General features: G+C 65.6%; 108 protein-coding genes and 1 pseudogene. 67 read left to right on the top strand and 42 right to left on the bottom strand.

Features of this window, described 5'->3' with window-relative positions:
• From CBW50_RS29735 to CBW50_RS10275, 5 genes are all read right to left on the bottom strand, one after another.
• Positions 1-191 (bottom strand): hypothetical protein (locus CBW50_RS29735; RefSeq protein WP_139842461.1); only part of this gene is annotated, 191 nt, incomplete at its 3' end.
• A gap of 46 nt (positions 192-237) precedes the next feature.
• Positions 238-1,578, bottom strand: coding sequence for a diguanylate cyclase (locus CBW50_RS10290; protein WP_086145436.1), 1,341 nt, complete (start codon positions 1,576-1,578; stop codon positions 238-240).
• 194 nt (positions 1,579-1,772) lie between these two features.
• Entirely contained in the window at positions 1,773-2,891 is a 1,119-nt protein-coding gene (locus CBW50_RS10285) for a sulfotransferase (RefSeq protein ID WP_086145435.1), read from the bottom strand.
• 31 nt (positions 2,892-2,922) lie between these two features.
• Entirely contained in the window at positions 2,923-3,549 is a 627-nt protein-coding gene (gene cysC, locus CBW50_RS10280) for an adenylyl-sulfate kinase (RefSeq protein WP_086145456.1), read from the bottom strand.
• 24 nt (positions 3,550-3,573) lie between these two features.
• Positions 3,574-5,256: a methyl-accepting chemotaxis protein gene (locus tag CBW50_RS10275; protein ID WP_172404723.1), complete on the bottom strand. Its 1,683-nt coding sequence runs from the start codon at positions 5,254-5,256 to the stop codon at positions 3,574-3,576.
• A gap of 423 nt (positions 5,257-5,679) precedes the next feature.
• Between CBW50_RS10275 and CBW50_RS10265 the strand changes: the two genes are divergently transcribed.
• Positions 5,680-7,284, top strand: coding sequence for a hypothetical protein (locus CBW50_RS10265; RefSeq protein ID WP_139842460.1), 1,605 nt, complete (start codon positions 5,680-5,682; stop codon positions 7,282-7,284).
• Between the two features lie 84 nt (positions 7,285-7,368).
• Here CBW50_RS10265 and CBW50_RS10260 read toward each other — a convergent pair whose 3' ends face one another.
• Positions 7,369-8,733 carry an amino acid permease gene (locus CBW50_RS10260; protein WP_086145432.1) on the bottom strand — a complete coding sequence of 455 codons (1,365 nt, stop codon included), beginning with the start codon at positions 8,731-8,733 and terminating at the stop codon, positions 7,369-7,371.
• A 189-nt stretch (positions 8,734-8,922) separates the two neighbouring features.
• Between CBW50_RS10260 and CBW50_RS10255 the strand changes: the two genes are divergently transcribed.
• A complete protein-coding gene (locus CBW50_RS10255; protein WP_086145431.1) occupies positions 8,923-9,606 on the top strand; it encodes a YoaK family protein in 684 nt (227 codons plus the stop codon).
• Here CBW50_RS10255 and CBW50_RS10250 read toward each other — a convergent pair.
• Entirely contained in the window at positions 9,603-10,055 is a 453-nt protein-coding gene (locus tag CBW50_RS10250) for a thioesterase family protein (RefSeq protein ID WP_216356336.1), read from the bottom strand. The two genes, CBW50_RS10255 and CBW50_RS10250, sit on opposite strands and share 4 nt — an antisense overlap.
• A gap of 136 nt (positions 10,056-10,191) precedes the next feature.
• On the opposite strand from CBW50_RS10250, the gene CBW50_RS10245 reads away from it, so the two are divergent.
• Genes CBW50_RS10245 through CBW50_RS10235 form a run of 3 tightly spaced genes read left to right on the top strand, consistent with a single transcriptional unit; the run spans position 10,192 to position 12,372 of the window.
• Positions 10,192-10,920, top strand: coding sequence for a GntR family transcriptional regulator (locus CBW50_RS10245; protein WP_086145430.1), 729 nt, complete (start codon positions 10,192-10,194; stop codon positions 10,918-10,920).
• A 7-nt stretch (positions 10,921-10,927) separates the two neighbouring features.
• Entirely contained in the window at positions 10,928-11,662 is a 735-nt protein-coding gene (locus CBW50_RS10240; protein WP_086145453.1) for an SDR family NAD(P)-dependent oxidoreductase, read from the top strand.
• Positions 11,663-11,679: 17 nt separating this feature from the next.
• Positions 11,680-12,372 carry an aspartate/glutamate racemase family protein gene (locus CBW50_RS10235; protein ID WP_086145429.1) on the top strand — a complete coding sequence of 231 codons (693 nt, stop codon included), beginning with the start codon at positions 11,680-11,682 and terminating at the stop codon, positions 12,370-12,372.
• On the opposite strand, the gene CBW50_RS10230 is transcribed toward CBW50_RS10235, so the two are convergent.
• Positions 12,373-12,843 carry a heme-degrading domain-containing protein gene (locus CBW50_RS10230; RefSeq protein ID WP_086145428.1) on the bottom strand — a complete coding sequence of 157 codons (471 nt, stop codon included), beginning with the start codon at positions 12,841-12,843 and terminating at the stop codon, positions 12,373-12,375.
• An 83-nt stretch (positions 12,844-12,926) separates the two neighbouring features.
• Between CBW50_RS10230 and alkB the strand changes: the two genes are divergently transcribed.
• On the top strand, positions 12,927-13,589 hold the full coding sequence (alkB, locus tag CBW50_RS10225) for a DNA oxidative demethylase AlkB (RefSeq protein WP_086145427.1): 663 nt from the start codon (positions 12,927-12,929) through the stop codon (positions 13,587-13,589).
• Here alkB and CBW50_RS10220 read toward each other — a convergent pair.
• From CBW50_RS10220 to CBW50_RS10210, 3 genes are read right to left on the bottom strand one after another with little or no spacing between them, the layout of a single operon-like run.
• Positions 13,561-13,992, bottom strand: coding sequence for a hypothetical protein (locus tag CBW50_RS10220; protein WP_226935704.1), 432 nt, complete (start codon positions 13,990-13,992; stop codon positions 13,561-13,563). The genes alkB and CBW50_RS10220 overlap by 29 nt on opposite strands.
• 38 nt (positions 13,993-14,030) lie before the next feature.
• Complete coding sequence (locus tag CBW50_RS10215) at positions 14,031-14,288, bottom strand: hypothetical protein (RefSeq protein ID WP_086145426.1); 258 nt, start codon at positions 14,286-14,288, stop codon at positions 14,031-14,033.
• Positions 14,289-14,303: 15 nt separating this feature from the next.
• Positions 14,304-14,639, bottom strand: coding sequence for a winged helix-turn-helix domain-containing protein (locus CBW50_RS10210; RefSeq protein ID WP_086145425.1), 336 nt, complete (start codon positions 14,637-14,639; stop codon positions 14,304-14,306).
• Between the two features lie 121 nt (positions 14,640-14,760).
• On the opposite strand from CBW50_RS10210, the gene folE2 reads away from it, so the two are divergent.
• From folE2 to CBW50_RS10180, 7 genes are all read left to right on the top strand, one after another.
• The gene (gene folE2, locus CBW50_RS10205) at positions 14,761-15,678 is read left to right on the top strand and encodes a GTP cyclohydrolase FolE2 (RefSeq protein WP_086145424.1); all 918 of its coding nucleotides are present in this window, start codon (positions 14,761-14,763) and stop codon (positions 15,676-15,678) included.
• Between the two features lie 33 nt (positions 15,679-15,711).
• Positions 15,712-15,879: a hypothetical protein gene (locus tag CBW50_RS29320; RefSeq protein WP_157792302.1), complete on the top strand. Its 168-nt coding sequence runs from the start codon at positions 15,712-15,714 to the stop codon at positions 15,877-15,879.
• A gap of 86 nt (positions 15,880-15,965) precedes the next feature.
• A complete protein-coding gene (blaOXA, locus tag CBW50_RS10200) occupies positions 15,966-16,784 on the top strand; it encodes a class D beta-lactamase (protein ID WP_086145423.1) in 819 nt (272 codons plus the stop codon).
• Positions 16,781-17,176, top strand: a complete 396-nt coding sequence (locus CBW50_RS10195; protein ID WP_086145422.1) for a hypothetical protein — start codon at positions 16,781-16,783, stop codon at positions 17,174-17,176. The genes blaOXA and CBW50_RS10195 overlap by 4 nt, the downstream gene beginning before the upstream one ends.
• A gap of 74 nt (positions 17,177-17,250) precedes the next feature.
• A complete protein-coding gene (locus tag CBW50_RS10190) occupies positions 17,251-19,701 on the top strand; it encodes a transglycosylase domain-containing protein (RefSeq protein WP_086145421.1) in 2,451 nt (816 codons plus the stop codon).
• Positions 19,702-19,729: 28 nt separating this feature from the next.
• Positions 19,730-21,271, top strand: coding sequence for a cryptochrome/photolyase family protein (locus CBW50_RS10185; protein WP_086145420.1), 1,542 nt, complete (start codon positions 19,730-19,732; stop codon positions 21,269-21,271).
• Positions 21,272-21,282: 11 nt separating this feature from the next.
• Positions 21,283-22,092, top strand: coding sequence for a hypothetical protein (locus CBW50_RS10180; protein WP_086145419.1), 810 nt, complete (start codon positions 21,283-21,285; stop codon positions 22,090-22,092).
• 30 nt (positions 22,093-22,122) lie between these two features.
• Here the strand turns inward: CBW50_RS10180 and CBW50_RS10175 are convergent, their stop codons facing one another.
• The 4 genes from CBW50_RS10175 to CBW50_RS10160 all read right to left on the bottom strand — a co-directional run bounded on the left by CBW50_RS10175 (position 22,123) and on the right by CBW50_RS10160 (position 24,694).
• Positions 22,123-22,500: a hypothetical protein gene (locus CBW50_RS10175; RefSeq protein ID WP_086145418.1), complete on the bottom strand. Its 378-nt coding sequence runs from the start codon at positions 22,498-22,500 to the stop codon at positions 22,123-22,125.
• A gap of 52 nt (positions 22,501-22,552) precedes the next feature.
• Positions 22,553-23,119: a hypothetical protein gene (locus CBW50_RS10170; RefSeq protein ID WP_086145451.1), complete on the bottom strand. Its 567-nt coding sequence runs from the start codon at positions 23,117-23,119 to the stop codon at positions 22,553-22,555.
• A 79-nt stretch (positions 23,120-23,198) separates the two neighbouring features.
• A complete protein-coding gene (locus tag CBW50_RS10165) occupies positions 23,199-23,486 on the bottom strand; it encodes a putative quinol monooxygenase (RefSeq protein ID WP_086145417.1) in 288 nt (95 codons plus the stop codon).
• Positions 23,487-23,653: 167 nt separating this feature from the next.
• Positions 23,654-24,694: an AraC family transcriptional regulator gene (locus CBW50_RS10160; protein WP_139842459.1), complete on the bottom strand. Its 1,041-nt coding sequence runs from the start codon at positions 24,692-24,694 to the stop codon at positions 23,654-23,656.
• 225 nt (positions 24,695-24,919) lie between these two features.
• Between CBW50_RS10160 and CBW50_RS10155 the strand changes: the two genes are divergently transcribed.
• Positions 24,920-26,929, top strand: coding sequence for a glycoside hydrolase family 3 N-terminal domain-containing protein (locus CBW50_RS10155; protein ID WP_086145415.1), 2,010 nt, complete (start codon positions 24,920-24,922; stop codon positions 26,927-26,929).
• A gap of 10 nt (positions 26,930-26,939) precedes the next feature.
• On the opposite strand, the gene CBW50_RS10150 is transcribed toward CBW50_RS10155, so the two are convergent.
• Complete coding sequence (locus tag CBW50_RS10150) at positions 26,940-28,130, bottom strand: phytanoyl-CoA dioxygenase family protein (protein ID WP_086145414.1); 1,191 nt, start codon at positions 28,128-28,130, stop codon at positions 26,940-26,942.
• Positions 28,131-28,245: 115 nt separating this feature from the next.
• On the opposite strand from CBW50_RS10150, the gene CBW50_RS10145 reads away from it, so the two are divergent.
• From CBW50_RS10145 to CBW50_RS29900, 10 genes and pseudogenes are all read left to right on the top strand, one after another.
• Positions 28,246-29,286 (top strand): LacI family DNA-binding transcriptional regulator, encoded by a 1,041-nt coding sequence (locus CBW50_RS10145; protein WP_086145413.1) that lies wholly within the window; start codon positions 28,246-28,248, stop codon positions 29,284-29,286.
• 66 nt (positions 29,287-29,352) lie between these two features.
• Complete coding sequence (locus CBW50_RS10140) at positions 29,353-31,170, top strand: DUF885 domain-containing protein (protein ID WP_216356335.1); 1,818 nt, start codon at positions 29,353-29,355, stop codon at positions 31,168-31,170.
• Between the two features lie 65 nt (positions 31,171-31,235).
• Positions 31,236-32,213, top strand: coding sequence for a DMT family transporter (locus tag CBW50_RS10135; RefSeq protein ID WP_086145412.1), 978 nt, complete (start codon positions 31,236-31,238; stop codon positions 32,211-32,213).
• A gap of 86 nt (positions 32,214-32,299) precedes the next feature.
• Positions 32,300-32,755: a homoprotocatechuate degradation operon regulator HpaR gene (gene hpaR, locus CBW50_RS10130; protein ID WP_226935702.1), complete on the top strand. Its 456-nt coding sequence runs from the start codon at positions 32,300-32,302 to the stop codon at positions 32,753-32,755.
• 348 nt (positions 32,756-33,103) lie between these two features.
• A complete protein-coding gene (locus CBW50_RS10125; RefSeq protein ID WP_226935701.1) occupies positions 33,104-34,270 on the top strand; it encodes a porin in 1,167 nt (388 codons plus the stop codon).
• A gap of 28 nt (positions 34,271-34,298) precedes the next feature.
• Positions 34,299-34,925, top strand: a complete 627-nt coding sequence (locus CBW50_RS29920) for a hypothetical protein (protein WP_226935699.1) — start codon at positions 34,299-34,301, stop codon at positions 34,923-34,925.
• An 84-nt stretch (positions 34,926-35,009) separates the two neighbouring features.
• Entirely contained in the window at positions 35,010-35,417 is a 408-nt protein-coding gene (locus CBW50_RS29915) for a GMC family oxidoreductase N-terminal domain-containing protein (RefSeq protein ID WP_253251921.1), read from the top strand.
• A gap of 11 nt (positions 35,418-35,428) precedes the next feature.
• A complete protein-coding gene (locus CBW50_RS29910) occupies positions 35,429-35,917 on the top strand; it encodes a GMC family oxidoreductase (RefSeq protein WP_253251920.1) in 489 nt (162 codons plus the stop codon).
• A pseudogene (locus CBW50_RS30320) lies at positions 35,914-36,711 on the top strand (c-type cytochrome); the annotation flags it as partial. The gene CBW50_RS29910 and the pseudogene CBW50_RS30320, both read left to right, overlap by 4 nt.
• Positions 36,712-36,877: 166 nt before the next feature.
• Positions 36,878-37,309, top strand: a complete 432-nt coding sequence (locus CBW50_RS29900) for a cytochrome c (protein ID WP_226935697.1) — start codon at positions 36,878-36,880, stop codon at positions 37,307-37,309.
• Positions 37,310-37,362: 53 nt separating this feature from the next.
• Here CBW50_RS29900 and CBW50_RS10110 read toward each other — a convergent pair whose 3' ends face one another.
• A complete protein-coding gene (locus tag CBW50_RS10110; RefSeq protein WP_086145410.1) occupies positions 37,363-38,127 on the bottom strand; it encodes an SDR family oxidoreductase in 765 nt (254 codons plus the stop codon).
• Positions 38,128-38,251: 124 nt separating this feature from the next.
• Between CBW50_RS10110 and CBW50_RS10105 the strand changes: the two genes are divergently transcribed.
• A complete protein-coding gene (locus CBW50_RS10105) occupies positions 38,252-39,175 on the top strand; it encodes a LysR family transcriptional regulator (RefSeq protein WP_086145409.1) in 924 nt (307 codons plus the stop codon).
• Between the two features lie 16 nt (positions 39,176-39,191).
• Positions 39,192-39,944: a DUF4303 domain-containing protein gene (locus tag CBW50_RS10100; protein WP_086145408.1), complete on the top strand. Its 753-nt coding sequence runs from the start codon at positions 39,192-39,194 to the stop codon at positions 39,942-39,944.
• Between the two features lie 3 nt (positions 39,945-39,947).
• On the opposite strand, the gene CBW50_RS10095 is transcribed toward CBW50_RS10100, so the two are convergent.
• From CBW50_RS10095 to CBW50_RS10065, 7 genes are all read right to left on the bottom strand, one after another.
• The gene (locus tag CBW50_RS10095; protein ID WP_086145407.1) at positions 39,948-41,069 is read right to left on the bottom strand and encodes a metallophosphoesterase; all 1,122 of its coding nucleotides are present in this window, start codon (positions 41,067-41,069) and stop codon (positions 39,948-39,950) included.
• 118 nt (positions 41,070-41,187) lie between these two features.
• Complete coding sequence (locus tag CBW50_RS10090; protein ID WP_086145448.1) at positions 41,188-42,702, bottom strand: response regulator; 1,515 nt, start codon at positions 42,700-42,702, stop codon at positions 41,188-41,190.
• Positions 42,689-44,518: an ATP-binding protein gene (locus tag CBW50_RS10085; protein ID WP_086145406.1), complete on the bottom strand. Its 1,830-nt coding sequence runs from the start codon at positions 44,516-44,518 to the stop codon at positions 42,689-42,691. Before CBW50_RS10085 ends, CBW50_RS10090 begins: the two co-directional genes overlap by 14 nt.
• Positions 44,515-45,600, bottom strand: a complete 1,086-nt coding sequence (locus tag CBW50_RS10080; protein ID WP_226935695.1) for an ATP-binding SpoIIE family protein phosphatase — start codon at positions 45,598-45,600, stop codon at positions 44,515-44,517. The genes CBW50_RS10085 and CBW50_RS10080 overlap by 4 nt, the downstream gene beginning before the upstream one ends.
• Positions 45,597-46,043, bottom strand: coding sequence for an anti-sigma regulatory factor (locus CBW50_RS10075; RefSeq protein ID WP_253251919.1), 447 nt, complete (start codon positions 46,041-46,043; stop codon positions 45,597-45,599). The genes CBW50_RS10080 and CBW50_RS10075 overlap by 4 nt, the downstream gene beginning before the upstream one ends.
• Complete coding sequence (locus CBW50_RS10070; RefSeq protein WP_086145404.1) at positions 46,034-46,396, bottom strand: STAS domain-containing protein; 363 nt, start codon at positions 46,394-46,396, stop codon at positions 46,034-46,036. Before CBW50_RS10070 ends, CBW50_RS10075 begins: the two co-directional genes overlap by 10 nt.
• A gap of 7 nt (positions 46,397-46,403) precedes the next feature.
• Positions 46,404-47,297, bottom strand: a complete 894-nt coding sequence (locus CBW50_RS10065) for an STAS domain-containing protein (RefSeq protein WP_226935693.1) — start codon at positions 47,295-47,297, stop codon at positions 46,404-46,406.
• A 245-nt stretch (positions 47,298-47,542) separates the two neighbouring features.
• Here CBW50_RS10065 and CBW50_RS10060 point away from each other — a divergent pair, with 245 nt between their 5' ends.
• The 4 genes from CBW50_RS10060 to CBW50_RS10045 all read left to right on the top strand — a co-directional run bounded on the left by CBW50_RS10060 (position 47,543) and on the right by CBW50_RS10045 (position 51,317).
• On the top strand, positions 47,543-47,953 hold the full coding sequence (locus tag CBW50_RS10060; protein ID WP_086145403.1) for a hemerythrin domain-containing protein: 411 nt from the start codon (positions 47,543-47,545) through the stop codon (positions 47,951-47,953).
• A gap of 54 nt (positions 47,954-48,007) precedes the next feature.
• Positions 48,008-49,195 carry an NO-inducible flavohemoprotein gene (hmpA, locus tag CBW50_RS10055; RefSeq protein WP_086145402.1) on the top strand — a complete coding sequence of 396 codons (1,188 nt, stop codon included), beginning with the start codon at positions 48,008-48,010 and terminating at the stop codon, positions 49,193-49,195.
• Between the two features lie 131 nt (positions 49,196-49,326).
• The gene (locus CBW50_RS10050; RefSeq protein ID WP_086145401.1) at positions 49,327-49,635 is read left to right on the top strand and encodes a DUF485 domain-containing protein; all 309 of its coding nucleotides are present in this window, start codon (positions 49,327-49,329) and stop codon (positions 49,633-49,635) included.
• Positions 49,632-51,317: a cation acetate symporter gene (locus CBW50_RS10045; RefSeq protein ID WP_086145400.1), complete on the top strand. Its 1,686-nt coding sequence runs from the start codon at positions 49,632-49,634 to the stop codon at positions 51,315-51,317. Before CBW50_RS10050 ends, CBW50_RS10045 begins: the two co-directional genes overlap by 4 nt.
• A 77-nt stretch (positions 51,318-51,394) precedes the next feature.
• Here the strand turns inward: CBW50_RS10045 and CBW50_RS10040 are convergent, their stop codons facing one another.
• Positions 51,395-51,850, bottom strand: coding sequence for an Rrf2 family transcriptional regulator (locus tag CBW50_RS10040; protein WP_086145399.1), 456 nt, complete (start codon positions 51,848-51,850; stop codon positions 51,395-51,397).
• A 360-nt stretch (positions 51,851-52,210) separates the two neighbouring features.
• On the opposite strand from CBW50_RS10040, the gene ppc reads away from it, so the two are divergent.
• The 11 genes from ppc (at position 52,211) to CBW50_RS09985 (ending at position 68,497) form a co-directional block, all read left to right on the top strand.
• The gene (gene ppc, locus CBW50_RS10035; RefSeq protein ID WP_216356334.1) at positions 52,211-54,964 is read left to right on the top strand and encodes a phosphoenolpyruvate carboxylase; all 2,754 of its coding nucleotides are present in this window, start codon (positions 52,211-52,213) and stop codon (positions 54,962-54,964) included.
• 148 nt (positions 54,965-55,112) lie between these two features.
• The gene (gap, locus tag CBW50_RS10030) at positions 55,113-56,123 is read left to right on the top strand and encodes a type I glyceraldehyde-3-phosphate dehydrogenase (RefSeq protein ID WP_086145398.1); all 1,011 of its coding nucleotides are present in this window, start codon (positions 55,113-55,115) and stop codon (positions 56,121-56,123) included.
• Positions 56,124-56,213: 90 nt separating this feature from the next.
• The gene (pyk, locus tag CBW50_RS10025; protein ID WP_086145397.1) at positions 56,214-57,674 is read left to right on the top strand and encodes a pyruvate kinase; all 1,461 of its coding nucleotides are present in this window, start codon (positions 56,214-56,216) and stop codon (positions 57,672-57,674) included.
• 169 nt (positions 57,675-57,843) lie between these two features.
• On the top strand, positions 57,844-58,023 hold the full coding sequence (locus CBW50_RS10020; RefSeq protein WP_139842458.1) for a hypothetical protein: 180 nt from the start codon (positions 57,844-57,846) through the stop codon (positions 58,021-58,023).
• Between the two features lie 246 nt (positions 58,024-58,269).
• Entirely contained in the window at positions 58,270-58,776 is a 507-nt protein-coding gene (locus CBW50_RS10015; RefSeq protein WP_301178805.1) for a sigma-70 family RNA polymerase sigma factor, read from the top strand.
• Positions 58,773-59,741 (top strand): FecR domain-containing protein, encoded by a 969-nt coding sequence (locus CBW50_RS10010; protein WP_172404722.1) that lies wholly within the window; start codon positions 58,773-58,775, stop codon positions 59,739-59,741. The genes CBW50_RS10015 and CBW50_RS10010 overlap by 4 nt, the downstream gene beginning before the upstream one ends.
• 101 nt (positions 59,742-59,842) lie before the next feature.
• Positions 59,843-62,341 (top strand): TonB-dependent receptor, encoded by a 2,499-nt coding sequence (locus tag CBW50_RS10005; protein ID WP_086145394.1) that lies wholly within the window; start codon positions 59,843-59,845, stop codon positions 62,339-62,341.
• Positions 62,342-62,415: 74 nt separating this feature from the next.
• Complete coding sequence (locus tag CBW50_RS10000; RefSeq protein ID WP_086145393.1) at positions 62,416-62,784, top strand: hypothetical protein; 369 nt, start codon at positions 62,416-62,418, stop codon at positions 62,782-62,784.
• A complete protein-coding gene (locus tag CBW50_RS09995; protein ID WP_086145392.1) occupies positions 62,781-63,437 on the top strand; it encodes a hypothetical protein in 657 nt (218 codons plus the stop codon). Before CBW50_RS10000 ends, CBW50_RS09995 begins: the two co-directional genes overlap by 4 nt.
• 364 nt (positions 63,438-63,801) lie before the next feature.
• Positions 63,802-67,488, top strand: coding sequence for a PAS domain S-box protein (locus tag CBW50_RS09990; RefSeq protein WP_226935689.1), 3,687 nt, complete (start codon positions 63,802-63,804; stop codon positions 67,486-67,488).
• Between the two features lie 13 nt (positions 67,489-67,501).
• Positions 67,502-68,497, top strand: coding sequence for an HD domain-containing phosphohydrolase (locus CBW50_RS09985; RefSeq protein ID WP_086145390.1), 996 nt, complete (start codon positions 67,502-67,504; stop codon positions 68,495-68,497).
• An 11-nt stretch (positions 68,498-68,508) separates the two neighbouring features.
• Here the strand turns inward: CBW50_RS09985 and CBW50_RS09980 are convergent, their stop codons facing one another.
• The 4 genes from CBW50_RS09980 to CBW50_RS09965 all read right to left on the bottom strand — a co-directional run bounded on the left by CBW50_RS09980 (position 68,509) and on the right by CBW50_RS09965 (position 72,613).
• A complete protein-coding gene (locus tag CBW50_RS09980) occupies positions 68,509-69,189 on the bottom strand; it encodes a hypothetical protein (protein WP_086145389.1) in 681 nt (226 codons plus the stop codon).
• 6 nt (positions 69,190-69,195) lie between these two features.
• Entirely contained in the window at positions 69,196-69,840 is a 645-nt protein-coding gene (locus CBW50_RS29895) for a hypothetical protein (RefSeq protein WP_226935687.1), read from the bottom strand.
• Between the two features lie 117 nt (positions 69,841-69,957).
• Entirely contained in the window at positions 69,958-71,835 is a 1,878-nt protein-coding gene (locus CBW50_RS09970) for a triacylglycerol lipase (RefSeq protein WP_086145388.1), read from the bottom strand.
• A gap of 1 nt (position 71,836) precedes the next feature.
• A complete protein-coding gene (locus CBW50_RS09965; RefSeq protein WP_086145387.1) occupies positions 71,837-72,613 on the bottom strand; it encodes a YdiY family protein in 777 nt (258 codons plus the stop codon).
• 238 nt (positions 72,614-72,851) lie between these two features.
• Between CBW50_RS09965 and CBW50_RS09960 the strand changes: the two genes are divergently transcribed.
• The 13 genes from CBW50_RS09960 to hmgA all read left to right on the top strand — a co-directional run bounded on the left by CBW50_RS09960 (position 72,852) and on the right by hmgA (position 85,777).
• Positions 72,852-73,241, top strand: a complete 390-nt coding sequence (locus tag CBW50_RS09960; protein WP_139842457.1) for a hypothetical protein — start codon at positions 72,852-72,854, stop codon at positions 73,239-73,241.
• A 103-nt stretch (positions 73,242-73,344) separates the two neighbouring features.
• A complete protein-coding gene (locus tag CBW50_RS09955) occupies positions 73,345-74,031 on the top strand; it encodes a winged helix-turn-helix domain-containing protein (protein ID WP_086145385.1) in 687 nt (228 codons plus the stop codon).
• On the top strand, positions 74,024-75,376 hold the full coding sequence (locus CBW50_RS09950) for a cell wall metabolism sensor histidine kinase WalK (protein ID WP_086145384.1): 1,353 nt from the start codon (positions 74,024-74,026) through the stop codon (positions 75,374-75,376). Before CBW50_RS09955 ends, CBW50_RS09950 begins: the two co-directional genes overlap by 8 nt.
• Before the next feature lie 185 nt (positions 75,377-75,561).
• A complete protein-coding gene (locus CBW50_RS09945) occupies positions 75,562-76,461 on the top strand; it encodes a DUF535 family protein (RefSeq protein WP_086145383.1) in 900 nt (299 codons plus the stop codon).
• A gap of 112 nt (positions 76,462-76,573) precedes the next feature.
• A complete protein-coding gene (gene hemB, locus CBW50_RS09940) occupies positions 76,574-77,548 on the top strand; it encodes a porphobilinogen synthase (protein ID WP_086145382.1) in 975 nt (324 codons plus the stop codon).
• Between the two features lie 66 nt (positions 77,549-77,614).
• Entirely contained in the window at positions 77,615-78,958 is a 1,344-nt protein-coding gene (locus CBW50_RS09935) for an MBL fold metallo-hydrolase (protein WP_086145442.1), read from the top strand.
• Positions 78,959-79,024: 66 nt separating this feature from the next.
• Positions 79,025-79,534, top strand: a complete 510-nt coding sequence (gene msrA, locus CBW50_RS09930) for a peptide-methionine (S)-S-oxide reductase MsrA (protein WP_086145441.1) — start codon at positions 79,025-79,027, stop codon at positions 79,532-79,534.
• An 18-nt stretch (positions 79,535-79,552) separates the two neighbouring features.
• On the top strand, positions 79,553-80,371 hold the full coding sequence (locus CBW50_RS09925; protein WP_086145381.1) for a helix-turn-helix transcriptional regulator: 819 nt from the start codon (positions 79,553-79,555) through the stop codon (positions 80,369-80,371).
• 216 nt (positions 80,372-80,587) lie between these two features.
• Positions 80,588-80,986, top strand: a complete 399-nt coding sequence (locus tag CBW50_RS09920) for a DUF1842 domain-containing protein (RefSeq protein ID WP_086145380.1) — start codon at positions 80,588-80,590, stop codon at positions 80,984-80,986.
• Between the two features lie 154 nt (positions 80,987-81,140).
• Positions 81,141-82,493, top strand: a complete 1,353-nt coding sequence (locus CBW50_RS09915; RefSeq protein WP_216356333.1) for an MFS transporter — start codon at positions 81,141-81,143, stop codon at positions 82,491-82,493.
• Positions 82,494-82,505: 12 nt separating this feature from the next.
• On the top strand, positions 82,506-84,173 hold the full coding sequence (locus CBW50_RS09910; protein ID WP_086145379.1) for an FAD-dependent oxidoreductase: 1,668 nt from the start codon (positions 82,506-82,508) through the stop codon (positions 84,171-84,173).
• A gap of 123 nt (positions 84,174-84,296) precedes the next feature.
• Positions 84,297-84,482, top strand: a complete 186-nt coding sequence (locus CBW50_RS09905) for a hypothetical protein (RefSeq protein WP_086145378.1) — start codon at positions 84,297-84,299, stop codon at positions 84,480-84,482.
• Entirely contained in the window at positions 84,479-85,777 is a 1,299-nt protein-coding gene (gene hmgA / locus CBW50_RS09900) for a homogentisate 1,2-dioxygenase (RefSeq protein WP_086145377.1), read from the top strand. The genes CBW50_RS09905 and hmgA overlap by 4 nt, the downstream gene beginning before the upstream one ends.
• Positions 85,778-85,829: 52 nt before the next feature.
• On the opposite strand, the gene CBW50_RS30175 is transcribed toward hmgA, so the two are convergent.
• Positions 85,830-85,952, bottom strand: coding sequence for a hypothetical protein (locus CBW50_RS30175; RefSeq protein WP_264296476.1), 123 nt, complete (start codon positions 85,950-85,952; stop codon positions 85,830-85,832).
• A 232-nt stretch (positions 85,953-86,184) separates the two neighbouring features.
• Here CBW50_RS30175 and CBW50_RS09895 point away from each other — a divergent pair, with 232 nt between their 5' ends.
• Both CBW50_RS09895 and CBW50_RS09890 read left to right on the top strand, forming a co-directional pair.
• Entirely contained in the window at positions 86,185-88,878 is a 2,694-nt protein-coding gene (locus tag CBW50_RS09895) for a polysaccharide deacetylase family protein (protein WP_086145376.1), read from the top strand.
• Positions 88,879-89,262 (top strand): immunity 22 family protein, encoded by a 384-nt coding sequence (locus CBW50_RS09890; RefSeq protein ID WP_086145375.1) that lies wholly within the window; start codon positions 88,879-88,881, stop codon positions 89,260-89,262.
• Here CBW50_RS09890 and CBW50_RS09885 read toward each other — a convergent pair.
• Positions 89,244-90,467: a response regulator gene (locus tag CBW50_RS09885; protein ID WP_099374371.1), complete on the bottom strand. Its 1,224-nt coding sequence runs from the start codon at positions 90,465-90,467 to the stop codon at positions 89,244-89,246. The two genes, CBW50_RS09890 and CBW50_RS09885, sit on opposite strands and share 19 nt — an antisense overlap.
• Before the next feature lie 94 nt (positions 90,468-90,561).
• On the opposite strand from CBW50_RS09885, the gene CBW50_RS09880 reads away from it, so the two are divergent.
• Together CBW50_RS09880 and CBW50_RS09875 are read left to right on the top strand one after the other, a co-directional pair.
• Positions 90,562-92,631, top strand: coding sequence for a TonB-dependent receptor (locus CBW50_RS09880; RefSeq protein WP_086145373.1), 2,070 nt, complete (start codon positions 90,562-90,564; stop codon positions 92,629-92,631).
• 17 nt (positions 92,632-92,648) lie between these two features.
• Positions 92,649-93,194 (top strand): RNA 2'-phosphotransferase, encoded by a 546-nt coding sequence (locus CBW50_RS09875; protein ID WP_086145372.1) that lies wholly within the window; start codon positions 92,649-92,651, stop codon positions 93,192-93,194.
• On the opposite strand, the gene CBW50_RS09870 is transcribed toward CBW50_RS09875, so the two are convergent.
• The 8 genes from CBW50_RS09870 to CBW50_RS09835 form a co-directional block, all read right to left on the bottom strand.
• The gene (locus CBW50_RS09870) at positions 93,178-94,320 is read right to left on the bottom strand and encodes an aldo/keto reductase (RefSeq protein ID WP_086145371.1); all 1,143 of its coding nucleotides are present in this window, start codon (positions 94,318-94,320) and stop codon (positions 93,178-93,180) included. The genes CBW50_RS09875 and CBW50_RS09870 overlap by 17 nt on opposite strands.
• Before the next feature lie 12 nt (positions 94,321-94,332).
• Entirely contained in the window at positions 94,333-95,184 is an 852-nt protein-coding gene (locus tag CBW50_RS09865; protein WP_086145370.1) for an aldo/keto reductase, read from the bottom strand.
• A gap of 109 nt (positions 95,185-95,293) precedes the next feature.
• Positions 95,294-96,415, bottom strand: a complete 1,122-nt coding sequence (locus tag CBW50_RS09860; RefSeq protein ID WP_086145369.1) for a HupE/UreJ family protein — start codon at positions 96,413-96,415, stop codon at positions 95,294-95,296.
• A complete protein-coding gene (locus CBW50_RS09855; protein ID WP_086145368.1) occupies positions 96,412-97,623 on the bottom strand; it encodes a hypothetical protein in 1,212 nt (403 codons plus the stop codon). Before CBW50_RS09855 ends, CBW50_RS09860 begins: the two co-directional genes overlap by 4 nt.
• Before the next feature lie 70 nt (positions 97,624-97,693).
• Complete coding sequence (locus tag CBW50_RS09850; protein ID WP_086145367.1) at positions 97,694-97,942, bottom strand: hypothetical protein; 249 nt, start codon at positions 97,940-97,942, stop codon at positions 97,694-97,696.
• A gap of 18 nt (positions 97,943-97,960) precedes the next feature.
• The gene (locus tag CBW50_RS09845; RefSeq protein ID WP_172404721.1) at positions 97,961-99,469 is read right to left on the bottom strand and encodes a DUF4331 domain-containing protein; all 1,509 of its coding nucleotides are present in this window, start codon (positions 99,467-99,469) and stop codon (positions 97,961-97,963) included.
• Between the two features lie 119 nt (positions 99,470-99,588).
• Positions 99,589-100,110, bottom strand: coding sequence for a DUF1109 domain-containing protein (locus CBW50_RS09840; protein ID WP_253251922.1), 522 nt, complete (start codon positions 100,108-100,110; stop codon positions 99,589-99,591).
• Positions 100,111-100,218: 108 nt separating this feature from the next.
• Positions 100,219-100,809 (bottom strand): sigma-70 family RNA polymerase sigma factor, encoded by a 591-nt coding sequence (locus CBW50_RS09835; RefSeq protein ID WP_086145366.1) that lies wholly within the window; start codon positions 100,807-100,809, stop codon positions 100,219-100,221.
• Between the two features lie 130 nt (positions 100,810-100,939).
• On the opposite strand from CBW50_RS09835, the gene CBW50_RS09830 reads away from it, so the two are divergent.
• From CBW50_RS09830 to CBW50_RS09815, 4 genes are all read left to right on the top strand, one after another.
• Positions 100,940-101,740: a DUF1223 domain-containing protein gene (locus CBW50_RS09830; protein WP_086145365.1), complete on the top strand. Its 801-nt coding sequence runs from the start codon at positions 100,940-100,942 to the stop codon at positions 101,738-101,740.
• Positions 101,740-102,336 (top strand): cytochrome b/b6 domain-containing protein, encoded by a 597-nt coding sequence (locus tag CBW50_RS09825; protein WP_086145364.1) that lies wholly within the window; start codon positions 101,740-101,742, stop codon positions 102,334-102,336. Before CBW50_RS09830 ends, CBW50_RS09825 begins: the two co-directional genes overlap by 1 nt.
• Positions 102,337-102,340: 4 nt before the next feature.
• Positions 102,341-103,117 (top strand): molybdopterin-dependent oxidoreductase, encoded by a 777-nt coding sequence (locus CBW50_RS09820; protein ID WP_086145363.1) that lies wholly within the window; start codon positions 102,341-102,343, stop codon positions 103,115-103,117.
• 191 nt (positions 103,118-103,308) lie between these two features.
• Positions 103,309-103,605, top strand: coding sequence for a pentapeptide MXKDX repeat protein (locus tag CBW50_RS09815; protein WP_086145362.1), 297 nt, complete (start codon positions 103,309-103,311; stop codon positions 103,603-103,605).
• 34 nt (positions 103,606-103,639) lie between these two features.
• Here CBW50_RS09815 and CBW50_RS09810 read toward each other — a convergent pair whose 3' ends face one another.
• Positions 103,640-104,419 (bottom strand): EAL domain-containing protein, encoded by a 780-nt coding sequence (locus tag CBW50_RS09810; RefSeq protein WP_086145361.1) that lies wholly within the window; start codon positions 104,417-104,419, stop codon positions 103,640-103,642.
• Positions 104,420-104,608: 189 nt separating this feature from the next.
• Between CBW50_RS09810 and CBW50_RS09805 the strand changes: the two genes are divergently transcribed.
• The 4 genes from CBW50_RS09805 (at position 104,609) to CBW50_RS09790 (ending at position 107,657) form a co-directional block, all read left to right on the top strand.
• Positions 104,609-105,829 (top strand): MFS transporter, encoded by a 1,221-nt coding sequence (locus CBW50_RS09805; RefSeq protein WP_086145360.1) that lies wholly within the window; start codon positions 104,609-104,611, stop codon positions 105,827-105,829.
• Positions 105,830-105,842: 13 nt separating this feature from the next.
• The gene (locus CBW50_RS09800; RefSeq protein WP_086145359.1) at positions 105,843-106,238 is read left to right on the top strand and encodes a DUF5071 domain-containing protein; all 396 of its coding nucleotides are present in this window, start codon (positions 105,843-105,845) and stop codon (positions 106,236-106,238) included.
• 139 nt (positions 106,239-106,377) lie between these two features.
• Complete coding sequence (locus tag CBW50_RS09795) at positions 106,378-107,250, top strand: hypothetical protein (RefSeq protein WP_226935683.1); 873 nt, start codon at positions 106,378-106,380, stop codon at positions 107,248-107,250.
• Between the two features lie 80 nt (positions 107,251-107,330).
• Positions 107,331-107,657 (top strand): hypothetical protein, encoded by a 327-nt coding sequence (locus CBW50_RS09790; protein ID WP_086145358.1) that lies wholly within the window; start codon positions 107,331-107,333, stop codon positions 107,655-107,657.
• A 235-nt stretch (positions 107,658-107,892) separates the two neighbouring features.
• Here the strand turns inward: CBW50_RS09790 and CBW50_RS09785 are convergent, their stop codons facing one another.
• Entirely contained in the window at positions 107,893-108,651 is a 759-nt protein-coding gene (locus tag CBW50_RS09785) for a helix-turn-helix domain-containing protein (RefSeq protein WP_216356332.1), read from the bottom strand.
• 91 nt (positions 108,652-108,742) lie between these two features.
• On the opposite strand from CBW50_RS09785, the gene CBW50_RS09780 reads away from it, so the two are divergent.
• Entirely contained in the window at positions 108,743-109,507 is a 765-nt protein-coding gene (locus tag CBW50_RS09780; RefSeq protein ID WP_086145437.1) for an alpha/beta hydrolase, read from the top strand.
• A gap of 2 nt (positions 109,508-109,509) precedes the next feature.
• Here CBW50_RS09780 and CBW50_RS09775 read toward each other — a convergent pair whose 3' ends face one another.
• Positions 109,510-110,151, bottom strand: a complete 642-nt coding sequence (locus tag CBW50_RS09775; RefSeq protein WP_086145356.1) for a LysE family translocator — start codon at positions 110,149-110,151, stop codon at positions 109,510-109,512.
• Positions 110,152-110,311 lie beyond the last annotated feature (160 nt).

The following is a 110,311-nucleotide window of genomic DNA, read 5'->3' as shown; positions in this document are numbered from 1 at the left end:
CCGGGCGCGCTGGCGCCGTACGGCGCGGCTGACGGAGCCGCACCGTGATGCTGGCAGGCCGTTGCCGCCACGGCGGCAGGCGCGGCGTGCGCCGGCGGCGTGCATGCCCGGGCAACGCCCGCAGCGGCCGCTTGCAGCGGCACCGCCGCCATCAGCAGCAGGATCAGCCATGTTTTGAAGAGTTTCAGCATCGCTGGAAAGTATAGCATAGGGGCAATTGCCGCCAGGAGGCGGCCGCTAGCGCGCCGCCGCGGCAAGTAGCTTCGCGGCGTACATGGCGCGGTCCGCATGACGCAGCAGTTGCTGCATGGTGTCGCCGTCTTCCGGATAGTGGGCCACGCCGATGCTGACGGCGATCTGCAACTGCTGTCCGTTACCCAAGTGCAACGGCGCGGCCAGCGCCGCGTGGATCTTTTGCTCGATCAGGCTGACGTCCACCGGCGTGGCGTTGCTTTCCAGAAGCACGACGAATTCATCGCCGCCCATCCTGGCCAGGGTATCTGTTTCCCGCATGCAATCCCGCAGGCGGCCCGCCACCGTCTGCAGCAGCAGGTCGCCGCAGGCGTGGCCATGGAAGTCGTTGACCAGCTTGAAGTTGTCGAGGTCCAGGAACAGCAGCGACAGCCGGCCTTCCTGGCGGTGCGCGCGCGCGAACGCCGTGTGCAGGCGGTCGTGGAACAGGCGGCGGTTCGGCAGCCGGGTCAGCTCATCGTGCATGGCCATGAACTGCATTTGCGTCTGCAATTGCCGGCGCTCGATGGCGGTGGCCAGCTGTTTGGCGACAAATTGCAGCAGATCCTGGTCTTGCTCCGTGCCGATGACGGCGTCCGGGCTGCCTTGCAAGGCCAGCACGCCGATGCTGCCGCTGGAGGAATACAGCGGCACGGCCAGCCAGCACCCGGACAAGGTGCCGGCCGCCACTTGCAGCGCGGGCGGCAGGCCGGCCAGTTGCCCCGCCTGCAGCAGCAGGGAACGCCCGCTGCGCAGCACTTCGTCGCACAGCAGGCTGGCCAGCGGCGACGCGGGCTGCGGCGCGCCGTCGTCGGCATGACAGGTCATGAAAGGTTGCGCGCCGTGTTCGTCCTGCAGCAGCAAGGTCAGGCTGCGCGCAGGCAAGTGTTCGCCGATGATGTGCTGTATGCGGTACAGCAAGGCCGGCAAGTCCTGCGTCGCCTGCATGGCTTCGGAGATGGCGTACAGCGCAGCCTGCTTCGCCTGTGCTTGTTTCAGTAAGGTAACATCGTGCGCCACCGCCACGCGCAGCTGGTCGGCGGCGGACCAGCGGGCCGACCACATGATGTGGGCCAGGCTGCCGTCCTTGCGCAGGTAGCGGTTTTCAAAATGCGTCTGCGCATGGCCGTCCATAATGGCGCGCGCGGCCGCCAGGGTGCGCGCGCGGTCGGCGGGGGCGACCATGTCGAGCATGAGCTTGCCGATCATTTCCTGCTGCGTATAGCCGAAGATGCGCTCGCAGGCGGCGCTGACGAAGACAAAGCGGCCCTCCACATCGACCATGCACACGGCGTCGAGCAGCAAATCGGTGAAACTGGCGACCGGCGCGCTAAGCATATGTTTCATATGTTCACTATTCTAGTGGACATTGCCGATTGATATTGAAATTGTTGTTTTTAGGGATAAATGACTGGTCAGCGCGACTTGCCCGGGAGGCAATGGCGATGGCATGCCCAAGCATGTCACCTAGGAAGAGCTACCGGGCAAGCAGCTGCTTGCCAGGCGCAGGAGGGCGGCCTGGCACTGGCGATGGCCAGGCTTTAATCACTGACGACAAACGCGCCCGGGTCCAGTTGATCCAGCGTAACGATGGTGCCGCTGCCCGGCGCGCCGCTGCTCTGGCTGAGCCGTACATGCAGCTGTGCCAGATAGTCGGCGCGGCAGCGGCGCAGCAGGTAATCGCGGAAGTTATCGTGTTCCAGGGTGCGCCAGGCGCGTTCGCGTCCTTGCGCCGAGCGCAGGCCGGCCAGCTCGATCAGCGCGGGCGTGATGCTGGCGTCGCCGCGGCTCAGGCGCGCGTAGCCGTAGCGGTCCATATACGGTCCGGTGAGCGTTTCGATGATGTTGATGTCATCGTCCGACAGTTGCTGCCTGAATTTGTCGATGTTGGCCGCGATGGGCGCATAGCAGTTGGCCGACCAGAGCGACGACAACTGCGCGATTTGCCGCGCTTCCGCCGACGCGGTCACATCCAGCATTTGCGGCAGGAAGGCGATGCCGAGAAAGTCACATACCTTTTCCAGCGTCTCCCTTTGGCGCGACAGGAAATCTTCATAGCGTAGCGTCAGCACGCGTGCCCCATAGCGTTGCACGACCTGGTCGGCTGCCGCATGGGCGGCCAGCCAGGTCCTGGCATTGAGCAGCGTGTCAAAATCGTGGATGATGGCGCGGTTCATCGATGCCACCTGCGCGCGCGGATCGCGCACCACGTTCAGGAACAGCATGTCCGGGTACAGCCGCACGATGTCGTCGGCGTAGTGCACGCTGTCGAGTGACTTGTCCATCACCACCTGCGCCTGGCGGTGTTCGCCCGCGCGCAGCAGCAGTTCCCATGCCACGCGGTGGATGCTGCGCGGCTGGCTGCGCAGCGTCTCGAATACTTCCACTGGATCGAAGACGACCCCCGGCCACTTGACCATGCTGACCGCCGCCAGGCCCACCACATCGACCACCAGGCGAAAGTAGGCGCGGTCGTCGCGCAAGTCGCCGTACAGGGGCAGCAATGGCATCATGTCGACCAGGTGCAGCGGATACGGTGAATAAAACTGGGGCGACAGGTTCAGGCGCAGCCGCAGGGCATGGCTGCCGCAGCGGCGCAGGGGGATCATCATGACAGGGCGCGGGCGCCTACCGTGGCCGCAATGGTGGCTGCTGCTCATTTCATCATTCCTCTGAAAAGTGGGCGCGACATCAGATGAAGCACGGGCGCAGTTGCTGGAACAGCCGTTCGCAAGCCTGGTCCAGCGACAGCGTGCCGGTATCGAGCGTCAGCGCCGGCGCCAGCGGCACTTCGTAGGGCGCCGAGACGCCCGTAAATGCAGGGATCAGTCCGGCCCGCGCTTTCCGGTACAGTCCTTTGGGATCGCGTTCCTCGCACAGCGCGCATGGCGTGCTGATGTAGGCTTCGATAAAATTATCGCTGCCGATGATCTGGCGCGCCATTTCGCGGTCGCCGCGCAGCGGCGAGATGAAGGCACAGATGACCATCATGCCGGCATCGTTCATCAGCCTGGCCACGACGGCGCTGCGGCGGATGTTTTCCTGGCGGTCGCGGGGAGAGAAACCCAGGTCGCCATTCAGGTGGTGCCGCATATTGTCGCCGTCGAGCACGCAGCTCAGGTGGCCCTCCGCCAGCAGCCGCCTTTCCAGCGCGTAGGCCAGCGTCGATTTGCCTGCACCGCTCAGGCCGGTCAGCCACAAGGTCGCGCCTTGCTGGCCGGCCAGCACGCTGCGTTGTGCCTTGCCGATATGGCCCGCATGCGGGAAGATGTGTTGCGCTACGCCGCCCGCAGCGGCGATCTGTTCCAGTTTACCCACGTGCGTCACTCCCCCGTTGCCGGCTCAAAACTGCTCCCATTCGATTTCGCGGGGCTTGGCAGCGGCGGGGCGCGGCACTGCCAGGGGCGCTGGCGGACGGCTGACCACGCGCAGCCCCGCATCGCGGCGGCCGTCCCTGTTTTCCACGCGGAAGACGCTGACCACCTCGTTCAGGCTGTTGACCTGTTCCTGCATCGCTTGCGCGGCGGCGGCGGCTTCCTCGACCAAGGCCGCGTTTTGCTGCGTGACATTGTCCATTTGCGTCACGGCCATATTGATTTGCTCGATGCCGGCCGATTGTTCCTGGCTGGCGGACATCATTTCAGACATGATGCCGGTGACGCGCCGCACGCTGGCGACCACTTCATGCATGGTCGATCCTGCCTGTTCCACCAGCCGGTTGCCGGCCTGGACTTTGTCGACGGAGTCGCCGATCAAGTCCTTGATTTCCTTCGCCGCAGCGGCCGAGCGCTGCGCCAGGTTGCGCACCTCGGTGGCCACCACGGCAAAGCCGCGCCCCTGTTCCCCGGCGCGGGCCGCCTCGACCGCCGCGTTCAGCGCCAGGATATTGGTCTGGAAGGCGATGCCGTCGATGACGGCGATGATGTCGACGATCTTGCGCGCCGAGACATCGATGGCGGCCATGGTGTCGACCACCTGCGCCACTACGGCGCCGCCCTTGGTGGCGACATCGGAAGCCGTTTCGGCCAGCCCGTTGGCCTGGCGCGCATGGTCGGTGTTGATACGCACGGTGCTGGTCAGTTCTTCCATGGATGAAGCGGTTTGCTCCAGCGTGCTGGCCTGCTGCTCCGTGCGCGAAGACAAGTCCAGATTGCCCATGGCGATTTGTCCCGCCGCCGTGGCGATGGTCTCGGTGCTGGCGTGAACTTGCTGGACGATTTGCGCCAGGCTGTCGCGCATCGATTGCATGGCGTACAGCAGGCTGTGCGTGTCGCCGGCGCGGGTATGAATGGGGACGGCCAGGTTGCCGCCGGCGATCTGTCCGGCAATCGCCGCCGCTTCGTCGGGTTCGCAGCCGAGTTGGCGCGTCACGCTGCGGGTGATCAGCACGGCGGCCAGCAGGCTGGTGACCAGCGCCAGCGAGCCGATACTCAGCATCATCAGGCGCGCCTGGCTGTAGGCGGCCTCGGCGATGATGGAGGCTTCGCTATTCTGTTTTTCCTCGACGGCGATCAAGGTGCGCAGCAATTCCCACCAGCGCTTCTGCACGGGGCGGAATTCATAACGCAGCAGCTTGTAGGCATCGTCCTGTTTCTGGTGCAGCGCCAGGTCGGCGGCCCGCTGTATGAAGGGGGCCGCCAGCTCGCTTTGTGTGCGGATCTGTTCGAGCAGGCTTTTTTCTTCGCTCGATGTGCCCTCCAGCCTGCCGAACATCGCCCCCAGCTTTTGCTGGGCGATGGCGTATTTCTTTTCCTGCTCCCCGATGCGCGCGACCTCGATCTGGATTTCCTTGTCTTCTTTCAGCAAGATCAGATTGCGCAGGGCCAGTGCCCGCTCGGTCACCGTCAAATCCATGGTCTGGGCCAGCCTGGTTTCGACGTCGTTGACCTTGGTCGCTTCATCCATGCGATCCTGGATTTGCCGCATGCTGGTCAGTCCCAGCGCGATGACCAGCAACAGGAACAGGGCGACCAGGCCAAAGCCCATGCCGAGCCGTTTGGCGATGGTTAAGTGCATAAATTTCATATTGCCTCCTTAAGGCCGTGCTTGCGGTTCCGAGTAAGCATATGCAGCTTTATCACCAAGCACTCAGCGATCATATTGATTGCGGGCGGGCGAAAAATCACACATAGTCACTTTCAGCATTTGAGCAACAGTAGAAATTTACTTGTGGCAACTGTTCAAATTGAGTTAGATGGCGAACACCTGCGAACGCTGGCATGGCGGCGGAGCGTGATTTGTATCAAGAATGAAAAATTTTCATGCTCCTTCGCGCTCATGATTTCACATTTCACGTCGTTATAGCAGTGTCTGCTTAGCGCTTGAGATGCGACCCATCCCTTGCTCTGAGAAAACATGGCAGTACTCGACGGCTAGCAGTTATCAAAAAATGAAAGTTATGCATACTTTACCTAACCACCCATCTTCGTTTAGCAAGGCATAAGACCCATGACCTCCGTCTCCTCGATCCCGAGCTGGAATCCAAGTCCCTCACGCGCGCTCAATGCCGCTGCCACCAAGGCGGATGCCACGCCGTCTCCGGCGCCGAGCCCGTCCTCCATTGTTGACATCGGGGCGACGCAAGCCGTCGCGCAGCTGCTGCCTTCGCCGACGATATGGGAAAGCGCGACCCGCAACAAGGTGAGCGACGCGATGACAAAGAGTTTCTCTTCGCATGCGTTTGGCGGCCGCTTCAGCGGCCTGGGCGCGGCCATGCTGGGGCAGGCCAAGCTTGGAAACTACAATTTCGCGCAGGCGATGCGGCAGCCGCCGCCGAGCACCACGCCCAATGTCTACGCGGCGTCCGGCATCGCGCCGGGCAGCCTGCACGGCAATGGCGAGGACAAGGTTGCCCTCACCATCACCACCAAAAGCGGCGTGGAAGTCAAGCTGTCGCTCGACAGCCAGCAAGACGGCCTGGCCGTGAGCATGACGACGAGCGGCGAGCTCAGCGACGCTGAAGCCAGCGCCCTGGGCGACCTGGCGAAAGGTTTTCAGGACGCCATCGATGGCATGGGACGGGATACGCCGAAAATCAAGCTGGAAGGCCTGATGCAGTTCGACCAGCAGCTGCTGGCGTCGGTGAAGCTGCATGCGGAAGTCAAGGTGCGCGGCGAGCCGGAAAGTATTCAAACCCTGGATTTCCAGGCCGATGGCGCGCAGTGCAAGATCAGCTTCAGCGGCTTGGCCGGCAGCCTGGACCTGAAGGTCGACGCCAGCCAACTCAATACCTTGGGCAGCAAGGAACGGCAAGCCAAGGCGCTGGGCAGTTACATGAAGCAGTTCGACCAGGCGGCGTCGCGCGGCCATGGCGACGCGGGGCTGGTGGCCATGCTCAAGGACAGCTTTACTGCCCTGCACAGCAATACCGCCGCGCCGCAAGCGGCCACGGACACGCCCGCGACGGGCAAGTGGCGCCTGGCGGCCGAGGACAAGTCCATCCTGACGGGACTGGCCGATTTCAGCGCCTCCGTGTCGCAGACCGTGCAATTCAGCAATCCCATGCGCAGTTCGGAAAAGGATGGCTTCAATTATGAAGTGTCGCAAAAGACGGAGCAGACCGGTGCCAGCCAGGATGCACGTTCGGTCAGGCAGCAGCAGCAATCGAAGCTCAGCGCCAGCTTCCATGAGACCCTCGTCCCCGGCGTGCCGCTGCGCCTGACGACCAGCACGGAATCGCAGAACTATACCTACCACCAGATCGAGGATACGGCCAGCAGCGACGCGCAGGTGGCCTACAAGGATGGCAAGATGGTGAAGGCGAGCTTGCGGCAGGAGGCCAGCCAGTCCGAGCATGTCATGAAATATTTCCTGGGCAAGCTGGAATCGGACAAGACCACGCCGGGCAACTATTCCGTGCTGCGCGACCTGCTGCCCGTGCTGGGGCCGTACAAGACGGGTGAGCTGGGCATGACGCCCGAGAAGAAGGCGGAGCAGCGCCAGCAGGCGATGCTGACCCTGAACGACGAAGTGCTGCTGCAATCGTATCCGGGCCAGACCATCGGCCTGTGGCGCGCCGACGTGCTGCCGGAAGAGGGCGGGGCCGCCGCTTAGCAATAGACGGCGAGACTGCGTTGAATGCAAAAAGCCCGCCTTCCTGCGAAGACGGGCTTTTTGCTTGATGCGGTGTAAAACAGCCTATGCCTTGGCCTTGTTTTGCTTGATCCAGTAGCCGACGCCCAGCGCGGCCAGCCACACGGGAATCAGGTAGACGGAGATGCGCAGGCCCGGCGTCAGGTACATGATCACCAGGATGCCGGCCAAAAACAGCAGGCACAGGTAGTTGGTGAACGGGTAGCCCAGGCTCTGGAACAGGGTCGTCTTGCCTTCGATTTTTTTCTGCGCGCGGAAGCGCAAATGGATCCAGCTGATCATGGCCCAGTTGATGATCAGCGCCGAGACCACCAGTCCCATCAATACCTGGAATGCTTTGCCCGGCATGAGGTAATTGACCACCACGCAGGCGCCCGTCGCCAGGGCGGAGACGCCCAGGGCGACGAGCGGCACGCCGCGGCGGTTCAGCTGCAGCAGCGCGCGCGGGGCGTTGCCCTGCTTGGCCAGGCCGAACAGCATGCGCGTGTTGCAGTACACGCCGCTGTTGTAGACGGAGAGTGCCGCCGTCAGTACCACCACGTTCAGTGCCGTGGCCACCAGGTTGCTGTCGAGCGCATGGAAGATCAGGACAAAAGGGCTGCCGCCGGTGACGACGTTTTGCCATGGGTACAGGGACAGCAGAATGCCCAGCGCGCCGATGTAAAAGATCAGGATGCGGTAGATGGCCTGGTTGGTGGCGCGGGGAATCGTCGTGCTCGGATCGTCCGCCTCGGCCGCCGTGATGCCCACCAGTTCCAGGCCGCCGAACGAAAACATGATGACGGCCATGGCCATCACCAGGCCTTGCCAGCCATTCGGGAAGAAGCCGCCGTGCTGCCACAGGTTGGCCACCGACGCCTGCGGTCCGGCATCGCCGGAAGCGAGCAGATACGCGCCGAAGACGATCATGCCGATGATGGCGACCACCTTGATGATGGAGAACCAGAATTCCATCTCGCCAAATGCCTTCACGTTCAGCAGGCTGATGGCGTTGATGACGCAAAAGAACACCAGCGCCGAGACCCAGGTCGGCACGTCCGGCCACCAGTACTGCACGTAGATGCCGACGGCCGTCAGTTCGACCATGCTGACGAGCACATACAGCACCCAGTAGTTCCAGCCCGACAAAAAGCCGGGCAGGTGGCCGCAGTATTTGTCGGCAAAGTAGCTGAAGGAGCCGGCCACCGGTTCATCGACGACCATCTCGCCCAGCTGGCGCATGATCAGAAAGGCGATGACGCCGGCGATGCCATAACCGAGCAGCACGGAAGGCCCGGCCATCTTGATGGTTTGCGCGATGCCCAGAAACAGGCCGGTGCCGATGGCGCCGCCCAGGGCGATGAGCTGGATGTGGCGGCTTTTCAGGCCGCGCTTGAGCTCTTGTGGTTCGGTATTCCCGACTGCCGTCATATGTTTTATCCTGTTTTTACGGGGCTGAGGTCGCTGATTCTAAAGCATGCTCGGGCAAAGCAGGAGCGAAATGCATGTTGCACTGCGGAGGTGCAAGAAACGCCCCGCATCTTCGCCGAACGGCGCGCAAAACGGCTGCAGGCCGCGGCGGCGCCACGGTATCATGATGGAAAATTTCAAGGAGTGGGTATGAATCTTGCGCAGCGCAGCCGTTTGCAGGGCGTCAGCCTGGGCTTTTTGGCCGGCTATGTCGATACCTTGGGCTTCGTCGCCCTGTTTGGCCTGTTCACCGCCCACGTGACGGGCAACTTCGTGCTGATCGGCGCGGCGCTGGCCAACGCCACGCATGCCTCGATCGCCCTCAAGCTGCTGGCGTTTCCCGCGTTTGTCGCGGGCGTGGCGGCGGCGCGGCTGTTGACGGTGGCGGCCGAACGCCGCGGCGGACCGGCGCTGCGCCTGGCGTTGCTGCTGGAGCTGGCGCTGCTGCTCGGTTTCATGGTGTTGGGCGTGCTGGCCGAGCCGCTGGGCCCCGAGCCGGGCGCGCTGGCCATGACGGCCGGCCTGTCCGGCGCGGCGGCCATGGGCGCGCACAGCGCCATCAGCCGGCTGCTGCTGGCCCATCTGGCACCCACGTCCATGATGACGGGCAATGTGACGCAAGTGGTGATCGACACGGTCGACGTGCTGCGCGGCGCGGCTGACGGCGCCACGCGCGAACGTTGCGTCAAATTCTTCTGGCCCCTGCTGGGCTTTGCCGCGGGCGCCATCCTGGCCGCCTTTGCCTACCTGGCCGTGGGCTTTGCCGCGCTGGCCGTGCCGCTGGCCATCCTGCTGGTGCTGATCGCGCTGGAACCGGCGCGCCTGGCCGCTTAGTCCCGCGCCGGCGCGCGCGCAGCGACGACGGCCGGCTCGTATGCGGCCAGGAACTCGGGCGGCAAACGGCGCGCGCGGCCGCTGCTCAATTCGATGCAGATCAAGTGCCAGCGTCCGCGCACGACGGTGGCGCCGTCGCTGTCGCGCACCAGCTGGAAGCGCCGCTCCATGCTGGAGCGCCCATCGCTGGCGCACAGCCAGGTGGCCAGGGTCAGCGCTTCGCCGGCCCGCGTCGGCAGCAGGTAGTCGTATTCGCCGCGGCGGATCGCCATGGCCCGGTCCAGGCGCCGGTAATCGTCGAGGTCCAGCCCCAGGGTGGCCGAGTGGTGCCAGGCGATATGCTCGCACCAGCGCACGTAGACGGCGTTGTTCGTATGCTGCAAGCCGTCGATATCGGCCGGTTCGGGGCTGACGGGCAGGGTGCAGGCGTGCGGAAAATCCCAGTTCAAGAGCAATCCTTTCGAGACGGTGGCGGCTGATTGTACGGTCTTGCGGCCGTTTGCGCTGGCGTTGCGCACGGTATGAAGCAGTGTTTTTTCTCTTGATGTATGATGCATCATAATTTTTCAACTCTCGAGCATACGCATGAAGCGCCAATTGGACAGTCTGCTGCACGTCAACCTCGGCAAGTCCGTGTATGCGATGCTGCGCGAAGCCCTGGCGGCCGGGCGCTTCCAGCCGAACGACCGGCTGCGCATCCGCGAGCTGGCGCTGCAGCTGGGCACCAGCGTCACGCCTGTGCGCGACGCCATGCTGCAGCTGGTGCAGGAAGAGGCGCTGGTGCTGCGCTCGCCGCGCGACTTTCGCGTGCCTGTGCTCAGCGTGGCGCGCTACCTGGAAATCCGCGCGCTGCGCCTGGAACTGGAAGGGCTGGGCGCGTTCGAGGCGGCGCAGCGCATCGACGCCGCCACCCTGGCCGACCTGGAGCGCCTGCTGCAGGCGAATGAAGCGGCGATTGCGCGGCACGACCAGGCGGCGGCCCTGCAATGCAACCAGGCCTTTCACCTGGGCCTGGCGCAGGCGGCCGGCATGCCGACATTGAAACGCTTCGTCGACCACCTGTGGATGCAGACGGCGCCCCTGATCGCCGTCGGCTACGCCAGCTTTTCTCCCGACATGCGGGTCGGCCACCACCACGCCATCCTCGACGCGCTGCGCCGGCGCGACGGCGCGGCCGCGCGGCGCGCCATCGAACAGGACATTCTCGACGGCGGCACGCAAATGCTGGCCTATGTGATGCGCCAGGAGCGCATGCATGCCGGCGCAACACAACAGGACAAGGAAGCACATGACGCACATCAAGCACAAGATTGAACGGAGCATGGAACAGAAGACCGCCATCGTCACGGGCGCCAGCCGCGGCATCGGCCACGCCGTGGCCGAGCGCTTCCGCAGCCTGGGCTGGCGGGTCATCACCGTCTCGCGCAGCCCGATACCGGGCGGCTGCCCGCGCAGCCAGGAGCACAACACGCATGTGTGCATGGATCTGTCGGACCTGAGCCAGATCGGGCAGATGGTCGATACCCTGCGCCCCATGCTGGGCGACTCCAAACTACATGCGCTGGTCAACAACGCGGGCGTGTCGCCGAAGGGGCCGGGCGGCGCGCGCGTCAATTCGCTGACCACCGACATGCGGACGTGGCAGGAAATGTACAACACGAATTTCTTTGCGCCGCTGGCCCTGACGCGCGGCTTTGCGCAGGAATTGTCGAATGCGCACGGCGCCGTCGTGAACCTGTGCTCGATCGCCGGCTACCGCGTGCATCCGTTCGCCGGCTCCGCCTACGCCAGCTCGAAGGCGGCGCTGGCGTCCTTGACGCGCGAAATGGCCAATGACATGGCGCCGCTGAACGTGCGCGTGAATGCGATTGCGCCGGGCGAGATCGACACGGCGATTCTGTCGCCGGGGACCTCGCACATCGTCGACACGCAAATTCCGCTGCGCCGCCTGGGCACGACGGCCGAAGTGGCGGACCTGGTGGAGTTTTTATGCAGCGAGCGCGCCTCGTACATCACGGGCGCGGAGATCCCCATCGACGGCGGCCAGCGCATTTAAGTGAAAAGGAAGATCGCATGACTCAACATATCGGCATCGTCGGCTGTTCCGCCGAAGGGGCGGCCCTGTGCTACCGCACCATCTGCGAAGAGGGCGCGCATGCGCTGGGCGCCTATGAACATCCGGAAGTGACGCTGCACACGCCGCCGCTGGCGCGCTACGTGGAATGCCTGAACAGGGGCGATCTGGCCGGCGTGGCCGGGCTGATGCTGGCGTCGGCGCACAAGCTGGCCGCCGCCGGCGCCGACTTCCTGATCTGCCCCGACAACACCATCCACCAGGCGTTTGCCCTGATGGCGCCCCGGTCGCCGCTGCCCTGGCTGCATATCGCCGACGTCGTGGCCAGTGAGGCGGCCGCGCGCGGCTACCGGCGCGTGGGCCTGACGGGCACGCGCTGGCTGGTCGACAGCGCCGTGTATCCGGACAGGCTGGCCGCGCGCGGCATCGCCTGCGTGCGGCCCGGCGAGGACGAGCGCGACGAGATCAACCGCATCATCATGGAAGAACTGGTGCCGGGCGCGGTCCAGCCGGACAGCGTGGCGCGCTTCCAGGCCGTCATCGCAGGCTTGCGCGAGCGGGGCTGCGACGCCGTCATCCTCGGCTGCACGGAAATCCCGCTCATCATCAGCGACGCCAATGCGCCGCTGCCGACGCTCGATTCCACGCGCCTGCTGGCGCGCGCCGCCCTGCGCCATGCAGTCGGCGGTTGACTATTTGTCCAGTTGCGCCTGCAGGGCAGCCACTACCAGCGCGTGGTCGTCCGCCTGCGCCAGGCCGGATACGGTGACCGTGCCGACCAGTCCCACGCCGCGTATCAGCAGGGGAAACGCGCCGCCATGGCCCGCGTACTCGACGTCTTCGAGGTATTTGACGTCTTCGAAGGTGCTGCCGCGGCTTTTATGCGAGATGCCCATGTAATAGGAGCTGCGGCAAAAGCGCTGTACCGTGTTGTTCTTGCGGCGTATCCAGTCCGCCTGGTCCGCCGTGGCGCCCGTCATGGCGTGGTGGAACAGGACCTGGCCGTTGCGGGTGATATTGACGGTGACGGCCTTGCCCCGCTTGCGCACTTCTTCGACGATCCACAGGCCCACGGCCAGCGCGGCGTCGTTGTCGAAGCGCTCGAATTGCAGGGATTGTTCCTGTTGCGCCAGGGTGTGCAGCAAATCGGCGTAATGATCCATCGTGGAGGCGGGTGGTAGTGGCTGGAAGCGCTACTGTAGCGCACCATGGGGGCTTTTTGTGTAATGCGGCTAAAATAGGCGCCATGAACCTGTCCCTGTTTGCCGATGAAGACCAGGCTCCGGCCGGCCCGGCGCCGCTGGTGCCGGGATCGTCCGCGTCGGTCCTGCTGCGCGCATTCGCGCTGCCTTGCCTGGCGCAGCTGCTGCCGGCGCTGGACGCCATCATGCTGGCGGCGCCCCTGCGCCACATGGCCACGCCGGGCGGCTTGCGCATGTCGGTCGCCATGAGCAATTGCGGCGCCCTCGGCTGGGTCACGGATGGACGCGGCTACCGCTATGCGCGGCTCGATCCGGCCAGCGGCCGTCCCTGGCCGCCGATGCCTCCCGTGTTCCTGCACCTGGCGCAGCAGGCGGCGCTGGCGGCCGGCTATGCGGACTTCATGCCCGACGCCTGCCTGGTCAACCGCTATGCGCCCGGCGCGCGCATGGCTCTGCACCAGGACCGCGACGAGTGCGATTTCAATGCGCCCATCGTCTCCGTCTCGCTCGGTTTGCCCGCCACCTTCCTGTTCGGCGGCGCGGAGCGGGCCGACAAGGCTATCCGCATCCCCCTGCTGCATGGCGACGTGGTGGTGTGGGGCGGCGCCGACCGCCTGCGCTTCCACGGCGTGGCGCCCCTGAAGGAGGGTGAACACCCGCTGCTGGGCGCGCAACGCATCAATCTGACGTTTCGCAAGGCTGCCTGAGCTGGCGCCAGGCCGTTCCCGGCTTGACGACGTACTGCGCGTGCACATGGCGCCACGGGATGGCCAGGTAGACCAGCACGACGAACGCGCATTCAAACGCGGTTGCCGCGGTGGCGGGATCGATCTGGCCGTTCAGCCATTGCGGCAGCGGCACGAGCAGCAGCCAGAGGGTCTTCCACAGCGCCTCCCACAGCAGCAGGGGCAGCATCTGCAGCGGATAGCGCAAGCCCAGCAAGCATAGCAGCGAGAACGCGGCCAGCATGCAGTTGACGGTGCCGCGCGCCAGTTCCCACGGCGCGTGCGGCGTGACGATGCCGGGCCACAGCACGCTGCCCAGCCCCAGGACAACCAGCAGATACATGGCGCGCAGCGCATACAGGCGGGCGGTCGATACGGTATTCATGGTGCGGTCTCCTGGTCGTGGGGTGGCGATGAAAGGGTTTACTCGACTTCCTTGAGTATCGTTTCCAGGCTGCCCAGGCGCGCCTGGATCTGCGCCACGGAGGCGTTCAATACGGCCAGCGACGCTGCCGTTTCCGCCTGCGCGGCGGCTGCGGACCTGGCCAGCTCCTGGTAGGCGCCGTCCTGCGCCAGCCGGGCGCGCGCCTGCACGATGCCGGACGTATATTTGAGGGCGAAGATGATGACGGCGGCCGTGCAGGGGAAGAAGAAGGCGGCGAAAAAGATATTTTCAGACATGATGACCTCTACAGTTCAGGATTGATCCGGGTTGGGGGTGAGCGTGGACGCCGCCGCGGCGATGCTGGCCGGCGTCAGCAGCAATTCAAATGGGCTGGCTTCAAAGTAATTGAGGGCCTTGCCGTCGTGCGACAGTTCCAGCTGGCTGGTGACGAGTCCCGCGTGTTCCAGCTTCTGCAGGTGCAAATGCAGCAGGGGCCGGCTGATGCCCAGGTCGCGCGCCAGCTGGCTGATGTAGTTGCGCCCGCCGCTGGCCAGCGCCGCGATGATGCGCAGCCGGTGCGGATTGTCGAGCGCCGCCAGCATGGCCAGCAAGCGCTCGCCGGTGGGGGAGGTGTTTGTATCTGTCATGTGTCAACATTATCTGACATGTGTTAGCGAGTCAAGAGAAATCATTCGCCGTTTTAATGCAAGATACTTGCAAATACGGCGCTTTTTCTCCATGATATGCAACTTGTTTGCATATGGAGCCATGACCATGAAGCGCGATTCCCTTTCTTCGCCCCTGCCCGACGTGGCGGCCGGCCCCCATCTGGGCCACCCCTTGCCATTGGAATGGGTGGGCATGCAGGGCATCGCCTTGCCCCTGTGGCTGGAAGAGGGCGGGCAGGCGCAGCAAGTCCATGCCTGGGCCGACGTGCAGGTCGATCTGCCCGATCCGGCAGTCAAGGGCATCCACATGTCGCGCCTGTACCTGCTGCTCGACGCGTTTGCGGCCGCACAGCCGCTCGAGGCGGGCGCGCTGGCCGCCGTGCTGCGGCGCATGGTGGACAGTCACGCTGATTGCGGCAGCACGCAGGCGCGCATCGCGCTGGCCTTTCCCCTGCTGCGGCGCCAGCCGGCGCTGCTGACGGCGGGGCTGTCGGGCTGGAAATCGTATCCCGTGCGCCTGCAAGCCGGTGTTTCTCCGCAGGGCTTTGCCCTGTCCCTGACGGTGGAGGTCGCTTATTCGTCCACCTGCCCCTGTTCGGCGGCGCTGGCGCGGCAATTGCTGGCCGACGCCTTTGCGGCGCAGTTCGGCGCGGGCCGCATCGACGGCGCCGCCGCGCACGCCTGGCTGCAGGAACACGCCAGCCTGGCCACGCCGCACAGCCAGCGCAGCACGGCGACGGTGACCGTGCCATTGACGGAGCAAGCGGAGCTGGACTTGTTTCCCCTGATTGACCTGGTGGAAGCGGCGCTGGCGACGCCCCTGCAGACGGCCGTGAAACGGGCCGACGAACAGGCGTTCGCGCGCTTGAATGGTGCTAATCTGATGTACGTGGAAGACGCGGCCCGCCGCGTGCAGGCGGCGCTGGCGCTACATTATGCGCAGACAAGTGTTACTGTAAGGCATATGGAAAGCCTGCATCCGCACGACGCCGTGGCGCAGGCGGGGCAGCTTGCCTGAGCTTTTCACTCAACCACCGTGGAGGAAGACCGCATGCCGGAGAACATCACGCAGGAGCCTGGCGAAGACAGCCTGGAAGAGGAGCTGGAGCGCGAGCGGCGCGAGCATGCGCTGATCGACGAGGAAAAGCTGGGGATGGACGAGCTGGAAGAGGAGCATTTGAAGCGGGAACGCCAGCCGGGCTCGCCGGCAGGGCGCTAGCGCGCACGCGCTGCATCAGCGCTGGCATCGCGCCGCGCTGCCCGGTACAATTTCGCTTTGTTTCTCTCCCCCAACCCTGGAGGCACATGAAATACCGCGCATTCTTTCCGTTCATCCTCGGCCTGACAGGCGCCGTTCTGGCCGCCTCGCCTGCCCATTCCGCCACCATCTGCACCGCCATGGCCGATGCCAGGGCCGGTACTGTCTTGCTGCAGGAAGGCAATTGCATCGACCGGGTCACGCCCGCGTCCACCTTCAAGATCGCGCTCAGCCTGATGGGCTATGACGCCGGCTTCCTCAAGGACGAGCACAAGCCCAGCCTGCCATTCCGCCAGGGCTATGTGGACTGGGGCGGCGAAGCGTGGCGCCAGGATACGGACCCGTCGCGCTGGATGCAGTACTCGGTGGTCTGGTATTCGCAGCAGATCACTCAGGCGCTGGGCGCCGAGCGCTTTCAGAAATATGCCAAGGCTTTGCGCTACGGCAATGCGGATGTGTCGGGCGACCCCGGCAAGGAGAACAGCCTGGAGCGCTCCTGGATCAGTTCTTCGCTGAAGATTTCGCCGCTGGAGCAGCTCGGTTTCCTGCGCAAGCTGGTCAACGATCAGTTGCCAGTAAGCAAGCAGGCGATGGAGCAGACGCGTCGCCTGACGCGACTGGCCGACGTGGACGGCTGGCAGGTGCACGGCAAGACGGGCGCCGCCTTCCCGCGCAAGGCCGACGGCAGCTTTGACGAAGCGCACGGTTATGGCTGGTTCGTGGGCTGGGCCAGCAAGGGCGAGCGCACGATCGTCTTCGCGCGCCTGGTGCAGGACGAGCAAAAGGGCGCTCAATCGGCCGGCTTGCGCACGCGCGTAGCCATGCTGAAGGAATTGCCGGCTCTGCTGGAGCAGGCGCAGAAGTGACGCCGGCTAGCGTCACGGCCATCTTCGTCGCCAGCGACGGCGACTATCTGGAAGCCGTCATCGAGGTGGACGGCCAGCGCCTGCACGTGATGGACGAGTTCGGCGGCGGGCAACTGGCCGCCGGCACGCGATTCCAGGCCGAACTGTGGCCCGTGGCCGGCGAGAGCGATGACTGGGACGCCATCTTCCACGCCAACCCGGGCCGCGAAAAACGCCTGCAGCGCCTCGACGGCTGGCGCTACCTGGCGCTGGGGCAGGTGATCAGCGTCGATCCCGTCGTCTGCGACTGCGGCCTGCTGCGCGTGGAAGATGCTTTCCATACGCGCGATGAACGCTGCGTGGGCGCCTATGTCGGCGTCACCCTGGCCCGCCTCGATGCTTGCCTGCCCTAAATTCCGGCCCGCTTTGTTGCCCGCCCTATATACTTGCTGAAACGGATCATCCGGCATCAGACAAGGTTAGAAGCATGGCATCAGGCATGGAGCAGTTTCAGGAAAAGGCAAGACAGGCATTCATACGGGGGCGCGCGCAGGCGGTGCGCGTGGCGGGCGTGGCGTGGACCAGGGCAGTGGCGCTGTACCGGCGCGGCCATGCGCACTTGATGACCTTGCCGCCCGTGCGGCGCGCGCTGGTGCTGGCCTTATGGTCGTTTTTGGCCGTGCTGGCGCTGGTGATCCTGTACATGCTGCTGCTGATTCCGCTGACGCCCAGCATCCACGACTTGCGCCAGGCGCGCGCGGCCGCGCCCAGCACCATGGTCAGCGCGGACGGCAAGGAACTGGCGCGCTTCGACCAGGGCTTGCAGGAGCGCGTTACGCTGCAGCAGATTTCGCCGAACGTGATCAGCGCGCTGATTGCAACGGAAGACCACCGCTTCTACCAGCACCACGGCGTCGATTTCACGCGCACGGCCGGCGCCATCCTGCATACGGCAGGGGGCAACCCGCAGGGCGGTTCCACCATCACGCAGCAGCTGGCGCGCAATATGTTCCCCGAGGAAATCGGCCGCTCGCGCAACCTGAACCGCAAGCTCAAGGAACTGATCACGGCCCTCAAGATCGAGGCCACCTACAGCAAGACGGAAATCCTCGAAGCGTATTTAAACACGGTGCCTTTCCTGTACAACACCTACGGCATCGAAATGGCGGCCCGCACGTATTTCGACAAACCCGCTTCGCGCCTCGATATCCTGGAAAGCGCCACCCTGGTCGGCATGCTCAAGGGCACGAATTACTACAATCCTGTCGGCAATCCCGAACGTTCCTTGCAGCGGCGCAATGTGGTGCTGGGCCAGATGCGCAAGCATGACGTCATCGACGAGGCGCGCTACAAGCAGTTGATCAAGCGTCCGCTGCGCCTGCATTTCGAGCGCCAGAGCGAGCGGGCGCAGTCGGACAGCCATTTCACGGCCTATGTGCGCAAGTGGCTGATTGACTGGGCCGACGAAAATGATTACAACCTGGAACTGGACGGCCTGGTGGTGCACACCACGCTCGACCACGACTTGCAGCAGGCGGCCGAGCGGGCCGTCGAGCGCCAGGCCAATGCCTTGCAGGCGATCGCCGACGTGGAATGGAGCCGCGCCGGCGTGCCGTCGTCGACCTCGACGGGCATGTATGCGGGCATGCAGGGCGGCAGCGTGGCCTTCGACTACTTCTGGAAATCGCATCCGGCCCTGCTCGACGCCTTCGTGCGCGAGTCCGCCGACTACCGCAAGCTGACGGCGGCCGGTGGCACGCCCGAGGCCGCGCTGGCGCAGCTGAAGGGCGACCGCGCCTTCATGGCGGCCCTGCGCAAGTCGAAGACACGGCTGGAAGCTGGCTTTGCAGCCATGGACCCGGCCACGGGCGCCGTGCGCGCCTGGGTGGGCAGCCGCGACTTTGCGCGCGAGCAATTCGACCACGTGTCGCAGGCGGCGCGCCAGCCCGGTTCCACCTTCAAGCCCATCGTGTATGGCGCGGCGCTGGAAAAGGGCCTCAGTCCCGACCACGTCTACCGCGATGAAGTCATGGATATCAAGGCGGCTGACGGCACCAAATGGCGCCCGACGGACATGAGCGGCACGACGGGGCGCGACATGACCATGCGCGATGGCCTGGTGTACTCGAAAAACACGATCACGGCGCAGGTGATGCAGGACGTCGGCTTGCCGCCGATCATCAAACTGGCGCGCGCGCTCGGTATCCGCGACAGCAAGCTGGAAAAAGTGCCGTCCCTGGCGCTGGGCACCAGCCCCGTCACCTTGCTGGAAATGGTCAACGCCTACGCCAGCATCGCGGCCCAGGGCGAAGCCCGTCTGCCCTTCGTCGTCACGCACATCACTGACCGCGAAGGCAAGGTCATCGCCCGTTTCGGCGAAGACAAGCCCAAGCGCGCCATGCAGGCGGCATCGGCGGCCACCCTGACGGACATGATGCGCGGCGTCATCGACCGGGGCACGGGCACGGCCATCCGCAGCCGCTTCGGCATCCGCTCCGACGTGGCCGGCAAGAGCGGCACAACGCAAAACAATGCGGACGGCTGGTTCATCCTGATGCACCCGGAACTGGTGGGCGGCGCCTGGGTGGGTTTCAACGACGCGCGCGTCACCATGCGCAGCAATTACTGGGGCCAGGGCGGCCACAACGCCGTGCTGGTGGTGGGCGACTTCTTCAAGACGGCGCTCGACACGGGCAAGATCGCGCGCGACGCCATCTTCCCCGGCGGCAAGCCGCCACCGCCGCTGCGCCACGTGGAACCCGTCGACGAGCCGCAGGACGAACCGGTGGAAGAGCCGGGCGATTTGCTGCAGGAAGGCGCGCCGCCCGCGCCGCTGGCCGTGCCGGCCGAAGAGGGCGGGCAGGAAGCGCATGGCAAGGCCGTGCCGGAATCGGCCCCTGCGCCTGTCCCGGCACCGCAGCCAATGCCGCAAGGCTAGCGGCCACGTTGTTATTTGATACAGGACAATGATGTCACCCAAGCCCACCTTGCGCCTGATACTGGGCGACCAGCTCAATGCCCGCCACCGCTGGTTTACCGACGTCGATGACGCCACCATCTACGTCTTGATGGAAGTGCGCCAGGAAACGGATTACGTGCTGCATCACGCGCAGAAAATCCTGGCCATCTTCGCGGCCATGCGCGACCTGGCGCGCCAGTTGCGCGAGGATGGCCACGCCGTGCATTACATCGCCATCGGCGACGCGGCGAGCACGCGCTCGATACCGGACAATATCGAAGCGCTGCTTGTCCAGTATGGCGCCGGCGCCGTCGAGTACCAGGCGCCCGACGAGTGGCGCCTCGACCAGCAGCTGTATGAGGCCGGGCGGCGCTCGGCGGTCCCGTGGCTGATGGTCGACAGCGAGCATTTCTATACGGCCCGCCACGAGGCGGCCGATATATTTGCCGGGCGCAAGCAATGGCTGATGGAGTTTTTCTACCGCCAGATGCGCAGCACGCACCAGGTGCTGATGGAAGACGCGAAAAAACCCGTCGGCGGCCAGTGGAATTTCGATCACGATAACCGCAAGCCCTGGCGCGGCACGCCCGCCGAGCCGCAAGACCCGCGCACCGTGCATGACCATTGCCTGTTATGGCAAGCCATCGTCGCTGCCGGCGTGCCAAGCTTCGGCGCGCCCCATGCCGACCGGCTGGCGTGGGCGCTGAACCGGGATGAGGCGCTGCAGCAGCTCGATGCCTTCATCGTTCATGCCTTGCCGCATTTCGGCGATTTCCAGGATGCCATGAGCAGCAAGGCCTGGCGCCTGTTTCATTCTTTGCTGTCGTTCGCGCTGAACGTCAAGATGCTCAACCCGCGCGAAGTCGTCGGCAGGGCGCAGGCCGCCTATCACGCCGGCCATGCTCCGCTGGCCGCGGTCGAGGGCTTCATCCGCCAGATTCTGGGCTGGCGCGAATATGTGCGCGGCGTGTACTGGGCGCAGATGCCCGGCTATGCCGAGAAGAATTTTTTTGGCCATGCGCGTGCGTTGCCCTCCTGGTTCTGGGACGGCAAGACGAAGATGCATTGCCTGTCGCAGGCGATCACGCAGTCGCTGGAGCAGGCCCATGCGCATCATATCCAGCGCCTGATGGTGATCGGCAACTTCGCGCTGCTGGCCGGTCTCGACCCGGCCGAAGTGCATGGCTGGTACCTGGGCATTTACATCGACGCCTTCGAATGGGTGGAGCTGCCCAATACCGTCGGCATGAGCCAGTTCGCCGACGGCGGCCTGCTGGCCACCAAGCCGTATGTCTCCAGCGCCGCGTATATCGACCGCATGGGCGATTATTGCAAAGGCTGCCATTACGACAAGAAGGCGCGCATCGGCGAGCGCGCGTGCCCGTTCAATGCGCTGTACTGGGATTTTTTCCACCGCAATGCGGCCGCGCTGGAGCGCAATCCCCGCATCGGCATGGCGTATCGCCAGCTGGATAAAATGGACGAGGAAACAATCGCCGCTTTCCGCCAGCAGGCGGCCACGATGCTGGCCAGGCTCGATGCATTGTAGCGCAGCGCGGCATGGCGCCCGATGCCTGCCAGGTGGCGCGGTATCTGGCCGCAAACGGCGCGCAATGTTTCGTGCTGCGCAAAAATGACCTATTTTCGGGAGGACGCATGTATCTGACCTGTATCAAGCACTTTCTAAGTGTTTCTCTCCTTGCTTGCTGCTCTGCTACTCATGCGCAAGAACGGATCCCGGTCGGCTCGGCAACGGGCTATATTGGGCTAGGTCAAGTAGTCAAGAGTTCTTCCCTGGTGGCACGGGTGACGGTCGTGTCCGCGACGGTGGTGCCGCACGAGGATGCTGCGGATGGGAAACCCTGTGGCATTGTCTACCGGGCAAGAGTCATGCAGGCATTGAAGGGCAGCCAGGGCGGTGATGTGCGGTTTTTCATGCCTGTGGGGATTGATCCTCTCCATCCGGGTCTCAAGTACCTGGTGTTCCTGGAGCATCGAAGCGAGCGCCAGGCCAAAGACCTCTTTGCGTCCCTGAACGCGGCCTTGACTGATGCGGAAAACCAGCGCTTGAGGTGTAAATTTCCAGCGGGATATTACATTCCCCTGCAGGCGGCCCCCCTGCCATTTGATGCAGATGCCGGGAGCCAATTTGGCGGCGAGTGGCTGGGCCTGGAAAGGGGCGGGGTGCCATCGGGCCTGCTGGTTTGCGAAGAACCTGGCATCAGTAGCGCTAACGTGGAAAGCCGGCACCATCGACGAAACAAATCCGGCGGCGCGGTGGTCAGCTGGGTGGAAATGGCCCGGCTCATAAAAAAGACCCAGGGCATCTTCAGCTTCTTGAACGGGGGACTCGATGCATGCGGCCAGTAGGCCGTGCCGCCGCCCGTTCCAGCCTCGGGTTTAGGGCGTATTGCGCATCAGCCCCGCCTGCCGCACGAACACCTGCAGCGCGGGCATGGTCTGCTGGTGCAGCGCTTTCAGTTCCGCTCTCAGCGCCGGCGTGATGGCCAGGCTGCCGTCCGCCTGCTGGCGCACGGGCAGGCCCGGCGCTTGCGCCATTTCCACTGGGTAATTCGTGAAGTCGCCGTAGGGGCGCTTGCCAGCGACGGACGGGGTGGGCCAACAGCCTTCGGCCAGGTAGTCCTCGGCGCTGGCCATGCCCATGCCCAGCATCTCCGGCGACAGCCACGACTGCTGCCGCAGCAGGGTCAGATGCCGGGCAGTCAAGGCGAACGGCGCCTTGCCGTTCGCATAGCTGCCCGGCTTCAGATCTGCCATCTGCACGAAGTGGGGCAGCAGCTGTGCCGCACGGGTTGGCGCAGCCGCTGCATCATCGCGCCGTCAAGTCCTGGCGCTGGAATTCGATGCGGTTTTCTTCGTACTTCCACTTCGTGTAGGGGCCGAAGACGCGGCGGTTTTCCTTGCTGTCGGCATTCGACTGCTCGCGCTTCATGCGCCGCACGAGGGCGGTGTCGACGAGCGGCTCGGTCGTCGTGCCGAACACTTCGTGGCGCACGCTCTGCTTGGCGTCGGCGCCGCGTGAAATGATGGTGAGCTTGCGCGTGGCGGGATCGAAGTACAGGCGCATGGCAAACGTGTTCATGTCCTGCAGGTACAGGCCGTCGTCGCGCCACTGGGCATAGAAATAGTCGCCGCAGACGGCCTTCGGTTCGCGTTTCCATTCGCAGGCGAGCAGGATCAGCAGGTGATGGTCGTCGAGTTGCTTGATCGACACACGGGCCTTGGAATAGCCCCAGTTGCTGGGCGGCACGGTCTTCGACGAGAGCAGATTGTACTCGCCCACGAGATTGGGCATGGGCGCCTGCGCGAAGGCGCTCGTGCAGAGAGTCAAGGCGGCGGCCGCAAGGGCGCCGTGTATCCGGGAGAATGTAGTCATGATGGCCATAAAGAAAAGTTGCCATATTATAGATGGCAACTTGCCAAGATGGCGGCACGCTTGCGCAGCGCGCCGGTTGTTACTTCAGCTTGCTCAATTCCGCTATGTCGATCTTGACGACCTTGTCGCCCACGGCGGCGACCAGGGTCTTGAAATGGGGCGTCGCTTCATGCGCCGTGTGGGCTGCCTTGTCCATCCATTCTTCCAGCATGATGAAGCGCGTGGGGATGTTGTTGTCGAGGTGCAACTCGTAGCGCAGGCAGGCGCCTTCCGCGCGGCTGGGCGCCACGACGGCTTCCAGGGCGGCGCGCACGGCGTCGATATATTGCGGTTGGGCATCGATGGTGGCGACGACGATCAGGGTCATGGTGGTCCTTGTAGTGTGGAGGCGGAAGCAGCTTAGCGCAGTTTGCCTTTTCTTGCCCATCAGTCACAGCCTGGCTGCGCCGAAACAGTTTCCGGCGCAGCCAGAAAATGCGGGGCGCACGCAGGATGGCGTGATGGCGGGGCCGCGCCATTTTTTCCGACGGATGGCTAAGGGCTGCCCTGCATGTCGTGGCGGTAGCGTGCCGGCGGCAGCGCGAACTGGGTCTTGAAGAAGCGGGTAAACGCGCTTTGCGACGAAAACCCCAGGCGCTCGCCGATCTCTGCCACGCTCAGGCTCGTTTCGCGCAGCAAACGGCGCGATTCGCGGCTCTTGGCGCGCAATTCCAGCGCGCGGAACGAGGTCTGCTCCTGCTGCAGCTGGCGCTGCAGGGTCCAGCGGTTCATGGCCAGGCCGTCGCACAGGGCCGGCAGCAGCGCGGCGCCGTCGGCGTCCCCTGCGCCTTGCCGGCCCAGCAAATCGATGATGGCCTGCTCCACGCGGGCGGAAAACAGCTGCGCCCCCTGCAATTGCTGCAGTTGCCCCTGCGCGTGCCGCAGCGCGTGCGGCGCCAGCATGGCGTTGAACTGGGCGAAGGGCCGGTCCAGCGCCGGCGCGTCGAACGTCAGCGTGTTGCGCGCCTGGCCGAAGGCGGCGGCGGCGCCGAAACACTCGGCAATGGCCGGCGCGAACCACGGCGCCTTGCCCTGGAAACCGGCATGGAAGGCGGTGGCCGCGCCATCGTCATAGGCACGCGCGACCAGCGACAGCATGCGGAAATTGGCCAGCGCCTGCATGGCGCCGCCCAGCGGGCAGAACTCGGACAGGTATTCGATCTCGATGCGCGTGCCATTTTCGCTCATCAGCATGAAGTCGAATTCGCCGATCAGGCCCCGCAAGTGCAGCAGCTCGTGCAGCGCGCTGCGCAGGGTGGGGCGGTTGAAGCAGACGTGGGCGATGCCCGGGTAATGCGCGAACCAGTGCGTCACGTCGAGGTCGAGCAGGCCGCGGTGCTGCGGCAGTTGCCGGGCGTAGGCCGTCATGCGGCGGTGCCGCTCGGCGTTGATGCGCCCGCCCGGTTCGTCCAGCTGCGCCGGCGTGATGCCCGTCTGGCGGAAAAAGTCGGCGGGATCGTGGCCATCGGCCTGCATGGCGCGCGCGCATTGCTGCGCGATGCGGTTCGAAACCGTGCGCGTGTCGGGTTTGTGCAAGGCTGCCTCCTGCTTGTTCTGCGTATTCTGCTTGTTGTAGTAATTTTTCACAAATACTAGCACTTTGTAGGAAATTGTTGGTTGTCGAGGCGCTTAATCAAAAATTGTTCTGGCGGGTATAAAACGCGTGCTGCGCGGTCAAGAAACTCACGCATTCTCACGCTATATTGATTTCGGGCTGGCCCTGATGCCACCTGGATACCTACAAAAACAGTCTTGGAGATAATGATGAATTGCACTTTGAAACCGATGGCCCGCGTGGTCACCGGCTGCGTCGCCACGCTTGCCCTGGCCGCCTGCGGCAACGACACCAGCAGCGAGCAATACACGCAGCCCGTGTTCGGCGCCACCAGCTACACCCAGTTGAAAGCTGACGGATATCAATTCAAGGATATGAATCGCAACGGCAAGATCGACCCCTATGAAGACTGGCGCCTGCCGGCCGAGGCGCGTGCCGACGACTTGTTGTCGCGCATGAGCCTCGACGAAAAGGCGGGCCTGATGATGCACGGCACGGCGCCCACCGTGGCCGACCCCACCGGCATCGGCCTGGGCGGCGCGTATGACCTGGCGGCCCTGCAGGACCTGATCGTCAAGCAGTACGTCAACACTTTCATTACCCGCATGGCGGGCGACACGGCCAATATGGCGGCGCAGTACAACAAGCTGCAGGCGCTGAGCGAAACCTCGCGCCACGGCATCCCCGTGTCCATCAGCACCGACCCGCGCCACCATTTCCAGTACACGGTGGGCGCCAGCGCCGGCACCCAGGGTTTCTCGCAGTGGCCGGAAACCCTGGGCCTGGCCGCCATCGGCGACGACGCGCTGGTGCGCCGCTTCGGCGACATCGCGCGCCAGGAATACCTGGCCGTCGGCATCACGCAGGCGCTGTCGCCGCAGGCGGACCTGGCCACGGAACCGCGCTGGGCGCGCATCAACGGCACCTTTGGCGAAGACGCGGACCTGGCCAGGCGCATGGTGCAGCACTATATCGAGGGTTTTCAGGATGGCAACACTGGCCTGCATGACGGCAGCGTGGTGGCCGTCGTCAAGCATTGGGTCGGCTACGGCGCCACGAAAGAGGGCTTCGATGGCCACAATTACTATGGCCGCTACATGACCTACCCGGGCAACAATTTTGCCTATCATGTCAAGCCGTTCGAAGGGGCGTTCACGGCGAAGGCGGCTTCCGTCATGCCCACGTATGCCATGCCAGACGGCAATATCACCGTCGACGGCATCACCCTGGAGCAGGTGGGCGCCGGCTTCAGCAAGGCCTTGCTGACGGACTTGCTGCGTGGCAAATACGGCTTCGAGGGCGTGATCCTGTCCGACTGGGGCATCACGTCCGACTGCGACGCCAACTGCCGCAACGGCACTGCGCCGGGTGTCGCGCCTTCCTTCATCGGTTTCGGCACGCCGTGGGGCATGGAAGACGCCACCAAGGCCGAGCGCTACGTGAAAGCCGTGACGGCGGGGATGGACCAGTTTGGCGGCGTGACGGAAGCGCCATACCTGACGCAAGCCGTGCAGCGGGGCCAGCTGACGGAAGCGCGCCTCAACGCGTCGGCGCGGCGCATCCTGATCCAGAAATTCAAGCAGGGCCTGTTCGAGCACCCGTTCGTCGATGCGGCCAAGGCGGCCGCCGCCGTAGGCAAGGCGGAGTTCGTCGAGGCGGGCCTGGATGCCCAGCGCCGCTCGCTGGTCTTGCTGGAAAACAAGGACAAGGTCTTGCCGCTGGCGGCCAGCGTCAAGAAGGTCTACCTGTACGGCATCGATGCGGCCGTGGCGCAGCGGCACGGCTACACGGTGGTCGCCACGCCGCAGGAAGCGGACGTGGCCCTGCTGCGCGTGGCCGCGCCGTATGAAACCCTGCACCCGAACTACATCTTCGGCAGCATGCAGCACGAGGGCCGCCTCGATTACATCGACGGCAATGCCGACTACGAGGCGATCAAGAACGCGGCGAAATACGCGCCGAAGACGGTGGTCACCGTGTACCTGGACCGTCCCGCCATCCTGGCCAACGTGCAGGACAAGGCCAGCGCCATCCTTGCCAACTTCGGCGTGAGCGACGGCGCGCTGTTCGATGTTTTGACGGGCAAGGCCAGGCCGCAAGGCAAGCTGCCGTTCGAGCTGCCCTCGTCGATGGCCGAAGTGCAGGTGCAGAAATCGGACGTGCCGTATGACACGGCCCATCCGCTGTACAAGTTCGGCTACGGGCTGGGGTACTAAAACGCTGCTGTCAGGCTTGCCGGCGCCAGGCGTGGCTGTGCAGGGCGTCGATAAAGCGCGCCAGCGGCCAGCCCTGCGCCAGCGCTTCGCGCATCAGTTGCTGCTGGGGGGGCGGCGCCATGCCGCCGATCGGCTGGTCGCGGTCAAGGTTGCTGGGGAAGGCATAGCCTTCGGCGCAGGCGGCCACCGCGTGGCCGATGTCTTCGTCTGCGAGGGCGGCCTGCGCGCGCAGCGCCTGCAGGGCCGGATACAGCGCCGCGCTCATGGCGCGGCGGTCCAGCGCTTCCATGGCGCGCCCGAACGGCGACGACACCTGCAGCAGGTTGGCCATGCGGCGGATGTCGGGCGAGCGGTTATGGCCCGCCGCGTGGAACAGGGCGGGGTTGAAGAACACGGCGTCGCCGGCTGCTAGCGGCAGCTGCACGCAATGCTGCGCAAAATAGTCGCGGAACGGCCGCTGCTGCCAGGCGAGAAAACCGGCGCGGTAGCGCTGCGACCCGGGCAGGTACAGGGTGGGGCCGGAGGCCAGCGGCATGTCGCAATGGGCGACGGCGCCCTGCAAGGTGAGCATGGCCGACATCTGGTGCGCGGGCGCGGGGTAGGCGGCGCAGGCGGCGGGACTCTGGAAGCCCAGGTGGTAGTCGCGGTGCGGCGCCTGGGCCGCTCCGCCCGGGTTGACGACGTTCACTTGCGCCGTCATCTGGTAGCCGGGCCCGAGCCAGGCTTCGGCGATCCATGCGAAGACGGGATTGGCGTAGTAGCGGGCGAACGCTTCCGGCGCACGCAGGCACAGCTTTTGCTGGACGTTCCAGATGCGGTCATTCGCGCCGGCCCTGGCGAAATGGTCGCCGCCCGCCTGGCCGCTCGCGTGCTGTCCGGCGATCAGCGCCTGAAACACGCGATTGACCTGTTCCAGGCACTCCATGTCGGTGACGGCGCGTTGCAGCACGATGACGCCGGGACCGTCCAGCAGCGCCTGGCCCCATTCGGCCTGCAGCGCGCGCAAAGCCAGCGGCTTGCCAGCCAGTGCGCGCACCTGGTCGCAGTCGTAGACGAGAATGTTTTCTTCCACTGAAGCGGCGTGGGGATAGTCGGCCAGCGCCGTGCGGCGGTCGACGGTACGGATGAAGTCCTGCAGGTCGCAGTGTTCCGGCGTCAGCCAGTAGGGGGCTGGCGGCGCGGCGGTGGCGGTGGTGGGCATGCGGTGTCTCCTGATGTTGTAGAAATAGGTTGTAGAATCAGTATAGGGATGAACATCCGCATTTATCATCAAGAAATCCATCAAAAAACCATCAATTCTTTAAAATGGACATGGCATGACGCATCCCTTTCCCGTCAAGGTCGTGGCGCTGCAGGCCGGCGTCAGCGTGGCCACGGTCGACCGCGTGATCAGGCAGCGCGGCGGCGTGCACGCCAATACCGTGCGCCGCGTGATGCAGGCGCTCGATGAACTGGCGCGGCAAAGCACGCAGGTGGGCCTGGCCGGCAGAAAATTCATGCTCGACGTGCTGATGGTGGCGCCGCGCCGCTTCACGGACGCCGTGCGCGCCGCGCTGGAGGCGGAGCTGCCGTCGCTGCATCCGGCCGTGCTGCGCTCGCGCTTTCACCTGCATGAAACGCTGGACGTGGACGGCATCGTCGGACTGCTCGAGCGCATCCGCAAGAACGGCAGCCACGGCGTGCTGCTGAAAGCGCCGGACTTGCCAGCGGTGGCGGAAGCGGTGAACCGGCTGGCGGCTGCCGGCATCCCCGTCGTGACCCTGGTGACGGACTTGCCGGGCTCCGCGCGCCGCAGCTACGTGGGCATGGATAACCGCGCGGCGGGCGAGACGGCCGCCTGCCTGGTCGGCCAGTGGCTGGGCAGCCGGAAAAAACAGCAGGTGCTGGTGACCCTGAGCAGCAACCGCTTTCACGGCGAGGAAGAGCGCGAGATCGGCTTTCGCCGCGCGCTGCGCGAACGGCACCGCCATTTATCCGTCGTTGAAGTGAGCGAGGGCCATGGCATCGACGGCGCCACGGGTGCGCTGGTGCGCCAGGCGCTGGCCAGCCATCCCGGCATCGCCGCCGTGTACTCGATCGGCGGCGGCAATGCCGCCATCGCGCAGGCGTTCGCGCAGGCGGGGCGCGCTTGCCAGGTCTTCATCGGCCACGACCTCGATGCGGACAATGTGGCGCTGCTCAGGGCGGGCGCCATCCAGGCCGTGCTGCACCACGACCTGGGCCGGGACATGCGCCGCGCCTGCCAGGATATCCTGCGGGCGCAGGGCGCGCTGCCCGCCCTGGCGCAAGCGCCGTCGCTGTCCGCCATCCAGATCGTCACGCCGTGGAATCTGCCGGCCCTGAATGGCCTGAATTGACAGGCATGCAAGGCTGGCCGATACTCGCCGCTTCGCTCATCGCTCACCCCAGGAAGGAAATCCCCGATGTCCGTCGCCCCGAAATTGCACCGCACCGTGCTGGCCGCCTTGCTTTCCATCGCATTTGCCATGCCCGCCATGGCCGCTGGCCCCGCAGCCCCGGCCACCGCCAGCGCCTCTTCCGCCTGGGTCGAGGCCAGCAACCGCAACGCGGCCATCGTGCTGGCGGCGCAGGCGCAGTTCTCGCCCGAAGACGCGTCCGACAGGGGGCTGGCGCAGTACGACGGCCTGGCCGCCGACCTGGGACCGGACATCGCCGGGCGCCAGGTGGCGGCCATGCGGAAGGCGCGCGCGCAATTGCAGCAGAAGCTGGAACTGGAACGCGACGAACGCATCCGCCAGGACCTGGAAATTCTGATCGGCGCCGTCGACCAGGAAATCGCCGGCACCGAGCTGGAAGCCAAATACTCCCTGCCATGGGTCGATGTGCCGCAAATGGTCTTTGGCAGCATGCAAAGCCTGCTGCAGGAACAGCGCCCGGCCGCGCGCCGCGCCAAGGCGCTGGAACGCCTGCAGCGCTACGTGGGCCAGTGCCCGGGCAGCACGCCGATCACGCAGCAGGCCAAGGCGCGCTTCACCGGGCAAATCGGCAGGCCCGGCCTGGCCGGTCCCGTGCGCCTGCAGGTGGCGCAGTCGCTGGAAAACGTGCCGACGTATATCGCCGGCATCCGCAAGCTGTTTGCCGACATGCGCATCGCGGGCGCTGAACCGGCGCTGGCGGCCATGGAACAGCAGTTGAACGAGTATGCGGCGTGGGAAAGGCAAGTGGTGCTGCCGCTGTCGCGCACGGATTTCCGCATGGCGCCCGAGCTGTACGCGTTTCGCCTGAAGCAGGTGGGCATCGATATCGAGCCGCGCGCGCTGGTCGAACGGGCGCAGGTGGCTTATCTGGAAACGCGCGCCGCCATGCAGGCGCTGGCGCCCGTGGTGGCGGCCAAACTGGCCCTGAAAGGCGTCGACGGTAGCGATTACCGCCAGGTGCTGCGCGCGCTGAAGAGCGATTCCATCCCGAACGCGCAGCTTGAGGCGCACTACAAGGGCGTCAATACCCAGCTCGAGGAACGCATCGCCCGGCAGCGCGTGGTCGATATCCCTGCGCGCGCCATGACCATGCGCCTGGCGTCAAGCGCCGAATCGGCGGCCCAGCCGGCCCCGCACATGCGTCCGCCTCCGCTGATCGGCAATACGGGCGAGCACGGCCAGTTCGTCCTTCCCGTCAGCAATCCGGCCGCCAGCGGCAAGGGCGAGGCGTATGACGACTTCAATTTCGCGGGCGCCGCCTGGACCCTGAGCGCGCACGAGGGCCGCCCCGGCCACGAGCTGCAGTTCAGCGCCATGGTGGAGCGGGGCGTGTCGCAGGCGCGCAGCCTGTACGCGTTCAACAGCGTCAACGTGGAAGGCTGGGCGCTGTACGCGGAAGCGGAAATGATCCCGTACGAGCCGGCCGAAGGCCAGTTCATCGCGCTGCAGTTCCGCATGCTGCGCGCGGCGCGCGCCATGCTCGACCCGATGCTGAACCTGGGGCAAGTCACGCGCGAAGAGGCGGGGCGCATCCTGACGGACGAAGTGATGCTGTCGAAAGCGATGGCGCGCCAGGAACTGGACCGCTATACCTTCAACATGCCGGGCCAGGCGGGCAGCTATTTCTACGGCTATACGCGCATCCTGCAGCTGCGCGCGGAAACGGAGCTGGCGCTGGGAGACCAATTCGACCGCCTGGCCTTCAACAACTTCCTGCTGGGACAGGGCTTGCTGCCGCCGGACTTGCTGGCCAAGGCCGTGCGCGAACACTTCATCCCCGGGCAGAGAAAAGCCAGGGGCTGACGGCGGGCGACTCCGCACCGCATACCCTATACTGGCGTCCTTGAATGATGACCGGGTATGGCTGCATGTGGCGTGGGATCGTATTTGGCTTGCTGGCCGGCGCCTTCTGGGGCGCCGTTTTCATTGTGCCCGTCTTGCTGCCGGACTTCTCTCCGGCCGAGCTGATGGTGGGCCGCTACGTCTGCTATGGCGCGCTGGCGGCCGGCCTGATGCTGCCGCGCCTCTTGCCCCTGCTGCGCCGGCTGCGGCGCGGCGACTGGCTGGCCATGCTGCGCCAGGCGCTGGCGGGCAATGTCGTGTATTACCTGCTGCTGGCGTATGGCGTCAAGCTGGCTGGCGTGGCGCCCACCTCGCTGATCATCGGTTTGCTGCCCCTGAGCGTGACGATTTTCGGCCACAAGGACCACGGCGCGCTGCCGCTGCGCCGCCTGGCCTTGCCGCTGCTGGTGGTGGCCGCGGGCATCGCCTGCATCAATGTCGATGTCTTCAGCCATGCCGGCGGCGCGGGCGCGGGCGGCGCCAGCCTGGCGCAGAAGCTGCCCGGCGTGCTGTGCGCCATCGGCGCGCTCGCGTGCTGGACCTGGTATGCGCTCGACAATGCCCGCTTCCTCAAGCGCCATGCGCATGTCAGCGCCGTGGAGTGGGCCATGCTGTATGGCCTGGCCAGCGGCGTCATCGCCCTGGCCGTGGGCGCCGGGATGCTGGCGCTGCAGCCGGCGGGCGGAGCCGATGGCGGTCCTGCGCGCGACTGGCCCCGCTTCTGGCTTGTGTGCCTGCTGCTGGCGCTGGGCGCTTCCGTGATCGGCAACTACCTGTGGAATCTGGCGTCGCGCCTGGTGCCGGTGACCCTGTCGGGCCAGCTGATCCTGTCGGAGACCCTGTTCGCGCTGCTGTACGGCTTTATCTACGCGCAGCGCATGCCGCGCCTGCTGGAGTGGGCGGCCATGCTCTTGCTGACGGCGGGCGTGCTGTGGTCCGTGCAGCGGCATGCGCACGAGGAAGGCGAAGGGCGGGGAGAAGGGCGTGGGGCAGGGCGGACGTAGCGAAAAATACATCGTTGCCAGCCCGCCGTTTGCACTGGGCCGGCCGTATAATGACGCTCATTTGCCGGCCACCCAGGGAGCTCCGCTTGCAGTTACCGATCCGTTATCCGAACATGCCGCAACTGCTGCTGAAGGCGCGCGACAGCCTGCTCCAGCATTTCCGCCCCATCCTCAATCACTTCGGCGTGACGGAGCAGCAGTGGCGCATCATGCGCGCGCTGAATGAAAGCCCGACCCTGGAACCGCGCGAACTGTGCGAGATCTGCCAGATTTCCAGTCCCAGCATGAGCGGCATCCTGGCGCGCATGGAAGAAATCGGCCTGATCGGGCGCAGCAAGTTCGAAGGCGACCAGCGCCGCCGCAAGGTGCACCTGTCGGAAGCGGGCGCCAGCCTGCTGCTGCAGATGGGCAAGCTCATCGACTTGCAGTACGCCCACCTGGAAGACGCTTACGGCAAGCAGGTGTTCGACGACATGCGCGACGCGCTCGAAGCGTTCATCGCCCTGGAAAACCTGCCGGTGGCGCCCGCCATCCTGCGCTGAGCGGCGTTCGCCGACGGCTGCCTTCCGCCACTTCCCCTGATCCCCCGGGCGCGTGCCTTCTGTCACGCGCCACCGCCGTTTTCGCCGCGCCTGCCATGGTCAGCGCCGCAGTTTGCGGGGCTTGCGCCCGCCCGCACCCCTGTTTTGCTATAAGACTACGCCTTACAGTCAATCACTTACATGTGAGTAAATAAGCGTATAATTTGTCTCACTTGATCCACATCAAGAAGAAAAGCGGACGTTCCGGTCATTGGGCCGGACGGCAATGCGGCGCCGCGCCCGGTAGCACGCCACCACGGCGGCAATACTTGTCGGACGTACAATAAATCAGGAAAATTCAGGAAAACAATGAAAAATATTTGCATGCGCGCAGTCGCGCTGGCCACCGTTTCACTCGCCGGCGCAAACGTTTGCGCCCAAAGCAATGTCAGCATTTATGGCGTGGTCGACGCGGCCACCGCCTACGCGAGCAACCAGGGCGGCAACTCGACCACCTATATGCGCAGCGGCAGCTTGTCGGCCAGTAAAATCGGTTTCCAGGGCGTGGAAGACCTGGGCGGCGACCTGAAGGCGCTGTTCCTGCTGGAAAACGGCTTTGAAAGCGACACGGGCGCGCAAAGTTCCGCCAGCAGCCTGTTCAACCGCCAGGCATGGGTGGGCCTGCAATCGCAAGCCTACGGCAGCCTGACGGCCGGCCGCCAGTACACGCCGTACTACCTGCTGGTCGGCTCCCTGGCGTCGAGCAATATCCTGACGGGCGCCACGGGCGCGCATCCGGGCGACATCGACGGCCTCGATACGACCGTGCGCATCAGCAATTCCATTACCTACAGCATGCCCGCCTGGCGCGGCCTGCAGGCCAGCGCGCAATACGGCTTCGGCGAAGCGGCCGACGGCAATGCCGCGGGCAGCAGCTTCAGCGCCGCCGTCAAGTCCAGCAGCTCGCCGGCCGAATTCGCGCTCGGCTACCTGAAACTGAAAAATGGCGAAAATGCCATGGGCTGGAGCGACAGCGCCTCGGGCAGCATCGGCATCTCGGCCATCAACCGGGGCTACGCCTCGGCCGACAGCATCGAATTCATCGCCGCCAGCGCGCGCTACACCATGGGCAAGTGGATGGTGGGCGCCAACGCCAGCAACGTGCAATACCAGGCGGGCAGCCATTCCACGTTCCGCGACACGGCCATCTTCAACACGGCCGGCCTGATCGCCAGCTACCAGTGGACGCCGCAGTGGTTCCTGTCCGCCGGCTACAGCGACACCTACGCCAGCCGCGCCAACGGCATCGCCGACCGCGCGCGCTACCGCCAGTTGTCGTTCGAGCAGAATTATGCGCTGTCCAAGCGCACGGCGGTCTACCTGATCGAAGCGCGCCAGCTGGCGCGCGGCCAGACCCTGGCCCAGAACGGCGCCATCGTCGACGCCGTCGCCTCGGTCGGCGATTCGCAAAACGGCACGCCGTCGTCGAACGGCGGCCAGACGGTGGTCATGGTCGGTCTCAAGCACTCTTTCTGAACGGTTGCGGAACGCACGGGAGCTTCAATTGGGCGCTGCACATCACAAGGAGGGCCGCGGCCCCCTGAATCCCGGCCGCCGCATGGTGCTGGGCGGCTTGCTGTCGGCGTCGGCCGCGGCGCTGATTCCCTGGGCGCTGGCCGAACCGGTCGTCAATGCGGAGCAGGGCGAAATCGTCGCCCGTTTCCGCAACACGACGCGCCGCAGCGACTGGATGTCGCCGTATCCGTCCGTCGCCACGGCGCCGCACCCGATCTACCAGCCCAAGGACAACGGCCACCTGCAGCAGGCCGGCCCGTATCCGTACCCGGCCGAATACATCCGCCAGTTCGGCGGCACCTCGTGGCACTGGGCCGCGCAGGCCTGGCGCAACGTGCCGAACGACTTCCGCATCCATACCTTGTACGGCGTGGGCGTTGACTGGCCCATCAGCTACGCAGACCTGGAGCCGTGCTACCAGGAAGCGGAAGAGATCATGGGCGTCTCGGGCGCGGACAACACCGGGTCGCCGCGCCAGCAGGCCTTCCCGATGGATCCCGTGACGGAGCCGTACGCCACGCGCCGCATCCGCGAACGCCTCGACCCGTCGTTCAAGGTGGTGGGCAACACGGTGGCGCGCAACAGCGTCGGCTATGATGGCCGCCCGGCCTGCTGAGGCAACAACAGCTGCCAGCCGATCTGCCCCATCGACGCGCAGTACCACGGCGGCATCGCCGCTTAGCAGGCGGAAGACGCGGGCGTGAAGATCGTCTGCAACGCCAATGTCTACAAGCTGGAACACGACGCGCAGGGCCGCATCACGGCCGCCCTGTACTACGGCGTGGATAAAAAAAGCCACCGGGTCACGGCCAGGACCTTCATCCTGGCCGCCAACGGCATCGAAAGCCCGCGCCTGCTGCTCGTTTCCGCCTCGGACAAATACCCGAACGGCCTGGCCTACAGCAGCGACATGGTGGGCCGCAACCTGATGGACCACCCGAGCACCTCGATCACCTTCGACGCCGATGAAGACCTGTGGCTGGGCCGGGGGCCGCAAAGCCCCAATTCCATCGACACCATGCGCGACGGCGATTTCCGCAGCGAACACTCGCCGTACCGCCTCGATTTCACGAACATCTCGCGCGTCGATGGCGCGCCAGGGAATTGATCGGCAAGGGCGTGTTTGGCGCCCAATTCGAACAGCAGCTGCGTTTCCGCTCGGTCCGCGAAATGAGCCTGAAAAACGTGCTGGAAGTGCTGCCGAACCCGGAAAACCGCATCGCCCTGAGCAGCGAAAAGGATGCCATGGGCATCCCCAAGCCGCAGGCGCATTATGCGATCGACGAGTACGCCAGGCGCGGCCACGCGCGCTCGAAGCAGGATTTCGAGCAGATCGCCAGGCTGATGGGCGGCAGCAATCTGCGCCACAGCAAGGAAGGCGTGTTCGCCAACAACCAGCACATCTGCGGCACCCTGTCGATGGGTTCCGACCCGGCCAGGGCCGTGTGCGACCAGTGGGGCCGCGCGTTTGACCATGCCAACCTGTTCCTGTGCAGCACCGGCGTGCTGCCCACGTCCGGCACCTGCAATTCGACGGAAAACGGCCTGGCCGTGGCCTTGCGCACCGTCAAGCACATCCTTGACGTACAACAGGGAGCAACAGCATGATGGCGGCCTGCAGAATGGCGGCCGGCGCCGCCTTGCTGTCCCTGGCCTTGCCCGTGCTGGCGGCGCAAGCGCCGGGCGCGGATGTGCAGGCGATCGAGCGTGGCCGCTACCTGGCCACGGCGGGCGACTGCATCGCCTGCCATAGCGCGCCTGGCGGCAAGCCGATGGCGGGCGGCCTGTCCCTGGCCACGCCGCTGGGGGCCATCGTTGCCACCAACATCACGCCATCGACAACGCGCGGCATCGGCAACTACACGCTCAAGCAGTTTTCCGACGCCGTGCGCCATGGCGTGCGGGCCGATGGCGCCAACCTGTACCCGGCCATGCCCTACACGGCCTACGCCAGGGTGACGGACGACGACACGGCGGCCCTGTACGCCTACTTCATGCATGGCGTGGCGGCGGTCGATACTGCGCCGGCGCAAAAGACGGACTTGCCGTTCCCGTTCAACATCCGCCTGTCGATGGCGGGCTGGAATTGGCTCTTCCTCGATAAAAAGCCGTTCGTCGCCGATACGGCGAAAAGCATGGAGTGGAACCGCGGCGCCTACCTGGCGCAAGGGCTGGCCCACTGCAGCACCTGCCACACGCCGCGCAATGCGCTGATGGCCGAGCAACTGTCGAAACAGCTGGGCGGCGCGGACCTGGGCACCTGGCATGCGCCGAACATCAGCTCGGACGTGAACAGCAGCGTGGGCGGCTGGAGCCAGCAGGAGCTGGCCGGCTACCTGCGCACGGGCCGCGCGGCCGGCAAGGCGCAGGCGGCGGGACCGAGGGCCGAAGCCATCGACCATAGCCTGAAGCACTTGAGCGACGCGGACCTGAGCGCCATCGCGCACTACGTCAAGAGCGTGCCGGCCATCCGCGACAAGGCCGACACCAGGCCGGTAACGCAATGGGGCCAGGCGGGACGAACTGGCTGCCATCCGCGGCGTGGCGCTGCCGCAAAACCTCAGCAAGATGTCGGACGCGCAGCTGTACGATGCGCAGTGCGCCAGCTGCCACCAGGCCCGGGGCGAGGACAGTTTCGACGGCAGCCTGCCGCCGCTGTTCCACAACTCGGTGACGGGCCGCAGCAACAGCAACAACCTGGTGATGGCGATACTCGATGGCGTGGACCGGCAGGATGGCGGCAGCGGACATTTGATGCCCGTCTTCCGCCAGACCCTGTCGGACGAGCAGATCGTCACCCTCGGTAATTACGTGCAGACGATGTACGGCAATCCTGACGTCAAGGTGACGGCGGAGCAGGTGACGACCTTGCGCAACGGCGGCGCGCCGTCGAACCTGATCGGCCTGGCCCGCGCCGGCATCATCGTCGGCGTGCTGGTGCTGCTGGCCTTGCTGCTGTGGTGGCGCGGACGCCGGCGCAAGGACGTCCAAGCACCTTAAAGACAAAGCCTGATACGGAAGCGGGGGCCAGACTGGAGAGTCTGGCCCCTTTTTTATGCCGCGAAGCCGCCGTCGATCTTCAGTCCCGCGCCCGTGACGAAGGCCGCTTCCGCGCTGGCCAGGTAGGCCACCATGCCGGCGATTTCATCGGCCGTGCCGTGGCGGGGCAGCGCCATCAGGCCGTGCATCAGGTCCGCGAAGTCGCCCGTGGGCGGGTTCATGTCGGTGGCGACGGGGCCAGGTTCCACGTTGTTGATGGTGATGCCGCGTGGGCCCAGGTCGCGCGACAGGCCTTGCGTCAGGCCGATCAGCGCCGATTTGCTCATGGCGTAGGCGGCCGCGCCGCCGAACGGCATGCGGTGCGCATTCGTGCTGCCGATGTTGATGATGCGCCCGCCCGTTGGCATGTGCGCCACGGCCGCCTTGATGGCGACGAACACGGCGCGCACGTTGACGGCAATCGTCTTGTCGAAGTCTTCCAGCGAAAAATCGTCGATGGCGCCGGGCAGGAACACGCCCGCGTTGTTGATCAGGATGTCGAGGCGGCCGAACTGCGCCGCCACCCTGGCGATCGCGGCCGTCAGGGCCGCGGCGTCGGCCGCATCGGCCTGCACGCCGTGCGCCGTGCCGCCTGCCGCCTTCACCGTGGCGGCCAGCGCCTGCGCTTCGGCGGCCGAGCTTTGATAGGTGAAGACGACGGTGGCGCCCTGGCTGGCCAGGCGCCGGACGATGGCCGCGCCGATGCCGCGCGAGCCGCCCGTCACAAAGGCGATCTTGTCGTGCAGCGGACGGGAGGTGGTGGTGGCTTGGGTTTGCATGATGGGCTTTCTGTGTGGTGGAGAAGATGCAGCCAGTATCGGCCATGCATTGCCTGCGCGGTAGCCATGAATCGCTACAATCAATTTCAACTATCAGTATCAAATGAGCGGGTAGAATAGGCGCATGGACGCCCTCAATCATTTGCAATCGTTTGTGCTGTCCGCCGAACTGGGCAGCTTTTCGGCGGCCGCGCGCCGCCTGGGGCTGACGCCGGCCGCCGTCAGCAAGAACGTGGCGCGGCTGGAAACGAGCCTGGGCCTGCGCCTGTTCCAGCGCAGCACGCGCCGCCTGACCCTGACGGAAGGGGGCGAGCGCTTCCTGCAGCAGATAGGCGGCGCCCTGGCGACCCTGCGCGAGGCCATCGCCGGCGTGGCGGAAGAGGGCGGCCAGCCGGCCGGCATCCTGAAGATCAGCATGGCGCCGTCGTTCGGGCGCAGCTACGTGGTGCCGCTGCTGGGCGAATTCATCGCGCGCTACCCGGGCGTCATCCCCGACTGCCATTTCGACAACCGGCAGGTGGATTTGATCGGCGAGGGGTTTGATGTCGCCATCGGCGGCGGCATCGAATTGACGCCGGGCGTGGTGGCGCGCGAGCTGGGCCACGCCCACGTTGTCGCCACGGCGTCGCCCGCCTTCATGCAGGGCAAGACCATGCCCGCGCATCCGCTGGATCTGGCGCAATTGGACGGCGTGGCGCGCCGCTCGGCCGGCAGCGGACGCCTGCGCAGCTGGATACTGCGCGACGGGCAGGGCGGCGAAGGCGTGGCCGAATGCCGGCCGCGCGCCATCTTCGACGACCCGGACGCGATGGCGCAGGCGGCTGTCATGGGCGTCGGCGTGGCGCTGCTGCCCATGCCGCACGCGCTGGCCCACTTGCGCAGCGGCGCGTTGATCCGCCTGCTGCCCGGCTGGCATGCCGATTCCGGCCCCCTGTCCGTGTACTATCCCAGCAAGAAACTCCTGCCCGCGAAGACGCGCGTGTTTGTCGATTTTTTGCTGGAGCAGTTCCGCCAGCGCGATTTCGCCGCGCAGATGCGGGCTGATTAAACGATGAAAAATTATCATGCATAGTAATTACAGCCTGTTTTACACCTTTGACGGCGATCAACCCTCGCATTTCCGCGAAGCGCGCGTCTTCGGCGCGACCGTGTGGACGGCCGCCGGCGCGGCCATGACCTGGGGCGAGGAGACGCGCACGCACTACGCCAGCGAGGCCGAGGCGCAGGCCGCGTACGGCGCCCGGTGCCAGGCGGCCCTCGCCGATGGCTACGCCTTGGCGCGCGCCAGCGTCATCGACCCGGCAGTGTTTGATTTCGCGCAGCTGCAAGCGCTGGTGGCGCACGCCGCGCGCCGGGCTGTCGACTGCGTGCGCCGCGCGCATCCGGAACAGCACATCGACGCTTTCGCGCTGGTGAGCGACGACAGCGCGATGACCATCGGCTGCATGGCGAACAGCCGCGAAGCGCTGGCCGCCTCGGAATACGGCGAAGAGATGCTGTGGAACCCGGCCGAATGGGCGTTTGACGAAGGTGGCGCCTGTTTCGACAGCGCCTACCGCTTGCTGCTGCAGGCGCACCGCGAGCTGCCGTTCGACGTCGCATTCGCCACCTTCCGCACCGGCGTGTTCGACGCCTGCGTCGCGGCGCTGGCGCAGCTCGGCGCCGAAGGGGTATTCGGCACGGGCGCCGAGCGCGACGATTGCGTGCTGCTGTTCGAGGTCAGCGACAGCGGGCCGCTGGAAGGCGCGATGGCGCGTCTGAATCCGCCGGCCGTGGTGGCGCGTTTCGAGGCGTGGATGGCCAGCTGGGCTGATTGATGCCTATGCCGCCACCAGCCTGAGCCGCGTAATCTCCGCCGGCGCCCCGATGCGCTTGGGCGGGCCCCAGTAACCGGTGCCGCGGCTGACGTAAATCCACAGGCGGCCTTGCCGGTGCAGGCCCGCCACGTAGGGCTGCTGCAGCGGCACGAACAGGTTCCAGGGCCAGAACTGGCCGCCGTGCGTGTGGCCTGACAATTGCAGGTCGTAGCCGGCCGCTTCCGCCTCGGGCGCGCTGCGCGGCTGGTGCGCCAGCAGGATGCGGGGGATATCGGCTGGCGCGCCGGCGATGGCGGCCTGCGGGTCGCTGCGCTGATCCGTATCAAAGGCGCCGGCATTGAAATCGGTGACGCCGGCGATCGCCAGGCGCGCGCCGTCGTGTTCGAGCACCGCATGTTCGTTCATCAGCACGCGCAAGCCCAGGCGGCGAAATTCCGCCACCCACGGCGCGGCGCCCGAATAGTATTCGTGGTTGCCCGTGACGAGAAACACGCCGTGGCGCGCCCGGAGATCGCCGAGCGGCGCCGTATGCGCGCCCAATTGGGCCACCGTGCCGTCGACCACGTCGCCCGTGATGGCGATGAGGTCCGCCTGCAGGCCGTTGGCGCGCGCCACGATGGCCTCCACGTAGGCGCGCTTGATGGTGGCGCCCACGTGGATGTCGCTCAGCTGCACGATGCTGTAACCGTGCAGGGCGGCCGGCAGGCCGGCGATCGGCACGTCGACTTCGCGCACGCGCGCCACCCGCCGGGCGTTGATGAAGCCAAGGATGGTGGCCAGCAGGGCCACGGCCAGCGCCGCCACGGCGGAGGCCTGGGCGTGCGGGCGCGTGGCGGGAATCAGCAGCAGCAGTTCGCGCAGCGCGGTGAGCACGAACAGCGAGGAAAAAAAGCCCATGCACAGCGAGCCGGCCCAGCTCAGGCGGTCGGCCAGGCGCGCGTCATGGGTGACGGCGCGGGCGAAGATGGTCATCGGCATGAGCATGGTCGAGGCCAGCAGGACGGCGCCGCCGGCCAGCCAGCCGGCCGGGCCGACGGGCAGCGCAGGCAGCAGCAGCCAGCCCAGCAGGGCGTGCAGGGCGCCCAGTATCATGGTGATGCGCAGCAGCGGCGTGCGGGTTTTCATGTCGTGGTTCCAGGGGGAGGCATGCAGGCATGCGGGCAGGCGCGGCGGCGCCGGACGTCGCCGCCGCGCCTGCGCCGATTATAGCCGACCGCCGATATGCCGGCGGCGGCCGCCGGCGTCACGCCCCGATATGCAGCCCCAGGCTGGCCAGCTTGCCGAAATCGACGGGCTTGGCGAAATGTTCATCGAAACCGGCCTGCATGGCGGCCTGGCGGTCGTGTTCCTGGCCATAGCCGGTCAGCGCCACCAGCCGGAAGTGCTGCGGGATCGGCAGCTGGCGCAGCTTGACGGCCACTTCGTAGCCATTCATGTCGGGCAGGCCGATGTCGAGGAAGACGATGTCGGGCCGGAATTCCAGCGTGCGCTGCGTGGCCTGGCCGCCCGTGTAGGCCGTGCACACTGTGTGGCCGTAGATTTCCAGCAGCTCGGCCAGGGTGTCGGCCGCGTCGCAGTTGTCGTCGACGACGAGGATGCGCTGACTGCTGCCGGCGTCCTGCGGCGCGGCGGCGGGCACGGGCAGCGGCACGTTGGCGTCGAGCGGCAGATGGACTTCAAAGGTGCTGCCCAGGCCCACGCCGGGGCTGCGCACGCTGACCTGGCCGCCGTGCAGCTGCACCAGGTTGCGCACCAGCGACAGGCCGATGCCCAGGCCGTCCTGCACCCGGTCGGGAGAGTGCCCGCTCTGCGCGAACAGGCCGAAGATGCTGTCGATGCTGGCGGCGTCGATGCCGATGCCGTTGTCGCTCAGGCGGATGCGCACGCCGTCGCCGTCGCGTTCGGCGCTAACGACGATGCGTCCGCCCGGCGCCGTGAACTTGGCCGCGTTGAGCAGCAGGTTGGCGACGATCTGCGACAGGCGCACGGCGTCGCCGCTGACCCACAATTCTTCCACGGGCAGATTCACGTCGAGCGCATGGCCGCGCGCCGCGATGCTGTGCGAACTGGTTTCGACGGCGCTGCGGATGACGCTGGCCAGGCTGACGCTTTCCCACTGCAGCGAAATCTTGCCCTGCGAAATGCGCGACACGTCGAGCAGGTCGTCCACCAGGCGCACCAGGTGGTCCGTGTGGCGGGCGATGGTGCGGCGCGCATTGTCCTGCATGGCCGGCACGACGGGGTCGAGCTTGCACAGCAGGGCCAGCGCCGTGCGGATGGGGCCCAGCGGATTGCGCAATTCGTGCGCCAGGGTGGCCAGGAATTCATCCTTGCGGCGGTCGACGTCGCGCAGCGCGCGCTCCACCTTGCCCAGGCGCAGCAGCGCCTTGACGTTGGCGATCAGTTCATCGGCCTCGATCGGCTCGACCAGGTAGTTGTCGGCGCCGCCGTCGAGGGCGCGGATCTTGTCGGCCGTGCCGATGCACGAGGCCGACGTCTGCAGCACCAGGATGGTGTTCGTGTCGGCTCCGCCCTTCAATTGGCGGCATACCTCCAGGCCATTGATGTCGGGCAGCTTGACGTCGAGCAGGATCAGGTTCGGGCGCTCCTGGCGGGCGCGCAGCAGCGCGTCGCCGCCGTTCGACGCTTCGATCACCTTGAAGCCGGCGCGCGTGAGGATGCGCGACTTGGCGTAGCGTGCGCCGTCGCTGTCATCGACGTTGAGGATCAGAGCATCGCTGTTGTTATCCGGTAGCATGCGCATTATCCCAGTTGGTTGTGCCTTGCGGCGTGTCCGGCGCTTGCCGGTTGTTTGTGTGGCCCAGCAGGGCGCGCAGGGTCGACAGCAGCTGCTGGCGCAGCAGGGGCTTGACGTAATACGCGTCCGCGCCCAGCGCCAGGCCCTTGCGCTTGTCGTCGATTTCGGTGGCGATGATGACGGGCACCTGGCGCCGCTGCGGGTCGTTTTTCAGTTCGGCCAGCCAGTGCCATGCATTTTCGCCGTGCAGCAGGATGTCGAGGATGACGGCGGCCGGCCGTTGCTGCTCCCAGCGCTCCTGCGCCTCGCGCACGCTGCGCGCGGCCACCACGCGAAACTCGCTGGCGGCCAGGAATTTTTCATACAGCAGGCGCACGGGCGGGTTGTCTTCCACCACCAGCACGGGAATGCGCTGGTCGTTGCCGTTGTCGTTGGCCGGCGCGCTGGGCGGCAGGCTGCCCTCGGGCGCCTGGTAGTGCGTCGGCAGGACCACGGAAAACAGCGATCCCTTGCCCGGCGTGCTTTCCACGGCCACCGTGCCGTTGAGCAGGGCCGCCAGGTTGCGGCACAGGGGCAGGCCCAGGCCCGTGCCCTTGACCTTGCGCTGCATGTGGTTTTCCACCTGGCTGAATTCCTCGAAGATCAGCTGCACGTCCTCGGCGCCGATGCCCAGCCCCGTGTCGGAGACGGAAAAGCGGATCGCATCCTGTTCCGGCAGGGGCGTGGCGCTGACGATGATGGCGCCGGCCTCGGTGAACTTGAGGGCGTTGGAGATGAAGTTGCGCAGGATTTGCGACAGCTTGCCTTCGTCCGTATGGATCTGCAGGGCCGGATCGGGGGCGATGAAGGTGAGGGCGAGCGACTCGGATACCAGCAGCGGGCGCAGCATGCCCCGCAGGGCGCTGAACAGGTCGGCCACCTGGAAGCTGTTGGCGTGCACGTCGACCTTGCCCGCCTCGATCTTGGCCAGGTCCAGCAAGTCGTTGACCAGGTCGCTCAGGCTGACGGCGCCCTGCAGGATGAACAGCACCTGCTTTTCCTGTTCCTCGGACAGTTCGCCGTCCACCCGGTCGAGCAGCAGCTTGGACAGGGCGCGGATGGAGCTGAGCGGCGTGCGGAATTCATGGCTCATGTTCGACAGGAAGCGCGATTTCATCTGGTCGGCGCGGCGCAGGTGGTCGGCCTTTTCGTCCAGTTCCGCGTACAGCGCCACCACGCCCCGGTTGGTGTCTTCCAGTTCGCGCGTCAGCTGCAGCAAATCGTCCTGGCGCGTCTTCAGTTCGGCCAGGGTGGCCAGCAGCTCGCGGTTCTGCTGCTGCACTTCGGCCAGCGTGATGTCCGGCGGCAGCGCCTGCAGGCTGCCGCCCAGCGCGCCGATGCTCTGGCCGTCGAGCAGGGGCGCGTCGCGGGGGAACAGCTTTTGCAAGGTGATCTGCGTGCCTGCGCCCGGCGCGCTGTCGATGTGGAAGCGGTCCATCAGGCGCTGTGCGCCGAGGATGCCCAGGCCCATGCCCGTGGGCGAGCGGTAGCTGCCGGCCAGGATGTGCTGCAACTGCGGCGCGGCGATGCCCGGCCCCTGGTCCTCGATGCGGATGGTGAACACCTGCGGCGCCGTCTGCCCGTCGATGGCGAAGTGGATCTTGCCGCTGCCCGCGTAGTTGTAGACGTTGCGCGCCAGTTCCGATACGGCCGTGGCGATGCGTACCTGGTCCTGCACGCCGAAGCCGCACAGGCCGGCGATCTGCCGCGCGCGCTGGCGGGCGCCGACGACATCGAGTTCGCTGGCGATATTGGCGGTCAATATGCGTTGTGTCATGGCGTGTCGTTCCTTTCCGCACCGGCATGCCGGTGCTCCTCGTGCTCGCGCAGCACCACCACCGTGACGTCGTCGCGCCCGCGAGCGAAATCGCGGTACAGCGCGGCGGCGACCAGGCTGGGGTGGCATTGCGCCAGGCCCGGATACTGTTCCAGGTCCCAGCGCGTGTGCAGGCCGTCCGAATGCATGATCAGGGTCGTGCCCGGCTGCCACGGGTGGCGGAATTCCTGCAGCTTGCGCAGATTGCTGCCGACGATGCCGTTATGCGACAGCAGGTGCCGGCGCTGGTGGGCGTCGAAGGCGCAGGCGGCGATGTTGCCCACGCCGCAGTAGCGCAGTTCGCGGCGCGCGCTGTCGATGTGCGCCACGGCCAAGGCCGCGCCGCGCGTGGCCCGCAGGGCGCCGTGCGCCAGCTCGATGAAGGGCGCGGGCAGGGGCGGCAGGCCGGGCGTGCTGTTTTCGAGCAGGGCGCTGGCCGTTTCCGACGCCCTGGCCGCCAGCGGGCCGTGGCCCAGGCCGTCGGCCACCATCAGGCTCAGTTCATGGCCTTCGCAGACGACGTTCCAGGCGTCGCCGCAGACCTGTTCCGACGCCAGCGGCAGGCAGACGGCGCCGATCTGCCAGTTCGGGCTGGGGGGAATGGCGCTGCTGGCGTGCGGTCCCCACACCACCATCATCAGCAAGGTGCCCTTGCCGGGCGCCGTGTACAGGTCGAATTCCTGGCTCAGGCGCCGCATCGCGCCCAGGCCCACGCCATACGTGCCTGTGGTGGAATGGCCGTCCTGCATGTGCTGGCGCACGTTGCCGATGCCGGGGCCGCTGTCGATGGCCAGCACCTCGACGCCGCTGGTGCCGCCGCGCAGCACCTTGCGCAGCAGGATTTCGCCGCGCCGCGCATGCTTGACGATGTTGGTGGCCGCCTCGCTGATGAGGATGGCCAGCTGGCCCGCGCGCACGTCGTCGAAGCCGATGCGGCGCGCCAGCTCGTTGCCGGCACGGCGCGCCGCGGCGATTTCGCTCGGTTCGCCGATGGGGAAGCTTCTTTGCCTGAGGATGTCAGGCGGTGGTTCCAGGTGGTTCAAAACAGCTTCCATTTCGCGATGGTGACGGTGGTGCCCGAGCCGGGTGCCGTGTCGATGTGAAAGGCGTCGGCCAGGCGCTTGGCGCCGCCCAGCCCCAGTCCCAGCCCGCCGCCGCTGGTGTAGCCATCGGACAGGGCCAGGGAAATATCGTCGATGCCGGGGCCCGTATCGACAAAACTCAGCTCCAGCCCCTGGCGCACGCCTTCATGCACGCGCACGATGCGCGCCTCGCCGCCGCCGCCGTAGCGCAGGGTGTTGCGCGCCAGTTCGCTGGCCGCCGTGATGATCTTGGTCTGTTCGATCAGGCCAAAACCCATGGCGACCATGCTGTCGCGCACCTGCCGGCGCAGGCGCACGACGTCTTCATCGCTGAGCAGGGGCAGCACCTGCGCCCCTTCCCGTGCCGTGGCGCTGGACGGCTGCCAGGCGGGACTTAATCCCACAGGCTGCCCCGTTCCAGCAGCTTGATGCCCTGTTCCACATTCAGCGCCGTGCTCACGCCGTCCAGGGTCAGCCCCAGCTCCACCAGGGTGATGGCGACGGCGGGCTGCATGCCGACCACCACCGTGTGCGCGTCGAGGATTTTCGCCATGGCCGCCGTGTTGCTGATCATGCGGCCGATAAAGGAGTCGACGATGTCGAGCGCGGAAATGTCGATCAGCACGCCCGTGGCGCGGTCCTTGACGATGCGCGTGGTCAGGTCGTCCTGCAGGGTCATCGCCAGGCGGTCATGCATGTCCACCTGTATCGTCACCAGCAACAGCCGGCCCATGCGTAAAATGGGGATTCTTTCCATAGGCGCCTCAGTGCTGCTGCTGCTGCTGGTAGGTGATGGTGGAACCCGTGCGTTTCAGGGCCACGACGAAGGCGTCGGCCAGCGTGGCCTTGGTGATCACGTCCTCCAGGTTCACGCCCAGGTGCACGATGGTTTGCGCGATCTGCGGGCGGATGCCGCTGATGATGCAGTCGGCGCCCATCAGGCGCGCCGCGGCGATGGTTTTCAGCAGGTGCTGCGCCACCAGCGTGTCGACGGTGGGCACGCCCGTGATGTCGATGATGGCGATCAGGGCGCCCGTGTCGACGATCTTTTGCAGCAGGCTTTCCATCACCACCTGCGTGCGGGCGCTGTCGAGGGTGCCGATCAGGGGCAGGGCCAGCACGTTTTGCCACAGCTGCACCACGGGCGTGGACAGTTCCAGCAACTCCTGCTGCTGGCGCAGGATCACCTGCTCGCGCGCCTTCTGGTAGATGGCGATGGTGAGCAGTCCCAGTTCGTCGAACAGCTTGCTGGTGGCGACGATGGCGTCGCCCAGCTGCTCGGGCTGCGCCGTGATTTCCTTGCGCAGATAGGCGAACAGCGGCTCCTTGAGCGCAAAGACGAAGCTGGCCGTGTCGATCGGCGAATAGCCCTGGCGCACGCGCGACTGCGACATTTCGCTGAGCAGCTGGCGCGTATCGTCCCAGGCGTTTCCTTCGATATCGAAGGCGTCGCCGCTTTCCAGCGCGCGCGCCAGCAGGGGCAAGAATTGCGCGGCCTGCTGGCGCAGCTCGTTTTCCGCGATCTTGTCGCGCCGCACCAGGCGGGAAATCAGGTCCGCCATCCAGCCTTCCAGCAATTGCTCGTGGTGCTGGCCGATGATGGCGGCCAGCTGTTGCGTCTGGCCCATGCCGTTCTTGTCGTTCTTGTTGTTTTTCATGTTCATCCTTGACGGGGTGGTGGCGCCGGGCGGTCTGCCTTGCGCCGCATGCGCAGGTGGCCAGGTCCGGTCTGTCGATAGGAAATTATAGGCAGGCATGGCCATTTGTTTATGTTCTCTGACGCACATAATGGCCTAGCTCAATCAACATTCCTGTAGGCAACTTCACGGATTAAAGATGTATGTAGTTTGCATGTTTAAGCGAATTCCGCTACACTGCAGCCACTCCATCAGAGAAGAACGCCATGAATATCGACAAATTCAAGCAGCAGCACCTGGCCATCCTGGCCGCCATCGATGACTTGCGCCAGCTGGCGCGCGCCGGCGTCGCGCCGCAGGCGGCGGCCATCGCCGAACAGATCGTTGCCATGAGCGGCTTGATCAAGCTGCACCTGGCCGTCGAGCAGCGCTACCTGTACCCGGCAGCGCAGGCCTGCGGCGTGGCCACGGTGGCCAGCCTGGGACGCCGGTATGAAAGCGAGATGGACGGCATCGCCGGCGCCTACCTGGACTTCGCCGGCCGCTGGAACACCCCGGTGCGCCTGGAAGCCGAACCCGACGCCTTCCGCAGCGAAGCCAACACCGTGCTGCACGCGCTGTACCAGCGCATGCGGCGCGAGGATCACGAACTGTATCCGGCCATGGAAGCGCTCTAGGCTGCCCGCACTTCCCAACCTTTTTCTTACATCAAATTCAGACAGGAATGCCACATGCTGACCCCAGAACAACGCGCCATCGTCACGGCCACCGTCCCCATCCTCGAGCGGGGCGGCGAAGCGCTGACCCGCCATTTCTACAAGAACCTGTTCCGCGACCATCCTGAAGTGTTGCCGTACTTTAATCAGGCGCACCAGCACAGCGGCGACCAGCAGCGGGCGCTGGCCAATGGCGTGTTGATGTACGCCAAACATATCGACCAGCTGGAAGCGCTGGGCGAGCTGGTCTCGACCATCGTCAACAAGCACGTGGCGCTGCAGATCCGCGCCGAACACTATCCGCTGGTGGGCGCCAGCCTGCTGCGGGCCATCCGCGAAGTGCTGGGCGAAGAGGTGGCCAGCGACGCCGTCATCGACGCCTGGGGCGCGGCCTACGGCCAGCTGGCCGGCATCCTGGCCGGCGAGGAAGGGCGCATCTACAAGGCGCAAGCGGCCGCGCCGGGCGGCTGGAGCGGCGCGCGCGACTTTGTAGTGCGCAGCAAGACGGTGGAAAGCGCCGAGATCACGTCCTTCCTGCTGGCGCCCGCCGATGGCCAGCCCGTGCTCGACTTTGCGCCAGGTCAATATATCGGCGTGGTGGCCACCGTCGACGGCGTGCCCATGCGACGCCAGTATTCGCTGTCCGCCGCCAGCAATGGCCAGACTTACCGCATCAGCATCAAGCGCGAGCAGGGCGGCAAGGTGTCCAATTTCTTCCATGACCAGGTGCAGGCGGGTGACACCGTACAGCTGACGCCGCCGTCGGGCGACTTCGTGCTGCAGGACGGCGACAAGCCGCTGGTGCTGATCAGCGGCGGCGTGGGCATCACGCCGACCCTGGCCATGCTGACGGCGGCCCTGCGCGGCAAGCGCCCCGTGCATTTCATCCACGCGGCGCGCCACCATGGCGTGCATGCGTTCCGCGCGCACATTGACGCGCTGGCGGCGCAGCATCCGCAGCTCAAGCGTTACTACTGCTACGCGGAACACGCCGGCGCGCCGGACGCCGCCGCGCCGGACGCCGTCGGCCTGCTCGACAAGGACAGCCTGGGCAGCTGGCTGCCCGAATCGCGCGATGTCGATGCGTATTTCCTCGGACCGCAGCCGTTCATGCGCGCCATGAAAGGCTATCTGCGCGAACTGGGCGTGCCGGAAGCGCAGACCCATTATGAATTCTTCGGCCCCGCCTCCGCGCTGAACTGATGTTGCTGAAAGCCATGTGTTGCCCTGGCGAGAAAAAAAACGCGCCGTAAGGGGCGGGTAAGGCTGGCCCCGTATTGTGAAAGCAAGCTCGAAAAGAAAAGAGCAGGTTTTTACATAACGGAGGCAACACCATGCATGACGATCTGGTACAAAAACTCAAGAGCGACCCCAATTATCATCGACTGGTCAGGGTGCGCTCGCGCTTCGGCTGGGCCCTGACGGGCCTGATGATGCTGGTGTACTACGGCTATATCCTGCTGATCGCGTTCGACAAGGAATTTCTTGCCGCCAAAACCGGCGCGGGCGTGATGACCTGGGGCATGCCGATCGGCCTGTTCGTCATCGTGTTTACCGTGGTGATCACCGGCATCTACGTGCGCCGCGCCAACAAGCAGTTCGACGACCTGACGCAAGCCATTCAAGCGCGGGTGCAGGCATGAACGGCGCCCCTTTGACGCAACGCAAGCTTCCCTGCCTGGCAGCCCTGGCCTTGCTGGCGGCCGCCAGCAACAGCGCGCTGGCGGCCGGCGCCGACCTGGGCCAGGCAGTCAAGCAGCCCACCAACTGGACGGCCATCATCATGTTCGCCGTCTTCGTCATCTTTACCCTGTTCGTCACCAAGTGGGCGGCCAAGAAGACCAAGTCGGCGTCCGATTTCTATACGGCCGGCGGCGGCATCACGGGCTTCCAGAACGGCCTGGCCATCGCCGGCGACTATATGTCGGCCGCATCGTTTCTCGGCATTTCCGCCGCCGTCTTCTTGAACGGCTATGACGGCCTGATCTACGCCATCGGCTTTCTCGTCGGCTGGCCCGTCATCACCTTTTTGATGGCCGAGCGCCTGCGCAACCTGGGCCGCTACACTTTTGCCGACGTGGCCGCCTACCGCTTCAAGCAGGCGCCGATCCGCATTTTTTCGGCCTCCGGCACCCTCGTCGTCGTGGCCTTCTACCTGATCGCGCAGATGGTGGGCGCGGGCCAGCTGATCAAGCTGCTGTTCGGCCTCGAATACTGGATCGCCGTCGTGCTGGTCGGTACCCTGATGATGATCTACGTGCTGTTCGGCGGCATGACGGCCACCACCTGGGTGCAGATCATCAAGGCCGTGATGCTGCTGGGCGGCGCCACCTTCATGGCCGTGGCCGTGCTGGCGCAGTTCAACTTCAGCCCGGAAGCGCTGTTCGCCAAATCCGTGGACGTACACGCCACCAAGGAAGCCATCATGGGCCCCGGTTCCTTCATCAAGGACCCGATCTCGGCCATCTCGTTCGGCATGGCGCTGATGTTCGGCACGGCCGGCTTGCCGCACATCCTCATGCGTTTCTTCACGGTGCCAAGCGCCAAGGAAGCGCGCAAGTCCGTGTTCTGGGCCACCACCTGGATCGCCTATTTCTACATTCTGACCTTTATCATCGGCTTTGGCGCCATCGTGCTGGTGAGCACCAATCCCGAGTTCAAGGATGCAGCCGGTAAATTGCTGGGCGGTAACAACATGGCGGCCGTGCACCTGGCCAAGGCCGTGGGCGGCAACGTCTTCCTCGGCTTCATGTCTGCGGTCGCGTTTGCCACCATCCTGGCCGTCGTGGCCGGTCTGACCCTGTCGGGCGCGTCGGCCGTGTCGCACGACCTGTACGCCACCGTCATCAAGAAGGGCAAGGCCACGGGCGCCAGCGAACTGAAAGTGTCGCGCGTGACGACGATCGTGCTGGGCATCATCGCCGTGGTGCTGGGCATCGCTTTTGAAAAGCAGAACATCGCCTTCATGGTGTCGCTGGCCTTCGCCATTGCCGCCTCGGCCAACTTCCCCGTGCTGTTCATGTCGGTGCTGTGGAAAGACTGCACCACGCGGGGCGCCACCATCGGCGGCTTCCTCGGTTTGATCACGGCCGTTGCGCTGACGGTGGTGTCGAAGTCCGTGTGGGTTGACGTGCTCGGTCATGGCGAAGCGCTGTTCCCGTACGCCTCGCCGGCGCTGTTCTCGATGACGGCGGGCTTCGTCGGCATCTGGCTGTTCTCGGTGCTCGACAGGAGCCCGCGCGCGCGCATCGACCGCGCCGGCTACGAAGCGCAGCAAATGCGTTCGGAGACGGGCATCGGCGCGGCAGGCGCCAGCGCACATTGATGTTGTAGGTCATTACTGCAGGAAACAATGCCCGGTTCGCCGGGCATTGTTGTTTTTGGCACGCGCTTACCTGACCCTTACTTGGCCACGCGCAAGGGAATCACGCCCGCCGCCAGCGCCGGCACGCCCGGCGCCGCTTCGAGTATCGAGGCCAGCGTTACCGTGTCGAGCACGGCCAGGAAGGCCGCCGTGGCCTGGCCCAGCTTGGCCTTCAGCAGGCAATCGGGCGTCAGCGGGCAGGTATTATTGTCTTTGTTGAAACATTCGGCCATGAAGAAATCACTTTCCGTCTCGCGCACGACCGTGCCGATATTGATCTCTGCCGGGTCGCGCGCCAGGCGCAGGCCGCCATTTCTCCCGCGCACGGTTTCCACGATGCCTGACAGGCCTAGCTGGTGCACCACCTTCATCAGGTGATTTTTCGAGATCGCATGCAGGTCGGCGATGTCCTGGATGGTGACGAGGCGGTCGCGGTGCACGCCCAGGTACATCAGCGTGCGCAGGGTGTAATCGGTATAGGCGGTCAGGCGCATGGGGCGTATGGTTAGTGAACATGTGGATTACATGCCTGTTTCAAGACGCCAGCATACAGCAAAAGCGGGCCAGCACCGCCGCTTGCCTGTGCACGGGGCCGTCACTTTCCTGCATGGAAAGACAAAAGTTGATTGCCTTTCGTTCAAATGCGTAGTAAATTTTCATATTGTTGCCCTGATAAACAGCTTGTCTGCCCTGTAAAGCCCTTGGAGCATGAATTTGATTGATTGAAATCAAGAGGATGGTGAAACAATAAGGTAAATTTACTACAAATCGGATGATGGGCGTTTCCCGGGCCGGGAAGCGCGTACTACGCAATCTGTGCGGTGCCGGCGTGGCCGCCCCAGGAAATGAATACCATGCAAATGAATGAAGTGAAAGACGAGCTGCTGAGCAGCGATATCCGCCAGCTGGGCCGTCTGCTGGGCGACGCCATCCGCAACCACCTGGGCGACCCCGCCTTCGAGCGCATCGAGCACGTGCGCCAGCTGGCCATCCGTTTCCGCCGCGACAATGATCAGGATGCCCGCGCGCAGCTGTCGGATGCGCTGCAAGCGCTGTCGCAGGAAGAAACCACGCAATTGACGCGCGCCTTCAGCTATTTCTCGCTGCTGGCCAATATTGCGGAAGATCAGCACCACATCCGCCGCACGCGCGCCCATTTGATCGCCGGTTCGCCGCCGCGCCAGGGCAGTCTCAGCCATGCCGTCGGCAATGTGTTCGACGCGGACAAGGCCGATGCCCTGGAAACCTTCTTCGAAGATGCTTTCGTCAGCCCCGTCTTCACGGCCCATCCGACGGAAGTGCAGCGCAAGAGCATCCAGAATTGCCAGATGGCCATCGCCCGCCTGTTGAGCGAGCGCGACCGCGTGCAAATGACGCCCGAGGAAGCCGAGCAGAACGAAGAAGCGCTGGGCCGCGGCATCGTCACCCTGTGGCAAACGCGCCTGTTGCGCACGAGCAAACTGTCCGTCATGGATGAGGTGGCCAATGGCCTGTCATTCTACGACCACACGATCCTGCGCGAATTGCCAAAACTATATTCCTCACTGGAAACCATGCTGGCCCAGCGCGACGCCCGCTGGGAAGATGCGGAATTGCCCAATTTCATGAAAGTGGGCAGCTGGATAGGCGGCGACCGCGACGGCAACCCCTTCGTCACGGCCGACATCCTGCGCAGCACCCTGCAGACGCAGGCCGACAAGGTGCTCGACTTTTACCTCGGCGAATTGCGCAAGCTCGCTTCGCAACTGTCGCTGGCGCAAATCCTGAACGCCTGCAGCGAGCCGCTGCGCGCGCTGGCCGAGCGCTCGGCCGACGCCTCGCCGCACCGGGTCGACGAGCCGTACCGCCGCGCCCTGCACGGCATCCATGCGCGCCTGGACGTCACGCGCGTGGTGTTGTCTGGCAAGGGCAAGCAGGCCGACGGCGTGCAGCCCTACGCGACGGCCGCCGAACTGCTGGCCGACCTGGACGTGGTCCAGCATTCGCTCGTCAGCAATGGCTTGCGTTCGCTGGCGCGGGGCCGCCTGCGCCAGCTGCGCCGCGCCGTCAAGGTGTTCGGCTTTTCGCTGGCGCCGCTGGACTTGCGCCAGAATTCCGACGTGCACGAGCGCGTCGTGGGCGAACTGTTCGCCGGCGCCCAGCCGGGCCTCGTCTACCTGGACCTCGATGAAGAGCAGCGCATCGCCTTGCTGCTGGCCGAGCTGGAGTCGCCGCGCCTGCTGGCGTCGCCGTATGCGCAGTACTCGGAAGAAACAACGTCCGAGCTCGACATCTTCCGCGCCGTGCGCGACGCCCATGTCAAATACGGCCGCGAATCGGTGCCGAACTGCATCATCTCGAAGGCGGCCAGCGTCTCGGACTTGCTGGAAGTGGCCTTGCTGCTCAAGGAAGTGGGCTTGCTGCGCCAGGACAGCCGCGCAGCGGACGTCAACATCATTCCCCTGTTCGAAACGATAGACGACTTGCGCGCCGGCCCCGCCATCATGGCGCGCGCCTTCGGCTTGCCGTTCTACCGGGGCTTGCTGGCCTCGCGCGCGGACCAGCAGGAAGTCATGCTCGGCTATTCCGACAGCAACAAGGACGGCGGCTTCTTGACCTCCGGCTGGGAACTCTACAAGGCCGAGATCGAGCTGGTGACGGTGTTCAAGCAATACCAGATCAAGCTGCGTTTGTTCCACGGCCGCGGCGGCTCCGTCGGCCGCGGCGGCGGACCGAGCTACGAAGCCATCCTGGCCCAGCCGGCCGGCGCCGTGCAGGGCCAGATCCGGCTGACGGAGCAGGGCGAAGTCATCACGGCCAAGTATGCGAACCCGGAAGTAGGGCGCCGCAACCTGGAAGTGCTGGTGGCCGCCACCATCCAGTCGACCCTGCTGCCGCAGGCGCAGCTGCAGCCGAAGGCGTCGGCTGGCGCGGGCCATTTGGCCGCCATGGAAGAGCTGTCCGGCACGGCTTTGAACGCCTACCGCGACCTCGTCTACGGCACCGAGGGCTTTGAACAGTATTTCTGGGAATCGACGGTGATCGCGGAAATTGCCGCGCTGAACATCGGCAGCCGTCCCGCCTCGCGCAAGAAATCGACCTCGATCGAGGATTTGCGCGCCATTCCCTGGGTCCTGAGCTGGGCCCAATGCCGCTTGATGCTGCCGGGCTGGTTCGGTTTCGGTTCCGCCGTGCAAGCCTACCTGGCCGCCCATCCGGCCGATGGCGCGGACGTGCTGCGCGGCATGTACACGGACTGGCCCTTCTTCACGTCATTGCTGTCGAACATGGATATGGTGCTGGCCAAGAGCGACATCGCCATCGCCGGCAAGTATGCGGAACTCGTCAAGGATAAAACCTTGCGCGACGCCATCTTCACCCGCATCCGCGCCGAATACGCGGCCACGCTGGACGCCCTGAAGCTGATCACGGGCCAGGAAGAGTTGCAGCAGGCCAACCCGCTGATGCAGCGCTCCATACGCAACCGTTTCCCGTATATCGACCCGCTCAATCACGTGCAGGTGGAACTGCTGAAACGTTTCCGTGAAGGTAAGCAGGATGCGGCGGCCCGCACGGGCATTCATTTGTCGATCAATGGGATTGCGGCTGGCTTGCGCAATAGCGGTTAATGAAATCAAGCCCAACAGCGAGGGCTGGGGTCGTTCACTGCGTGATCGGAATGCGCCCCACTGGGGCGTATTCCCCCTCAGGGTACGACCCCGGTACTTGCACTTGGGTTGGCTTTACGAACTCAGTAGAAAACAACAAGGAGACAGCATGACCATCAAAGTTGCCATCAATGGCTATGGCCGCATCGGCCGCAATGTCTTGCGCGCGTTTTATGAAGGCGGCAAGCAGCAGGATATCGAAATCGTCGCCATCAACGACCTGGGCGACGCCAAGTCGAATGCGCATCTGACGCGCTACGACACGGTGCACGGCAAGTTTCCCGGCGTCGTCACCATCGATGGCGAGAACATGCTCGTCAACGGCGACCGCATCCGCGTCTTCGCGCAGCGCGACCCGGCGCTGATCCCTTGGGGCGAGCTGGGCGTCGACGTCGTGCTCGAATGCACGGGTTTCTTCACCACCAAGGAAAAAGCCTCGGCCCACCTGAAGGGCGGCGCAAAGAAAGTCATCATTTCCGCGCCGGGCGGCAAGGACGTGGACGCCACCATCGTGTTCGGCGTCAACCAGCATGTCTTGAAGGCATCGGACACGGTCATTTCCAACGCGTCGTGCACGACGAATTGCCTCGCGCCACTGGTAAAACCGCTCAACGACGCCATCGGCATCGAATCTGGCCTGATGACCACCGTGCACGCCTACACGAACGACCAGGTACTCTCCGACGTGATGCATGAAGACTTGCGCCGCGCCCGCTCGGCCACGCATTCGATGATTCCCACCAAGACGGGTGCGGCGGCTGCCGTCGGCCTGGTCTTGCCGGAACTGAATGGCAAGCTCGATGGCTTTGCCGTGCGCGTGCCGACCATCAACGTCTCCTTGGTCGATCTGTCCTTCATCGCCAAGCGCGATACGACGGTGGAAGAGGTGAATGCCTTGCTGAAAGCGGCGTCGGAAGGCGCGCTGAAGGGTATTTTGACGTACCAGACGGAACCGCTCGTTTCCATCGATTTCAACCATAACCCGGCCTCGTCGAACTTCGATGCGACCCTGACCAAGGTCTCGGGCCGCCTCGTGAAAGTGTCGTCGTGGTACGACAACGAGTGGGGCTTCTCGAACCGCATGCTCGACACCACGGTCGCCCTGATGGCGGCCAAGTAAGAAGAACCAGCGCTGATCCAGCGCACCAGGACGGCCGGCCCACAAGGCCGGCCCTTGCAGCAGCACGAACTTTATAGAAAGCAGCACACCATGACCATGCAAGTACAGCAACGCGCCACCAAGATCGTTTCCACCATCGGCCCCGCCTCGAACGATATCGACACCCTGGTCCGCATGTTCAAGGCCGGCGTCGACGTCGTGCGCCTGAACTTCTCGCATGGCAAGGCGCAGGACCATATCGACCGCGCCCGCATGGTGCGTGAAGCGGCAGCGCTGTGCGGCCGCGAAGTGGCCATTATGGCCGACTTGCAAGGCCCGAAGATTCGCGTCGGCAAGTTTGAAGAAGGCAAGATTTTCCTGGAAAACGGCGCTGCCTTCATCCTCGACGCCAAGTGGGGTGAAAACGGCGAACTGGGCAATATCGAGCGCTGCGGCCTCGACTACAAGGAATTGCCGCGCGACTTGCGCGCCGCTGACGTATTGTTGCTCAACGATGGACTCATCGTCTTGACGGTGGACAAGGTCGTCGGCAGCGAAATCCACACGACCGTGAAAATCGGCGGCGAGTTGTCGAACAACAAGGGCATCAACCGCCAGGGCGGCGGCCTGTCCGCGCCAGCCCTGACGGCCAAGGACATGGAAGACGTGAAGACGGCGATGAGTTTCCAGGCCGATTACGTGGCCGTGTCCTTCCCGAAAAACGCCACCGACATGGTCATGGCGCGCCAGCTGGCCAATATCGCCGGCGAAGCGTGGGACCACAAGCCGATGATGATCGCCAAGATCGAACGGGCGGAAGCCATTCCTGCCCTGCAAGAGATTTTGGATGCCTCGGACGGCATCATGGTGGCGCGCGGCGACCTGGCCGTGGAAGTGGGCAATGCGGCCGTGCCGGCTTTGCAGAAGCGCATGATCAAGATGGCGCGCGCGTCGAACAAGCTTGCCATTACGGCAACGCAGATGATGGAATCGATGATCGTCAACGCCGTGCCGACGCGCGCGGAAGTGTCGGACGTGGCCAATGCCGTGCTCGATGGCACGGACGCCGTCATGACGTCGGCGGAAACGGCCTCGGGCCGCTATCCGATCGAAACGGTGGAAGCCATGGCCGCCATCTGCCTGGACGCGGAAAAATGGGATACCTGCAAGCTGGACGCCGATTTCCTCAACGCCACATTCACCCGCATCGACCAGTCTATCGCCTATGGCGCCCTGTTTACGGCCCACCACCTGCGCGTCAAGGCCATTGCCACCCTGACGGAATCGGGCTCCACTGCCCTGTGGATGAGCCGTTGCAACATCGACATCCCCATCGTCGCGCTGACCCCCAGCGTGGGCACGCGCCGCAAGCTGGCCCTGTACCGCAACGTCAGCACGGTGGAACTGACGTCGGGCACGGACCGCGACAAGGTCTTGCAGCAGGCGGAAGACTTGCTGCTGGAACATAAAGTCGTGGCCAAGGGCGACACCGTCGTGCTGACCTGGGGCGAGCCGATGGGCAAGGTGGGCGGCACGAACGCGCTGAAGATCATGAAGATCGGCCAGCACTGACCGTATTGCTGGCCATATCACCGGCCGGCAGCCGCCTGCAGCCTTAAGAATGGCTGAAAGACAGGCCGTTGGCCGCCCAGCGCAATGGCAGATGCCCAATCTGCCATTGCGCTGGCCGCATTTCCGTGTCAGCATGGTTTTCCTGCCTGCCAGGGCGCATCCGGAGTGCATGATGACTGAATACTTGCCTGCCTTGATCTGGTCGCTGTCGGCCTTCGCCTGCCTCTTCATTGCCAAGCGCCGCTCCTTGAAGACCACGGCTGTGCGGGCCGTTCTGGTAACTTTGCTGGGGCCGCTTGCCATTCCCTTCGCGCTGGCCGCAAAACCGGATCAACACAAGCTGGCCTGACTCAGGCGCCGCTAGACGTGCGGCCGGTACGCTTGTCCCTTTGCTATATTTTCACCTTCACGAAGAGCCTGTAGATGGATCGCCAGGCGCCGCGCTGAAACAACGGTTTCCTAAGACAGGCAGGCGCCGGCATTGACGCCGGCGGCAATGATTTGTGATAATGAGAATTATTATCAATTGAGTCGCTTGCCTCGCGGCCGGCCGTCATCGTGGCCGCGCCTTGCCTTGAGCGCATCGGAGTCCCTAGTGAACATTGCGCCATCCGGCGAATCGATCGCAGTTATTTACAGCAATCACCACGGCTGGCTGATGCGCTGGCTGCGCGCCAAGCTGCAATGCGCCGACCATGCGGCCGACCTGGCGCAGGATACCTTCGTGCGCCTGCTGGCGGCGCCGCCCGAGGGCCGGCAGAGCCTGCGCGAACCGCGCGCCTATCTGACCACCGTGGCGCAGCGCCTGCTGATCGACCATTACCGCCGCCTGTCGCTGGAGCAGGCGTGGCTGGAGACCCTGGCGCAGCAGCCCGATCTGCTGATGCAGTCGCCGGAAGAGCGTTTGCTGGTATTGGAGACCTTGCAGCGCATCGACGCGATGCTCGACGGCTTGCCGCCGCTGGTGCGCAGCGCTTTTTTGCTGGCCCATGTCGACGGCATGGCGTACGGGGAAATCGCCCGGCGCCTGGCCGTGAGCGAGCGCAGCATCAAGCGCTACATGGTGCAGGCATTCGAGCGCTGCATCCTCCTGATCCTGTGAACGCCGCCATCGACCCGCGTGCCGCGCGCGCGGCGGCGCAATGGCTGGTGCGCCTGCACGGGGGACCCTTGAACGTTGACGAACAGCAAGCGTTCCAGGACTGGCGCGCCAGCGATCCCGCGCACGCAGCGGCCTGGCAGCGGGCCGAGCTGGTCTGCGGCACCCTGGCCAGCGTGCCCCCCGCGCTGCGCCAGACGGCGGAGGCGGCGCCGCAGTCGCCGCAGCGGCGCGCCGTGCTCTACGGCCTGGCCGGGCTGATCGCGGCCGGCCCGGCGCTGTGGCTGGCCAGCGAATCGGCGCCCTGGCAGGCGTGGCGCGCTGCCATCCGCACGGCCAGGGGCGAAATCCGTCACATGACATTACCCGACGGCACGCAACTGGTACTCAATACGGACACGGCCATCGACGTGCATTTTGACGGCGCGGCGCGGCTGGTGGTCCTGCATGCGGGCGAACTGCATGTTGCCACGGCGCACGACGGGGCCGTGCCGGCGCGTCCGTTCTTCGTGCGCAGCAGCAATGGCGCCGTGCGCGCGCTGGGCACGCAATTTAGCGTGCGCCGTGCCGGCAGCGTACTGGCGCCGCGCACGCAGGTGAGCGTCAGCGAGGGTGCCGTCGAGATCGCGCCATCGCAGGCGCCGGGCGCCTTGCGCAGGCTCAATGCGGGCCGGCAGGGCAGTTTCGATGACGTGAGCGTTTCTCCCTTGACGCCGCTGGCGCCCCATGCGGATGCCTGGCTGCGGGGCGTGCTGATCGCCGAGCGCATGCCGCTGGGCGAGGTGCTGGAACAGGTGGCGCGCTACCGCTATGGCGTGCTGCGCTGCGATCCGGCACTCGCTGCCATGCCCGTGGACGGCATCTTCCAGTTGCACGACCCGGACAAGATCCTGCTGTTGCTGCAACGCGCCTTGCCGATCCGGCTGGCGCGCCGCACGCGCTACTGGATCAGCATCGAGGCGGCGTAAGCCGCCAAGCGCCGTCATGTGCATTTCCCCTGTCCCTTTTTTCGGATTGCTTCGTCATACAAGGTAGAGAACGAACAATCCGAACCATCGAAAGGGTCTACATGGCTGTGCAGCACCGCTTATTTTCACCGTGGACGCCACCCGCGCTCCATCCCACCGCCGGCGCCGTGCGCGCCGCGCTGGCCGTGTTCCTCGCCATGGGCGCCGCTGGCGCCACTTTGCCGCAAATGGCGCTGGCGGCCGAGGCCAGCCCCGCCGCCACCGTGCGCGAGTACCGCGTTCCCGCCGGCAGCCTGCGCGAGGCGCTGGCCTCGTTTGCCGTCGCCGCCGGCGTGAACCTGTCGACGCAGGGCGTGGCCCTCGACGGCCTGGCGACGCCTGGCTTGCAGGGCCGCCATGGCGTCATGGCCGGTTTGCAGACGTTGCTGCAAGGTAGCGGCCTCGAAGTGGCGGAAGGCGGCAAGGGCAATTACCTGTTGCGAAAAATCAAGACCAGCACGGCCGATGGCGGCCTGGCCAGCATGCCTGCCGTGGTCGTCAGCGCCGAGGCGGACCGCGCCACGGAAGGCACGGGCTTGTACACGGCGCGCGCCATGTCGACGGCCACGGGGCTGAACCTGTCGCAGCGCCACACGCCGCAAACGGTCAGCGTCATTTCGCGCCAGCAGATGGAGGATTTCGAACTGACCACCTTGCAGGACGTGGCGCGCGCCACGCCGGGTATCTACGGCAAGACGCAGGGCGTGTCCGAGCAGGAAACCACATACTTTGCGCGCGGCTTTGCCTTGAGCCACGTCAATGTCGACGGCTTGCCGCTCGATGTCACGGGTTTTAATGAGCGCAACGTCTCGGCCGACATGCTGATGTACGACCGCGTGGAAGTGGTGCGCGGCGCCACGGGCCTGATGGAAGGGGCGGGCGCGCCGTCGGGCAGCATCAACATGATACGCAAGCGCCCCACGGCCACGCCCCTGCTGAACGCGTCCGCCCACGTGGGCAGCTGGAAGGACAAGCAAGGGACGGTGGACGCCAGCAATGCCCTGAACGCCTCGGGCAGCGTGCGCGGCAGGGTGGCGGCCGGCTGGCGCGACAGCGACAGTTTCGTCGACGTGGTGGGCAACAGGAACGGCACCGTGTATGCGATTCTGGAGGCGGACCTGACGCCGTCGACCACGGCCGGCATCGGCTTTTCGCGCCAGCACAGCCGCACCGACGGCGTGTTCGTCGGCTTGCCGACCTTGCCCGATGGCCGCCACATGGACTTGCCCCGCTCGGCCTTCCTGAACAATGCCGACTCGTTCCAGAAGCGCGACAACAACGTCGTCTTCGCCGACCTGGAAACGCAGCTGGAGAAGGGCTGGCGCAGCCGCTTTGCCATCACGCATATCGACGCATCTTCATCGACGCGCAACACCACCAACAGCCGCATCGAGGGTGAGATATATCAATTGAACCAGTCGGAAACGGGCTGGAAGTACAACACACAACAGGTGGTGGCGGACTGGCGCCTGAGCGGCCCCGTTAGCTGGTTCGGCCGCCGGCATGACGTGATCGTCGGCGCCAGCTACCGTCATGACGATTCGGACGCGGGCCAGAGCTGGGAGGGCGCGGGCACGCGCGTGATCGACATCCGCAGCTGGAATCCGTATGCCTACCCGATGCGCGGCACGGCGTTCGAGCCCTACAACTGGGGCCGCAAGACGGACGAAAAGGGCCTGTATGCGGCCGGCAACTTCAGCCTGGCCGATCCGCTGCGCCTGGTGCTGGGCGGGCGCTTCGGCTGGTATGCGCAGGACGTCACGGGCTGGTACTCGACCAATCCCGTCTGGCGCCGCGACCTGACGGAAAGCGCGAAATTTACGCCGTATGCGGGCATTGTCTATGATGTGGATCAACATCATTCCGTGTATGCGAGCGGCACGCAGATCTTCCAGCCGCAAAGCGTGCTCGATGTACAGGGCAATACCTTGCCGCCGCTGAGCGGCACCAACCTGGAACTGGGCGTCAAGGGGGAGTATTTCGGCGGCAGGCTCAACGCCAGCGGCGCCCTGTTCCGCATCAAGCAGAATAACCGCGCCATGGCCGACGAAGTCAATTGTCCGACGGGCGGCGCCATCTATTGCGCCCGCGCGGCCGGGAAAGTGCAGAGCGAAGGCATCGACTTGCAACTCTCGGGCTCGCCGTTGCCGGGCTGGCAGATCGCGGGCGGCTACACCTATGTGCTGGCCAAGTACACGCAGGACAGCGTGGCGGCGAATATCGGCCAGCGCATCGCCACGGACGAGCCGAAGCAGTTGTTCAAGCTGTACACGACTGTGCAGCTGAGCGGCAGCCTGGCGCGCTGGAACCTGGGCGCCTCCGTGTACGCGCAGGACAAGATCTACCGCCGCGACACGGCTTACCTGACGCAACAGGGCGGCTACGCCATCGTCGGCCTGACGGCCGGCTACCGCCTCAGCGAGCAGCTGCAGCTGCGCGTGAACGTCGACAACGTGCTCGATCGCCGCTACTACCAGGGACTCGGCTATGCCTGGTCGGGCGGCCTGGAGCGCTACGGCGTGCCGCGCAGCGTGCTGGTCTCGCTGAACTACAAGATGTAGCCATTGCGCCAGCAGAGCGCGCCCGGCCGGGCGCCTCTGCTACACTGCCGCCGTTCCCATTTTTTACTGTTCCCATGACCGCCACACACGTCCTCACGCCCCTGAAAAGCGCTTTCCAGCAATCGCGCGCCGAGAATAACATCGAGCTGATCCTGCCTGAACTGCTGGCTGCGCACTTGCACGTCGTCATCGGCGGGCAAAGCGAGCAGATCGACCTGTTCCTCGTGCCGTCGCCGAACCCGGAGCGCCAGTGCGTGACGGTGGCGGAAGACCCGGACTTCCTGGCCGGCATCGCATTTCCAAAGATTCCCGTGACGGGCGCGCAACTGATCGCGTCGATTCCCGCCGAGATCGAAATCGTCATCCTGCATGGCGACGGCGCCAATTACCTGACGCGCGAGCAGCTGGCGTGGTTCCGCCGCATGCTGGCACAGAACGCTTGAGCGGCATTCCAGCCAGGCCTTGCAAGCCGGCGCGCGCCGAATGGATACGCTTTGCGCCGGCCGACGATGCCAGCGCCCAGGCGGCGATGATGGCCAATCTGCGCCCCGTGCTGTGGCGCAGCGTGCTGCTGGGCGGCTGCGCGCTGATTCTCGCCTTTGTCGGGCAAGCCGTCTGGCGCGATATGCCGTATGCGGGCGAGGCAGTGTTGTTCGGTCCGCTGGCGCTGGCCGCCTGGATGGCGGGCCTGGTGCTGTTTCCCGGACGCGCTTTGCTCTTTCATGTGGAACTTGGCGATGCGGGCCTGTTGCTGCGGCGCCATGCGCGGCGCCTGCCCGGCTGGGATAAAAGCGTGCAGCTGGAGTTGGCGCAGCTGCAGCGGCTGGAAGTGGTCACGTATGGGGGCGCATTGCAGGTCTATCGGACCCCGGCACCGCTGGCGCGCGTGGAGCTGCTGCTCTACACGACCTTGGGGGATTGTCCGCTGATCCGCGTGGTGGGCCTGAACTTGCCCGTGCCGCAGCGCTGGTCCTTGTGCCAGATCAAGGGGGAGCTTCTCCGCCGTTGTAAGCTGGCCGGTATCCCTGTCAGTGAGACGTTCGGGCCGCTGAGCCAGCAAGCCGAGGCCATCCGCGCGCGCTGGCCGCAGGCGTAGGCGGGCATTGTCGCATCGCCGCTGCAATAAATATCAGTTTTGATAACTGTATTGCTGAAGTCCTATGAATAGTTTCGCAAAGCAACTATACTTGTGACTCTCTAAAAAAATCATCGTCACGCTGGCGGCCAGCCATCCGCGCCAGAGTTCGTACGCATTCCGCTTTTCCTTTCTGAAAAAGCATCTTTCCCCCGCGCGGCAGGCGCGGGCGTGATGACCGAGCCTTGCCGGGCCGACCCGTACCGTTGTCATTTTTGCTGTGTTGCCGCTTTGCTAAAAAGCCGGGCGCCGGCGCGCGGTGCGCCGGCATGTTTTGCGACGTCACGTTTCACTCAACCTATGCCACGACAGTATGCTTAGTTCCATGTTTGCCGCCCCCGCCGATGCGCTGCCGTCCATCTATGGCACGCACGATGCCGCTCTCGTGCTGTTTTCCATCGGCATTGCCATCTTTGCCTCGTTCATGGCCCTGCAGATTGCCGGCATGGCGCGCAGCAGCGAGCGGGGGTTCCAGCGCCAGACGGCCATCATCACGGGCGCCATCGCACTGGGCGGCGGCATCTGGTCGATGCACTTCATCGGCATGCTGGCCTTCGACATTTGCACGCGCGTCTCCTTCGACCCCGGCCTGACCCTGCTGTCCATGCTGCCGGGCATGGCCGCTTCGTGGGTGGCGCTGCACTTGCTGGCGCGCCCGCGCATCAGCTGGCGCCAGCTGGTGGTGGGCGGCGTGCTGGTCGGCGTGGGCATCGGTTCCATGCATTACAGCGGCATGGCCGCCATGCAGACGTCGCTGACCCTGCACTACCAGCCCTGGCTGTTCGCCCTGTCGCTGGTGGTGGCCGTCACCATGGCCATGCTGGCGCTGTGGGTGCGTTTCGGCCTGAACGCCATGCGCCAGCGCCTCAGTCCCCTCGCTTCGCTGCTGCTCAGCAGTGTCGTCATGGGCCTGGCCATCTCCGGCATGCATTACACGGGCATGCTGGCGGCGCGGTTTTCCGGCACGCCCACGGCCGGCGACAACACGATTACCGTGCAGGCCTCGTTCGTGGCGCTGGCCGTGGCCCTGATCACCGTCACCCTGACGGTGTTTGTCGCCGCCGCGAACGGCCTGCTGCGCTACCGCCAGCTGCTGCGCCACGCCAGCGCCAGCGAATCGCGGCTGCGCGCCATCGTCGACACGGCCGCCGACGGCCTGATCACCATCGACGGCCAGGGCCAGGTGCGCTCGTTCAATCCGGCCGCGGAAAGCCTGTTCGGCTGGCGCGAAGCGGAAATCGTGGGCAGCAATGCGAGCCTGCTGCTGCAGCCGGCCGACGCGGCCGAATACGAAGGCTATCTGCGCGACTACCTGGAAACGGGCGCCTCGCGCATCCTCGACAGCGGACGCGAACTCGATGGCCGCCACAAGGACGGCGCCGTGCTGCCCATGCGCGTGGCGATCGGCAAGATCGAGACGCCGGGCCAGCCCCTGTTCGTGGCGTTTGTCACGGACATGCGCTCCTCGCGCAACATGGAGCAGGCGCTGAAGGACAGCGAGCGCCAGTACCGCACCCTGATCCGCAACATTCCCGGCGTGTCCTTCCACTGCAGCTTTGCGCCCGAGTGGAAGATGATCTTCATCAGCGACGCCGTCTTCAACCTGACGGGCTGGCTGCCGCAGGACTTCGTCGCGGGGCGGGTCAGGCTGTTCGACCTCGTGCATCCGGACGACCGCCAGCGCGTCAACGACACCTGCGTGCAGGCGGCAGGCGAACAGCGCGATTTCGAGAACGTCTACCGCATGCTCCACCGCGACGGGCGCGAGCGCTGGGTGCGCGAAAGCAGCGGCCCCGTGCTCGACAACGACGGCGTGGTGCGCTGGATCGACGGCGTCATCCTCGACATCACGGAAAGCGAATTGCGCAACGCCGAGTACGAAGGCAAGGTGACGGCCATCTCGCGCGCGACGGCCGTCGCGGAATTCGACCTGCAGGGGCGCATCCTGGAGGCGAACCAGAACTTCCTCGACCTGGTCGGTTACCGGCTCGACGACGTGCTGGGCCTGCACCACAGCGTCTTCTGCGAGCCTGCCCACGTGACGTCGCCCGCCTATGCGGCCTTCTGGCAGCAGCTGGCGGCCGGCGAATTCAATACGGGCGAGTACAAGCGCATCGGCAAGAATGGCAGGGAAGTGTGGATACAGGCCTCGTACAACCCGATCTTCAACACGGACGGCAAGCCGTTCAAGGTGGTCAAGCTGGCCACCGACGTGAGCGAACGGCGCGCCATGCAGGAAAACCTGCGCGCGGCGAAAGACCGCGCCGAGCAGGCCGCCGAATCGAAGACCAGCTTCCTGGCCAACATGAGTCATGAAATCCGTACGCCGATGAACGCCATCATCGGCTTTACGGAAGTGCTGCTGGGGACGGCCCTGGACAGCCTGCAGCGCCGCCACCTGGGCACGGTGCGCCAGTCGGCCCGTTCGCTGCTCGAACTGCTCAACGACATTCTCGACATGGCCAAGCTGGAAAAGGGCGCCACCGAGCTGGAACTGGTGGACTTCTCGCTGCCGGACCTGGTCGACCACGTGGCCGCGTCCCTGCGCGTCACGGCGCACGCGCGCGAGCTGGTGCTGCATGTCGATATCGACCCGGGCATGGGCCAGTTCTTCCTCGGCGACGCGCGCCGGGTGCAGCAGGTGCTGACGAATCTGATCGGCAACGCCGTCAAGTTCACGGAAGTGGGCCATGTGCGCGTGGCCGTCGGCATGCGGGGCGAGCAAGTGCATATCGCCGTGCACGACACGGGCATCGGCATTCCCGCCGACCGCCTCGACAAGATCTTCGCGCCGTTCACGCAAGCCGATTCCTCGATGAGCCGGCGTTTTGGCGGCACGGGCCTGGGCACGACGATTTCGCTGCAGCTGGTCGAGCTGATGGGGGGCACCATCACCGTGGAAAGCACCCTGGGCGTGGGCAGCGTGTTCCACGTGCTGCTGCCGCTGGCGCCGGGCAAGGCCGTGTCGCGCCGCAGCGAGCAGCCCGTCGTGGCCTTGCCGCCGCTGCGCATCCTGGCCGCCGACGACGTGCCGCAGAACGTGGAGCTGCTCCTGATCAGCCTGGGCGCGGCCGGCCACCAGGTGATCACGGCCGGCGACGGCGAAAGCGCCGTGCGCGAGTTCGGCAAGGGCGGCTTCGACATCGTCCTGATGGACGTGCAGATGCCGCGCATGGATGGCCTGGAAGCGACGCGCCTGATCCGCGTGCACGAGCGCGAACAGGGACTCAAGGCGACGCCCATCATCGCCCTGACGGCCAGCGTGCTGGAACAGGACCGGCGCGCCGCGCAGACGGCGGGCATGAACGGTTTTGCCTCGAAGCCGCTGGAAATGCACAAGCTGACGGCGGAAATCGCGCGCCTGCTCGATATCGCCGTGGCCATGCCGGCGCCCGTGGCGCAGGCAGGCGCCGCGGCCGGACAGGTCGACTGGCAGCGCGGCATCGCACTGTGGGGCAGCCGCGACACCCTGCAGCGCGCCATCGCGCGCTTCGTCCAGGCCAACGGCGATTGCGCCGCCATGCTGGCGGAGGAACTGCAGCGGGGCGGCGCCAGCGTGGCAGGGCACCTGCTGCACCGCATCAAGGGCGCGGCCGGCAATCTGTGCCTGCTGCAGGTCGAAAGCCTGCTGGGACGCATCGAACAGGCCATCGCGCGCCAGCAGCCCGCTGACGAATTGCTGGCGCAGCTGGCGGCCGCGTTTGCCGCGCTGGCGCGCGAACTGGGCGCGGGGGCCGGCGCCGTGGCGCCTGCGGCCGCCGAAGACGCCGCACCGATCGAGCGCGGCGCCGCCGGCGCCTTGCTGCGCCAGGCTATCGCCAGTCTGGAGGGCGGCGAGCTCGATGACGACCTGATGGCGCAGATTGCCGCCATGCTGGCGCCGCACGGCCAGCAGCAGCGCCTGCAGGCGCTGGCCAGCGCCATCGACGATTTTGAATTTGCGCGCGCCGCGGACGTGCTGCGCCAGCTGCTGGACTGGCTGGAGACGCAGGCGGCTGCCGACCTTTCCTGATACTGGGCTGACGATGACCTTACACGACGACAAACCGACCCTGCTGCTGGTCGATGATGAAGCAACGAACCTGCAGGTGCTGCGCCAGATCCTGCAGGACGATTACCGCCTGCTGTACGCCAAGGATGGCGAGAAGGCGCTGGAACTGGCGCAGAACAATCCCGTCGAGCTGATCCTGCTCGACATCATGATGCCCGCCATGACGGGCTATGAAGTGTGCCGCCAGCTCAAAGCCATGCCATCCACGGCTGCCATCCCCGTCATTTTCGTCACCGCCCTGTGCGACGTGAAGGACGAGGCGGACGGCTTCGACGCGGGCGCCGTGGACTACATCACCAAGCCGGTCAGCCCGCCCATCGTGCGCGCCCGCGTGCGCACGCATTTGTCGCTGGTGGACGCCGAGGAATTGCGCCGTTCGCGCCTGCAGGTGATCCAGACCCTGGGCCAGGCGGCAGAATACAAGGACAACGAGACGGGCATGCACGTCATCCGCATGAGCTATTACGCGCGCCAGCTGGCGCTGGCGGCCGGCTACAGCGCGGCCAGGGCGGAAGACTTGTTGAACGCGGCCCCGATGCACGACGTGGGCAAGATCGGCATCCCCGACGCCATCCTGCAAAAGCCGGGCAAGCTCGATGCGGAAGAGTGGAGCGTCATGCGCCGCCACGCGGAAATCGGCGCGGCCATCATCGGCGAGCACGCGGGCGGCCTCTTGAAAATGGCGCGCACCATCGCCCTGACGCACCACGAGAAATGGGACGGCAGCGGCTATCCGCAAGGCTTGCAGGGCGAGGACATCCCCCACGAAGGCCGCATCGTCGCCATCGCCGACGTCTTCGACGCCCTCACCAGCGAACGCCCGTACAAACGGGCCTGGACGGTCGACGAAGCCATCGCCGCCATGCAGCGCGACAGCGGCACGCATTTCGATCCCGCGCTGCTGGCGCTGTTCATCGAACAGCTGCCGGCCATGCTGGAGATCAAGGATCAGTGGCGCGAGCCGGTGTAGGGCATTTCAGCTCAGGGCGGGGCTACGCGCAGGCGGTCAGCCAGCAAGCGCGCATAGGCTTCAGTGTTGCCGAATTGCACGTGTGAGCATGCCATGCGCGCGCCCAATGTTGCCATCAGGCGAGAGGATGTCGCATAGGCAAGTTTGCCTGGCTGCCGGCGCGATGGATACACGAAGCCATGACTCGCGCCTGCCTCCTGTGCAATGACCTGGTCCAGCTGGCAGCCCAGCCATTGGCACCAGGCGTGATCGGGGCTGTGCAATTGATCGTAAATGCCCAGGCGGCTGGCGGCCAGCCCGGTCAGGCCGAACAATTGCAGCGGGGCGCTGAATGACAGGGTGGCGATCAGCGCTTGTTGCGCGTTGTGATCGATGTAAAAGGTGCCCGGGCGTGTGACGTCGTTACGGCAAAGCTGGGCTTCCCAGGCCGCCGTGTAGGCGTCGTCCGCAAGATACGCCCAGTGAAAGGGGAAACCGGCCGGGCCGGCCAGCGCGGTGGGCGGGCCGAAGCGGTAGGTGCGTTCAACCTTCGCCGGCCAGATGGACGCCGCGTTCCATGCCGCGCGTACCAAGACCTGGCCTGCTGGATGGGTGATGATATTACTCAATAATTCAGCGCGCAGCGATGCCAGCGCCGGCAGGCGTGCTGCCATTTCTGGCGGGACAGGCGTATCTTGCAGTTGCAGCGTCATGCAGGGCTAGCCTATGATGTCGGCCATACCCCTATGCTGCCACTGCGCTGCCGCCAGCACCTTGCGCAATCTCTCGCTGGCTGGCAGATCCAGCAGCGTTTGCTGACTGGGATGTACCTCGGCCCGCGTCTCGAAAGATTTGCCTGCCAGCATCTCTGCCGGCGAAAGTTCGTTGAATTCGTCGGCACCGCTGACCCAGAAGGCATGGATGTCACTGCCGGGCTGGCCGGCGAGGACGGCGAGCACGGGCGCGATCAATTCCGGCACGGGCTCGATAAATTGCCAAGCGGGAAACTCCTTGCCGATACTGCGTCCCTTGGGCGTCACGCAATAAAACCGCTGGCTTTCCACTGCGCGATACAGCGACGCCTGCGACAGTGCCACCCATCCTTGCCCAATGACATCGGACACCTTGAGTTTTAATACGGGAAGTTGCAGCGGTATCGGCGGCGGGGTGGCGCGCAGCGAGGCGCGCGCCGCATCGAGCGCGCGCATGGCCAGGTCGATCAGGCGCTCGCGCTCGGGACCTTGCGCCAACAGGTGGAGCTGTGCGCTCACCAATTGCGAGAATTGCTCCACTACCCGCAGGTCGTTGTCGGTCCATTCCCGGCGCTCGGGCGCCAGAGTGTCGTGATGCAGATGCGCTGTCATGTTCGCTCCTCGGGTATATGCGCCAGGCGTCTTACACGCAAGATTATCATGTTTCGCAACTTTATCAAGCGAAAAGCGCATTTTTCCGGCAGCGGACAGCGAGATATATGCGGCCGATCAGGGCAGGCTGTCCGGCAGCCGCAAGATCCGCCGTATTTCCAGGATCGCCTGCGGGCTTTCCTGCACGCTGTGCCAGGACGGAATGACTTTTTCCGACAGCGCGCCGTCGAGGTGGGCGCTGGCGTAGGGCACCACGCCGTCGCTCGATTCGGCCAGCGGCAGCTCCGGCGTGTCGTTGCCCATGATGGAGTGGTAGCGCACTTTCGGGCTGATCGGCAGGTCCGCCACCAGGCGCACGAACGGGTCCTTGTCGCTGAGGTTATCGATGCTGTTGGGGATGCGCAGCGGCTCGCTGCTGCCCGTGTCGAGCTGCGCCAGGCTGCCGGCCGCGTCGGACAGCTGTTCGAGCATGGTGATGGGCAGGGTGACGAGGTTGGCGATCCAGCGCGCCACCTTGTGGTTGGCGAACGCGGTGCCGCGGTGCGGCGCGGCGATGAAGATGGCGCGGTTGACCTGCGGCATGGCCGTGAAATTGAGGTAGGGCGTCAGCCCGGCGCGCACTTTTTCCGCCTTCTTGCCCTTCAAATTGTATTCTTCCGTGATGGCGTCGAGCAGGGTGTTGCTGGCGTCGGAGACCATCAGGCGCGCCAGCACGCCGCCCATGCTGTGGCCGATCAAGACCAGGTCGTTCGAGGCGGCGGCCTTGGCCGAAGGGTCGAAATGCGCGACGGTGGCGTCCAGCGCCTTGCGGATGGCGGCGTTGTTGGCCGCCAGCGGCGCGTTGCTCGGGTAGTACACCTGCCAGATCTGGTAGCGGCGGCGCAGCTGTTCGTCGCCCATCAGTTCATTCGCCACGTTGATCCACGCTTCCGGGCTGCTGGCCAGGCCGTGCAGCATGACGATGGTGCGCTTGTCCGGGTCGTAGGGCTGCATCAGGTGCACCTGCGGGCGCGAAATGCCGTCGGCGCGGCCGAACAGGGTGCGCAGCGCCTGCACGCCGAAGCCGGAACGGGCCAGCCACAGGCCGTAGCCGGCCGTGAAATTGGCCGCCACGGGCAGTTCCTGGCCCGCCATGCGCGTCGATTCGCTGCGCGTCGGGTCGACCAGCATCAACAGCAGCTGCTGCGTGGCCAGTACTTCCTGCAGGCTGTTGCCGTCGAAGCGGATCAGCGCCGTGACGACGGGGAAGCGCGTTTCCTGGAACGCCGCGTCAGCGGCCTGCGCGGGCTTGGGCATGACGGCCACCAGGTCGGCGCCGAAGCCGTCGCGCCGGTAGACATTGCGCAGGCCGGAAAACGACAGCGAGGTGGCCGGCAGCAGTTCTTCCGGCAGGGTGCCGTCGTCGGGCAGGCGCAGGGCCGACAGTTCGCTGTCGATCTGCCAGCCGGCGACGCGGATCACATGGCCGTCCGGGCGGTATTCGCCGCGGTGGCGGAACAGGTTGCCGACGGCCTTTTGCACGGCGTAGTTATAGTAGTCGCGGATTTGCGTCTGGCGCTCCTCGAAGGCGCGCTGGCCCGGCGTGCGCGTCGTGTAGAACAGGTAGGCATAGGCGTAGCGGGCCGATTCCAGCCAGGCGGCCAGCAGTTCGGCGCTGGCGTGGCCACCCTGTTTTTCCTCCGCCAGGGCGCTTTCGAGCCACAATTCGGAGAGCGTCGCCAGGCGCTGCTCATCGCTGAGCAGCTCGGAGCGGGCCAGGTCGGCGCGGCAGCTGCCCGTATTGGCTTCGCAGGCGGCGATGTCGCTGCCGATGATGCGCAGCACCTCGCTGGCCGAGGCGCTGAGTTTGCCCGTGGTGAGGATGTCGCCGCGCCGCTGCTGCAGGTAGTCGGCCGGGGAAATGGCGCTGACGGTGACGGCGGCGCAGCCGCTCAGCAGCGCCGCCGCGCACAGGAGGGCGCCCAGGCGCAGGCGCCGCATCAGCGTGGCCGGCATCTCAGAAGGAGTAAACCAGGGTCAGCGAGGTTTGCGTATCCGTGTTCTTCTTGTCATCGGGCACGCGCGTGTCGTTGCGGGCGCTGAAGGCGGCCTTCATCTGCATGGTGCCGTTGATTTTCGTGCTCAGGGCCGTTTCGGCGATCGAGTGGGTGTTCGAGGTGCCCCGTTCCACGCTGACCGTCTGGGTGAACATGGCCGACTGGCTGATCTTCCACTTCATGGCGGCCGCGCCGCGCACCGTCAGGCCGTGTTCCGATTCGCCCGCATCGTTGGTGCCGCTGAAGTAGCCTGGACCGACTTCCACGTCGACGCTCTTGTCGCTGGACTGGTACCAGCGCGAGCCGTGACCGACGGCCAGGGTCGAGTACTTGGTGTAGGCGCCGAACTTGTCGTTCACGTGCGAGGCCAGCACGAACAGTTTTTCATGGTCGGCCATCAGCTTGTAGGCGGCCTTGGCGGAGGCGGAAAAGCGCTCGGCCGAGCGTTCGCGGATCTTTTGTCCCTCGTCGTTCGTCGTTTCATCTTCCTTGAAGTAGCCGCTGAAGATGTACTGGTTGCTCCAGTCGTCGAGTTCCTGGCGCGCGTCGATCTTGCCGGTGACGGAGGTGCCGACCGTGTTGCCCGAGGTGGTGATGGCGCCCAGTTCGGCGGAAGTGCTCCAGCTGCCGATGGGGATTTCATCGAACAGCATGCTTTGTTTGGAGTCTGCGGCAGCGGCGCTGCCGCATGCGGTGGCCATGGCCAGCGCCAGTGCGAGAGAGTGGGTCGATTTCATGGCAGTGTGTCTGTCTGTGGCGCGCGCCGGGCGTGCCTGCTGTTCGTTAGTGGCAGTGGTGGATATGCAGGCCGCGGCAAGCCGTGCGGCGCCTGTGGCAGGGGCGCGCGTGCGCGGCCAAACATTGTCGAGGCTGTATTGTACCCGACCCTGCCGTCGTTCGCCGCACGCCCCGGCGCGCGCGAATCCTGCTATATTGATGGAAATATTGCAAACTTGGCATGCGTGGATGAAGACGATGAAAATAGCTTGCAAGCTGGTCACTGTGGCGTGGCTGTGCGCGGCGGCGCAAGCCGGGGCGCAGGCGCCGGAGACGACGCCGGGAGCGGCACCGGGACCGGGACCGCAACTGACGCAATCGATGATACGCGACGCCGTGCGCGCCGTGCTGGCGGAAGAGGCGCAGGCGCGCGATGCGCTGCCGCAGCCGCAGATGCAGCAGGTGACGATACGCGCCGACAGAAAGTACGAGCAGTTCGCCGCCGCCTTCGCCGAGGCGAAAGTGCCCGACTGCCTGCATCCGGACGGCTTGAAGCGCCAGCCCACCAGCATCGGCCCGATTGGCATCGGCGGCGTGTATGCCTTGCCCTTCGTGGCGATCGCCAAACTGCGGGGGAAATGCAATTAGGCGCCAGGCGCCGCGTCGGCGCCTGCGGGGAGGGACTGGCAAGTGGGCCGCGCCTGGCGTATGCTGCGCGTATTTGCTGCCCTGATTTTTACAAGGAATTCCCGTGCGCTGCCTGGTCATCGAAGACGAAGCTGAAACCTCCCGCTACATTTGCGCCGGCCTGCGCGAGGCGGGCCACGACGTCACGGCCTGCGACAACGGCATCGACGGCATGCGCCTGGCCTGCGGCGAAGACTGGGATGCGCTGGTGCTCGACCGCCTGCTGCCCGGCGAGATCGACGGCCTGGCCATCGTTGCGCGCCTGCGCGGCATGGGCCGCAACACGCCCGTGCTGGTGCTGTCGGCCCTGTCCAGCGTCGACGAGCGCGTGCGCGGCCTGCGCAGCGGCGGCGACGACTACCTGTCGAAACCGTTCGCCATCGCCGAACTGCTGGCGCGCATCGAGGCGCTGCTGCGGCGCGCCGCGCCCGTGCCCGAATCGACGCAGCTGCAGGTGGCCGACCTGGTGCTCGACATGCGCACCATGCGCGTGACGCGCGCCAGCCGGCAAATCGCCCTGCAGCCGCGCGAATTTCGCCTGCTCGAATACCTGATGCGCCACCAGGGCCAGTCCGTCACGCGCGCCATGCTGCTCGAAGCCGTGTGGGACTACCATTTCGACCCGCAGACGAACGTCATCGACGTGCAGGTGAGCCGCTTGCGCAACAAGGTCGACAAGGAATTTTCGCCGCCGCTGATCCACACGGTGCGCGGCGTCGGCTATACCCTGGGCGTGCTTGACGGTGCGTAACCTGCACCGTTCCATCGCGGCGCGTCTGGCGCTCGGCTATGGCGTGCTGGTGGCGCTGTCGATCGCCGTCGTCTGCGGCGTCTTCTATTTCGGCACCATCGGCGTGCTCGATCGCAGCGTGGACCGCAAGCTGGTGCTGCTGTCCGAGCGCCTGGCCGCCCTGTACCAGCCCGCCGACAGCACGCGCACGGCGGCCGAAATCGCCCATTTGCTGACGGACCGCACGGACAGCGACACGGAGATTTTTCTGCTCGTCGGCGCCGACGGCCGCCGCGTGGCCGGCAACCTGTCGGCCTGGCCCGACGCGGCCAGTCCCGTGGGCCAGCTGCTGCACCGCGACGTCACGCGCGAGGGACGTCGCGTGCCGGCGCGCCTGCTGATCCGCGGCCTCGATGGCGGCGCGCGCCTGTTCGTCGGGCGCGACATGGAGGAGGGCGAGTCGATCCGCACCCTGGTACTGCGTTCGCTGTCCTTTGGCGGCGGCGCCGCCGTGCTGCTGGCCGTGGCGGGCGCCTGGCTGTTCCGCCGCCAGCTCGAGGCGCGCATCGGCCAGATCCGCCGCACGGCCGGCGAAATCGAGGCCGGCGACCTGAGCCGGCGCATCCCCGTTTCCAGCGAAGATGAATTCGGCTTGCTCAGCCGTGACATCAACCGCATGCTCGACCGCATCGAACACCTGATGGACGGCGTGCGCCACGTGTCGAACGCCATCGCGCACGACTTGCGCACGCCGCTGGGACGCATCCGCAACAAGCTCGATGGCGCCTTGCGCCAGCAGCAGACCGTGGCGGGCTATGAGGGCGCCGCGCAGGCGGCCATCGACGATATCGACGACCTGACGCGCGTGTTCGACAAGCTGCTGCAGATCGCGGCGGCCGAATCGGGCATGCGTCCCGAGAATTTCGATGACATTGACCTGCATCAGATCGGCGCCGACATCGTGGAAATGTACGAGGCGACGGCCGACGAGCAAGGCGTGCTGCTGGTGCAGATGTATGGCGACGACGTGCCGGCGCGCGGCGACCGCAACCTGCTGGGCAGCGCCCTGGCCAGCCTGGTCGACAACGCCATCAAGTATGCGGGGCAGGGCGCCACGGTGGAAGTGTCGGCCGGCAGCGATGCGCAGGGCAGCTGGCTGGCCGTGCGCGACAATGGCCCCGGCGTGCCGCCGGAGGAATTGCCGAAGCTTACGCAGCGCTTCTATCGCCTCGACAAGAGCCGCCACCTGCCCGGAAATGGGCTGGGCCTGTCCATCGTGGCGGCCATCGCGGCCCTGCATGGCGGCAGCCTGGAGATCGAGGATGCGGCGCCGGGCTTGCGCCTGCGCTTGCGGCTGCTGCGCTAAGGCGCCGCTGTCAGGCCGGCGTGGCGTATCGGCACATTACCAACTTGTAACCCCCTTTGTTTTAGCCTCCCCCTATCATCCGCTCTACCCGGCCAGAGCCGCGGCATGCGTGCCGGCGCCTGCGCCGGGCTGCCCGCGGCCGCTGCCGCGTCCCGTTCGCCCAGTCCCGTTGTAGAGCCGTTCGCATGCATACTTTTACCGCCACCGGCGACGCCGCGCCGCAGCAGCCGGCACTGCGCCAGCATGGCCACCGCCTCAAGGCCGCGCTGGGCGCCATCGTCTTTCCCGTGCAGCGCGCGCGCTGGCAGGCGTTCATCGCCGGCACGCCGGGCATGGCGGCGCTGGCGCAAGCCCATCCCAGCCTGCTATACAAGATCTACCGTCCCTATGCGAGCCGGCAGTTCGGCTGCGCCGCGAGGGTGGACCTGCTGCGCGGGCATTACCGCTTCCTGTGGCAGGCCGGCGCGCGGCCGCTGGTGGAATACGCGGCGCGGCGCGCGCTGGTGCTGGCCGCCATCGAGGGCAAGGATGGCGCCACCTACCGCCTGCAGCTGACGGCCATCCACGACAGCCACCGCGAGGGCGACCTGTGCCTGCGCCTGACGCGCGACGGCGTGTCGCTGTACCTGGCCAGCTTCCTGTTCCGGCCCCAGCCCGGCGGCGCGGCCATCGCACTGGGCGCGCTGCAGGGCTTGCGCTCGCTGGCGGGCGCGCAGGCCGTGAAGGAGGCCACGCGGGCGCTGCACGGCTGCCGGCCGAAAAACCTGATGGTGGCGGCCTTGCGCGACCTCGGCGATTTCTTCGGCTGCAGCCACCTGGGGCTGGTCAGCAATGCCAACCGCATCGCGCTGAACTGGCGCCGGCGCCGCCACATCTCCTGCGATTACGACCTGGCGTGGCAGGAACTGCATGCGCAGCCTGCCGGCGACGGCAATTACCGCCTGCCGTGCACCCCTTGCCGCATGCCGGACCTGGAGCTGGTGCCGTCGAAAAAGCGGGCCGACGCGCGCCGCCGCGGCGCCATGCTGGTGCAACTGGCGGCGGACATGCGCTGGCAAGTGGCGGCCCTGTTGCAGCCGCAATGAAGGCGCAGGACGGCCTTTTTTGACTTGCGCAGCTTTTTTGCCAGGCGGCCCGGCGCAAGCGGCGCGATGGGCGTATACTGATCGGCGTTGTTAACCTGAAGCCAGTCATCCCATGCCAGCACAATTCCCCACTTCGCGCATGCGCCGCCTGCGCGCGACCCCGCAACTGCGCGAGCTGTTCCGCGAAACCGAGATCAACCCGCGCGACCTGGTCCTGCCGATCTTCGTCGACGAAGGTTCCAGCGATTTCATCGACATCACCTCCATGCCCGGCGTGCGCCGCATACCCGAAGCGAAGCTGGCGCAGGAAGTCGAACGCTATGCGCGCGCCGGTTTGCGCTCCGTCATGACCTTCGGCATTTCGCATCACAAGGACAGCCACGGCAGCGATACGCTGAACCCGGACGGCCTGGTGGCGCGCATGTCGCGCATTATCAAGGACGCCGTGCCGGAAATGGTGGTCATGTCCGACACCTGCTTCTGCGAATACACGGACCACGGCCATTGCGGCATCCTGCACGGCGACACGGTTGACAATGACAGCACGGTGCTGAACCTGGGCAAGCAGGCCGTCATCGCGGCCCAGGCGGGCGCCGACATCATCGCGCCGTCGGCCGCCATGGACGGCCAGGTGGCGGCGATCCGCAGCGCGTTAGATGCGGCCGGCTTCCACGACACGCCCGTGATGGCGTATTCCACCAAGTTCGCCTCCGGCCTGTACGGCCCGTTCCGCGACGCGGCCGGCAGCACCCTCAAAGGCGACCGCAAGACTTACCAGATGGACCCGATGAACCGCCGCGAAGCGGTGCGCGAGTCGCTGATCGACGAAGCCGAGGGCGCCGATGCGCTGATGGTCAAGCCGGCCGGCGCCTACCTGGACATCATCCGCGACCTGCGCGAAGTGACGCGCCTGCCGATCGGCGCCTACCAGGTCAGCGGCGAATACGCGATGATCAAGTTCGCCGCGCAGGCCGGCGCCATCGACGAGCGCCGCGTGGTGCAGGAAACCCTGGGCGCCATCAAGCGCGCGGGCGCGGACATGATCTTTACGTATTTTGCGATGGATGTGTTGAATAATCCGTACTAATTCTGCATGGGGCAGGGCAGGCGCCTTTTCAGCTATCATGGCGCGCTGCCCAACCTGAATCAGCTTATGCCCCTGAAAATCTCCCGCATCCTGCACGCCGGCTATGTCTTCGAATGCGACGGCACGGCCATCGCCTTCGACCCCATCGTCGAAAATCCGTTCAGCCGCAACTGCCACGCCTTCCCGCCCGTGCGCTTCGACCTCGACGCCGTGCGCCGGCTGCGCTGGGACGCCGTCTTCATTTCGCATTTCCACGACGACCACTGCTCGCTCGACAGCCTCGATGCGCTCGACCGCGCCACGCCCATCTATCTGTACTGCGTCTTCGACGAACTGTTCGCGATGATCCGCGCGCTCGGTTTTACGCAGGTACAGCGCCTGCACGTCGACGTGCCCGTGCGCGTGGGCGCCATCGAGGTGATCCCGCGCCGGGCGCTGGACGACGATGTCGACTCGCTGTTCCAGGTGCGCGCCGCCGGCTTGAACGTGCTCAATGTCGTCGATTCCTGGATCGGCCCCGAGACGTTGGCGCAGCTGGCCGCCTTCGCGCCCTGGGACATGGTCCTGTGGCCGTTCCAGACCATGCGCGAGATCGCCGTCATCGCGCCGTCGCTGGCGCAGCCTGGCCCGGTCGAGCTGCCCGACGACTGGGTGGCGCAGCTGCGCGCGCTGGCGCCCCGTTACCTGGTGCCCAGTTCCTGCCAGTTCGTGCAGGAAGACTGGTCCTGGTACAACCACGCGATGTTCCCGATCACTTACCGCCGCTTTGCCGATGAAATCGGCGGCGCGCTGCCGGACGCGCACATCTTCCGCCTCGATCCGTCGACGGCCGTGCTGCTCGATGCGCACGGGGCGAGTCGCGCCGAACCCTTGCCCTGGGTGATACCCGTCGGACCGCAGGACGTGGATTTCGACTACCGCCCCGAGGCGCTTGCGCCCGCCACGGCGGACATCGCCCGGCGTTTCGCGCCCTTGAACGATGCCGACGCGGCGCTGGCGCTCGATTTCTGCCGCAATGGTTTGCTTGAGCGCTACCGCGACATGGAACTGCCCGACGACAGCTACTTCCAGCAACCGCGCCTGTGGCGGCTGGCCCTGTACGGCCATGACGGCGCCGCCACCGTCCTGCATTACCGCACGCAGGGCGACGCGATCGACCTCGTGCCGCAGACGAACGAAGCGCCCGGCTGGACCACCGAAGTGCCGCTGGTGAAATGCCATGCGGCGCTGGTGCTCGGTGAATCGCTGACCTCGATGTACATGCGCATCAACGACGGCCCCTTCGACGAAGCTACGCGGGCGGAACTGATGGATGCCGACATCGTCGACGACCCCCTGATCCGCTGCCTGTTCAACGACGCCATCGGCGCCTACCAGGCGGCGCAGCTCAAGCGCCTGCTGGCCCGCTGAAGAAAACCGCGCGACAGGGTAAGATGGACGATACATACCAGTATCTCAGATCAAGGAATGATCAATATGACAAAAGACAAGGAAACCGCGATCCTGGCCGGCGGCTGCTTCTGGGGCGTGCAAGACCTGCTGCGCCGCTATCCGGGCGTGCTCGCCACGCGCGTGGGCTACAGCGGCGGCGACGTGGCCAACGCCACCTACCGCAACCACGGCACGCATGCGGAAGCGATCGAGATCATCTTCGACCCGACCGCCATCAGCTACCGCAAGATCCTGGAATTTTTCTTCCAGATCCACGACCCCAGCACGGAAGACCGCCAGGGCAACGACCGCGGCACCAGCTACCGCTCGGCCATCTTTTACACCAGCGAAGCACAGCGGCTGGTGGCCGAAGAAACCATCCGCGACGTCGACGCCTCGGGCCTGTGGCCCGGCAAGGTGGTGACGCAGGTGGCGCCGGCCGGCCCGTTCTGGCAGGCGGAACCCGAGCATCAGGATTATCTGCAGCGCTTGCCGCACGGCTACACCTGTCATTACATCCGGCCGGACTGGGTCTTGCCGCAGCGTCAACAATAATCGCCAGGGGAGACGGCCATGCGCTATTGGCGGGTGGAACGGCGGCAGGCGGAAGGGCAGCTGGACCTGGGGCGCGCCCTGGACCTGGTTGCCGCCATCGGCCACGCCGACGTCAATGCCATGGCGGGCGCCATCCTGACCACGGCCGGCGCGGCCGCGTCCATCGCCCAGTGCACGATCTTTGCCTATGAATTCGGCAACCGTCCGCGCACGGTCGCCGTGGCCGACCGGCGCGGCGGGCGCTTCCTGCAGGATATCGCGGACAGCTACGCCCGCCATTACTATGCGCTCGACGGCAACCAGAGCGTCATCGCGCCGGCCGCAGGCGTGAAAATCGATCCCGCCATCGTGCTGCACCGGCAAGCCGGCGATGAAATCCGCCATCCCGGCTACCGCGCCGTCTGTTATCAAAAGCCGAATGTCTCGGACCGCCTGTCCCTGCTGGTGCAGCCGGCCGCCGACATCTGGCTGTCCGTCAATTTTTACCGCGACAGCAGCCGGGGCCAGTTCCAGCCCGGCGAAGTGGCCGCCATCGAAGCCCTGTCGCCGCTGTTCGCGTATGCGGCCAGGCACCACTACAGCCTGAACGGCCAGCCCGCGCACGGCGTTTCGCCCATGATGCTGGCCCGGCTGCGCCAGCATGGCCCGCAGCTTAGCAAGCGCGAACTCGACGTGCTGCGCGGTGTGATCGAAGGCCACACGGCCGTGGAAATCGCCGAGACCATGGGCGTGCAGCCGTCGAGCGTCGTCACCTACCAGAAACGCGCGTATAAACGCCTGGGCATTGCCAGCCAGCGCCAATTGTTTGCGCTATGTCTAGGCCCGCAAGTGCCGTAAGTGCTAGCAAATCCGGTATACCGGGCCCAGCATAAAATTGCTGGAATTCAAGGCAATAATGTGAGCATATTGCTACGGAAATACGGACTATGCTGCCTGCAGAGTGTTGATGCGCCGCCGGAACCGCGGCCATTGGCAAGGCTGGTAGCCAGTGCCTGTCGCCGCGCGCGATCTCGCCTGTTCATGGCTCAGGAATCATTCCCGAAGGAGTCCATTGTGTCCTCATCTGAATTGAATGCGGTAGAGCACGTCTATCTGATGGCCGGCAATCTCGGCTTGCCCGGCGCGCCCATCCTGAATCTGGCCCTGTTCTACAACCCCGACGACGGCACGGTCAGCGGCGAAGCCCTGATCACGCAATCGATCGCCCCGCCGAACGGCCGCGTCGTGATCCGTCCCGTCAGCGGTCCCGTGCACGGCCTGGGCCTCGGCGGCGCCACGCGCGTCTTCAGCCTGATGGGCGAATACGTCGTTTCCGTGCCGCCGCCTGCCATCGGCAGCTACCTGGCCAAGTTTGAAGCGACCTTTGTCACCGACAACAACTGGAGCGGCCACGGTTCCTTCAGCTATGGCAACCAGAAGGTCGACAACGTGCCCATCAAGAAACGCGGCTAGGCGCGCCGGCTAGTTCTTTTGGCCGATGGCTGTCCCCAAAATGGGGACAGCCATCGGCTTAGTCGTCTGCATACTGTGTCTCAAGCCGGGATCACCCGGCAGCACCCGCCGATAACAACAAGCATGGCGGGGCAAAGACCTTATGGAGACCAGCATGACCATCGTCCAGGGGGCAACCCCCGCCACCGCCGCCACCCACGCGCCCGTCCCCGACGCGGCCGCCAATCAGCTGGAACAGCAGGTCATGCGCAGGGTGTCGCGCCATCTGCTGGGCTTTTTGTTCCTGCTGTTCGTGTTTTCCTTTCTTGACCGCATCAACATCGGCTTCGCCGGCCTGACCATGATGCAGGACCTGGGCCTGTCCGGCACCCAGTTCGGTTTTGCCACCACCCTGTTTTACATCGCCTACATCGCCTGCAGCATTCCCAGCAACATCGTGCTGGCGCGCATCGGCGCCCGGCGCTGGATCGGCTCGATGATGATCGCCTGGGGCCTGGCCTCGACGGCGACCCTGTTCGCCAGCGGCCCGGCCAGCCTGTATGCGCTGCGCTTTTTAGTGGGCGTGACGGAGGCGGGCTTCCTGCCCGGCATGCTGCTGTACCTGACTTACTGGTTTCCCAGCGCCTACCGGGCGCGCGCCAATGCCCTGTTCATGATCGCCATGCCCGTCACGGCCGCCATCGGTTCAGCCCTGTCGGGCCTGATCCTGGGGCTGGACGGCCACTGGGGCTTGAAGGGCTGGCAATGGCTGTTCTTGCTCGAAGGCATGCCATCCGTCCTGCTGGGCCTGGCCGTCTACGGCTACCTCGACGATGCGCCGGGCAAGGCCAGCTGGCTCAATGCGCTGGAACAGCAGGTGCTGGCGCGCATGCTGGCTGCCGAGCACAAGCCTGACGCACCCCGGCAAAAAGTCTCCGTGCTGGCGGAAATGTGCTCGCCCACCGTGCTGAAATTCGGCATCGCCTACTTTTGCCTGGTCAACACCCTGGCCATGGTGGCCGTGTGGACGCCCTTGATCGTGAAAAGTTTCAGCGGCAACGCCAGCAATACGCAGATCGGCCTGCTGGCGGCGATACCGCAAGTGTGCACCGTCATCGGCATGGTCGCCTGGGGCCGGCGCTCGGATCGCCTGCAGGAGCGCCGCTGGCACATCGTCTGGCCCATGTTGCTGTCGGCCGGTGGCTGGCTGCTGACCGCGCATGCCGCCAATCCCGTGCTGCAGCTGCTGGGCGTGTGCATGGCTTCGACGGGCGCCTACACGGCCATGTCCGTCTTCTGGACGACGCCCGACCGGGCCCTGAGCCTGGGCGCGCGCGCCATCGGCATCGCCGTCATCAATGCCACGGGCAATATCGGCTCGGCCCTGAACCCCGTCGTCGTGGGCTGGCTGAAGGACGTCACGCACAGCTTTGCCACGGGCTTGCTGTACGCCAGCGTGCTGCTGGTGGCGGGCGCCGTCATCGTGCTGACCCTGCCGATAGCGCGCGGCGGCAAAACACATTCTTGAGAGGACACCATCATGCGCGATACGTTTCACCCTTATCCCCATGTGCCGAAAGTGTATCCGCCCGGCAAGCCGGCGGCCGCCTCGACGCAGCACGTCCCCGTCCTGATCGTTGGCGGCGGCCCCGTGGGCCTGGCCACGGCCCTGGGCCTGGCGCGCCACGGCGTGCGCTCGGTGCTGATCGAGGCGGACGACGGCGTCTGCACGGGCAGCCGCGCCATCTGCATTTCGCGGCGCAGCCTGGAAATCATCGACCGCCTCGGCGCGCTCGACGGTTTTCTGGCCAAAGGCTTGCCGTGGACGGGAGGGCGCAGCTTTTACCGCGACGAGGAAGTGCTGCACTTTACGATGCAGCAAGACGCGAACCAGAAATTGCCGCCCATGGTCAATCTGGCGCAATACCATATCGAGCAATTCCTGCTCGATGCGGCCGAGCGCCATAGCGAGCTGATCGATATCCGCTGGCAGACGCGGGTCACGGGCGTGCAGCAGCGCGCCGACGGCGCCACGGTCACCGTGGCCACGCCGCATGATACATATCAAATCGACACGGACTGGCTGGTGGCGGCCGACGGCGGGCGCAGCGTGGTGCGCGAGGCGCTGGGCCTGAAATTGCGGGGCACCAGCTATGAAGGCCGCTACGTGATCGTCGACATCCATTTGAAAAGCGAGCGCCCGACGGAGCGGCTCGCGTACTTCGATCCGCCGTCGAATCCCGGTTCGACCGTGCTGGTGCACAAGCAGCCCGACGATATCTGGCGCATCGACTACCAGCTGCGCGACGACGAGGATGCGCAGACGGCCGTGCTGCTGGAAAACGTGGCGCCCCGCGTGGACAGCCTGCTGGCCATGATGGGGGAGACGGCCCCGTGGCATCCCGTGTGGATCACCATCTACAAGGCCAACGCCTTGACCCTGGACAAATACCGGCACGGTCCCGTGCTGTTTGCGGGCGATGCGGCCCACCTGGTGCCCATCTTCGGCGTGCGCGGGGCCAATTCCGGCATCGACGACGCCGACAACCTGGCCTGGAAGCTGGCCTACGTGGTCAAGGGGCTGGCGCCGCAGGCCTTGCTGGACAGCTATTCGGACGAACGCGTGTACGCGGCCCATGAAAACTTGCGCCACGGCACGAAAAGCACGGAATTCATGGCGCCGCCCACGTTTGCCTTCGAGCTGATGCGCACGGCCGTGCTCGGTCTGGCGGGCAAGCATGCGCACGTGCGCACACTGATCAACCCGCGCCAGACGAGCGCCATCGCGTATGCGCAGTCGTCCCTGAACGCGCCCGACACGGATGGTTTTTCCGCCGGACCCGCGCCCGGCACCGTCTTGCCCGAGTGTCCGCTGGCGCTGCCGCACAACGGCGGGCAAAAAGCGGGGTATATTACCGATCTGGGGAAGCGCGCCGATGGCCATTTCACGGGACTGTACTTCGGCGTGGATGCTTGCGTGCCGGCCGAGTTGCTGGCGCTGGGCGACAGCTTGCCGTTGACGACCGTGGCGATCAGCCGCGGCGGCGCGCAAGGGGGCGCCTGGCACCATGCGGCGCAGGCATTCCCGCTGTTCGACGCGCGGCCCGGCACGTTTTACCTCGTGCGCCCGGATGGGCACGTGCTGGGACGCTGGCGCGAGGCGAGGGCGGGGCAGGTGGAGGATGCTTTGAAACGGGCATTGTCTTGAAGCAAACCCAGTGGCAAATTCCGGGGCGCGGACGGGGACGCCGGGTCCCTTGGGGTCCGACCCCAGCTGTTTCGCCTTTCGGGTTGAAAGGCCGAATGTATTACATCAGGATCAGGAGACAACATGACCGACATCGAACGCGATAATCTATACACCGAGCTGTGCCACACCATGGGCAGCCTGGGCGAGCAGCGCGCGCCGCTGTTCCTGGCCCGCTTCGCCTTGCTGGCCATGGACGCCGTCGGCCAGGCCGAGGTGGTGCAGGGCTTGCTGCGCGACGCGGCCGCCGGCATGGCGGAGCCGGCATGAGAGGGGCCGGCTACCAAAGCGGCTTCGGCAATGAGTTTGCCACGGAAGCCATCGCCGGCGCCTTGCCGCAGGGGCAGAATTCGCCGCAGCAGGCGCCGCTGGGCTTGTACGCGGAACAATTATCGGGCACGGCCTTCACGGCGCCGCGCGCGCAGAACCGGCGCTCCTGGCTGTACCGCATCCGTCCCGCCAGCCAGCATCCGCCGTTTACCTTGCTGCCAAATACGCGCATCGTCAGCGATTTCCATGCGATGCCGCCGACGCCGCCGAACCAGCTGCGCTGGGACCCGCTGCCGGATGCCGGCGAGGCCACGGACTTCATCGACGGCTGGCAGACCATGGCCGGCAACGGCAGCGCCGAAGCGATGAGCGGCTGCGCCATCCACCTGTATGCGGCCAACCGCTCCATGCAGCGCTTCTTCTATTCGGCCGACGGCGAATTGCTGGTCGTGCCGCAGCAGGGCAGGCTGGCAATTGCCACGGAAATGGGCTTGCTCGAGCTGGAGCCGCAGGAAATCGCCGTCATCCCCCGTGGCGTGCGCTTCCGCGTGACTGTGCTGGACGGCAAGGCGCGTGGTTATGTGTGTGAAAATTTCGGCACGGCCTTCCGCCTGCCGGACATGGGGCCCATCGGCTCGAACGGATTGGCGAACGCGCGCGATTTTCTGGCGCCGCACGCGGCCTACGAGGATATCGAAGGCGATTGCGAACTGGTGGCCAAGTTCGGCGGCCGCTTGTGGCGCACGACCCTCGGCCATTCGCCGCTGGACGTGGTGGCCTGGCATGGCAATTACGCGCCGTACAAATATGATTTGCGCCGCTTCAATACCATCGGCTCGATCAGCTACGACCATCCGGACCCGTCGATCTTCCTCGTGCTGCAGGCGCCGAGCGAAAACCCGCTGCTGGGCGCCATCGACTTCGCCATCTTCCCGCCGCGCTGGCTGGCCGCCGAGCATACGTTCCGGCCGCCGTGGTTCCACCGCAATGTGGCAAGCGAGTTCATGGGGCTGATCCACGGCGTGTACGACGCCAAGGCGGCCGGCTTCGTGCCGGGCGGCGCCAGCCTGCACAACTGCATGTCCGGCCACGGCCCCGATGCGCAGACTTTCGACAAGGCCTCGCACAGCGACACGTCCGCGCCCGCGAAGGTGGGCGACACCATGGCCTTCATGTTCGAGACGCGCACCATCCTCAAGCCGACGCCGTTCGCCCTGGACGGCGGCTTGCTGCAAAACGACTATTTCGAGTGCTGGCAAGGCTTGCGCAAGCATTTCGACCCGGACGCCGGGTAGCCGGGCGGCCCGCGCACCGGCGCGGACCGGCGTGTCCGGTCTATTCAGCTGCTCAGTGCGGCAGGCATACGCCTCCTACCGTCCTGATGACGCTGTCGCCCGCATGCGCGCGCAGTTGCAGCAGCAATAGCGCCATGCCCAGCATCAGCGCGGCCGCGCAAAGTTTCTTGTGCATCGTCTTTCCCGTTTTTATGATCGATGGAACTTGCTTGCCCCATCAGTTGCCCGATTGCTTGTCCGATTAGTTGACGGATTAGGTGACAGGATAATTGCCTGTTGCCGACATATTATTGCCCAAATTCAGCGTGCGGGATGAGCAAATTGCCAAGCGTGCTCTACAATTATGCATCTTGCGCCTCCGCGCCATCTGAATTCTATGCATAGTATGTGAAGGGAATGACAAGCCTGTGACTTCCAAGCCGATCAAGATCGCCGCCACCGTCGTCGTGGCTCTCGCCGCCGGGGCCGGCATTTACACTTATACCCGTCCGGCAGCCACCGCCGCGCCAGCCGGCCCGGCCTCGGGCAATCCGGCCGCCGCGCCGCAGGCCGCCGCCGACACGGCCGCCGTGGCCAGCCAGTTCCGCGACCTGCTGGCCAATTTCCGCAAGATCATCGTGCTGCTGGCCGACGAGCAAAGCTTGCCCGAAGGCGCGCGCGACGAAGCCCGTAAAGTGGGCCAGGCCCTGTTCCATGAAAACCAGGAGCGCATCGCCAGGCTCGATTCCGCGCTGGATCAATTGACGGCGGCCACCAATCCGGGCCGCTTCGAGGCGCTCGACAGTCTGTTGACCTACATCGAATCCGATCCCTCGCTGTACGATGCGGACCGCCTGGCTTTCCGCGAACTGCTGCAAGGCATGCTGGCCGACGTGGCCAAGGATTCGTCCCTGCCCGCCATCAAGCTGCACAAGCGCATTTCCGAAGACCTCGACGCGCTGGGCGAGATCGAGCGCAACTACGAGAAGGAAATCCGGCAAATCTTCGGCAACCTGGGCCAGCGCGCCATCGAACTCAAGCGCGAACGGTGGGACGATTACGTGGCACAGCTGAAAAAACTGTACAGCCGCGAACAGATTCTGAAGGAAAACGGCATCGTCGTGCCCTATGCCGTGCCGCCGGCAGGTGCCGTGCCCGAAGCCAAGCCGGCGCCAAAAAAGGATGAGGCGGAAATCTTCGGCCTCGGCTTGCCGAAGAAAACCATCGTGCTGACCTTCGACGACGGCCCGCACCGCCGCTACACGGAAGAAATCAGCGCCATTTTGAAACAGTATGGCGTGCCGGCCGTGTTCTTCAACGTGGGCCGCAACCTGGGGTCGCTCGACGCGGAAGGCCACGCCAAGCTGGGCGCGGGCGCGGAAGTGAGCCGCAAGCTGATGAAAGAGGGCTATGCCGTGGGCAACCACAGTTTCAGCCACGCACAATTGTCGAAGCAGACGGGCGACAAGCTGAAAGGCGAAATCCTCGGCACCGACACGTTATTGAAAGCCATCAGCCCCGAGCGGGCCGCGCTGTTCCGCTTCCCGTATGGCGCGCGCAACAGCGAAGGCATGGCCGCGCTGGCTGATGCCCATCTGAAATCCGTGATGTGGAATATCGATTCGCTGGACTGGGCCGACCCCGTGCCCAGCTCCATCACGAACCGGGTGCTGGCCTCCGTCGACAAGGCGGGACGCGGCATCGTCCTGTTCCACGACATTCATGAACGCACGGTCAAAGCCCTGCCGGCCGTGCTCGACAAGCTGATCGCGGAAGGCTATCAATTCGCGGGCTGGGATGGCACCAGCTTCCAGGTGGCGAAAAGCACGGCGCCCGCGCCCGAGAAAGTGCCCGTCACCACGGGCTATGCCAATTCCTGGGCCGTCGTGATCGGCATCGACGATTACGCGAAGTGGCCGAAACTGCAATATGCGGTGCGCGATGCGCAAGGCATACGCGAAACCCTGATCGAAAAATTCGCGTTTGCGCCCGAGCGCGTCGTGACCCTGAAAAACGGCGAAGCGACGCGCAACAACATCCTGGCCGCCTTCCACGACAAGCTGGCCCATGGCGGCGTGCAAAAGAATGACCGCATCTTCGTCTTCTTCGCCGGCCACGGCGCCACGCGCAAGCTGAGCTCGGGACGCGACCTCGGCTACATCGTGCCCGTCGATTCCGACCCGGCGCAGTTCGCCACGGATGCGATTCCGATGACGGAAATCCAGAATATCGCGGAGTCCCTGACGGCCAAGCATGCGTTCTTCGTCATGGACGCCTGCTACAGCGGCCTGGGCCTTACCCGCGGCGCCGGTTCCAGCTCGTTCTTGCGCGACAACGCCAAGCGCATCGGCCGGCAAATGCTGACGGCCGGCGGCGGCGACCAGCTGGTGGCCGACGGCGGGCCGAACGGCCATTCCGTGTTTACGTGGACGCTGCTGCAGGGCCTGGCAGGCAAGGGGGACCTGAACGGTGACGGCCTGATCACGGCCACGGAACTGGCGGCCTACGTGGCGCCGGCCGTCTCCAGCGTGTCGAACCAGACGCCGGCGTTCGGCAGCCTGCCCGGTTCGGAAGGCGGCGATTTCGTCTTCGAGTTGCCGGGCGAGACGGAATTCCTCAGCCCGAACACGACGCAGCTGTCGACGGAGGCCATCGCCCTGAACAGCAAGCTCGACGCCAAGCCGCAAGCGGCCAGCGTGACGGTGAAGGATTTGCAGGGCGGCGAACAGAAGATCGTCACGCCGGGCGCCGTGCCGACCTCCACGCGCCAGCTGGCGCAGCGGGCCAACGACCGTGGCTTGCAGTTGTATAAGGAGAAACAGTACGCGCAGGCGGAAGCGCAGTTTACGGAAGCGCTGAAACTGCGTCCCGACTTCGCGCTGGCCGCCAACAACCTGGGCTTTGTCTTCTACAAGCAGGAAAAATACCGCGAAGCGGCCCGCTGGTTTGAAAACACGGTCAAGATGGATCCCTCGCGCGCCATCGCCTACCTGAACCTGGGCGACGCCTATGCCAAGGCCGGCGATGCCGCCAGGGCGAAAGCGGCCTATAAAACCTATCTGGAGCTGGCGCCGACGGCCTCGACGGCCCCGGCCGTGCGGCAGAAGATGGAGAAACTGTAGTTGGCGTCCATCTTGCCCATGGTCCACGTGTTTGCCTGCAGCGGACGCTTCGCCTCGTGGGAGGCGCTGCAGGCCTACCTGTCGCCCGCGTACACGGACGATGGCGACGCCGTGCCGCCACCATTCTTCCTGGAAACGGGCCTCACGCAGTACGAGCCGGCCTGCATCGAGAGCGCGTGGCTGGCCACGCCCGCGCCGCTGGCCGAGCTGCTCGACGGCGTGTCGTATGCCGGCAGCTGGCTGGCGCAGGCCGGCGCGGACGCGGACGCGCAAGGCGTGCAGGCCGACGCCAGCGTGTGCGTGTTTGCGCCCAATCAACTGGCGCACCCGCAGCGCGGCTCGCTGCATTACGTGGGCCGCTACTGCTACGATATAGCAGGCTGAGCGTCATCCCCAGGTCCTTCGTGCAGCAGCTTGTTGACGCTGGCCAGCAAGCTCGTGCCTGAGGTGGTGATGAAGCGGGCGCCGGCCGTCTCCGCTTCCGTGCCATAACTGGCGACCGTATCCTTGCTGCAATACACGACGATGGGCAATTCCGGCAAGGCCTGGCGCACGGCGCGCACCGTGCGCACGCCCGCATCCTTGATGCGCCGGCCGTTTTCCACCCGCGCCATGTCCGTGATGAGCAGCGCGTAATGCTTCTGTTGCAGCATGGCCAGCGCCTGGCGCATCGAGATCGCCTGGTCCACCTTGATATTTTCCCGTTCCAGCTGTTCCACCAGCAAGGTATTGTTGCGCGGATGGTCGTCCAGCCACAGCACGAGGCTGGACGGCTTTTGCGCCGTCGGCACGCCCGCCAGGGCCGTGACGGGGCCGCCGTCGGGCGGGTGGGCCAGCAGCAGCTGGGTGACGGCTTCCTGCATGTCGTCGAGCGATTTCTGCTGCAAACGGCTCAGTTCCGTCACTTCGATTTCCTTGCCGCTTTCCAGGCGCACGGATTCGTTTTTGACGAGATTGTCGGCCCGCTTGATCATGATGGACAGGTAGATGCGCGTGAGCAGGTAGCCGATCAGGAAACCGTGCACGGAAAAGAACAGCATGATGCCGCCGACGACGGCCATGGCCGCGGCCGCATCGACGGCCAGACTGGGCGCGATGAAGGCGGCCATTTTGCGCGCGCTGCCGGGCAGGCTTTTGAGCTCGATCAAACCCACGCCGACGATGATTTTCGTCAGCCAGTCCGACACTTCCACCAGGTTGGAATTGATTTCCATGGGCGTGGGCGTGCCGAGGAACAGGGTATTGCTGGTGTTGCCAGGCGGCCCATCGGCGGGCGCCGCCGGCGGCTCGTCCCCGGGACGGCCCTTGCCGTTGGCCCGCTCATCGGGCGGCGGCGCATTGACGGTACCCGACGGCACGGTGCGCGGTATGCCGAACAGGAAACCCAGCAGCATGCCGCTGACGCAGAAACCCAGGCTCCACAACAGGGCCGGCACGGCCTGGTAATACGGTGGCAGCAGGGCGCCCGCCAGTACGGCCAGCAGGCCGGCCAGCAGGATGAACAGCAGGATGTAGGGCAGCACGTCGCGCTTGCGCACGGCTGCCGTGGCGGTTTTTGTCGCCTTGCCGGCGCTGTCGCTCAGATCCACGGTCGCTCCTTGAAAATGCTGAATCCAGGCAGCCAGCGTGCCGCGTATATATCCCATAGGAGCCTGTACTGACATCATAAAAAGGGGAGGCGCGATGCCATTGATAAAACGCAAACAGCTGGCAGCTTGTGCCTTGCTGCTGCTGTCCGGCGCCGGCAAGGGGGCCGCGCCGGAGGCTCCATCGTCCACGGATGCGTCGCGCACCGTGCGCGTGACGGGCCACTACGACAACGCCGTCGGCACCTCGGACGCGGCCAGCCAGGGCGTCATCACCAGCGAACTGATCGTCAACCGGCCCGCCTTGCGCACGGGGGAATTGCTGGAGTTCGTGCCAGGGCTCATCGTCACCCAGCACAGCGGCGACGGCAAGGCCAACCAGTACTTCCTGCGCGGCTTTAACCTCGACCATGGCACGGATTTCGCCACTTACGTCGACGGCATGCCCGTCAACATGCGCACGCATGCACATGGGCAAGGTTATGCCGACCTCAATTTCCTCATTCCCGAGTTGGTGCAGCGCATCGACTACAAAAAGGGACCGTATTTCGCCGGCGAAGGCGATTTCGCCTCAGCGGGCAGCGCGCGCATCCGCCTGGCCGACAGATTGCCGCAAGGCCAGGCCAGCGTGTCCTTGGGCCAGCACGGCTATGTGCGGGCCGTCGTGGCCGATTCCGTCGCTTCCGGCCCCGGCATCCTGCTGGTCGGCCTGGAACTGAACCGCAACAATGGCCCCTGGGACGTGCCGGAGCGCGTGCGTAAAGTGAGCGGCGTGCTGCGCTACAGGCAGGGCAGCCCGGAAGACGGCTTCAGCGTGACGGCCATGGCCTATAAAAACAGCTGGAACGCTACCGACCAGGTGCCGCTGCGCGCGGTCGAATCCGGCCTGATCGGCCGCTTCGGCTCGCTGGCGCCCAGCGACGGCGGCGACACCTCGCGCGCCAGCCTGTCCTACGCGTTGCTCCGGCGCACGGAAAACCGGCTGTTCGAGCTGGACGCGTACCTGATCGGCTCGCAGCTGGAACTCAATAGCGACTTCACGTATTTCCTGGCCAGTCCGGCCACCGGCGACCAGTTCCAGCAAAGCGAACGGCGCGCGGTGGCCGGTGTCAACGCCAGCGAAAGCTGGACCACGCAGCTGGCAGGCTTGTCCATGCGCAACAAGCTGGGCGTGCAGGGCCGTGTCGACCGGCTGTCGCCCGTGGGCCTGTACAGCACGGTAGACCGCATCCGGCAAGCCACGGTGCGCGAAGACCGGGTGCGCGAGGCCAGCGTCGGCGTGTACGGCGAAAACACGGCGCAATGGCTGCCCTGGCTGCGTTCCGTGGCGGGCCTGCGCTATGACGCCTACCGTTTCAAGGTGGCCAGCAGCGTGGAAGGCAATAGCGGCGCGGCAAGCGGGCACCTGGTGTCGCCGAAGCTGTCATGGATACTCGGGCCGTGGCGCCAGACGGAATTCTTCGTGAACTACGGCAAGGGTTTCCATAGCAACGATGCGCGGGGCGCGACGCAGACGCGCTTGCCCGACGGCACGCCTTCGGCTCCCGTCACGCCTCTCGTGCCGACCAGGGGCATGGAACTGGGCGCGCGCACGGAATGGCTGCCGGGCCTGCAAAGCTCGCTGGCCCTGTGGCGGCTCGACGTCGCGTCGGAATTGCTGTTCGTCGGCGACGCGGGCGGCACGCAGCCGAGCCGCGCCAGCCGCCGCCACGGCGTCGAGTGGAACAACCATTATGTTGCCGCGCCGTGGCTGCTGTTCGACCTGGACCTGGCCGTCTCGCGCTCGCGCTACACGCAGAACGATGCGGCCGGCAACTTCATCCCGGGCGCGATCGGCACGGCGGCCTCGTTCGGCGTCACGGTGACGGACCGGGGACCATGGTCGGGCGCCTTGCAGCTGCGCTACTTCGGCCCCCGTCCCTTGATCGAGGACAATAGCGCGCGGTCGGCCTCGACCACCCTCGCGTATGCGCGCCTCGCTTACCAGTTCAACCGCAGGATGCGGCTGTCGCTCGACGTGTTCAACCTGCTCAACAAGCGCGCCAGCGACATCGATTATTACTACGCGTCGCGGCTGCCCGGCGAGGCGCAAGACGGGGTGGCCGACCGCCATTTCCATCCGCTGGAACCGCGTTCCGCGCGCCTGACCTTGTCATATGCGTTCTGACAACGCTAAACTGGGGCATGACAGATCAATTAGTACAAACCAGTAAATTCCTTTCCCTCATACTGCGCCACGCCCCCGAAAAAATCGGCCTCGCGCTCGATGCCCAGGGCTGGGCCGACATAGCCCAGCTGCTGGCGCAGGCGGGCCAGCATGGCCGCCGCCTTTCCCGTGAACAATTGGATGAGGTGGTGGCGCGCGACAGCAAGGCGCGCTACGCCATCAGCGGCGACGGCTTGCGCATCCGCGCCAGCCAGGGGCACTCGCTGGCCGCCGTCGATCTCGCCCTGCCGCCCGCCGCGCCGCCCGCCATGCTGTACCACGGCACGGCCAGCCGTTTTCTCGAGGCGATCCGCGCAGCCGGCCTGCTGCCCGGAGCGCGCAAGCACGTGCACCTGTCGTCCAGCCGCGAAACGGCCGTGGCCGTGGGCGCGCGCCATGGCAAGCCCGTCGTGCTGACGGTCGCTGCGGCCGCCATGCAGGCGCAGGGCCATGTGTTTTATGTGTCCGACAATGGCGTGTGGCTGACGCAGGCCGTGCCGCAGGTGTTTATCGGTTTTCCCTGAGGACAGGCCGCACTGCCGCTTCCACGCCCGAGTAGGCCTGCACGGCATCGGGCAGCCGGGCGCCTTGCACCTCAATCGCCGCGACAGCCTGGTTCAGCTCGGCCAGTTCTGCTGACGTAAGACGCACGCCAGCCGCGCCCAGGTTGTCTTCCAGGTGCGCCATCTGCGTCGTGCCGGGGATGGGCACGATCCACGGCCGCTGCGCCAGCAGCCAGGCGAGGGCGATCTGGGCGGGTGTGGCCTGCTTGCGCGCCGCCCACGTCTTCACCAGTGCCACCAGCGCCAGGTTGTGCGGCAGGTTTTCCGGCGCAAAGCGCGATTCGACCTGGCGGATATCGCCCTCGGCAAAACGGGTTCTGGCGTCGATGGCTCCCGCCAGGAAGCCCACGCCCAGCGGGCTCCACGGCACGAAGCCTATGCCCAGCTCTTCGCACAGGGCCAGCACGCCGGTTTCCGGTCCGCGCCACAGCATCGAATATTCGCTCTGCACGGCGGAAACGGGCAGGGCCGCATGGGCGCGCCGCAGGGTATTGACGCCCATCTCGGACAGGCCCCAGTGCAGCACTTTGCCATCGCGCATCAGGTCCTGCACGGCGCCGGCCACGTCCTCGATCGGCACTTGCGGGTCCACGCGGTGCTGGTACAGCAAGTCGATGCGGTCCGTGCGCAGGCGCTTGAGCATGCCGTCGACGACCAGTTTGATGTGATCGGGACGGCTGTTGGTGCCGGGACGGCGCTCGCCCGTCTGCTGGTCGATATTCCAGCCGAACTTGGTGGCGATGACGACGTCGTTGCGGAACGGCGCCACGCCCTCGCCGAGGATGCGCTCCACCTCGTGCGGGCCATAGGCCTCGGCCGCGTCAAACAGGGTGACGCCCTGCTCGTAAGCCGTGCGAATGATGCGATGCATTTCGGGACGGCCGGGTATTATCGCCTGGTAAGTGCGGCTCATGTTTTGCACGCCCAGGCCGATGCCCGACACTTCCAGCTGGCCCAGCTTGCGGCGGCCCTCCACCGTAGCGCGCACCGCCTGTCCCCGTGCCGAGCCGATCAATGGCATGGCGGCCAGGCTGCCCGCCGCCAGCAGGAAACCGCGGCGGCCCGTGCTTGTATCGTTTGTTGGCATGTGTGTTTTCCCTTAAATATCAAGCTTGCGTTCGGCCATCCATTGGACGATGGCGGGGTCGCGGTGCGAAAAGAAGCTGCTGACGCCCGTTTCCAGGGCGGCGATGGCCGCCATGTCCGCTTCGTCCAGGTCAAAATCGTCAATCGCCAGGTTTTCCGCCATGCGCTCGCGGCGCACGGTCTTGGCCAGCACGGCCACGCCCCGCTGCGTGAGCCAGCGCAGGACGACCTGGCCGACGGACTTGCCGTGCCTGCTGGCGATGCCCAGCAGCAACTCGTTGTTGAACAGGTTGTTGCGGCCTTCGGCGAACGGCGCCCACGCCTGCGGCTGCACGCCGTGCTCGCGCATGAAAGCCACGCTGTCGGCCTGCTGGTGGAAAGGGTTGACTTCGATCTGGTTGACGGCGGGCGCGATGTCGTTGAAGGCGATGATGTCCATCAGGCGGTCGGGCTGGAAATTGCTCACGCCGATGGCGCGCAGCTTGCCGCTGCGATACGCATCCTGCATGGCGCGCCACGATCCATGTACGTCGCCAAACGGCTGGTGGATGAGGAACAGGTCCAGGTAATCGAGCCGCAGCCGCCGCAGCGACCGCTCGATGGCGTCGCGCGTGCGTTCGTAGCCCGTGTCCTGCACCCACAGCTTGCTGGTGACGAACAGCTCTTCGCGCGCCACGCTGCCATGCTCGATGCCCTGGCCGACGGCCGCCTCGTTCAGATAGGACGCGGCCGTGTCGATCAGGCGGTAGCCGGCGGCAATGGCAGCGATCACGGCGCGTTCGCATTCGGCCGGGTCGGGAATCTGGAAGACGCCGTAGCCGGCGACGGGCATGCTGATGCCGTTGTTCAGGGTGACGTGCTCCATGGCTGGCTCCTTCGCTTATTGACAGGAGCTACTCTAAGCCTTGCGCGACTCGTTGATAAGCCCTTGTAATCGGCATGATCTTATTAGCTGCGCTAATGAATAGCCTCATTCATGCGCTGATCAGCTTGATATCGGCCACGCGCTCCACCAGCCACACGGCCGCCACCAGCGCGATGGCCAGCGACCCGACGGTCAGCGCCCGCCGGTACAGCCAGGTCTTGCGCAGCAGCCAGGCGAGGGGCAGAAACGCGGCGACGATGGCCAGCTGGCCCAGTTCCACGCCCACGTTGAAGCCGAACAGGCTGGCCAGCAGCGAGGACTGGGGCAAGCCCAGGTCGCGCAGCACGCTGGCAAAGCCGAAGCCGTGGATCAGGCCAAAGGCGAAGGCTGCCACGGGGCGCTTGCCGCGGAACAGGGGCAGCAGGTTGTTCAGCGCGGCCAGGATCACGGAAGCGGCAATCGCCGATTCCACCCAGCGCGACGGCAGCGAGACGAGCGACAGGCTGGCCAGGCTCAATGTGATGGAGTGGGCAAGGGTAAATGCCGTGACGACCTTCAGCACATCATGGAAGGCCGCCTGCAAGCCTGGCTGCTGGTCGCGCAAGCCGGGCAGCAGGACGGCCGGCAGCAGCAGCGACAGCAGGAACAAAATATGGTCGTAGCCTATCCAGATGTGCCAGATGCCGTGTTGCACGTAGGCGCCGAACTGCGCCAGGCGCTCGGGCGCGGCCAGCGAGATCGTCTGGCGCGGGTTGTCCGGGTCGAAGATGGCCGTCTGCGTGGCGCCGTCGCTGTTGATCTTCAGCAGCCCCTTGTGCTGCGGATCGAGGTCGGCGAACAGGGTGTAGCCGATGGTCAAACTGGCTGGCGCGGCGTTGCCGGGGCAGGTGGCCGCAAAGCGCAGCACGTTGTAGGCGCCGTCCGTGTGGCGGTCGATCAGCTGTTCGGCCGCTTCCAGCGTGCACGCGCCCTCGTCGCCGGCCAACTGCAGGCGCTGCAGCGCGTAGGCGGCAATGGCCGCGTGGCGCGCGCGGATTTCATCCCAGGTCAGGGCGCCGTCGCCATTGCCGTCGAGGCCGATGGCGAAATCGAGGTCGCGCAGGGCGATATCCCATTGGCCGTCGAGCTGCCGGCCGTGCACGGCCAGGCTCAGGTAGCTGTCGCTGGGCTTGTGCGCGTGCGCGGGGGCCAGCCAGGCGCACAGGAACAGGATGAACAGGCAGCGTTTCACAGTACACCTGCTTTCTTGATAAAACTGATTTTCTGCCCATCCTGCGGGCCCAGTTGCCTGGCGAGCCGCTGCAGGGCCACGTCTTCCACGCCATTCGCCGCCACCCACGCCAGCACAGGTTGCGCGGCGCCGTAGTCGCGCGCGGCCAGGGCCGCCTCGAGCACGATGCGCATGTCGGGCACTTCCTTCTGGATGGCCCAGTTCTGCTGCGCCAGCCGCAGGGCGGACGGCACATCGTGTTGCAAAAACAGGGCGAAACGGGCTTGCTCGCGCTGGTGTACGGTATCGCCCCGCTGCATGGCGGCGGTGAAGCGGGCCGCCAGTTCGGCCTTCGCCGCCTGGAACGCCGATTGCCGGCCGGGCAGCGATTGCAGGGCCAGCGCGTAGCGCAGCAGCAGGGCGTCGATGCGCTGCCGGTCCTGCAACAGCGCGACGACGTCCTGCGGGCGCTGGCGGTCCAGCAGGAAGTCGGCGTAGGCGCCCAGCAGATAGCTGTCGCGCGGCTGCCGCGCCAGCGCCGCCTTGTAGCGGGCCTCGGCCAGCGTTGAATCTCCGCGCCGCGTGGCCATTTCCGCCAGCAGGGTGGCGGCCCAGTTTTCCAGTTCGGCCGCCGTGCCGGCGCTCCTTTGCAGGGTCAGGCCCAGCAAGCGCTCGCTGGCGGCGGCGCGGCCCGTGACGCCGGCGATATTGGCAAGGCAGGTGACGGTGGCCAGCTGCGCGGTCAGCGCCGACAGCCGGGCGCAGGCCGCTGTCGCCTGCGGGTAGTCGCCCTGCACGCTGAGCACGGTGGCGCGCGTCAGCCAGGCCTGGGCGTCGTGCGGCTGCTGCGCGAGGACGGCATCGAGGTCTTGCAGGGCGAGACCGAAATGGTGGGTGCTTTGCAGGATGGTGGCGCGCAGCAGGCGCACGGGGACGGGCGGCGCCGCCTGCCGCCACCAGGGCGCCAGGGCCGCTTGGGCGTAGCCCAGGTAGCGCGGGTCCGTTTCGCTGCGCGCCAGCGCGATGTAGCGCTGCGCCAGGCCCGTCGCCAGGGCCAGGTCTTGCTGCGTGGCATTCAATTGCTGGCGCAGGCCGCGCAGTTCGCGCTGCGCGGCATCGGCGCGGCGCGGCAGCTGCTCGATGACGGCGCTGCCGTCCTTTGGCGTGTAGGGGGCGGCCACGGCCAGCAGGGGCAGGCAGGCGCACAGCAGGGAAATCGGTGTTTTCATCGCGGACGTTTCCGTATCGATGTGAAAGGGCGCAGGCGCCGGGCGGTGCCGCTCCGGCGCCTGCGTGAGGCTACAGCGCCGCCGCTTCCGTGTCTTCCGGCGACGTCGCCATGATGGCGTCGGTGGCGACGCCTTCCTTGTCATCGCTGGTGTTCAGAATGATGTCGCTGACGGCTGCATAAAAGGCGTCGGGCATGGCCGCGGGCGGGGGATTGACGCCGCCGTTGTCGCCACTGTGGCCGTCGTGGCTGCCGCCGCCACCGCAGCCGGCCAGCAGGGCCGTGAGCGCCAGGGCGCCCAGTGCATGGAGCTTGTTCATCGCGTTCTCCTCGTTGGCTTACAGTTGCGGCGAACCGGCAATGGGGGTTTTCAGGTAGGGGAAACCCGCCGTGAAGTAGGTTTCATCGACGAAGGCGCCGTCCGTGAAGTGCAGGCCGCCGGCCGGGGCGTCGGACGGGGCGCAGCCGATGTTCAAGGTGCACAGCTTGCCCATGGCCACGCGCAGCACCACGTCGACCACGTCGTCGCCGGGGCGGCGGCCGTTCGGAAAGCCCGCGTTGTCGCCGTCGATGACGCCCAGGCGCTTTTGCGATCCCGGGGCAGTGGGCGCGATCGAGGTGTTCAGGCGCAGCATTTCCGAGGCGACGACCGTCGCCGGCTGGTTCACGCCCTTGATGCCGGTCAAGAAGGCGGCCACGAGGTCGTTGCGGGGGAAGTTGGTGGGCGCCTTGGCGCCTGCCGAGCCGAACAGCACTTCCACCAGGGCCGGCACGGTGGGATTTTTCACATAGTCGGCAAATTGCGCGTCGCCGGCCGGCTTGCTGGCGTTGAAGCGGTCCTTGTCCTTCAGGCCGATGACCAGTTCATTGACCAGCGGCATGCCCAGGCGCGACACCTGCACCCACGCGCCGCCTTCCTTCGATGCGGGAATGGCGCCCGGCGCCGGGTTCAGCAAACGTCCCTGGCGCAGGCTGGCCGTGGTCCAGCCGCCGATGACAGGGTCGCTGCCGGCCGTCAGGCAGGCGGTCGGCACTTCCATCTCGATGGCCGTGACGTTCTTGCGCGCCAGGTCATCCCTGGCGGCGGACTCCGCATTGGCGGCGAATTCCGTGGCGGGCGCCTTGATGTTGATCAAGTCGAACGTTTCGCCCAGGTTCACCACGAAGGGGTCCTTGCGCTGGCCGACGAACAGGCGCGCCGGCGCGGCGCAGCCGGGGATGTTGACCGTGTAGACGTGCTGCGCGGCATACGCGGCGTAATTGGGGATGGCCTTGTTGCCGATATTGTCGACGGGCTTGTCGAACGTCGTGCCGCCGCCGCTGGCGTTGGTCACGCTGCTCCTCGTGCCGCCGCGGCGGTCGCCCCGCACCACCGTCACGGTATACGTTTCGCGCACGTTCAGGCCCGGCGGATTGACGGAATCGATGGCGCCGCCATTGATGACGAGCGGAATCGAGACTTTCTTGCCGCCCACGGTGAACTGGTCATCCTTGATGGTGTTGGCAAAGCGGAACTGGAAGGTGAGGTCTTCCTTGCCGTCGCCGTTGTTGTCGATGTGGATTTCGTACAGGGCGTTGGGGTCCATGGTGAAGTAATTCGGGCCGCCATAGGCGTCCTGCAGCGGCACGTAGTCGGCCACCACGGTGGTGTAGGCGCCGCGGCCCGCCTCGTAGCTGCGGAACATATAGAAGTCGGTGGCGTCGACTTTGGGGTTTTGCGTGATGAACGGCGCTTCGCGGTGGCTGGACGCGTGGGCGGCCGGCGCGATGGCCAAAGTGAAGGAAACGGCGAGCAGGTTGCCCAGGAGTGCGGCGCCCAGTGCGGTTTTCGAGCGTGACAAAGACATTTCGATTCTCCCGATTTTGTGTTTGCGTTGACAGGCAAGTCCAAGAAACTGCAGGCTGCCTGGCTTATACGCACGGGGGAAGAAAACGGATTCACTGCCTCGAAAAGGATGTCATTGCCTTACCAGGCCAGCACTTTCGGGCCGATGGCCGCGCCGATGGCCGTGGGCACCAGCATGCCCAGCACGTACCAGAAGCCGACGAAGCTGGCGGCCAGCTCCGGGCAGTGCAGGCAGTAGACGAGGGCGGCGCCGCCGCCGGCGGCAAAACCGGCGGCGGCGCCCGCCAGGCGCAAGCGCGTGGGCGCCAGTTCGCGCATGCAGCGCAGCACGGCGGCCAGGATGGGCAAGGACAGCATGGCGATCAGCAGCGGGCAGCTGCGCCAGGTGGCGCCCCAGAACAGTTCGGCGCGCTGCCCGGGCGGGGCTTCCTGCATGACGATGGCGCCCAGGGTCCACATCAGCAGCAGGGGCATGGCGACCAGCAGGGGCAGGGCGCGGGTAGCGGCGCCCGGCAGGCACAGGCGGCTGCTCGCCTGCCAGGCCGCCAGGCAGATGCAGGCGACAAAGCCCACCTTGATCCAGAAGTCGGGCAGCTGCGCCAGCTGGTCCAGGTTGGGGCGCACGCCCAGCAGCATGGCCATCAGGGTCACGCTGGCCAGCAGGCCGGCGCCCAGGGTGGACGCGGCNGGGCGGCGGCGCGGCGGCCACGTCGGGGCCGCTGGCCAGCATGGCGATCAAGTCATCGGTTTTCATGATGCAATTCCTTCAGTCCTTAAATGGGCCGCCAGCGCCTTCAGGCCGCGATGCACGGCCACCTTGACGCTGGCTTCCGAAATATCCATGGCGGCCGCCGTGTCGCGCACGGACCAGCCGTCGAGCTTGGTATGCACGATGGCATCGCGCTGCTGCGCCGGCAAGGTGGCCAGCAGCCTGCCCAGGTCGCGGCTGGCCTCGGCCGCCTCGGCATCGGCGCTGGAAAACAGTTGCTGCGCGCTATCTTCTTCGTCATACGGCTGGTGCTGCGCCTCGCGCCGCCCGTGCCGGCGCAGCCAGTCGATCAATTTGTAGCGCGCGATCGCATGGATCCACGACGTCAGCGGCACGCCCGTGTCATACGTCAGTCGCTGGTTATGGATGGCTAATAAACATTCCTGCACCAGGTCTTCCACCTCGTCCGGCCAGCGCTGCAGGCGGCGCCGCAAGAAGGCGCGCAGATGGGCACTGGTTGCTTGTAGGAAATTACGGTAAGCCTGCGCATCGCCATCGAGTCCGCGCAGCAGCAGGCCATGCAGCCGCAATTCCGCGCCATGCAACTGCTTACTGACAGGTATTCGTTGCATGCGGGCCTTTGGTGACAGGCGTTGAAAAAAATAAATCTCACTTATTTTGCCGGCGGCTGTAACCAATCCGTCCAACGCGGCGAATTGACAGGCAAGCACGTTTCTCATATCAATATACCGGTGAAAGACCATGGACATCAAGTGCCGCCTGGCAATCCTTCTACTTCCCGCCCTGGCCGCGGCGGGGCCGAGCGCCGCGCAGCTGGCGGCCGGCCGGCGCTGCGACGTCAACAGCGGTGCGCGGACGGCGGCGCTGGTAGAGCTGTACAGCAGCGAAGGCTGCTCCAGCTGCCCGCCCGCCGACCGGCGCCTGAACGCCTTGCGCCAGCAGGCGGGGGCGGACAGCCTGGTCGTGCCGCTGGCCCTGCACGTCACCTACTGGGACCAGAACGGCTGGGCGGACCCGCTGGCGCAGCCGCAATTCGACGCGCGCCAGGCCGAGTTGCTGCGCCGCCAGCGGCGTCATACGGCCTACACGCCGCAGTTTTTCGTCGGCGGCATGGAATTGCGGGACTGGCAGGCGCAGCTGCCGGCGGCCATCGGCCGCATCAACGCGACCGCCGCGCCCGTCACCATTGGCCTGTCCGCCATGCCGGGGCCGGGTGGCAAGCTGCTGCTGCAAGCCGATGCCAGCGCGCCGGACGCGCACACGGGCGGCCAGCTGTATGTGGCCGTCAGCGAAAGCGCCATCGTCTCGACCGTGCTGCGCGGCGAAAACCGGGGCGCCACCCTGCGTCACGATGCGGCCGTGCGCCTGTGGCTGGGGCCGCTTGCGCTGGTGCAAGGCCGCGCCCGCCTGCGCCGCGAAGTCCAGCTGCCGGCCAGCTGGCGCCCGGAAAACCTGCAAATCGTCGCCTTCGTGCAGCGGGCCGACAGCAGCGCCATCCTGCAAGCCGTCAGCACGGCATCGTGCGCGAAGGGAGTCATGTGATGAACGGGCAAATGAACGTGATCCATCCGGCCTGGCTGCGCCTGACGCACTGGCTCAACGCCATCGCCGTGGTGGTGCTGGCCACCAGCGGCTGGCGCATCTACAACGCGGCGCCATTCTTCCCCTTCGAGCTGCCGCGCGCGCTGACCCTGGGCGGCTGGCTGGGCGGCGCCCTGCAATGGCATTTCGCCGCCATGTGGCTGCTGGTGGGCAATGGGCTGCTGTATCTGGTCATCAATATCGTCTCGGGACGGCTGCGGCGCCAGTTCTTTCCCCTCTCGCCGCGAGCGCTGCTGGCCGATTTCGTCGCCGCGCTGAAGGGCAAGCTGGCCCATGCGGACCCGCGCCGCTACAACATGGTGCAGCGCGCCGCCTACCTGTTCGTCATGCTGGATTGCATCGTGCTGGTGCTGTCCGGCCTGGTGCTATGGAAATCCGTGCAATTCCCGCTGCTGCGCGAGCTGCTGGGCGGCTACGAGAGCGCGCGCAGGGTCCACTTCATCGCCATGGCGCTGCTGACGGGTTTTGTCGGCGTGCACCTGCTGATGGTGGCGCTGGTGCCGCGCACCCTGGTCGCCATGCTGCGCGGCCGCTAAGGAGATGAGCATGAAAAAAACCATCATCGTGCAAGAACGGGGACAGGCCATGCTGGCCGACGCCTTGCGCCAGATCAAACAGCCGTCGCGGCGTCTGTTCCTGCAGCGCAGCCTGACCCTGGGCGGCCTGTCGCTGCTGACGGGCTGCAACGCCAGCGACCCGTCCGCCATCGAGACAGCCTTGATGGCCGTGTCGCGCATGAACGACCGGGTGCAGGGCTGGCTGTTCGACCCGAATAAACTGGCGCCGACTTACCCGGACTCCATGATCACGCGGCCGTTTCCCTTCAATGCCTATTACGGCGAGGATGAAGTGGAACAGGTCGATGGCGAGGCCTGGCGCCTGGAACTGAGCGGCCTGATCGCCGACAAAAAGCCGTGGACCCTGCCGCAGCTGCGCGCCCTGCCGCAGCAAACGCAGGTGACGCGCCACATCTGCGTGGAAGGCTGGAGCGCCATCGGCAAGTGGGGCGGCGTGCCGTTTTCCCATTTCCTCAAGCGGGTGGGCGCCGACACGACGGCCAGATACATCGGCTTCAAGTGCGCCGACGATTATTTTACGAGCATCGACATGGCCACGGCCCTGCACCCGCAAACCATCATGGCCCTGACCTACGACGGCAAGGAATTGCCGCCGAAATACGGTTACCCGATGAAGCTGCGCATGCCGACCAAGCTGGGCTACAAGAACCCCAAGCACATCCAGGCCATTTTCGTCACGAACACCTACCCGGGAGGGTATTGGGAGAATCAGGGATATAACTGGTTCGGCGGCTCCTAGGAAGGCCGGGGAGCCGGCCAGGGCGGCGTTGCATTGCCTTGTCGTACCAGTCGTACTGCCTGCGGCAATGCGCCTGGCCCTGACCACCTCCCGGCCTTCCTTCTATTCGGCAGCAAGCAGCACCCTGTAGCACAGCAATAGCTTTACCACCGGGCAATCTTGCCCATTTAACCCAGAGACAAGGACATATCATGAAAACCACCATTACCACCTTCGCCGCCATCATCGCTTCCGCCATCCTCATGTCGGGCGCCGCCTTTGCCCAGGACGCCATGCAGAAAGACGCCATGGCCAAGGATGCCTCGGCCGACGCCATGCACAAGGACGCCATGGGCAAGGACGGCATGCACAAGCCGATGCCGAAGAAACACATGAAAAAGGATCACATGGCCAAGGATGGCATGGCAAAAGACGCCATGGCGAAAGACGCGATGAAGAAGGACGAGATGAAGAAGGATGACATGAAGAAGGATGCGATGGGCAAGTAAGCAGCCGGGCAGGCCCGGGCGTGGTGGCTGCCGCTCACCACGCTGCGGGATCGATCTTGCCTATGGCCATCAGCGCCGGCTTGCAAAATAAATATCCCTGCATCAGGTCGATGCCCATCACCCGCAGGCAATCGCGTTCGGCGGCCGTTTCGATGCCCTCGGCCAGGACTTGAATGCCGAGTTCGCTGCAAATACCGATGATGCCCTTGACGATGGCCTGTTTCGGCGCGCTTGCCTCGACGCCGCGCACCAGTTCCATGTCGATCTTGATGATGTGCGGCTGATACTCGGACAGCAGGGTCAGTCCCGCGTAGCCGGCGCCGAAATCGTCGATGGCCGTCTGGAAACCGAAGCGCCGGTACTCATGGAAGATGTTGACGAGGTGGGGGCGGTCGCGCACTTCTTCGCCCTCGGTGACCTCGAAGATAATGCGGCGGATGGGAAAGTTGTGCTCGCGCGCGGCGGCTAAAGTTGCCTGAATGCAAGCGTCGGGGCGGTACACGGCGTTCGGCAGAAAGTTGATGGACAGATATTCCCCGATGCCCAGCAGGGCCGCGCCCTCGATGGCGCGCACGCGGCAAGCCTGGTCGAAGACATAGCGGTTTTCGTCATTGACCTGGGACAAGACCGAGTAAGCGGATTCGCCGTTGGGGCCGCGCACCAGGGCTTCATGGCCAAAGATCGAGCGCGTGGACAGTTCGACGATGGGCTGATAGGCAAAGGTGAAATCGAAGCCCAGCGGCGCCGCTTGCCGGCATTGGCTGCAGCCTGCATTTTTCCCTGATGGGCCTGAGGTGTCGCTGGAGGACGTCATGGTCGCACCGCTTTTGATGGCAATTGCACATAGTTATACCATGGCATGGCGCCCGCGCAGCGTAATTTGTAGCGCAACAACACGCAGGGACGACCATGGCGGGGCTGGCACGGAAGTGGCGGGCGGCAAAGATGCTAATTTGCAATTTGTAGTAAGCTGGTCGCCTCCTGATTTCCTGCATGCACAGTCATGACCGAACCGTCCGCCGCCGCCCTGTCCTCCGAAGCCAAGCCATCCGACAAAGCCATCCGCCGCCGCTCGCTGTTTGCCGCCTGCAGCGCGCATGCCGTGCATGACGGCTTGACGGATGTCATCTACGTGCTGCTGCCCATCTGGCAGGCGCAGTTTGCCATCAGCTATGCCATGGTGGGCCTGTTGCGCGGCTCGTATTCGGGCATGATGGCCGGTTTCCAGCTGCTGGCCAGCCGCATGGCGAAGCGCTGGGGGCGCGAACGCATGCTGGTGGGCGGCACGGCGCTGGCCGGCGTCGCCTACCTGGTCGCGGGGCAGGCGGGCGGCCTGGCCGTGCTGCTGATCGCCTTGCTGCTGGGCGGCCTGGGCGCCAGCACCCAGCATCCGCTGGCCTCGTCCATCGTCACGGACACGCACGAAGCGGGCGGCGGCGTGAAGGAGGCCTTGTCGCAATATAATTTCGCCGGCGATATCGGCAAGACCCTGATACCCGCGCTGATGGGCTTGCTGCTGCTCGCGTGCAGCTGGCAAACGGGCGTTTCCCTGCTGGGGCTGCTGGGCCTGGCGGCCGCCGGCTTGCTGTGGTGGCTGCTGCCGAAACCCGGCGAACTGCAAACCGGGACCAAAAAGGCGGGCAAGACCATCGCCGGCAGCGGCTCGAAAGGGAGTTTTCGCGCGCTGCTGGCCACGGGCACCCTGGACAGCGCCGTGCGCATGGGTTTTCTCACCTTCCTGCCGTTCTTGCTGAAAAGCAAGGGTGCAGGCACGGCCGGCATCGGCGTGGCCTTATCCCTGCTGTTCGTGGGCGGCGCCTTCGGCAAGCTGCTGTGCGGCTACCTGGGCGCGCGCATCGGCATGATGAAAACCGTGTGGCTGACGGAATCGATGACCTCGCTGCTGATCGTCGCGGCCCTGTGGCTGCCGCTGGCCGGCGTCATGGCCATGCTGCCCCTGCTGGGGCTGGCGCTGAACGGCACCTCGTCCGTGCTGTACGGCGTCGTGCCGGAACTGGCCGAACCGGGCAAGCGCGAGCATGCGTTCGCCCTGTTCTACACGGGCACCATCGGCGGCGGGGCGCTGGCGCCCGTGCTGTTCGGCGCGCTGGGCGACCATACCAGCGTGCCCACGGCCTTGCTGGCGCTGGCGGCCGTATTGCTGCTGACCTTGCCGCTGGCGTGGCAGGTGCAGCGGGGCCTGGCGCGCGGTGGCGCCGCATGACGGGACGCCTCGCATGAGTCTGCCATTGCCGCGCGACAAGCACGATACGCAGAACGCGCAAGCCCTGACCGCCTTGCGCTGGGAAGAGCTGCGTCCCGCCATGCCGCGGATCCTCGAGTGGGTGCAGGACGCCAACTGGCCCGTGGCCGCCATCCTCCTGCCTTACCTGGCCGGCATCGGTCCGCGCCTGGCTCCCTATGTCAAAACGGTGCTGGCCAGCGACGATGAACAGTGGAAGTACATTGTTCTGCTGGGCATCGTGCGCCATTCCTCCGGGCTGGCTGCCGCGGTGGACGGGCAATTGCAGCGCTTCGCCCTCGCGCCAACGGCTGCCGAGCTGGAAGAAGGCGTGGCCGAGGCGGCCCGGGAGATTCTGCAATGCCAGATAATAACTGCCGTCGGCCAGTAATCAGGGGCATTATTATAAGAAATTAGTATTGAATGTGCGTGCGTGTGGCCATTCCTGCAATAGATAGGAGACAATCCGGCCCGAATATATATCGGCATCCGGGTTTTTAAAACTCTCTATCATTTAACAGGAAGATTACATGGGCAATTTTAGTATCCCGCAAACCAATAAAGCACTCGCTGTATATTTTCATGGCAAGACGGTACCGATGCTCTTTGCGGTATTTGCGGCGATCCTGGCGGCAGTGGCAGGTTTTGTCTTGTACCTGAGCACGACCATACCTCAGAAAACACTGACCGATACGCAGGCCATGACATTGCGCAATGGCGCCAGGCTGGGCACGCACAGCAATTTGACTATTCTTTATGGTTCAGCGGCTTTTCTATTGCTGCTCGCCGTGCTGGTGCTGGTCATGCGCGCGGTAATGCTCAAGCGGCGGAAAAGCCGTTTTGAATTGCATGAAGACGGTGTGGTGCATGAATTGGACGGCATTCGCAGCTACGCTGCCTTTGCCGATATCGAAGACCTGTATCTGTTTGCCGGCGGCTCCACTGCCATGGCCGGCATGATCAATAACTTTGCCTACCGCACGGGCGCCGACCAGCCATGGATATGGGCCACCGGAGAACTCAAGCGCTTTGACGAGTTTATGGACGCGTTTCGTTCCCGTTACCTGGAATACCGCATGCCCGTATTAAAGCAAAAGCTTGCAGACGGCGAGCGCGTGAGTTTTCGCTACATCAGCAGTGGCGACGTGTACAAGAAGCGCTTGTTCGGTAACTTCCTGAAAGTGAAGACACAGGAACTGGCTTTGTCGGCGCAGGGCTTGCATGTGGACGGCGTCACCTGGCCTGGCGCCAGCCTGCAGTGCATGCATCAGAATGACTGGACCGAGAGATTGACGATCAAGGATGCGGCGGGCACGACAGTGTTTTCGTGCATCGGCACGGGTATCCTGAGTTTCGACCTGTTCGCCAATATGCTGGACGACGAGATCAATCAGGCCTGCTAACAATCCGGCGCAACATGCCTCCCGATACAGGGAGGCTGGCGACCGGGCTATCCCGGCCGGCGGCCAACTGCAGATAAAAAATGAAAACACATTTACTGTCGAATGACGAATACCAAAACACGTTTCATGCGCCTATGCTGAAGGTGACTGAAACCGCCAGGGAAGTCGTCGATCTTTGGGCATATGCCGATCTGGTCATCGGGAGTGACTTTGGCGATGCTGTGGACTGGAATTGGCAGGTCGTCCATATTTATGAGTCGTCAGATGGCAAGTTTCAACACATCGGCATTCCCGTTCCCCACGATGAGACTTATCTGACGGTTATCGTCGATATCCCCGGCAAAAAAATCCTGGGGCATGTTTTTCTGGATCTGCGCACCAGGCCGTCAAGTCGCAGTGACGAGTAACGCTTGATGCGGATCAAAGGGACGCCGTCGCGCGATTCCTGGCGCAGTTGGACGACGGCATGCATGCCTGTGCCGCCGATTGATCCGCATCGACGGTTTTCCCGCCTCGCCCCGCGCCGCCGGACGACCGCATGCGGGTGCCGTTTTCCGTGCAGGCCCACCACGGCTTCGTCGACGGCTACCAGATGCAGAAACTGGCGCAGGCGCTGGTGCGCCGCATCGCCACGATGATTTCCTAGCGTAAATAGTCGCTGGGGGCCCGGCCCAGCATGCGGCGGAAGGCCGCTGTAAAAGCGCTGGGGCTGGCGTAGCCGAGGTCGAGGGCGATGCGCGTGACGGCCTGGCCGTCGGCCAGGCGTGCGATGGCGGCCAGCAGGCACGCTTGCTGGCGCCATTGGGCGAATCCCAGGCCCGTCTGGGCGCGGAACAGCCGCGTAAAGGTGCGCCGGCTCATGCCGGCCCGCGCCGCCATCGCGTCCAGGCCGCTGTCCAGGCTTGGCTGCCGCAGCAATTCCATGCACAGGCGCGCCAGCCGTGCGTCCTGCGGCAGCGGCGCGCTCAGGGGCAAGGGCCTGGCAGCGGCGATCTCGTCGAGCAGCAGGGCCATCAATCTTCCGGCGCGCGACGCTGCCGCATACAAGGCGTCCACGGCCACCGCTTCGGCCAGCAGCTGGCGCAGCAGCGGCGACACCTCAAGCACCTGGCAATGGGGCGGCAAGCGGCTGCGGGCAATGGCGGCATCGTCGATAAACACATTGTGCATGGCCACGCCCCCGTGCATGCGCATGCCGTGCGACAGCTGTGCCGGTACCCAGCAGGCGCGCTGCGGCGGCACCAGCCAGCTGCCCTGCGGCGTGTGCACGCTGATGGCGCCCCGCGCCGCATAGGCAAATTGCCCACGCGCATGTTGATGCTCGGGAAACAGCTCGCCGGCCGCGTAATCGCGCGCGGTGGCGATCAGTGCGCGCGGCACTTCCGTATAAAAATCATCCATGGCCCGTACTCTACAGTATTTGACCTGGCATCGAAGGCGGGCCGTTGCCTGCATCGCTACCATGCAGGCTTTCCCTCATTCAAGGATGCAAATGCACAATACCTGTCACCGCGTGGGCCATGGTCCCCACGCCGTCATCGTCCTGCACGGCTGGTTTGGCGACGCGCAGGCGTTCGCGCCGATGGAAACGGCCCTCGATGGCGCCGCCTTCAGCTACGTCTTCATGGACAACCGCGGCTACGGCGGCATGCGCGACGCGCAGGGCGATTACTCGATGGACGAAGTGGCCCGCGACGCGCTGGCGCTGGCCGATGCGCTGGGCTTGGCCACTTTCAGCGTGGTCGGCCACTCCATGGGCGGCATGGCGCTGGAAAAGCTGGCCTTGCTGGCGCCTTTGCGCTTGCGCAAGCTGGTGGCCGTGGCGCCCGTTCCCAGCTGCGGCGTGGCTTTCGACGGGGCGGCGCGGCAACTGTTTCTCGACGCCAGCGGCAGCGTGGCGGCGCGCCGCGCCATCATCGCCCGCAGCACGGGCGGGCGCTTGCCCGCGGCCTGGCTGGACTGGAAGGCGCAATACTCGTGGGAAAGTTCGGATCAGGCCGCGTTCGCCGCCAGTTTCCTGGCGTGGAGCGGCACGGATTTCAGCGGCGAAGTGATGCGGGCGGCGCCGAAACTGCCCTTGCTGGCGCTGGTGGGCGAGCACGACCCCCGTTTCGATGCGGCCCTGATGCGCCGCACGTATCTGGCGTGGTACCCGCAGGCCCGGCTGCAGGTGCTGGCCAACGCGGGACACTATCCGATGAATGAAACGCCGCTGGCCCTGGCGGCCAGCATCGAGGCGTTTCTGTCAGCGCAGTGACGTTACGCGGCCTTGGCGCGCAGGCGCAGCAGGCTCAGGCCCAGCAGCACGAAGGCGCCGCCCGAGATGCGGTTGAACAGTTTGGCCCGGCCCGGCGTGGCCAGCTGGCTTTTCAGCAAACGCGCCAGGTTGGCGTAGAACAGATGGGCCAGCATGGCGCAGGCGACAAACGAGGTCGTCAGCACGGTGAACTGGATGGCCACGGGTTCGCCCGGCGTGATGAATTGCGGGAACAGGGCCGAAAAGAACAGGATGGCTTTCGGGTTCGTCAGCGCCACCGTCAAGCCCTGGCGGAAGAGTTTCCAGAAGGAATTCGGATTCGCGGCCCCTTGCAGCACGGGCGCGTCGGCCACGATGCTGGTCTTGCTGCGCCATTGCTTGACGCCCAGGTACACGAGATAGAGGGCGCCGGCCAGTTTCAGCAGCATGAAGGCGGTGGCCGAGGTGGCCAGCACCACGCCCATGCCGGCCATGGCCACGCCGGAAATGATGAACAGGCCAAAACCGTTGCCCATGCTGCTGATCATCGCGCGCCGCGGGCCGACGGCGATGGCATTCGAAATGGCCAGCAGGACGGCGGGGCCGGGCGAAAACGTGACGAGCAGAGCGACGCTGCAGAAAAGCAGCCAGTTCGAGAGATGCATGGATGTTCCTGGATGGGGCCGTGGCCGGTTTGAAAAGGCAAAACACGCTTATTGTACGAAGTTTTGCGCCTGCGCGCCGGCCGGCCTTGCGGCAGGCTCAGGCCGGCACCGGCAGCGCGGCGGCGTCGTCCGCCAGACCCGCCACCAGCGCCGCCGCCTC

It is taken from the genome of Janthinobacterium sp. GW458P (assembly GCF_002127585.1).
Classification (GTDB): Bacteria; Pseudomonadota; Gammaproteobacteria; order Burkholderiales; family Burkholderiaceae_D; genus Janthinobacterium.
The sequence above is the reverse complement of the archived record's forward strand: the minus strand, read 5'-3'. Positions and strand labels throughout refer to the sequence as shown.

Excerpts from the sequence above, each read along its gene's own strand:
- CBW50_RS10290 (WP_086145436.1), bottom strand. The coding sequence starts at position 1,578 with ATGAAACATATGCTTAGCGCGCCGGTCGCCAGTTTCACCGATTTGCTG.
- CBW50_RS10285 (WP_086145435.1), bottom strand. The coding sequence starts at position 2,891 with ATGAGCAGCAGCCACCATTGCGGCCACGGTAGGCGCCCGCGCCCTGTC.
- CBW50_RS10275 (WP_172404723.1), bottom strand. The coding sequence starts at position 5,256 with ATGAAATTTATGCACTTAACCATCGCCAAACGGCTCGGCATGGGCTTT.
- CBW50_RS10265 (WP_139842460.1), top strand. The coding sequence starts at position 5,680 with ATGACCTCCGTCTCCTCGATCCCGAGCTGGAATCCAAGTCCCTCACGC.
- CBW50_RS10260 (WP_086145432.1), bottom strand. The coding sequence starts at position 8,733 with ATGACGGCAGTCGGGAATACCGAACCACAAGAGCTCAAGCGCGGCCTG.
- CBW50_RS10255 (WP_086145431.1), top strand. The coding sequence starts at position 8,923 with ATGAATCTTGCGCAGCGCAGCCGTTTGCAGGGCGTCAGCCTGGGCTTT.
- CBW50_RS10245 (WP_086145430.1), top strand. The coding sequence starts at position 10,192 with ATGAAGCGCCAATTGGACAGTCTGCTGCACGTCAACCTCGGCAAGTCC.
- CBW50_RS10240 (WP_086145453.1), top strand. The coding sequence starts at position 10,928 with ATGGAACAGAAGACCGCCATCGTCACGGGCGCCAGCCGCGGCATCGGC.
- CBW50_RS10235 (WP_086145429.1), top strand. The coding sequence starts at position 11,680 with ATGACTCAACATATCGGCATCGTCGGCTGTTCCGCCGAAGGGGCGGCC.
- CBW50_RS10230 (WP_086145428.1), bottom strand. The coding sequence starts at position 12,843 with ATGGATCATTACGCCGATTTGCTGCACACCCTGGCGCAACAGGAACAA.
- alkB (WP_086145427.1), top strand. The coding sequence starts at position 12,927 with ATGAACCTGTCCCTGTTTGCCGATGAAGACCAGGCTCCGGCCGGCCCG.
- CBW50_RS10220 (WP_226935704.1), bottom strand. The coding sequence starts at position 13,992 with ATGAATACCGTATCGACCGCCCGCCTGTATGCGCTGCGCGCCATGTAT.
- CBW50_RS10215 (WP_086145426.1), bottom strand. The coding sequence starts at position 14,288 with ATGTCTGAAAATATCTTTTTCGCCGCCTTCTTCTTCCCCTGCACGGCC.
- CBW50_RS10210 (WP_086145425.1), bottom strand. The coding sequence starts at position 14,639 with ATGACAGATACAAACACCTCCCCCACCGGCGAGCGCTTGCTGGCCATG.
- folE2 (WP_086145424.1), top strand. The coding sequence starts at position 14,761 with ATGACCATGAAGCGCGATTCCCTTTCTTCGCCCCTGCCCGACGTGGCG.
- CBW50_RS29320 (WP_157792302.1), top strand. The coding sequence starts at position 15,712 with ATGCCGGAGAACATCACGCAGGAGCCTGGCGAAGACAGCCTGGAAGAG.
- blaOXA (WP_086145423.1), top strand. The coding sequence starts at position 15,966 with ATGAAATACCGCGCATTCTTTCCGTTCATCCTCGGCCTGACAGGCGCC.
- CBW50_RS10190 (WP_086145421.1), top strand. The coding sequence starts at position 17,251 with ATGGCATCAGGCATGGAGCAGTTTCAGGAAAAGGCAAGACAGGCATTC.
- CBW50_RS10185 (WP_086145420.1), top strand. The coding sequence starts at position 19,730 with ATGATGTCACCCAAGCCCACCTTGCGCCTGATACTGGGCGACCAGCTC.
- CBW50_RS10180 (WP_086145419.1), top strand. The coding sequence starts at position 21,283 with ATGGCGCCCGATGCCTGCCAGGTGGCGCGGTATCTGGCCGCAAACGGC.
- CBW50_RS10175 (WP_086145418.1), bottom strand. The coding sequence starts at position 22,500 with ATGGCAGATCTGAAGCCGGGCAGCTATGCGAACGGCAAGGCGCCGTTC.
- CBW50_RS10170 (WP_086145451.1), bottom strand. The coding sequence starts at position 23,119 with ATGACTACATTCTCCCGGATACACGGCGCCCTTGCGGCCGCCGCCTTG.
- CBW50_RS10165 (WP_086145417.1), bottom strand. The coding sequence starts at position 23,486 with ATGACCCTGATCGTCGTCGCCACCATCGATGCCCAACCGCAATATATC.
- CBW50_RS10155 (WP_086145415.1), top strand. The coding sequence starts at position 24,920 with ATGATGAATTGCACTTTGAAACCGATGGCCCGCGTGGTCACCGGCTGC.
- CBW50_RS10150 (WP_086145414.1), bottom strand. The coding sequence starts at position 28,130 with ATGCCCACCACCGCCACCGCCGCGCCGCCAGCCCCCTACTGGCTGACG.
- CBW50_RS10145 (WP_086145413.1), top strand. The coding sequence starts at position 28,246 with ATGACGCATCCCTTTCCCGTCAAGGTCGTGGCGCTGCAGGCCGGCGTC.
- CBW50_RS10140 (WP_216356335.1), top strand. The coding sequence starts at position 29,353 with ATGTCCGTCGCCCCGAAATTGCACCGCACCGTGCTGGCCGCCTTGCTT.
- CBW50_RS10135 (WP_086145412.1), top strand. The coding sequence starts at position 31,236 with ATGTGGCGTGGGATCGTATTTGGCTTGCTGGCCGGCGCCTTCTGGGGC.
- CBW50_RS10125 (WP_226935701.1), top strand. The coding sequence starts at position 33,104 with ATGAAAAATATTTGCATGCGCGCAGTCGCGCTGGCCACCGTTTCACTC.
- CBW50_RS29900 (WP_226935697.1), top strand. The coding sequence starts at position 36,878 with ATGTCGGACGCGCAGCTGTACGATGCGCAGTGCGCCAGCTGCCACCAG.
- CBW50_RS10110 (WP_086145410.1), bottom strand. The coding sequence starts at position 38,127 with ATGCAAACCCAAGCCACCACCACCTCCCGTCCGCTGCACGACAAGATC.
- CBW50_RS10105 (WP_086145409.1), top strand. The coding sequence starts at position 38,252 with ATGGACGCCCTCAATCATTTGCAATCGTTTGTGCTGTCCGCCGAACTG.
- CBW50_RS10100 (WP_086145408.1), top strand. The coding sequence starts at position 39,192 with ATGCATAGTAATTACAGCCTGTTTTACACCTTTGACGGCGATCAACCC.
- CBW50_RS10095 (WP_086145407.1), bottom strand. The coding sequence starts at position 41,069 with ATGAAAACCCGCACGCCGCTGCTGCGCATCACCATGATACTGGGCGCC.
- CBW50_RS10090 (WP_086145448.1), bottom strand. The coding sequence starts at position 42,702 with ATGCTACCGGATAACAACAGCGATGCTCTGATCCTCAACGTCGATGAC.
- CBW50_RS10085 (WP_086145406.1), bottom strand. The coding sequence starts at position 44,518 with ATGACACAACGCATATTGACCGCCAATATCGCCAGCGAACTCGATGTC.
- CBW50_RS10070 (WP_086145404.1), bottom strand. The coding sequence starts at position 46,396 with ATGGAAAGAATCCCCATTTTACGCATGGGCCGGCTGTTGCTGGTGACG.
- CBW50_RS10065 (WP_226935693.1), bottom strand. The coding sequence starts at position 47,297 with ATGAAAAACAACAAGAACGACAAGAACGGCATGGGCCAGACGCAACAG.
- CBW50_RS10060 (WP_086145403.1), top strand. The coding sequence starts at position 47,543 with ATGAATATCGACAAATTCAAGCAGCAGCACCTGGCCATCCTGGCCGCC.
- hmpA (WP_086145402.1), top strand. The coding sequence starts at position 48,008 with ATGCTGACCCCAGAACAACGCGCCATCGTCACGGCCACCGTCCCCATC.
- CBW50_RS10050 (WP_086145401.1), top strand. The coding sequence starts at position 49,327 with ATGCATGACGATCTGGTACAAAAACTCAAGAGCGACCCCAATTATCAT.
- CBW50_RS10045 (WP_086145400.1), top strand. The coding sequence starts at position 49,632 with ATGAACGGCGCCCCTTTGACGCAACGCAAGCTTCCCTGCCTGGCAGCC.
- CBW50_RS10040 (WP_086145399.1), bottom strand. The coding sequence starts at position 51,850 with ATGCGCCTGACCGCCTATACCGATTACACCCTGCGCACGCTGATGTAC.
- ppc (WP_216356334.1), top strand. The coding sequence starts at position 52,211 with ATGCAAATGAATGAAGTGAAAGACGAGCTGCTGAGCAGCGATATCCGC.
- gap (WP_086145398.1), top strand. The coding sequence starts at position 55,113 with ATGACCATCAAAGTTGCCATCAATGGCTATGGCCGCATCGGCCGCAAT.
- pyk (WP_086145397.1), top strand. The coding sequence starts at position 56,214 with ATGACCATGCAAGTACAGCAACGCGCCACCAAGATCGTTTCCACCATC.
- CBW50_RS10020 (WP_139842458.1), top strand. The coding sequence starts at position 57,844 with ATGATGACTGAATACTTGCCTGCCTTGATCTGGTCGCTGTCGGCCTTC.
- CBW50_RS10005 (WP_086145394.1), top strand. The coding sequence starts at position 59,843 with ATGGCTGTGCAGCACCGCTTATTTTCACCGTGGACGCCACCCGCGCTC.
- CBW50_RS10000 (WP_086145393.1), top strand. The coding sequence starts at position 62,416 with ATGACCGCCACACACGTCCTCACGCCCCTGAAAAGCGCTTTCCAGCAA.
- CBW50_RS09990 (WP_226935689.1), top strand. The coding sequence starts at position 63,802 with ATGTTTGCCGCCCCCGCCGATGCGCTGCCGTCCATCTATGGCACGCAC.
- CBW50_RS09985 (WP_086145390.1), top strand. The coding sequence starts at position 67,502 with ATGACCTTACACGACGACAAACCGACCCTGCTGCTGGTCGATGATGAA.
- CBW50_RS09980 (WP_086145389.1), bottom strand. The coding sequence starts at position 69,189 with ATGACGCTGCAACTGCAAGATACGCCTGTCCCGCCAGAAATGGCAGCA.
- CBW50_RS29895 (WP_226935687.1), bottom strand. The coding sequence starts at position 69,840 with ATGACAGCGCATCTGCATCACGACACTCTGGCGCCCGAGCGCCGGGAA.
- CBW50_RS09970 (WP_086145388.1), bottom strand. The coding sequence starts at position 71,835 with ATGCCGGCCACGCTGATGCGGCGCCTGCGCCTGGGCGCCCTCCTGTGC.
- CBW50_RS09965 (WP_086145387.1), bottom strand. The coding sequence starts at position 72,613 with ATGAAATCGACCCACTCTCTCGCACTGGCGCTGGCCATGGCCACCGCA.
- CBW50_RS09960 (WP_139842457.1), top strand. The coding sequence starts at position 72,852 with ATGAAAATAGCTTGCAAGCTGGTCACTGTGGCGTGGCTGTGCGCGGCG.
- CBW50_RS09945 (WP_086145383.1), top strand. The coding sequence starts at position 75,562 with ATGCATACTTTTACCGCCACCGGCGACGCCGCGCCGCAGCAGCCGGCA.
- hemB (WP_086145382.1), top strand. The coding sequence starts at position 76,574 with ATGCCAGCACAATTCCCCACTTCGCGCATGCGCCGCCTGCGCGCGACC.
- CBW50_RS09935 (WP_086145442.1), top strand. The coding sequence starts at position 77,615 with ATGCCCCTGAAAATCTCCCGCATCCTGCACGCCGGCTATGTCTTCGAA.
- msrA (WP_086145441.1), top strand. The coding sequence starts at position 79,025 with ATGACAAAAGACAAGGAAACCGCGATCCTGGCCGGCGGCTGCTTCTGG.
- CBW50_RS09925 (WP_086145381.1), top strand. The coding sequence starts at position 79,553 with ATGCGCTATTGGCGGGTGGAACGGCGGCAGGCGGAAGGGCAGCTGGAC.
- CBW50_RS09915 (WP_216356333.1), top strand. The coding sequence starts at position 81,141 with ATGACCATCGTCCAGGGGGCAACCCCCGCCACCGCCGCCACCCACGCG.
- CBW50_RS09910 (WP_086145379.1), top strand. The coding sequence starts at position 82,506 with ATGCGCGATACGTTTCACCCTTATCCCCATGTGCCGAAAGTGTATCCG.
- CBW50_RS09905 (WP_086145378.1), top strand. The coding sequence starts at position 84,297 with ATGACCGACATCGAACGCGATAATCTATACACCGAGCTGTGCCACACC.
- hmgA (WP_086145377.1), top strand. The coding sequence starts at position 84,479 with ATGAGAGGGGCCGGCTACCAAAGCGGCTTCGGCAATGAGTTTGCCACG.
- CBW50_RS30175 (WP_264296476.1), bottom strand. The coding sequence starts at position 85,952 with ATGCACAAGAAACTTTGCGCGGCCGCGCTGATGCTGGGCATGGCGCTA.
- CBW50_RS09880 (WP_086145373.1), top strand. The coding sequence starts at position 90,562 with ATGCCATTGATAAAACGCAAACAGCTGGCAGCTTGTGCCTTGCTGCTG.
- CBW50_RS09875 (WP_086145372.1), top strand. The coding sequence starts at position 92,649 with ATGACAGATCAATTAGTACAAACCAGTAAATTCCTTTCCCTCATACTG.
- CBW50_RS09870 (WP_086145371.1), bottom strand. The coding sequence starts at position 94,320 with ATGCCAACAAACGATACAAGCACGGGCCGCCGCGGTTTCCTGCTGGCG.
- CBW50_RS09865 (WP_086145370.1), bottom strand. The coding sequence starts at position 95,184 with ATGGAGCACGTCACCCTGAACAACGGCATCAGCATGCCCGTCGCCGGC.
- CBW50_RS09855 (WP_086145368.1), bottom strand. The coding sequence starts at position 97,623 with ATGAAAACACCGATTTCCCTGCTGTGCGCCTGCCTGCCCCTGCTGGCC.
- CBW50_RS09850 (WP_086145367.1), bottom strand. The coding sequence starts at position 97,942 with ATGAACAAGCTCCATGCACTGGGCGCCCTGGCGCTCACGGCCCTGCTG.
- CBW50_RS09845 (WP_172404721.1), bottom strand. The coding sequence starts at position 99,469 with ATGTCTTTGTCACGCTCGAAAACCGCACTGGGCGCCGCACTCCTGGGC.
- CBW50_RS09840 (WP_253251922.1), bottom strand. The coding sequence starts at position 100,110 with ATGGCCATGCTGCTGGGCGTGCGCCCCAACCTGGACCAGCTGGCGCAG.
- CBW50_RS09835 (WP_086145366.1), bottom strand. The coding sequence starts at position 100,809 with ATGCAACGAATACCTGTCAGTAAGCAGTTGCATGGCGCGGAATTGCGG.
- CBW50_RS09830 (WP_086145365.1), top strand. The coding sequence starts at position 100,940 with ATGGACATCAAGTGCCGCCTGGCAATCCTTCTACTTCCCGCCCTGGCC.
- CBW50_RS09825 (WP_086145364.1), top strand. The coding sequence starts at position 101,740 with ATGAACGGGCAAATGAACGTGATCCATCCGGCCTGGCTGCGCCTGACG.
- CBW50_RS09820 (WP_086145363.1), top strand. The coding sequence starts at position 102,341 with ATGAGCATGAAAAAAACCATCATCGTGCAAGAACGGGGACAGGCCATG.
- CBW50_RS09815 (WP_086145362.1), top strand. The coding sequence starts at position 103,309 with ATGAAAACCACCATTACCACCTTCGCCGCCATCATCGCTTCCGCCATC.
- CBW50_RS09810 (WP_086145361.1), bottom strand. The coding sequence starts at position 104,419 with ATGACGTCCTCCAGCGACACCTCAGGCCCATCAGGGAAAAATGCAGGC.
- CBW50_RS09805 (WP_086145360.1), top strand. The coding sequence starts at position 104,609 with ATGACCGAACCGTCCGCCGCCGCCCTGTCCTCCGAAGCCAAGCCATCC.
- CBW50_RS09800 (WP_086145359.1), top strand. The coding sequence starts at position 105,843 with ATGAGTCTGCCATTGCCGCGCGACAAGCACGATACGCAGAACGCGCAA.
- CBW50_RS09795 (WP_226935683.1), top strand. The coding sequence starts at position 106,378 with ATGGGCAATTTTAGTATCCCGCAAACCAATAAAGCACTCGCTGTATAT.
- CBW50_RS09790 (WP_086145358.1), top strand. The coding sequence starts at position 107,331 with ATGAAAACACATTTACTGTCGAATGACGAATACCAAAACACGTTTCAT.
- CBW50_RS09785 (WP_216356332.1), bottom strand. The coding sequence starts at position 108,651 with ATGGATGATTTTTATACGGAAGTGCCGCGCGCACTGATCGCCACCGCG.
- CBW50_RS09780 (WP_086145437.1), top strand. The coding sequence starts at position 108,743 with ATGCACAATACCTGTCACCGCGTGGGCCATGGTCCCCACGCCGTCATC.
- CBW50_RS09775 (WP_086145356.1), bottom strand. The coding sequence starts at position 110,151 with ATGCATCTCTCGAACTGGCTGCTTTTCTGCAGCGTCGCTCTGCTCGTC.